At 38.0% G+C, this 89,030-nt stretch carries 77 protein-coding genes, 16 tRNA genes, 2 pseudogenes and 3 riboswitches; of the genes and pseudogenes, 74 read left to right on the forward strand and 21 right to left on the reverse strand.

Features of this window, described 5'->3' with window-relative positions:
• Positions 1–22: 22 nt before the first annotated feature.
• From CWS20_RS10530 to CWS20_RS10625, 20 genes are all read left to right on the forward strand, one after another.
• Positions 23–115 (forward strand) — tRNA-Ser (locus CWS20_RS10530).
• Positions 116–140: 25 nt separating this feature from the next.
• Positions 141–215, forward strand: a tRNA-Glu gene (locus CWS20_RS10535).
• A gap of 5 nt (positions 216–220) precedes the next feature.
• Positions 221–296: transfer RNA gene (locus tag CWS20_RS10540), tRNA-Val, on the forward strand.
• Between the two features lie 115 nt (positions 297–411).
• Positions 412–485 (forward strand) — tRNA-Met (locus tag CWS20_RS10545).
• A 3-nt stretch (positions 486–488) separates the two neighbouring features.
• A tRNA-Asp gene (locus CWS20_RS10550) sits at positions 489–565 on the forward strand.
• A 50-nt stretch (positions 566–615) separates the two neighbouring features.
• Positions 616–688 (forward strand) — tRNA-Phe (locus CWS20_RS10555).
• 8 nt (positions 689–696) lie between these two features.
• Positions 697–772: transfer RNA gene (locus CWS20_RS10560), tRNA-Thr, on the forward strand.
• Between the two features lie 13 nt (positions 773–785).
• Positions 786–869 (forward strand) — tRNA-Tyr (locus CWS20_RS10565).
• A 4-nt stretch (positions 870–873) separates the two neighbouring features.
• Positions 874–947, forward strand: a tRNA-Trp gene (locus CWS20_RS10570).
• Positions 948–952: 5 nt separating this feature from the next.
• Positions 953–1,028 (forward strand) — tRNA-His (locus CWS20_RS10575).
• 55 nt (positions 1,029–1,083) lie between these two features.
• Positions 1,084–1,158, forward strand: a tRNA-Gln gene (locus tag CWS20_RS10580).
• A gap of 3 nt (positions 1,159–1,161) precedes the next feature.
• Positions 1,162–1,236 (forward strand) — tRNA-Gly (locus tag CWS20_RS10585).
• Between the two features lie 14 nt (positions 1,237–1,250).
• Positions 1,251–1,324: transfer RNA gene (locus CWS20_RS10590), tRNA-Cys, on the forward strand.
• A 20-nt stretch (positions 1,325–1,344) separates the two neighbouring features.
• Positions 1,345–1,433: transfer RNA gene (locus tag CWS20_RS10595), tRNA-Leu, on the forward strand.
• Between the two features lie 20 nt (positions 1,434–1,453).
• Positions 1,454–1,538, forward strand: a tRNA-Leu gene (locus CWS20_RS10600).
• Between the two features lie 167 nt (positions 1,539–1,705).
• Positions 1,706–1,776: transfer RNA gene (locus CWS20_RS10605), tRNA-Gly, on the forward strand.
• An 875-nt stretch (positions 1,777–2,651) separates the two neighbouring features.
• Entirely contained in the window at positions 2,652–3,467 is an 816-nt protein-coding gene (locus CWS20_RS10610; RefSeq protein WP_066195582.1) for an ABC transporter ATP-binding protein, read from the forward strand.
• 72 nt (positions 3,468–3,539) lie between these two features.
• Positions 3,540–4,469 carry an iron-hydroxamate ABC transporter substrate-binding protein gene (locus CWS20_RS10615; RefSeq protein ID WP_066195585.1) on the forward strand — a complete coding sequence of 310 codons (930 nt, stop codon included), beginning with the start codon at positions 3,540–3,542 and terminating at the stop codon, positions 4,467–4,469.
• Between the two features lie 22 nt (positions 4,470–4,491).
• Entirely contained in the window at positions 4,492–5,529 is a 1,038-nt protein-coding gene (locus CWS20_RS10620; protein ID WP_066195587.1) for a FecCD family ABC transporter permease, read from the forward strand.
• On the forward strand, positions 5,529–6,533 hold the full coding sequence (locus CWS20_RS10625) for a FecCD family ABC transporter permease (protein WP_101226302.1): 1,005 nt from the start codon (positions 5,529–5,531) through the stop codon (positions 6,531–6,533). Before CWS20_RS10620 ends, CWS20_RS10625 begins: the two co-directional genes overlap by 1 nt.
• An 11-nt stretch (positions 6,534–6,544) precedes the next feature.
• Here the strand turns inward: CWS20_RS10625 and CWS20_RS10630 are convergent, their stop codons facing one another.
• Positions 6,545–7,213, reverse strand: a complete 669-nt coding sequence (locus CWS20_RS10630) for a B3/B4 domain-containing protein (protein WP_066201455.1) — start codon at positions 7,211–7,213, stop codon at positions 6,545–6,547.
• Positions 7,214–7,318: 105 nt separating this feature from the next.
• Between CWS20_RS10630 and queG the strand changes: the two genes are divergently transcribed.
• From queG to yhbH, 7 genes are all read left to right on the forward strand, one after another.
• The gene (gene queG, locus CWS20_RS10635) at positions 7,319–8,452 is read left to right on the forward strand and encodes a tRNA epoxyqueuosine(34) reductase QueG (RefSeq protein WP_066195595.1); all 1,134 of its coding nucleotides are present in this window, start codon (positions 7,319–7,321) and stop codon (positions 8,450–8,452) included.
• A 121-nt stretch (positions 8,453–8,573) separates the two neighbouring features.
• The gene (locus tag CWS20_RS10640) at positions 8,574–9,452 is read left to right on the forward strand and encodes an amidase domain-containing protein (RefSeq protein WP_066195597.1); all 879 of its coding nucleotides are present in this window, start codon (positions 8,574–8,576) and stop codon (positions 9,450–9,452) included.
• 63 nt (positions 9,453–9,515) lie between these two features.
• Positions 9,516–9,989, forward strand: coding sequence for a tRNA (uridine(34)/cytosine(34)/5-carboxymethylaminomethyluridine(34)-2'-O)-methyltransferase TrmL (trmL, locus tag CWS20_RS10645; protein WP_066195599.1), 474 nt, complete (start codon positions 9,516–9,518; stop codon positions 9,987–9,989).
• Between the two features lie 132 nt (positions 9,990–10,121).
• A complete protein-coding gene (gene nfsA / locus CWS20_RS10650) occupies positions 10,122–10,871 on the forward strand; it encodes an oxygen-insensitive NADPH nitroreductase (RefSeq protein ID WP_066195602.1) in 750 nt (249 codons plus the stop codon).
• A 396-nt stretch (positions 10,872–11,267) separates the two neighbouring features.
• Positions 11,268–13,163 (forward strand): PrkA family serine protein kinase, encoded by a 1,896-nt coding sequence (locus CWS20_RS10655; RefSeq protein ID WP_066195604.1) that lies wholly within the window; start codon positions 11,268–11,270, stop codon positions 13,161–13,163.
• Positions 13,164–13,231: 68 nt separating this feature from the next.
• Positions 13,232–13,396 (forward strand): hypothetical protein, encoded by a 165-nt coding sequence (locus tag CWS20_RS28395; protein ID WP_162840976.1) that lies wholly within the window; start codon positions 13,232–13,234, stop codon positions 13,394–13,396.
• A 402-nt stretch (positions 13,397–13,798) separates the two neighbouring features.
• Entirely contained in the window at positions 13,799–14,971 is a 1,173-nt protein-coding gene (gene yhbH, locus CWS20_RS10660) for a sporulation protein YhbH (RefSeq protein ID WP_066195608.1), read from the forward strand.
• Positions 14,972–15,073: 102 nt separating this feature from the next.
• Here yhbH and CWS20_RS10665 read toward each other — a convergent pair whose 3' ends face one another.
• The gene (locus tag CWS20_RS10665) at positions 15,074–15,820 is read right to left on the reverse strand and encodes a class I SAM-dependent methyltransferase (protein ID WP_066195612.1); all 747 of its coding nucleotides are present in this window, start codon (positions 15,818–15,820) and stop codon (positions 15,074–15,076) included.
• Positions 15,821–15,948: 128 nt separating this feature from the next.
• Between CWS20_RS10665 and CWS20_RS10670 the strand changes: the two genes are divergently transcribed.
• The 4 genes and pseudogenes from CWS20_RS10670 to CWS20_RS10680 all read left to right on the forward strand — a co-directional run bounded on the left by CWS20_RS10670 (position 15,949) and on the right by CWS20_RS10680 (position 21,488).
• A complete protein-coding gene (locus CWS20_RS10670) occupies positions 15,949–16,902 on the forward strand; it encodes an MBL fold metallo-hydrolase (RefSeq protein WP_066195615.1) in 954 nt (317 codons plus the stop codon).
• A 1,237-nt stretch (positions 16,903–18,139) separates the two neighbouring features.
• Positions 18,140–19,957, forward strand: a pseudogene (locus CWS20_RS29150) (M14 family metallopeptidase); the annotation flags it as partial.
• A gap of 198 nt (positions 19,958–20,155) precedes the next feature.
• Positions 20,156–20,830: pseudogene (locus CWS20_RS29155) on the forward strand (M20/M25/M40 family metallo-hydrolase); the annotation flags it as partial.
• Between the two features lie 70 nt (positions 20,831–20,900).
• On the forward strand, positions 20,901–21,488 hold the full coding sequence (locus CWS20_RS10680; protein WP_066195622.1) for a CalY family protein: 588 nt from the start codon (positions 20,901–20,903) through the stop codon (positions 21,486–21,488).
• Between the two features lie 237 nt (positions 21,489–21,725).
• Here the strand turns inward: CWS20_RS10680 and CWS20_RS10685 are convergent, their stop codons facing one another.
• Entirely contained in the window at positions 21,726–23,312 is a 1,587-nt protein-coding gene (locus tag CWS20_RS10685; protein ID WP_066195624.1) for a glutathione ABC transporter substrate-binding protein, read from the reverse strand.
• Between the two features lie 375 nt (positions 23,313–23,687).
• Between CWS20_RS10685 and CWS20_RS10690 the strand changes: the two genes are divergently transcribed.
• The 13 genes from CWS20_RS10690 (at position 23,688) to CWS20_RS10750 (ending at position 40,253) form a co-directional block, all read left to right on the forward strand.
• Entirely contained in the window at positions 23,688–24,563 is an 876-nt protein-coding gene (locus CWS20_RS10690; protein WP_083957488.1) for an ABC transporter permease, read from the forward strand.
• A gap of 20 nt (positions 24,564–24,583) precedes the next feature.
• Complete coding sequence (locus CWS20_RS10695; protein WP_066195629.1) at positions 24,584–25,507, forward strand: ABC transporter permease; 924 nt, start codon at positions 24,584–24,586, stop codon at positions 25,505–25,507.
• Between the two features lie 16 nt (positions 25,508–25,523).
• Positions 25,524–26,549, forward strand: a complete 1,026-nt coding sequence (locus CWS20_RS10700; RefSeq protein ID WP_066195631.1) for an ABC transporter ATP-binding protein — start codon at positions 25,524–25,526, stop codon at positions 26,547–26,549.
• Positions 26,542–27,531: an ABC transporter ATP-binding protein gene (locus tag CWS20_RS10705; protein WP_066195633.1), complete on the forward strand. Its 990-nt coding sequence runs from the start codon at positions 26,542–26,544 to the stop codon at positions 27,529–27,531. The genes CWS20_RS10700 and CWS20_RS10705 overlap by 8 nt, the downstream gene beginning before the upstream one ends.
• Before the next feature lie 476 nt (positions 27,532–28,007).
• Positions 28,008–28,113: riboswitch (SAM riboswitch) on the forward strand.
• A gap of 107 nt (positions 28,114–28,220) precedes the next feature.
• On the forward strand, positions 28,221–29,537 hold the full coding sequence (locus CWS20_RS10710) for a Na+/H+ antiporter NhaC family protein (RefSeq protein WP_066195639.1): 1,317 nt from the start codon (positions 28,221–28,223) through the stop codon (positions 29,535–29,537).
• 238 nt (positions 29,538–29,775) lie between these two features.
• A complete protein-coding gene (locus CWS20_RS10715) occupies positions 29,776–31,200 on the forward strand; it encodes an alanine/glycine:cation symporter family protein (RefSeq protein WP_066195642.1) in 1,425 nt (474 codons plus the stop codon).
• Between the two features lie 447 nt (positions 31,201–31,647).
• Positions 31,648–32,268, forward strand: a complete 621-nt coding sequence (locus CWS20_RS10720) for an NUDIX hydrolase (RefSeq protein ID WP_066195645.1) — start codon at positions 31,648–31,650, stop codon at positions 32,266–32,268.
• 105 nt (positions 32,269–32,373) lie between these two features.
• A riboswitch (SAM riboswitch) is annotated at positions 32,374–32,477 on the forward strand.
• A 210-nt stretch (positions 32,478–32,687) separates the two neighbouring features.
• Positions 32,688–32,796: riboswitch (SAM riboswitch) on the forward strand.
• A 72-nt stretch (positions 32,797–32,868) separates the two neighbouring features.
• Complete coding sequence (locus CWS20_RS10725; RefSeq protein ID WP_066195648.1) at positions 32,869–34,668, forward strand: PLP-dependent aspartate aminotransferase family protein; 1,800 nt, start codon at positions 32,869–32,871, stop codon at positions 34,666–34,668.
• Between the two features lie 30 nt (positions 34,669–34,698).
• Positions 34,699–35,685 (forward strand): aliphatic sulfonate ABC transporter substrate-binding protein, encoded by a 987-nt coding sequence (locus tag CWS20_RS10730; protein ID WP_066195652.1) that lies wholly within the window; start codon positions 34,699–34,701, stop codon positions 35,683–35,685.
• A gap of 29 nt (positions 35,686–35,714) precedes the next feature.
• Positions 35,715–36,551: an ABC transporter permease gene (locus tag CWS20_RS10735; protein ID WP_066195656.1), complete on the forward strand. Its 837-nt coding sequence runs from the start codon at positions 35,715–35,717 to the stop codon at positions 36,549–36,551.
• A gap of 12 nt (positions 36,552–36,563) precedes the next feature.
• Complete coding sequence (locus CWS20_RS10740) at positions 36,564–37,289, forward strand: ABC transporter ATP-binding protein (protein WP_066195659.1); 726 nt, start codon at positions 36,564–36,566, stop codon at positions 37,287–37,289.
• Positions 37,290–37,305: 16 nt separating this feature from the next.
• Positions 37,306–39,015 carry an acetate--CoA ligase gene (gene acsA, locus CWS20_RS10745; protein ID WP_066195662.1) on the forward strand — a complete coding sequence of 570 codons (1,710 nt, stop codon included), beginning with the start codon at positions 37,306–37,308 and terminating at the stop codon, positions 39,013–39,015.
• Between the two features lie 38 nt (positions 39,016–39,053).
• On the forward strand, positions 39,054–40,253 hold the full coding sequence (locus CWS20_RS10750) for a homoserine dehydrogenase (RefSeq protein ID WP_066195665.1): 1,200 nt from the start codon (positions 39,054–39,056) through the stop codon (positions 40,251–40,253).
• Positions 40,254–40,329: 76 nt separating this feature from the next.
• On the opposite strand, the gene CWS20_RS10755 is transcribed toward CWS20_RS10750, so the two are convergent.
• Complete coding sequence (locus CWS20_RS10755) at positions 40,330–40,554, reverse strand: hypothetical protein (RefSeq protein ID WP_066195671.1); 225 nt, start codon at positions 40,552–40,554, stop codon at positions 40,330–40,332.
• Positions 40,555–40,721: 167 nt separating this feature from the next.
• Positions 40,722–41,573, reverse strand: coding sequence for a TetR/AcrR family transcriptional regulator (locus CWS20_RS10760; protein ID WP_066195673.1), 852 nt, complete (start codon positions 41,571–41,573; stop codon positions 40,722–40,724).
• A 261-nt stretch (positions 41,574–41,834) separates the two neighbouring features.
• Between CWS20_RS10760 and CWS20_RS10765 the strand changes: the two genes are divergently transcribed.
• From CWS20_RS10765 to CWS20_RS10775, 3 genes are all read left to right on the forward strand, one after another.
• Positions 41,835–44,924 carry an efflux RND transporter permease subunit gene (locus CWS20_RS10765; protein WP_066195676.1) on the forward strand — a complete coding sequence of 1,030 codons (3,090 nt, stop codon included), beginning with the start codon at positions 41,835–41,837 and terminating at the stop codon, positions 44,922–44,924.
• Between the two features lie 218 nt (positions 44,925–45,142).
• On the forward strand, positions 45,143–45,943 hold the full coding sequence (gene proC, locus CWS20_RS10770; RefSeq protein WP_066195679.1) for a pyrroline-5-carboxylate reductase: 801 nt from the start codon (positions 45,143–45,145) through the stop codon (positions 45,941–45,943).
• Positions 45,944–46,149: 206 nt separating this feature from the next.
• A complete protein-coding gene (locus CWS20_RS10775; protein ID WP_066195682.1) occupies positions 46,150–47,538 on the forward strand; it encodes an L-cystine transporter in 1,389 nt (462 codons plus the stop codon).
• Between the two features lie 45 nt (positions 47,539–47,583).
• Here CWS20_RS10775 and CWS20_RS10780 read toward each other — a convergent pair whose 3' ends face one another.
• Positions 47,584–48,882, reverse strand: a complete 1,299-nt coding sequence (locus tag CWS20_RS10780; protein ID WP_066195685.1) for an NCS2 family permease — start codon at positions 48,880–48,882, stop codon at positions 47,584–47,586.
• Positions 48,883–49,196: 314 nt separating this feature from the next.
• Here CWS20_RS10780 and CWS20_RS10785 point away from each other — a divergent pair, with 314 nt between their 5' ends.
• The gene (locus tag CWS20_RS10785) at positions 49,197–49,847 is read left to right on the forward strand and encodes an HAD family hydrolase (protein ID WP_066195687.1); all 651 of its coding nucleotides are present in this window, start codon (positions 49,197–49,199) and stop codon (positions 49,845–49,847) included.
• Positions 49,848–49,874: 27 nt separating this feature from the next.
• Here the strand turns inward: CWS20_RS10785 and CWS20_RS10790 are convergent, their stop codons facing one another.
• On the reverse strand, positions 49,875–50,873 hold the full coding sequence (locus CWS20_RS10790; RefSeq protein ID WP_066195690.1) for an inorganic phosphate transporter: 999 nt from the start codon (positions 50,871–50,873) through the stop codon (positions 49,875–49,877).
• 13 nt (positions 50,874–50,886) lie between these two features.
• Positions 50,887–51,504: a DUF47 domain-containing protein gene (locus CWS20_RS10795; RefSeq protein WP_066195695.1), complete on the reverse strand. Its 618-nt coding sequence runs from the start codon at positions 51,502–51,504 to the stop codon at positions 50,887–50,889.
• Between the two features lie 426 nt (positions 51,505–51,930).
• Here CWS20_RS10795 and CWS20_RS28665 point away from each other — a divergent pair, with 426 nt between their 5' ends.
• The 4 genes from CWS20_RS28665 (at position 51,931) to CWS20_RS10810 (ending at position 55,535) form a co-directional block, all read left to right on the forward strand.
• The gene (locus CWS20_RS28665; protein ID WP_241504170.1) at positions 51,931–52,890 is read left to right on the forward strand and encodes a UvrD-helicase domain-containing protein; all 960 of its coding nucleotides are present in this window, start codon (positions 51,931–51,933) and stop codon (positions 52,888–52,890) included.
• Complete coding sequence (locus tag CWS20_RS28670) at positions 52,887–54,206, forward strand: ATP-binding domain-containing protein (protein ID WP_241504171.1); 1,320 nt, start codon at positions 52,887–52,889, stop codon at positions 54,204–54,206. Before CWS20_RS28665 ends, CWS20_RS28670 begins: the two co-directional genes overlap by 4 nt.
• Before the next feature lie 90 nt (positions 54,207–54,296).
• On the forward strand, positions 54,297–55,118 hold the full coding sequence (locus tag CWS20_RS10805; protein ID WP_066195698.1) for an aldo/keto reductase: 822 nt from the start codon (positions 54,297–54,299) through the stop codon (positions 55,116–55,118).
• Between the two features lie 156 nt (positions 55,119–55,274).
• Positions 55,275–55,535: a GlsB/YeaQ/YmgE family stress response membrane protein gene (locus CWS20_RS10810; protein WP_066195701.1), complete on the forward strand. Its 261-nt coding sequence runs from the start codon at positions 55,275–55,277 to the stop codon at positions 55,533–55,535.
• A 76-nt stretch (positions 55,536–55,611) separates the two neighbouring features.
• On the opposite strand, the gene CWS20_RS10815 is transcribed toward CWS20_RS10810, so the two are convergent.
• Entirely contained in the window at positions 55,612–56,526 is a 915-nt protein-coding gene (locus CWS20_RS10815) for an RluA family pseudouridine synthase (protein ID WP_066195704.1), read from the reverse strand.
• A gap of 286 nt (positions 56,527–56,812) precedes the next feature.
• Here CWS20_RS10815 and CWS20_RS10820 point away from each other — a divergent pair, with 286 nt between their 5' ends.
• The 3 genes from CWS20_RS10820 (at position 56,813) to CWS20_RS10835 (ending at position 59,522) form a co-directional block, all read left to right on the forward strand.
• Positions 56,813–57,199, forward strand: coding sequence for a DUF5365 family protein (locus tag CWS20_RS10820; protein WP_066195706.1), 387 nt, complete (start codon positions 56,813–56,815; stop codon positions 57,197–57,199).
• A gap of 957 nt (positions 57,200–58,156) precedes the next feature.
• Positions 58,157–58,381: a hypothetical protein gene (locus tag CWS20_RS10830; RefSeq protein WP_066195712.1), complete on the forward strand. Its 225-nt coding sequence runs from the start codon at positions 58,157–58,159 to the stop codon at positions 58,379–58,381.
• 157 nt (positions 58,382–58,538) lie between these two features.
• Complete coding sequence (locus CWS20_RS10835) at positions 58,539–59,522, forward strand: tRNA dihydrouridine synthase (RefSeq protein WP_066195714.1); 984 nt, start codon at positions 58,539–58,541, stop codon at positions 59,520–59,522.
• Between the two features lie 446 nt (positions 59,523–59,968).
• Here CWS20_RS10835 and CWS20_RS10840 read toward each other — a convergent pair whose 3' ends face one another.
• Positions 59,969–60,439, reverse strand: a complete 471-nt coding sequence (locus CWS20_RS10840) for a thioredoxin family protein (RefSeq protein WP_066195716.1) — start codon at positions 60,437–60,439, stop codon at positions 59,969–59,971.
• Positions 60,436–60,879, reverse strand: a complete 444-nt coding sequence (locus CWS20_RS10845; RefSeq protein ID WP_066195718.1) for a disulfide oxidoreductase — start codon at positions 60,877–60,879, stop codon at positions 60,436–60,438. Before CWS20_RS10845 ends, CWS20_RS10840 begins: the two co-directional genes overlap by 4 nt.
• 440 nt (positions 60,880–61,319) lie before the next feature.
• Here CWS20_RS10845 and CWS20_RS10850 point away from each other — a divergent pair, with 440 nt between their 5' ends.
• From CWS20_RS10850 to CWS20_RS10865, 4 genes are all read left to right on the forward strand, one after another.
• Positions 61,320–62,819 carry a bifunctional GNAT family N-acetyltransferase/carbon-nitrogen hydrolase family protein gene (locus CWS20_RS10850; protein WP_066201458.1) on the forward strand — a complete coding sequence of 500 codons (1,500 nt, stop codon included), beginning with the start codon at positions 61,320–61,322 and terminating at the stop codon, positions 62,817–62,819.
• A gap of 180 nt (positions 62,820–62,999) precedes the next feature.
• Entirely contained in the window at positions 63,000–64,727 is a 1,728-nt protein-coding gene (locus tag CWS20_RS10855) for a phospho-sugar mutase (RefSeq protein ID WP_066195719.1), read from the forward strand.
• Between the two features lie 190 nt (positions 64,728–64,917).
• Positions 64,918–66,009 carry a GAF domain-containing sensor histidine kinase gene (locus CWS20_RS10860; RefSeq protein ID WP_066201459.1) on the forward strand — a complete coding sequence of 364 codons (1,092 nt, stop codon included), beginning with the start codon at positions 64,918–64,920 and terminating at the stop codon, positions 66,007–66,009.
• A 13-nt stretch (positions 66,010–66,022) separates the two neighbouring features.
• Entirely contained in the window at positions 66,023–66,646 is a 624-nt protein-coding gene (locus CWS20_RS10865; RefSeq protein WP_066195723.1) for a response regulator, read from the forward strand.
• Positions 66,647–66,770: 124 nt separating this feature from the next.
• On the opposite strand, the gene CWS20_RS10870 is transcribed toward CWS20_RS10865, so the two are convergent.
• Positions 66,771–67,022 (reverse strand): YhdB family protein, encoded by a 252-nt coding sequence (locus tag CWS20_RS10870; protein WP_066195725.1) that lies wholly within the window; start codon positions 67,020–67,022, stop codon positions 66,771–66,773.
• Between the two features lie 230 nt (positions 67,023–67,252).
• On the opposite strand from CWS20_RS10870, the gene CWS20_RS10875 reads away from it, so the two are divergent.
• The 3 genes from CWS20_RS10875 (at position 67,253) to CWS20_RS10885 (ending at position 69,954) form a co-directional block, all read left to right on the forward strand.
• Complete coding sequence (locus CWS20_RS10875; protein WP_066195730.1) at positions 67,253–67,597, forward strand: DUF3889 domain-containing protein; 345 nt, start codon at positions 67,253–67,255, stop codon at positions 67,595–67,597.
• A gap of 157 nt (positions 67,598–67,754) precedes the next feature.
• The gene (locus tag CWS20_RS10880) at positions 67,755–68,327 is read left to right on the forward strand and encodes a PepSY domain-containing protein (protein WP_066195732.1); all 573 of its coding nucleotides are present in this window, start codon (positions 67,755–67,757) and stop codon (positions 68,325–68,327) included.
• A 217-nt stretch (positions 68,328–68,544) separates the two neighbouring features.
• Positions 68,545–69,954 (forward strand): SpoVR family protein, encoded by a 1,410-nt coding sequence (locus CWS20_RS10885; RefSeq protein WP_066201462.1) that lies wholly within the window; start codon positions 68,545–68,547, stop codon positions 69,952–69,954.
• Positions 69,955–70,410: 456 nt separating this feature from the next.
• Here CWS20_RS10885 and CWS20_RS10890 read toward each other — a convergent pair whose 3' ends face one another.
• Positions 70,411–71,277, reverse strand: coding sequence for a YitT family protein (locus CWS20_RS10890; protein WP_066195736.1), 867 nt, complete (start codon positions 71,275–71,277; stop codon positions 70,411–70,413).
• Between the two features lie 315 nt (positions 71,278–71,592).
• Between CWS20_RS10890 and CWS20_RS10895 the strand changes: the two genes are divergently transcribed.
• Entirely contained in the window at positions 71,593–72,513 is a 921-nt protein-coding gene (locus tag CWS20_RS10895; RefSeq protein ID WP_066195739.1) for a cation diffusion facilitator family transporter, read from the forward strand.
• Here CWS20_RS10895 and CWS20_RS10900 read toward each other — a convergent pair.
• Positions 72,510–72,824 carry an ArsR/SmtB family transcription factor gene (locus CWS20_RS10900; RefSeq protein ID WP_066195742.1) on the reverse strand — a complete coding sequence of 105 codons (315 nt, stop codon included), beginning with the start codon at positions 72,822–72,824 and terminating at the stop codon, positions 72,510–72,512. The genes CWS20_RS10895 and CWS20_RS10900 overlap by 4 nt on opposite strands.
• Positions 72,825–73,042: 218 nt before the next feature.
• On the opposite strand from CWS20_RS10900, the gene CWS20_RS10905 reads away from it, so the two are divergent.
• The 3 genes from CWS20_RS10905 to CWS20_RS10915 all read left to right on the forward strand — a co-directional run bounded on the left by CWS20_RS10905 (position 73,043) and on the right by CWS20_RS10915 (position 75,908).
• Complete coding sequence (locus CWS20_RS10905) at positions 73,043–73,738, forward strand: response regulator transcription factor (protein WP_066195745.1); 696 nt, start codon at positions 73,043–73,045, stop codon at positions 73,736–73,738.
• Positions 73,731–75,137 (forward strand): sensor histidine kinase, encoded by a 1,407-nt coding sequence (locus tag CWS20_RS10910; RefSeq protein ID WP_066195748.1) that lies wholly within the window; start codon positions 73,731–73,733, stop codon positions 75,135–75,137. Before CWS20_RS10905 ends, CWS20_RS10910 begins: the two co-directional genes overlap by 8 nt.
• 279 nt (positions 75,138–75,416) lie before the next feature.
• Complete coding sequence (locus CWS20_RS10915; RefSeq protein ID WP_066195751.1) at positions 75,417–75,908, forward strand: hypothetical protein; 492 nt, start codon at positions 75,417–75,419, stop codon at positions 75,906–75,908.
• Between the two features lie 104 nt (positions 75,909–76,012).
• Here CWS20_RS10915 and CWS20_RS10920 read toward each other — a convergent pair whose 3' ends face one another.
• The 3 genes from CWS20_RS10920 to CWS20_RS10930 all read right to left on the reverse strand — a co-directional run bounded on the left by CWS20_RS10920 (position 76,013) and on the right by CWS20_RS10930 (position 78,683).
• Positions 76,013–77,368, reverse strand: coding sequence for a hemolysin family protein (locus tag CWS20_RS10920; RefSeq protein WP_066195754.1), 1,356 nt, complete (start codon positions 77,366–77,368; stop codon positions 76,013–76,015).
• A gap of 63 nt (positions 77,369–77,431) precedes the next feature.
• Positions 77,432–77,833, reverse strand: coding sequence for a MerR family transcriptional regulator (locus tag CWS20_RS10925; protein WP_083957330.1), 402 nt, complete (start codon positions 77,831–77,833; stop codon positions 77,432–77,434).
• Positions 77,834–78,146: 313 nt separating this feature from the next.
• Entirely contained in the window at positions 78,147–78,683 is a 537-nt protein-coding gene (locus tag CWS20_RS10930) for a GNAT family N-acetyltransferase (protein ID WP_066195759.1), read from the reverse strand.
• 189 nt (positions 78,684–78,872) lie between these two features.
• Between CWS20_RS10930 and CWS20_RS10935 the strand changes: the two genes are divergently transcribed.
• Positions 78,873–80,114 carry a dicarboxylate/amino acid:cation symporter gene (locus CWS20_RS10935; RefSeq protein ID WP_066195762.1) on the forward strand — a complete coding sequence of 414 codons (1,242 nt, stop codon included), beginning with the start codon at positions 78,873–78,875 and terminating at the stop codon, positions 80,112–80,114.
• Between the two features lie 221 nt (positions 80,115–80,335).
• On the opposite strand, the gene CWS20_RS10940 is transcribed toward CWS20_RS10935, so the two are convergent.
• Positions 80,336–81,463 (reverse strand): ATP-binding protein, encoded by a 1,128-nt coding sequence (locus CWS20_RS10940; protein WP_066195765.1) that lies wholly within the window; start codon positions 81,461–81,463, stop codon positions 80,336–80,338.
• Between the two features lie 183 nt (positions 81,464–81,646).
• Between CWS20_RS10940 and CWS20_RS10945 the strand changes: the two genes are divergently transcribed.
• Entirely contained in the window at positions 81,647–82,108 is a 462-nt protein-coding gene (locus tag CWS20_RS10945) for a helix-turn-helix transcriptional regulator (RefSeq protein ID WP_066195768.1), read from the forward strand.
• Between the two features lie 55 nt (positions 82,109–82,163).
• Here the strand turns inward: CWS20_RS10945 and CWS20_RS10950 are convergent, their stop codons facing one another.
• Complete coding sequence (locus tag CWS20_RS10950; protein WP_066195771.1) at positions 82,164–82,670, reverse strand: universal stress protein; 507 nt, start codon at positions 82,668–82,670, stop codon at positions 82,164–82,166.
• 175 nt (positions 82,671–82,845) lie between these two features.
• On the opposite strand from CWS20_RS10950, the gene CWS20_RS10955 reads away from it, so the two are divergent.
• Entirely contained in the window at positions 82,846–84,864 is a 2,019-nt protein-coding gene (locus CWS20_RS10955) for a transglycosylase domain-containing protein (RefSeq protein ID WP_066195772.1), read from the forward strand.
• Between the two features lie 253 nt (positions 84,865–85,117).
• Here the strand turns inward: CWS20_RS10955 and CWS20_RS10960 are convergent, their stop codons facing one another.
• Complete coding sequence (locus CWS20_RS10960) at positions 85,118–85,444, reverse strand: hypothetical protein (RefSeq protein WP_066195774.1); 327 nt, start codon at positions 85,442–85,444, stop codon at positions 85,118–85,120.
• 216 nt (positions 85,445–85,660) lie between these two features.
• Here CWS20_RS10960 and sigY point away from each other — a divergent pair, with 216 nt between their 5' ends.
• The 4 genes from sigY to fumC all read left to right on the forward strand — a co-directional run bounded on the left by sigY (position 85,661) and on the right by fumC (position 88,192).
• Positions 85,661–86,191, forward strand: coding sequence for an RNA polymerase sigma factor SigY (gene sigY, locus CWS20_RS10965; protein WP_066195777.1), 531 nt, complete (start codon positions 85,661–85,663; stop codon positions 86,189–86,191).
• On the forward strand, positions 86,178–86,492 hold the full coding sequence (locus CWS20_RS10970) for a YxlC family protein (protein WP_066195779.1): 315 nt from the start codon (positions 86,178–86,180) through the stop codon (positions 86,490–86,492). The genes sigY and CWS20_RS10970 overlap by 14 nt, the downstream gene beginning before the upstream one ends.
• On the forward strand, positions 86,489–86,692 hold the full coding sequence (locus CWS20_RS10975) for a sigma-Y antisigma factor component (RefSeq protein WP_066195781.1): 204 nt from the start codon (positions 86,489–86,491) through the stop codon (positions 86,690–86,692). The genes CWS20_RS10970 and CWS20_RS10975 overlap by 4 nt, the downstream gene beginning before the upstream one ends.
• 126 nt (positions 86,693–86,818) lie before the next feature.
• Complete coding sequence (fumC, locus tag CWS20_RS10980) at positions 86,819–88,192, forward strand: class II fumarate hydratase (protein ID WP_066195784.1); 1,374 nt, start codon at positions 86,819–86,821, stop codon at positions 88,190–88,192.
• 59 nt (positions 88,193–88,251) lie between these two features.
• Here fumC and CWS20_RS10985 read toward each other — a convergent pair whose 3' ends face one another.
• Positions 88,252–88,452: an alpha/beta-type small acid-soluble spore protein gene (locus CWS20_RS10985; protein WP_066195787.1), complete on the reverse strand. Its 201-nt coding sequence runs from the start codon at positions 88,450–88,452 to the stop codon at positions 88,252–88,254.
• Positions 88,453–88,734: 282 nt separating this feature from the next.
• On the opposite strand from CWS20_RS10985, the gene CWS20_RS10990 reads away from it, so the two are divergent.
• Positions 88,735–88,995 carry a metal-sensitive transcriptional regulator gene (locus CWS20_RS10990; protein WP_066195793.1) on the forward strand — a complete coding sequence of 87 codons (261 nt, stop codon included), beginning with the start codon at positions 88,735–88,737 and terminating at the stop codon, positions 88,993–88,995.
• Positions 88,996–89,030 lie beyond the last annotated feature (35 nt).

Below are 89,030 nucleotides of genomic sequence, written 5' to 3' on the forward strand. Positions count from 1 at the left end.
AATCCTACCTGCGGAGCCATATGGAGAGCTGTCCGAGTGGCCGAAGGAGCACGATTGGAAATCGTGTAGGCGGTTTATAGCTGTCTCAAGGGTTCAAATCCCTTGCTCTCCGCCATTTAATTTATAAATATTTAAAATATGGCCCCTTGGTCAAGCGGTTAAGACACCGCCCTTTCACGGCGGTAACACGGGTTCGAATCCCGTAGGGGTCACCATTAATGGAGGATTAGCTCAGCTGGGAGAGCATCTGCCTTACAAGCAGAGGGTCGGCGGTTCGATCCCGTCATCCTCCACCATTTGAAACATTATTATGTCGCGAGATAGATCAAAGAGCGATTTATCAATGATTTTGCTGCGAGTTGTTTCGATGAATAAGCTGTCTTCAGAGGAAGAAACAGAAAATATTATTATCGCGGGGTGGAGCAGTCCGGTAGCTCGTCGGGCTCATAACCCGAAGGTCGCAGGTTCAAATCCTGCCCCCGCAATCTGGTCCGGTAGTTCAGTTGGTTAGAATGCCTGCCTGTCACGCAGGAGGTCGCGGGTTCGAGTCCCGTCCGGACCGCCATTTTATACATAAATTTCAATTGTTTTAAAATTTTATCCTTTAACATTTATGGCTCAGTAGCTCAGTCGGTAGAGCAAAGGACTGAAAATCCTTGTGTCGGCGGTTCGATTCCGTCCTGAGCCATCATTTATGCCGGCCTAGCTCAATTGGTAGAGCAACTGACTTGTAATCAGTAGGTTGGGGGTTCAAGTCCTCTGGCCGGCACCATTCATATTTATATGGAGGGGTAGCGAAGTGGCTAAACGCGGCGGACTGTAAATCCGCTCCTTCGGGTTCGGCAGTTCGAATCTGCCCCCCTCCACCATAATAGGGGTATAGTTTAATGGTAAAACGAAGGTCTCCAAAACCTTTGATGTGGGTTCAATTCCTACTACCCCTGCCAATATGGCGGTTGTGGCGAAGTGGTTAACGCATCGGATTGTGGTTCCGACATTCGTGGGTTCGATTCCCATCAGCCGCCCCATTTTTTTAGTTGGAAATAAGAACATAATACATACTAAATACATAAAGTATATAAATGGGCTATAGCCAAGTGGTAAGGCAACGGACTTTGACTCCGTCATTCGTAGGTTCGAATCCTGCTAGCCCAGCCATCTGCGGAAGTAGTTCAGTGGTAGAACATCACCTTGCCAAGGTGGGGGTCGCGGGTTCGAATCCCGTCTTCCGCTCCATATATATACATTAAGGCGGCATAGCCAAGTGGTAAGGCAGAGGTCTGCAAAACCTTCACCACCGGTTCAAATCCGGTTGCCGCCTCCATACTTAATTCATATTGTTTTGCCGGGGTGGCGGAACTGGCAGACGCACAGGACTTAAAATCCTGCGGTAGGTGACTACCGTACCGGTTCGATTCCGGTCCTCGGCACCACTTAACTTAATAATTCTTATGCCGGTGTGGCGGAATTGGCAGACGCGCACGACTCAAAATCGTGTTCCTTCTGGAGTGTCGGTTCGACCCCGACCACCGGTACCATTATTAAGTTTGCGGGTGTAGTTTACTGGTAAAACCTCAGCCACGAGCGAAGCATCCATGAATGATCTACGAGTTGCCTCGACGCATATACATCGTTGATTATGCTTGAAGAGGAAGAGGCATAAAGTGAAAAAGAAAAATTCAATTTAATATTTTTTTCAAAGTTTGCGGGTGTAGTTTAGTGGTAAAACCTCAGCCTTCCAAGCTGATGATGAGGGTTCGATTCCCTTCACCCGCTTATATAATGAATATAATAGCATTCCCAACGTGGAATGCTATTTTTTATGAGGTGTTTTATTGGTTACTATAACTATCATTTTAAAAAGAAACAATCTAAATACTTAAGTATCGTGAATACACAATCTTGAGAATGAAGCGAATTTATTCCTTTGAAGCTTCAAAATATGAATGTCTTCATGTGAATAAAAGGAGTTTATTCCTCTGAAGCTCCAAAATATGAATGTCTTCAGGTGAATAAATGGGGTTTATTCCTCTAAAGCTTCAAAATATGAATGTCTTCAGGTGAATAAATTTGGTTTATTCCTCTAAAGCTCCAAAAAATGAATGCCTTCATGTGAATAAATGGGGTTTATTCCTCTAAAGCTTCAAAATATGAGAGCCTTCAGGTGAATAAATAGGGTTTATTCCTCTAAAGCATCAAAAAATGAATGCCTTCATGTGAATAAATGGGGTTTATTCCTCTAAAGCTTCAAAATATGAATGTCTTCAGGTGAATAAATTTGGTTTATTCCTCTGAAGCTTCAAAATATGAATGCCTTCAGGTGAATAAAAGGAGTTTATTCCTCTAAAGCTCCAAAAAATGAATGCCTTCAGGTGAATAAATGGGGTTTATTCCTCTAAAGCTCCAAAATATGAATGCCTTCAGGTGAATAACCTAATTCTATTTCTCACAATCTCCCCTAAAAATGAGAAACTTCAAGTGATTACAAGAATCTATTAAAACAGACGACATAAATGGTGTGAGACGCAGCTTAAAAGATATTGACAGATCATCCTTTTTTCGTTACAATCCAGAATGAGGTTGATAATCATTATCAACTATTTTATTCAACTAGTAAACTTCTGAAACTGCTATTGATGAGGAGGATCATCTTGTCTAGATTATTTACTGAAGATTTAAGAATTGCCTACGGAGATCAAGTGATTGTCAAAGATTTAAATATGTTAATTCCAGACGGGAAAATAACTGCTATTATTGGACCGAATGGATGTGGAAAGTCTACGGTATTAAAAACGGTAGCTCGGATTATCCAAGCTAAATCAGGTTCCGTCTTCCTAGATGGCAAACAAATAAGTAAAGAGTCGACAAAAAGCATAGCGCAAAAGATGGCTATTCTCCCACAATCACCAGATGCCCCAGAAGGACTTACAATAGGTGAGCTTGTATCATATGGCAGATTTCCATATCAGAGGGGGATGGGGAAACTAAACGACAAGGATCGCAATGTGATAGAGTGGGCTTTAAAAGCTACCGGCATTTCTGACTTCAAGGACAGAGAAGTAGATGCCCTATCAGGAGGCCAAAGACAGAGAGTATGGATTGCGATGGCATTGGCGCAGGAAACAGATATCATCTTATTAGATGAGCCAACTACATACCTTGATCTTTGTCATCAGCTTGAGGTACTTGAATTATTAAAGGAATTAAATGTATTAGAAAATAGAACGATTGTTATGGTTATTCATGACTTGAACCATGCAGCGAGATTCGCAGACCACTTAATTGCGATGAGAGCAGGTTCAATTGTTAAAAGCGGCAATGGGAAAGAGGTCATGACAAAACCGGTCTTGAGGGAAGTCTTCAACATTGATGCAGAAATCGGTATAGACCCTCGAACAAAAAAACCAATTTGCTTAACCTATGACTTAGTTTCATCCAACGCTTTAGCTCAGGAGCAAATTAGCTGAGTAAAAGCGGTTATTTTTTGCAATTAATTGAGAATGATTATTATTTATAATAGAATGATGGAGTTGAAGAATATGAAAAAGAGCTTTTTATTTGTTCTTATTTTACTTTTAGGTTTATTAGCAGCATGTGGCAATGGCAGTAAAGAGGAAGCAAATACAGGAGAGAAGAAAGACTCAGAAGCAGAGACTCGAATTTATGAATCCGAAGAAGGGGAAATAAAATTGCCAGCTAACCCTGAAAAGGTTGCCGTTGTTGGCTCTTCTTATACAGGGAATGTCCTTTCTTTAGGAATTACACCGATTGCGGTGGATAGCTGGGCAAAAGGGAATAAGTTTTTTGAAGACAAGCTTGATAATGCGGAACTCATTTCAGAGGACTCTTTTGAAAAGCTATTAGAGCTTGAACCAGATTTAATTATTACTTTTTCAACAGATAAAAACTTAGACAAATATAAGGAAATTGCACCAACAGTTGCATTAACTTATGAAAATTACGACTATCTTGAGCAGCATATTGAAATCGGGAAAATATTAGGAAAAGAAAAAGAAGCACAGGAATGGGTAGATGAATGGAAGAAAAAGACTGAGGCAGAGGGTCAAAAAGTAAAAGACGCTATTGGCGAAGATGCAACGATTATGGTCTTTGAAACATTTGGAAAAGACATGTATGTGTATGGAGATAATTGGGGGCGCGGCACGGAAGTCATTTATCAAGCCCTTGGATTAAAAGCTCCGAAAAGTGTTGAAGACGAAGCTTTTGGCCCTGGTTACTTGGCAATCTCATCAGAGGTTATTCCTAAATATGCTGGGGATTATATTTTCTTAGGTGACGGAGAAGGAGCCGATAATTCATTTACTGAAACAGATGTTTGGAAAGGAATTCCTGCAGTACAAAATGATCGCGTAATTGAATTTGACTCTGCTTCATTCTACTTTAATGATCCAATTTCACTTGAGAAAGAACTAGAGTTTATTGTAGATGAGTTAATTAAAGCAAAATAATTGTTGCCTGAGGAAGATTACAATGAAACATACAAAAAACAGTATGAATGACAAGAAATTTTATTCCCGGCCAGCAATAGGAACAATAGTATTGGCACTAAGCTTTCTGCTCCTTGCAGGTAGCTTAGTGCTTGCTGTTTCTGTCGGGGCTGCAAATATCGCTTTTTATGATGTTTGGAAAGCTGTCTTTTCTTATAATCATTCTAGAGAGGCAGACCAGATTATTATGAGCCTAAGGCTCCCCCGTGAGATAGGGGCAGCCGTTGTAGGAGCGGCGTTCGCTGTCAGCGGGGCAATCATGCAGGGGATGACAAAGAACCCTTTAGCAGATCCAGGACTGCTTGGCTTGAATGCGGGGGCAAGTTTAGGACTTGCTGTCGCTTTCTCGTATGTAAGTAATACAAACTATTTTACAATTATGATCTTTTCTTTTATCGGTGCAGGAATTGGTGCTGTGCTTGTTTTTGGAATCAGCTCTATGAAGCGGGGCGGAATGACGCCGTTAAGGATTACTTTAGCAGGAGCGGCTGTGACAGCACTTTTATCCTCTTTAGGGGAAGGTATCGCATTATTGAACAAGCTATCGCAAAGCATAGCATTCTGGACCGCTGGGGGCGTGTCAGGAACGACATGGGCACAGTTGAAAATAGTTGCGCCTACTGTTTTTATCGGTATTTTAATTGCTATTATTTTTTCTCGCAGTCTGACGATTTTAAGCTTTGGAGAAGATGTCGCTAAAGGTTTGGGCCAAAGGACATTATTGACTAGAATCATATTGATGGCTGTCGTTCTTATTCTGGCTGGAGCAGCTGTATCACTCGTAGGAGCCATCGCATTTGTAGGCTTATTTATTCCTCATATTGTCCGGTTTTTAGTTGGAACTGATTATCGTTGGATTATTCCATGTTCCGCAGTGCTTGGCAGTGTTTTTATGGTGCTTGCCGATACGGCAGCTAGAATGATTAATCCGCCATTTGAAACGCCTATGGGAGCCATTGTTGCTGTATTAGGCATCCCATTCTTCCTTTACCTTGCACGGAAAGGAAGGATGCTGACTTGATGAATCAGAAGAAATTGAAAAGGACAGGCATGATTATTTCTATTACGGCGATTTTACTGCTAATCGCCTTTATTATTAGCGTGGCAACAGGATTTGCCTCTATGTCACCACTAAGGCTTGTAAATACGCTGTTGGGACAAGGCACACCTAAGGAAGAGCTGATACTATTCACTTTCAGGCTTCCCCGTATTTTGGTGACAATTTTAGCAGGTGTCGGCCTGGCGATATCAGGTGCTATATTGCAAAGCATTACAAGAAACCCTTTGGCAGATCCGGGTATATTGGGAATCAATGCTGGGGCTGGTTTAGCTGTCGTATTTTTTGTGATGATTTTTGGCAGCGGCGCAGGCACTTATATTTATATCCTGCCATTATTCGCATTATGTGGTGGCATGATAACAGCGATTATTATTTATCTCCTCTCATTTAAAAAAGGAGAAGGGATTGATCCTGGGAGAATGCTTCTAGTAGGGGTAGGGCTTTCTACAGCCATCTCAGGAGCTATCCTGACGCTCGCTTCAAAAATTGCAAGAGAGGATTATGATTTCTTTGCCAATTGGATGGCTGGAAGAATATGGGGAGATGACTGGGTGTTTGTTTTGGCATTATTGCCATGGCTACTCTTACTGCTCCCATTAGTTTATCGAAAATCCAATGTACTAAATACGATGAGTTTAAATGAAAACCTTTCAATAGGACTTGGCGTTAAAGTTGAGAAAGAACGCTATATTTTGCTTTTAATTGCAGTGGCATTGGCTGCATCAGCGGTATCAGTTAGCGGAGGTATTGCTTTTGTAGGGCTGATGGCACCTCATATTGCCAGAAGTTTAGTTGGACCAAGACATCAGTTATATTTGCCGGTTGCGGCAATGCTTGGTGCCATCTTGCTTTTAATTGCTGATACGATTGGTAGGGTTTTACTGGACCCGAGCGGAATACCGGCTGGAGTTATTGTTTCTATTATTGGCGCACCATATTTTATGTATTTGATGGCAAAAAAATAAGAGAGTGCCTATTAGCACTCTCTTATTTCTATTTCTGCGGTCCCACCATGTACTTGCAGAAACATTTTCATTAAAGATTCAGTCATTTCCTTTGCTTCATCCATCGTTATTGAATGTCTTAAAAAGACAACCTGGATTGCTTCCTTTGTTTCTCCGTTCATTGCGGTTCTTTCAGAATCAACGAAAGGGCTGCCAAACGCTCCTTTTTCATCGCTTAATAATATCAGGTTATGCAGTGAATTGCTCCGTCCATTTAAGCCTATGTACGCTTCATTTTCTTCGCCTGTTCTTATGACGATATTGCCTTCAATTCTTGTTTTATCATATATTCCAATGGGAATTTCATATTTCATGGAAAAGAAATTATTAATATCTGTCGAGCTGTTTACACTTTGTAGGTAATTCTGTTTTTTGATTCTCCTGTAGAGTGCTTCTGCTGAATGGCGGTAACGGTTCGGATCTTTGCCAGCTTTTTTTAAAATCTGTCTCCACTCTTTAATCCCTTCAAAATCAGTTACATTTTTATCTTCCATATCAAAAAAGAGTGATTCCTGAAAAAGCTGGAGCCTGCCTTTAATCATTTGCGGCGATTTACCAACTGTAATATCATGATAGCGGATTATACCGATTTTAAATTGTGGAAATAATGAGCACAGATGTGGCGAGATACTGATTTCCAACGTTTTCACCTCCCATTTATTTATAAAATAGTTTATCATAAAAGGATGTCTAAAAAATAATGATTGAACCATAGATAACAGTAATTGTGAAAGAGAGGTTAACAAATGAAGATTTCCACCTTGAAAAATGACCTCATAGCTTATAGTAAGACGATTGGGATAGATAAAATAGGCTTTACTACTGCCTCTACCTTTAATGGATTACGAAATCGCTTAATGAAGCAGCAGGAGCTTGGCTATCAATCCGGATTTGAAGAGCCAGATATTGAAAAAAGAGTGAATCCGGCATTGCTAATGGATGAGCCGCAGTCAATTATTAGTATTGCCCTTGCTTATCCGACAAAAATGAAAACAAGGGTAGTGAGTAAACAAGGCGAACGTCGCGGAATATTTTGCCGGGCATCGTGGGGAGAAGATTATCATTTAGTCTTAAAGGACAGGCTAACTAAGCTAGAGGCATATTTAATAGAAAAGGTACCAGATGTTAAGTTCAAAGCGATGGTAGATACTGGAGAGCTTTCCGATAGAGCAGTGGCTGAACGGGCTGGTATTGGCTGGAGCGGTAAAAATTGCTCTATTATTACACCGGAGTTTGGTTCGTATGTATATTTAGGAGAAATCATTACAAACATTCCATTTGAGCCAGATACACCATTGGAGGATCGGTGTGGCACGTGCAATAAATGCATTGATGCTTGCCCCACAGGTGCGCTAGTACAAGGCGGTCAATTAAATGCACAGAGATGTATCTCATTCCTCACTCAAACAAAAGGGTTTTTACCTGATGAATTTAGAGATGAACTTGGAAATCGAATTTACGGCTGTGATACTTGCCAAACGGTCTGTCCAGAAAATAAGGGTAAAGATTTTCACTTCCATTCGGAAATGGAGCCGGATCCAGAGATTGTAAAGCCTCTTTTAAAACCATTATTGCGTATAAGTAACCGTGAGTTTAAGGAGAAGTTTGGGCGGCTGTCTGGATCATGGAGAGGAAAAAAACCTATTCAAAGGAATGCAATTATTGCGCTTGCGCATTTTAAGGACAAAACAGCTGTGAAAGACTTACAAGAATTAATGAGTTCAGATTCTAGACCGGTGATTCGCGGAACAGCAGCATGGTCTTTAGGGAAAATTGGCGGTGAGGATGCATACGAGGCATTGCAAAAAGCATTAAAGGAAGAGAAGGACCAAGAGGTTATTGATGAAATCAATAAAGGATTATTATTTATAGAAAAATGAGGGCGAAGGTTGCTCTCATTTTTTTGTTTATTAGCGGTTATAAAAAAAGCTTGTCAGAAAAACATTCTAATATGAAATGTGCTGGTTCTTCATATGAATGAATATGAAGGGAGTGAAAGAGATGCGCGATCAACTTCAAGAATTAATGGAAAAACGGGTCAGGCAATGTGTGGAGGAAGCACGGAATACAATTTATACTTGTCCAAAAATCGAAAGAAAAAAAGAGAGCATGTATAAGCGAAATGCTGAAATTGTCAAAGCGAAAGCTAATGGTAAAATAATAAGTTCAGTTATTCAAACGGATGAATTGACATCTGTTCGCTACTCGGTTCATTTTCAATATTTAATTAAGCAAAAAAATGAACTCTATATTGAAGAGGAAATTGAAGAACGATCCGCTGAATTTTATAAAAATGTACTTGTCGATGATAATGAGATGAATCCATATCCAATAATTGAGGCACCAGCGGTCATACACGAAGATAATATTGAAGAAAGAAATTCCTACCCATATAAATATGATCGTCGTAAAGCTGTACAGTATGCAGAAAAATGGTGGAATAGCTATAATCCGGCTTTTAAAACCTTCGATGTGGATTGCACAAACTATATTTCCCAGTGCCTACATGCAGGGGACGGCCCAATGAGGGGCTATCCTAATAGAGGCAAAGGCTGGTGGATGAGGAGCAATAACTGGAGCTATAGTTGGACTGTAGCTCATTCAATGCGAACGCATTTGTCGAGCTCTACAATCGGCTTAAGGGCAAAGGAAGTAAATAGTCCTGAAAAACTATTACTTGGTGATGTAATATGCTATGACTTTCAAGGCGACGGCCGGTTTGACCATACAACGATTGTCACTGGTGTAGATGCTGAAGGATTGCCGCTAGTAAATGCTCATACGACGAATAGCAGAATGAGATTTTGGGACTATGAAGATTCCACAGCGTATACGCCAAATATAAAGTATAAGTTTTTCACTATCTGTGATGATCGCTAGCCTTCTTAAACAAAGGCTGAAGTGGTATAATAGGTTTGAGAGTTTATAATAGAGGTGAAAAACGTGTCAGTACATGTAGTACTATATCAACCAGAGATTCCTAGTAATACAGGGAATATTGCACGTTCATGTGCAGCAACAGATACAACATTGCATTTAATTCGACCCCTTGGTTTTTCTACAGACGATAAAATGTTGAAAAGAGCAGGCTTGGATTATTGGCAATTTGTTAATATTAATTATTACGATTCAATTGATGAGTTTTTCGAGAAAAATGAAGGCGGGGAATTCTTCTATTTAACGAAGTTTGGCACAACGCCTCACTCGTCTTTTGATTACAGCGACAATAATAAGAACTATTTCTTCATTTTTGGGAGAGAAACAACAGGTTTGCCAAAAGATATCATAGAAAATAACAAGGAACGTGCACTGCGCATTCCGATGAATGATCATGTCCGCTCATTGAATCTCTCTAATACAGCTGCTATTCTTATTTATGAAGCATTAAGGCAGCAGGGCTATCCTAGTCTGGCCTAATAAACTTTAACAAATAAAAAGGGTCTGATTTTTCAGGCCTTTTTTTATCTATATTAAAAAGAAAAACATTGACATTCGCCTGAAAGAAAGGGAGGATGCATCGTTTTTTCAATATAAAAAGGAGTGATTTATATGAATACAATGATTAACCTAATTAATAATCATCGTTCAGTCCGCCACTTTGAGGACAAGCCATTATCTGAAGAACAGATTCAAATGATTGTTACTTCTGCACAGGCTGCGTCAACTTCAAGCTTTATTCAGGCTTACTCTATCATTGGAGTGACAGATGAAGCTAAAAAGAAAAAATTGGCAGAGCTTGCCGGGAATCAGTCATTTGTTGAAACATGCGGGCATTTCTTCGTATTTTGTGCGGATCTGCATCGCCACAAGGTTGTTAGTGAAATGGAAGGAATAAATTTGACTGAATCTATTGAAAGTACTGAGAAGTTCATGGTGGGACTCATTGATGCAGCCCTTGCAGCTCAAAACGCTGCGCTCTCTGCTGAATCCATGGGGCTTGGTATTTGTTATGTTGGCGGAATAAGAAATAATCTTCATGGCATTTGCGAAGTGCTTAAGACGCCTGAACATGTGATTCCCTTATTCGGATTAGCTGTTGGTTATCCGGCTAGAGAGAATGAACAAAAACCAAGGCTGCCATATCATCATATTTATCATGAAAATGAATACGAACAAAGTCCAAACCAATACAAGGTGGAGCTTGAGGAGTATAATAAAACCATTTCCGCCTATTATCACGAGAGAACTTCAGGAAAACGGGCGGATACATGGACAGAGCAAATGTCCCATATGTTTGAAAAGAAAAAGCGAATGTATATGAAGGATTTTGTTCAGGAAAAGGGACTGGATAGAGTATAAAGAAAAACTGCTGGGATATTCTCAGCAGTTTTTCTTTATATTGAAATTATTTAATGTTTTTCCCAGGCTTATCATCATAGCCTGATGCAAAAATAGCTGCTAAAAATGCAACCATTACACCTAATATTAGTACAGTACCCATTATGTATAGCCTCCTTCTTCCTGTTAAGTACAAAAATCACACGATATAAGTTTATTATATCCTAATAAATCTAAATAGTGAATGCAAATGATGGATAATCTTTGCAATAGTGGCATAGGATTTTTTATTAAGAGCATACTCAATCGTTAAAAAGATCGGATGCTTAGTAAACTAATTTTCAGTAAGCATGTTTGAATGTCCGCTCGCATAGGCTATATTAATCGTCTCTGATAATGTGACAGGGGGAGGTCCATATGGATATTCTGAGAAAAATTGAGATGTATAGACATGAAGAGGAAAAGTTGAAATGGGAAGGGACTTTTAGAGAGTACTTAGAAATTATAAAAGAGAAGCCATGGGTTGCCCAGTCCGCACATTCCAGAGTGTATAACATGATTAAGGACTCTGGGTTAGAAGAAGTGAAGGGGCAAAAAAAATACAAGTTTTTCAGCAATCAATTATTTGGCCTTGAGGAATCTTTGGAAAGACTGGTGGAAGAATACTTTCATCCAGCTGCCAAAAGGCTTGATGTTAGAAAAAGAATTTTGCTATTAATGGGTCCTGTAAGCGGTGGTAAATCAACGCTTGTAACGATGTTGAAAAGAGGGCTGGAAGCTTATTCTCTCACAGATAATGGAGCGGTTTATGCTATAAAAGGCTGCCCGATGCATGAAGATCCTTTGCATATGGTTCCGCATCATTTAAGAAAGGATTTCTATGATGAATATGGTATCCGCATTGAGGGTAATTTATCACCACTCAATATGATGCGCGTAGAACAGGAATATAACGGGAAAATCGAGGATGTGGTTATCGAAAGAGTCATGTTCTCAGAAGATAAGCGTGTCGGAATTGGAACATTCAGTCCTTCAGACCCAAAATCACAGGATATTGCCGACTTAACGGGAAGTATTGATTTTTCAACGATAGCTGAATATGGATCTGAATCAGATCCGCGCGCATATAGATTTGATGGGGAGTTAAATAAAGCGAACAGGGGTATGATGGAGTTTCAGGAAATGCTCAAATGTGATGAAAAATTCCTTTGGCATTTGCTTTCATTAACGCAAGAAGGAAACTTTAAAGCAGGAAGATTTGCTCTTATCAGCGCAGATGAATTAATCGTTGCTCATACGAATGAAACCGAGTATCGTTCGTTTATTTCCAATAAAAAGAACGAAGCGCTACATTCAAGGATTATCGTCATGCCAATCCCATATAACCTCAAAGTAACAGAAGAAGAAAAGATTTACGAAAAAATGATTCAAGAAAGCGATGTGGCAAATGTTCATATTGCCCCGCATACATTAAAAGTCGCTGCGATGTTTACAATTCTGACCCGTATGAAGGATCCGAAAAAAGGTGATTTGGATTTAGTTAAAAAAATGCGTCTGTATGATGGCGAAAGCGTAGAAGGATTTAACCGCGCAGATGTAGAGGAAATGAAGAAAGAGCATGCAGACGAGGGAATGAGCGGGATTGATCCTCGTTATGTCATTAATCGGATTTCTTCAACGATTATACGTAAAGAGATTACATCGATTAATGCACTGGATGTATTACGATCTTTGAAAGAAGGTTTAGATCAGCATCCATCTATCACAGCTGAACTAAAAGAAAGATATTTAAACTTTATTTCATTAGCACGCAAAGAATATGATGAAATAGCGAAAAAAGAAGTGCAAAAAGCATTTGTTTATTCATATGAAGAATCTGCTAAAACATTGATGGAGAACTATTTAGATAATGTTGAAGCGTATTGCAATAAGGCGAAATTGCGCGATCCTTTAACGGGCGAAGAAATAAATCCGGATGAGAAGCTTATGCGCTCAATTGAAGAACAAATCGGTATTTCCGAAAATGCAAAAAAAGCCTTCCGTGAGGAGATTTTAATTCGAATTTCTGCTTATGCAAGAAAGGGGAAGCGATTCGATTATAATTCTCATGATAGACTGCGTGAAGCCATTCAGAAAAAGCTGTTTGCCGACTTGAAAGATGTTGTTAAAATTACTACGTCTTCAAAAACACCAGATGAACAGCAGCTTAAGAAAATTAATGAAGTAGTTGCACGTCTAATCGACGAACATGGGTATAATTCAACTTCCGCAAATGAATTATTGCGTTATGTAGGCAGCTTGCTTAACAGATAGCACACATAGGCTCTATTAGTTTGAGAAATTTAATAATCGGGTAAAAAACTAATAGAGGTGATTCTTTTATGAAGAAAAATGAGGTAGAAGATATTCCGATAAATAGCTCTATGGCACCTACAGAAGAAGAAATGAAAAACCTGGGAAAAGAAATGGAACAAATGAAATCAAAAAAAGAATTAGCTGAAAATAATAAAACACCAGATCCAAAGCAGGAAAAGAACCCAAATTAATTTGATTCGGGTTCTTTTTTTCTTCCCGATTTGCTGGATGTTATAAATGGTCTGACGGAGCATTCCCGCGTTTAGAAAATATAAAATAAAAAAAGGCTTGTCCAAGCGGATAATCGCCTATTCGATTGTCTGAATTAATTGTAAATTATTTAGAGTTGTCGCATAGGATAGAGTAATCAACTTTTTTATCATTTGCAGTATAGAATGACATGAAGAAAAAAATAGACCTGAAAATGAATTTCTTTTTCTTCAGCACTACAAGACTCGCCATTTGACGAGTTTTATTTCGTTTTACTTTTGATTTTGAATCAATGACCCATTTGACACTCGGAATATTGTATGTTTGCGGCTGAAAATGTGTGCATAAAAAAATGAAAAAAATAAAAAAGGAGGGCTTTATAAATGACCGAGGTTAATAACAATCATCAGTTTGTCGTTTCTCAAGAAGATTGGTCCCTCCATCGCAAAGGCCATGATGATCAGCAACGCCACCAAGATAAGGTGCAGGATGCGATACGCAATAATCTCCCGGATTTAATTACTGAAGAAAGCATTATCATGTCCAACGGTCGTGAAGTTGTAAAGATTCCTATTCGTTCTCTGGATGAGTACAAAATCCGTTATAATTACGACAAGAATAAGCACGTAGGCCAAGGTGATGGAGATAGTAAAGTAGGAGATGTGGTTGCCAGGGATGGATCAGGCGAAAAAGGGCCAGGGAAGGGGCAAGGTGCTGGCGATCAGGCAGGCGAAGATTATTTTGAAGCTGAAGTTTCCCTAATGGAGATAGAAGAGGCTTTATTTAAACAGCTTGAACTGCCAAACTTGAAAAAGAAGGAACAAGATGAAATCCTCGTTGAAAACATTGAATTTAACGATATTCGCAAAACAGGATTAATGGGTAATATTGATAAGAAAAGGACGATGATGTCAGCTTTTAAACGTAATGCCATGAACGGCAAAGCTGCCTTTCATCCCATTTATCAGGAGGATTTAAAATTTAAGACGTGGAATGAAATTGTAAAGCCGGAATCCAAAGCAGTTGTGCTTGCGATGATGGATACAAGCGGTAGTATGGGCATTTGGGAAAAATATATGGCAAGAAGCTTCTTCTTTTGGATGACACGCTTTCTCCGCACTAAGTATGAGACAGTTGAAATCGAGTTTATTGCTCATCATACAGAAGCAAAAGTTGTGTCTGAAGCAGATTTCTTTTCAAAAGGAGAGAGCGGAGGCACCATTTGTTCGTCCGCTTATCGAAAGGCTTTAGAATTAATAGATGCAAAGTATGACCCCGCAAGGTTTAATATTTATCCATTTCATTTTTCTGATGGAGATAATCTAACTTCTGATAATGCACGCTGTGTCAAGCTAGTTGAAGAGCTGATGAACGTATCGAGCATGTTTGGCTATGGTGAGGTGAACCAGTATAACCGCCATTCAACATTAATGTCTGCCTATAAAAACATTAAAAATGACTTATTCCGTTATTATATTTTGAAACAGAAGTCTGATGTCTTTAGCGCAATGAAAAGCTTCTTCAGAGAAGAAGAGCAGAAAAAAATGTATGCATAGTCAGTTTTGAAACTTTCAGAACTAAATTTTGAAATATTGTTATGAACGGTTCGGAAGGACGTTCTGAGATAAAAAGAAGCGCTGTAAATCAGCGCTTCTTTTTTAATTTGATTTTCTGCATTTGATAATTAATGTCGTGGGGATGGACTTTGCTTTTTTATCTGAATACCAGCGGTTTTGATGTTTTTCTACATCAGCTTCGGACATGCGCACTTCTTCAATCACTTTCTCAATAATAAATCCATTGTCAATTAAAGTGTTGATATATGTGCTTAATTTGATTTGCTGCATGATGGCAGGCCTCTTCCATGCTTCATGATCATAGAAACCTTCCTCATGATAGGAGTGCTGAAAAAGTAATTCGGTGCCTACCTGTTTCACACGGTTATATAATGGGTGTTCCCAGCTAAAGATAAATGCGCCGCCCGGTTTTAAATAACTATGTATATTCATTATGGTTTGCTGCAAGTTTGTTGTCCATCCGATTGCGTAAATGGAATAGGCAATATCGAAATAATTTTCCGGTAATCCAGGATTTGCTTCCATTGGCGCTTCGAATAATTGCACAGATGGACAGTTGGAAAGAACCTTTTCTGCAGTATGAATTTGTGTTTTTGAAAAATCAAGCCCCCAGAGCTCATCAGCCCCTTTATTATGCATATACAGGAGTGAATGCCCGCTTCCGCAGCCAATGTCCAGCACTTTTTTTCCTTGTATATGATCGAAAAGCATAATATCCTCTTCAGTGGGTGCAAGCGGACCATACTCAGGCAATGGGTTTCTTCCAAAGAACCTTTCAGCCTCTTCATCCCATGTTTGTTTATTTATTATTATCGTTTCACTATTCATGTTAACGCCTCCTCTTCATTTAGTATTCTGCTTTTGACAGTATAATCCTCCATAATCATGTAGCTAGCTTAACCCTTTTACTTATGTCATAATTTTTACAAAAGCAATACTGGGAGGAGTAGGAGAATATGGAGAAAATCCAAGACTTAGGCAATGAGATTAGTTTAATTGATTTAATGGATCTTGGCCTGTCAGAAAGAACAGGTGCTTATGTTATACAGGCGGAAGAGTTAACGATTGTGGAAACAAGTGCAAGCCCTTCTATTCCATATTTATTGAATGGCTTGAAAGCGTTGCCTATTCAACTAGAAGATATTAAGCATATCATCGTCACACATGTTCATTTAGATCATGCAGGTGGAGCAGGTTTGTTGCTGCAGAAATGCCCCAATGCGAAAGTATATGTACACCCAAGGGGAAGGCGCCATTTAGCTGACCCGTCTAAACTAATACTAGGTGCAAAAGCAGTATATGGAGAGCAGTTCGATCAATTGTTTGACCCAATTGTCCCAATTCCAGAAGATAAGCTAATTGAAATGGAAGACGGTTCATCCATAAATATAGGCGGCCGCACCCTAACATTTATAGATACACCTGGACATGCGAAGCATCATTTTTCGATTCATGATTCAGGCAGCAAAGGTGTATTTACAGGAGATACAATTGGTGTGTTATATCCTCAGCTAGTTAGAAAAGGAGTACACATTTCATTGCCATCTACTTCACCAAATCAATTTAGTCCGGATGACATGCTTGCCTCTGCCAAGAAAATTGAAAGCTTAAATCCTGAGAGAATCTACTTTGGTCATTATGGAATGAGTGCTAATCCAGCAAAGGTATTTGAACAACTAAGATACTGGTTGCCTATTTTTACCGAAGTGTCTGAAAAGGTTTGGAAAGATCATGGTGGAACGGCAAGCGAGGAGGTTCATAAAAAAATTAAAACAGCAATAATGGAAAAGATTCTAGCGTATTTAGAAGAGCAGGGAGTAAAGCTGGAGCATGATGTACTTGAGATTATCCAATTAGATTTGAACGTTTGTACTATGGGAATGATGGATCGCCTAAGCAAGCAAATATAATTAAAAGGCATTTTAAGCGCTAAAAGCTTAAAATGCCTTTTTTTATTAAGTAAACCTAAAGACCTGTACAGAAATGAATGAAATGAGCATTATGAACCAAATCTATTTAGCTATTAATTTTAATTATTCATAATATTTAAATAATTAGTTCTAAAGTTATAGATTAGTATATTTTACTAATATTAAGAAAAAAAAGAAAATATGATAAAAGCTTCATGTAATGTTTGTCATTTCTTCTTATACTAAGTTCTTATAAGAGAATATTTTAACACTTAATAGTGAATATATCATAGGTCAATATGCGGCCACAGCCCAGTAGAAAATGTAAGCGTCTTCCTTGAGAAAACAACGGTCCGAGATTTTTATAAAGAATGATAGATAGAGGATATTCCTTTTAATCTATAAAACAATTTTAAAGGGGGTCAATTGATTGAAAAAGAGGAAGAGGAGATTAACTGTACTATCGACCAGTATTTTATTGGCTATAGCGATGTTTATCTCGGGATTTAGTTCGTTTACTTATGCAGAGACGGCGAAGGGGGAATTAATTCCCACGGAAGAATCTGTAGAGATTGTTACTATCGAAATCCCTGATGAAGAGGCTGCACAGGTTTTAAGAGATTTGGAGATAGATATTGACCATGGAATTCATGAACATGATGGCGTATGGGAAACTGAGGTGGTTGTTACACCGTCAGAAATCAAAAAATTGGAACAGCATGGGATAACAGTAAAAGAAACAATGATGACTGAACAGGTTTGGCAGCAAAGGATAAAAGAACGAAATCAGATTGTTCAACAAAATGAAAAACTATTAGCACAGTCTGAGAAGCTGGAAATTTTGCGTGCTCAGCATTATACAAATCAATCTGCAACCTTTTTGTATATTGAGGCAAAATCTAGTGCTGGAGCTGCTGCAGGAACGACGCTAACTGCCTCATGGGAGGTAGATGGGGAGCAAAGAAGTGCCACACTTGCTAGAAAGGTAGATTATGGCGAGTATTTATACCATTATATGGAGCTTCCGGTAGAGGCTGTTCCAGATTCAGTTACTGTAAGAACCAATCAAGGTTCAGAAGCTTCTAGTAAAGTTACTGAATGGCTAGGAGGAGACCGTCCAGAACCAGGGGAGCACTATGTAACAGGCTTCGTCGATCACTATATGAACCCGTTGGAGATTAATGAAAAAATGGATGCTCTAGCAGAAGAGTTTCCGGAGTTAGTAGAAATTATTGATATGCCAAATAAAACTAATGGTTATCGACGCCATGCACAAGCAACATTAGGCACATATACAAATACTGCTGTATCTGTGACTTCAAAGGATTGGGGTCATGAAGGCGGGAATGGGATAAATGTAAGCCTTGCAAATCCTGGAAAGAATGATGCTTCATTAGAGGTTGTAATAGAAGAGAATCAGATTACGGTAAATCTAGCAACAGATGGTTCCGGACAAATTACAAGCACTGCTAAACAAGTGGTAGCTGTATTAAATGAAGAAGCGTCCCATTTAATAAGTGCAACCACATATAGAGGCAATGCTGGCGACGGAATTGCAGAAATTAAGTCAGCGACTCTAACTGACGGCTTAAATGCTCCTGATGAAATTTCGCATGAACCGGCTACTGTCAAGGCTTTTCGCATAGGTAAAGTACGTGATGGCTCTAAGCCGGGAGTTCTTGGCTATTCACAAGAACATGCACGTGAATGGGTGACTCCGCTTGTCACTATGGAGACGGCAGAGCGGCTCTTACGAAATTATGCACATGACGAGGAAACGAGAAAGCTTGTTGACAATCTTGACATTTTCCTCGTACCTAGTGTTAATCCTGATGGAGCCAAATACAGTTTCTTTGATTACAATATGCAGCGGAGAAATATGACTAATCACTGTGGGCCAAACCAGGCTTCTGATTTTGCGGCAAGAAATAGCTGGGGAGTCGATTTAAACCGAAATCATTCAATTGGTTCAGTTTACGACGGTTTTATTGGCGGCTCAACAAGCTGTACAAGCGATACATTCGCTGGTCCTGAGAAAACATCTGAACCGGAAGCGAAAAATATTGTCTGGCTTGCGGATGAATTTGCAAACATAGATTTCGCAATGAATATCCATAGCCATGGCGGGTATTTTATGTGGTCTCCAGGTGCTTATGATACAAACCGTACGCCTCTTCCAAGACCAACAGCTGGTGAAGAAGCATTCTATTGGGAAGCATCAGAACATATTTTAGCAAAAATCCAAGATCATAGAGGAACCGTTATTCTTCCAGCCCGTACTGGTCCTATTCCAGATGTGCTTTATTCTGCAGGAGGGAACTCAGCGGATTATTTATGGTACGAAAAGGGTATCTATGCATGGAATTTTGAAGTTGGAGCACCTTTATGGCAAGGGAATAGATGGGTATCCGTTGGCTTCCAGCCTGCATATGAAGAAGGTCATGAAGAAGCAATGGAGTTCTCAAATGGCTTAATCGGACTGTTTGATGTTGCCCTCAAGCAATCTGAAGATGACGTCAACCCTGAATCAACGGCTGTACCTGGAAGTGGGAAATATAAGGATTCTGTAGAGGTATCTATAGAAACAAGTGAGCCAGCAACCGTTTATTACACTCTAGACGGCGGCAACCCTACTTTCGAGTCAGATAAAATTCAATTAAAAGGAACGAGAGAAGGAGCAGAATCATTAAAAATTGAGCATACATCGATTTTAAAATACTTCTCTGTTGATGCAGCCGGCAATGTTGAGAGCAATTATAATCCTGAGAGCGGAAAAGGCTATAACCAATCTGTCATTACAATTGCTGATAATGACAAGGCAGCAGGAATTAAAGATTTAGAGCTATTAGTGGACCGATTAAAGAATGAAGGCGATATTGAAAATTCAGCTATCCGCCCGTTAAAGCTCCATTTAACAGCTCTTAGCCAATATGAAAAACAAGGAAATGCAGAAAAGCTAATGAAGCATTTAGAAAGCTTTATGCTACTAATCAATCAATATACAAATAAAGGCATTTCTCAAAATGCCGCTAGTACAATGATTGCTTATAGCGAGTATTTAATAGAGCGCTATGATACGAATTTTGATTCAGAAAAGGTCATGAGTCATATTGAACATTTAAGTGTAGACATAGGGCCTCGGGTAACAGGTACTGCTGAAGAAAGACTTGCAGCAGACTTTATCGGAAAAGAGTTTAAAAGACTTGGCTATGAAGTATCAAAACAGGATTTTGATATTCGCAACGGCTTAAAATCTCAAAATGTCATTGCAGTTAAAAAGCCAAAGAATATAGAAAATCCTGAAATTGTGTATGTTACAGGACACTATGACAGCGTTCGCAACGCTCCGGGAGCCAATGATAATGGTTCTGGTACAGGAGCTATGCTGGAATTGGCAAGAATTTTAAAGGATGTGCCTGCAGATAAAGAAATTAGATTTATCGCTTTTGGGGCAGAAGAGCAAGGCTTAACAGGTTCAAGATATTATGTCAGCCAATTGTCTAGTGAAGAAATAGCAAGAAGTGCTGCGAATTTTAACCTTGACATGGTTGGAACAAATTATGAACCTGCATCACAGCTTCATGTGACAACATTGGATGGACAAGCTAACGCAGTTTGGGATTATATTGATGCCGCAGCAAATGAACTAAATATTGATCGCGAAAATTATACTTTACATCAACTGGGAAGATCAGATCATGTACCTTTCCATGAGGCTGGGATAGATGCTGCATTGTTTATTTGGATGGAACCTGGAACACCGCCAGGAGGCGTTCGGATTGAACCTTGGTATCATTCAGCTGGGGATACAATTGATAGGGTGAGTCCTGAGAGAATCCAGATGGTAGGCGACCTCGTTCATGAAGCTGTTTATGAACTAATCACAGAAACAACTAAAGTGAAGCAGTCAAAAGATAAAGCGGCATAATCTATTATTCCCGCTGTGATTATTGCAGCGGGCTTTATTAAAAAATATTTTTAAATTGGGGGAATAATTAATGGGCGCAAAGAAAAGGATTGGTATGGGAATCGCATCAGCAATGCTGGGAGCAGCTTTAATCGGAGGCGGAACGTTTGCCTATTTTAGCGATACGGAGGTAACGAATAATACATTTGCAGCAGGTACATTGGATTTATCCATTAATCCGACTTCTATCATTAATGTAGATAACATTAAGCCTGGTGACTCCTTTATTCGCGATTTTGAATTAGCAAATAACGGATCATTGCCTATCGATAAAGTATTATTAAATACAGATTATACGATTGTAGATGCTGAAGGAGATAATACTGATGACTTTGGAAATCATATTCGAGTTGATTTTTTATATAATGTGAATAAATTTGATGAAGTCATTTTTAGCACGACTTTAGCAGAATTGAAAGCGATGAGCCCCGAAGTTGTTAATGAAAATATCTTCTATCCAATGTTTGGAGAAAAAGGCTTGCCGGTTGGATCAGTGGACGATTTAATTGTTAAATTTGTATTTGTAGATAATGGAGAGGATCAAAACCAATTCCAGGGGGATGCACTTAACTTAACTTGGACGTTTACTGCATTACAGGAAGCAGGACAACAGCGATAAATAGTGGTTGTGCAAGAGGCGATGATGATCAATCATCGCCTTAGTTGTTTGTATAAATGCTTGCTCCAAGCAGAAAATGTGATTAGCAAATTATGAAGATGGAGGGAATGTCCATCTAAATTAAATGAAGAGCAGATATTTATTCAAGCATTGTGTATTTGGAAGCTTGAAAATATATAAAGCTGATGCAAAAAAATAACCCCCTCTTTTCTATCGAAAAGGGGGGTTATTGCATAATTAATTAGCTAGTTTTACATCTTTGAAGAATGGTGTTCCGCCAAAGTTAACGAATAACCCGGAAGCAATACCATTTGTGCCATGTACAAAATCAGGATGATGCAAGTATACCATTGGTGCTTCTTCAACGAGAATCTTTGAAACTTCCGCATATGCTGCGTCACGTTCACCTTGGTCAGTACTTACACGTCCTTTATCTAACAGTTCATCTACTTGTTCGTTTTTATAGAATGAACGGTTTCCAGGGTCACCAAATTGGGACGAGTGGAATAATGCATATAGACCGTAATCAGCATCCCCAGTAACAGTTGTCCAGCCTAGAACAAATAGTTCATGTTCTCCAGCTGCTGTTTTTTCTAGGAAAGTTCCCCATTCGATAATTTCAATTTCAACTTCCACGCCAATTTCAGCCAATTGAGCTTGAACAAACTCAGCGATATCGGCACGTTCTTTGCTTCCTTCGTTCACGTAAATAGTCGTTTTAAAGCCATCTTCAAATCCTGCTTCGGCCAAAAGTTTTTTCGCTTCTTCTACATCGAATGGAAGAGGCTCAAGATCTTGAGAGTTACCTACCACTGTCGGCGCAAGCGGTCCAACTGCCGGAACCCCTTGCCCGTCAAGGATACCAGCAACTACATCATCTTTGTTAATTGCCATTGCGATGGCTTGACGAACACGAACATCATCATATGGTTCTTTTTGAACGTTAAAACCGACATAATCCATGCGCGTTCCTTGGACACGGTCAATTTCAATTTGATCCATTCCTTCAACGTGTGCAACATCAGAAGCACCTACAAGCATAATATGAGCCTCTCCTGTTTCAAGCATTGCTACACGCGTAGCTTGCTCAGGTACAACTTTAATACTGATGGAATCAAGAGATGGTGCTCCGTCCCAATATTCTTCGTTTTTCACAAATTTAATTTCAGCACCGCGGTTCCAGCTTTCAAATTTGAATGGGCCGGTACCAATTGGGTTTTCATCCACTTTTTTGCCGCCGTTGTTTTCTTCCTCAATGGCAGATGGTGCAATGATAGATCCAGCATTATGCGCCAGATGGGCAGGCAATGCTGCAAACGGCTCTGCTGTTTTAATGTGTACAGTATAGTCATCAACAACTACTACTTCAGAAATCATATTAAGGATAACAGCCTTCGGTGAGGCAAACTCGGGATCAAGAATACGGTCGAATGACATTTTTACCGCATCTGCAGTAAAGTCTGTTCCATCATGAAATTTTACGCCTTCGCGTAATTTGAACTCCCAAGTTGTATCATCGATCGCTTCGTATTCTGTTGCTAATAATGGAATGACGCTTCCATCTTCTGCATAATCTGTCAATCTTTCTAGTATTTGAGATGTAGCGGTATTTGATGCTGTATCATTTTGCCCATGCGGGTCAAGTGTAGGTGCATCAGATGGTGTAACAAAGACTAAATCCCCACCTTCAACTGCCTCGCCTGCTTCATTATCTTTTGAATCCGGCTCACTTTCATCTCCGCTCGTTTCATTGCCGCCACAAGCCGCAAGAACTAGTACGAAAGATAGCATGAGCATAAGAAACCAATTCTTTCTTTTCTTCAAAAAAATGTCCCCCTTTTTACAATTATTTAAATCTTACAACTATTATAGTAATTTAAAATATACGAATTTACAATATTATTTTGGATATTTTAAAAAATTATGTTAATATTGCAATAAAAATGTATTACTAGGATGTAAGTAACCTTCATTGTAATAAAATGGTAATTTATTACTATTTGCAAGATAATATTTTTGAAGATTCGTAACATTTACATAAAGAATCTTATGATATTTTTCGAAAGGGGGAACTTTTATAGTATTAAAGTGTGACGAATTGGGGCTGTCTTATTATGAAATATCATAATTATCAAATAATTAATTATTTATGTAGTGAAAGGATGAAGAAGTATGGACCATCAGCCACAAATAGAAACGATGGCAGTCAATCCGGCTAGGCCAGAAAACTCAAGAGCGCTTCGATGGAAGAGTTTTTATAAGAAACTTGCCAAGAATAAAGCTGCATTGGCTGGAGCATTTATTATTCTAGTATTTGCCTTATTGGCGATATTTGCTCCGCTTATTGCTCCCCATAACCCATCAACGTTTGATTTGCCGAACAAGTTGCAACCTCCTTCAAGCGACAATTGGCTTGGGACTGATGATAAAGGGCGGGATATTTTAAGCAGAATTTTATATGGATCAAGAATTTCATTAGTTGTAGGAATATTATCAACCATCCTTGGTGCACTGGTAGGAATTATCCTAGGAATAGTTTCCGGCTATTATGGCAAGTGGGTAGATACATTAATTATGAGAATATGTGACGTATTGCTTGCCTTCCCTGGTATTTTGCTGGCGCTTGCGATTGTCAGTGTATTGGGAGCTAGTACAACAAACGTCATTATTGCGGTTGCGTTTTATGCTATACCGACGTTTGCCAGAATTGTGAGAGGTTCAACACTTACAGTAAAAAAATTGGAATATATCGATGCGATTAAAGCGATGGGAGCTAGAGATACAAGAATTATATTTAGACATATTCTTCCGAATATTATGTCTCCTATCATTGTGCAATCAACTTTGTATATCGCTTCGGCGATTATTACTGCAAGTGCGCTTTCTTTTCTGGGAATGGGAACAAAGCCGCCGACTCCTGAATGGGGAACGATGCTTGCCCAAGGGCGCTCCTATGTTGCTCAAGCTCCTCATTTAACTATTTTTCCTGGACTAGTGATTTTGCTAGTTGTCGTTGGCTTTAATTTATTTGGTGATGGACTGCGAGATGCACTAGATCCAAGGTCGAAGAAATAAGGATGGGAAGGTGAGCGACTATGTTTTTATATATAGTGAGAAGAATTTTTCAAACAATACCAGTAATGATTGGAGTTACCTTAGCTGTGTTCTTAATGATGCACCTTATTCCTGGGGATGCGGCGAAGATTATGGCTGGGGAAAATGCAAATCCTGAGCAAGTTGAACAAATGCGGGAGAATCTTGGTTTAAATGACCCGTTATATGAACAATATTTTAGATTTATCGGCAATGCTGCAACAGGGGATTTAGGAAATTCTATTCGAACAAGCAGGCCGGTAACACAGGAGATTTTTGATTCGCGCTTTTGGATTACTGTACAGCTGGCGATTATTGGAACAGCCCTGGCCGTTTTATTTGGATTAATTGCAGGCATCATATCAGCGACAAGAAAATATTCATTTGCTGATGTCTCGCTTATGGTGATTGCACTCTTTGGGCTATCGATGCCAAACTTCTGGCTCGGTATAATGCTCATTTACCTATTCTCTGTTAATTTAGGCTGGCTTCCAGTTGCAGGTTGGGGGACTTGGGAGCATATGATCCTTCCGGCAATTACTTTAGGTACAGCCGGTGCAGCTATTATTGCTCGTATGACTAGATCCAGCATGCTTGAAGTGTTAGATCAGGATTATATTCGAACAGCTTATGCAAAAGGTGTAGGAGATAAACTAGTAATCTATAAACATGGATTGAGAAATGCACTCATTCCTGTAGTTACAGTAGTAGGCTTACAGTTTGGTTCTTTGCTTGGGGGCGCAGTAGTTACTGAGACTGTCTTTGCGGTAAATGGTCTCGGGCGTCTCATCATAGACTCAATACGAGCGCATGACTTCCCAATGGTACAAGGGACGATTTTAGTTTGTGCAGTCTTATTTGTAGTTGTTAATACAATTGTTGATATTTCTTATCGATTATTAAATAAACGTGTGGATCTAAATTAAGGGTGGTGAAGATAAGTTGAATTTAACAAAAGAAGATAAAATTCTTGAAGTGAAAAATCTATGTACCTCCTTTTTTACTGATGAAGGAGAAGTGAAGGCTGTTGATGGAGTAGATTTATCAATTGAAAAAGGGAAAACATTAGGCATTGTTGGTGAATCAGGATCCGGGAAGAGTATTACTTCTCTGAGTATCCTTCGATTATTGCAAGAGCCTGCTGGCAGAATTAAAGAAGGGGAAGTCATATTTAAGGGCGAGGATTTAGTTAAGAAGACGAAAAAACAAATGAGAGAGATTCGCGGAAATAATATATCAATGATTTTCCAGGAACCGATGACCTCGCTAAATCCAACACTTACATGCGGAGAGCAAATTGCAGAATCTATTCGAATCCACCAAAAGCTGAATAAAAAGAAGGCATGGGCTAAGGCGGTGGATATGTTAAAGCTCGTTGGAATTCCTTCGCCTGAAAAAAGAGCTAAGCAATATCCATTTGAACTTTCAGGGGGAATGAGGCAGCGTGTCATGATTGCCATTTCATTAGCTTGCAACCCTGAATTATTAATTGCAGATGAGCCAACAACAGCATTGGATGTAACAATCCAAGCGCAAATTTTGGAATTAATAAAAAATCTGCAGAAAGAATTGGGCACTTCTTTAATGATTATCACACATGATTTAGGCGTAGTCGCAGAAATGTGCGATAAAGTAGCAGTTATGTATTGCGGCAAAGTAGTTGAATATGCGGATGTAAAAACGATTTTCACTAATCCAAAACATCCTTATACGATTGGACTATTGAATTCGGTACCAAAGCATGATGAGGATGTTGAAGGTGATTTGTCAATTATCCCTGGATCTGTGCCTAATCCTTTTCATCTTCCAGAAGGATGCCGTTTTGCTCCGAGATGTCCGCATGCAAAGGAAATATGCCTTACCAAGCTTCCGCATCTTGAGGAAACATTTGATGGCGATAAAGTTCGTTGCTGGATTCATTCAGAGGAATGGGAAAAACAAGGTAAGGCGGTGAATGCACATGAGTAATCAGGCACTATTAGAGGTGAAAGAGTTAAAGCAATATTTTCCTATTAAAGGAGGAGTTTTTGGCCGAACTGTTAATCATGTCAAAGCAGTTGATGATATAAGTTTTACCGTAAATGAAGGAGAGACAGTTAGTATTGTAGGAGAGTCCGGTTGCGGAAAATCTACCACAGGACGTGCGATATTAAGATTGGATAATCCTTATTCAGGCAATGTGCTTTTTGAAGGTGAAGATTTAATTTCACTGAGCAAAGCACAAATGAGAAAAAAACGGAAAGATTTGCAAATAATTTTTCAGGATCCATACGCTTCGTTAAATCCAAGACAGACGGTCAGCCAAATTCTTGAAGAGGCAATGGAGATACAAAGCGTTGTACCGAGGAAGGATAGGCGCAAAAAAATTCAGGAGCTATTGGAAACAGTCGGTATTGGCGCACATCAAATGGATCGGTATCCCCATGAATTTAGTGGAGGACAACGACAAAGAATCGGAATTGCCAGAGCGTTATCAGTAAATCCGAAGCTGATTGTATGTGATGAAGCGGTATCTGCACTCGATGTGTCCATACAAGCACAAGTATTGAATTTATTAAAGGATTTGCAAAGGCAATTTAAATTAACTTATTTGTTTATTTCCCATGATTTAGGTGTAGTGCGCCATATCTCTGATCGAATTATCGTGATGTATTTAGGGAAAATTGTAGAAATAGCAGATAAAAAAGCATTGTTTGACGACCCGAAGCATCCGTATACTCAAGCGCTATTATCAGCCATTCCAAGCACAAATATTGCAGAGAAAAAAGAACGCATCATTTTAAAAGGGGATGTGCCTTCACCAATTGATCCGCCAGTAGGCTGTCGATTCCATACCCGCTGTCCATATGCATTTGAACGCTGTGCAGTGGAAGAACCAAAATTAATGAATGTTGGGAATGGTGGTTTTCAACAAGTGGCTTGTCATTTAATGGACGAGCAAGCGAAATAAATAATAATCGGTTAGTCGCTGCGGCGCTGACCGGTTTTTTATTTTTATCTAATAGAAAAACATAAAGCTTTTGGCGTGTTAAAAGGGAAATTAGTCCTTAGGAATGATACTAAGCATAAAGCCGCATAAGTTGCCTAAGGAATTTGCTATGCCAAGTTTTTTTAATAATATGGAAAATGCGATTTGCCGAATGATTGGATAGTTTAGAGGGGAATGTCTTTTTTTCAATAAGCGGAAAAAGCCTACTTAGATAGCCTATCATTATATACACAGATATCAAATCAGAAGATCGAATGCCAGTCAGAAAAATGAGGAGCTGATCTATGGGGAGCAGGTTCTCACATCCCGCCTATCCCTGAATGACCTTGTCTATCCTTGGGAAAAACCGCCATGCAAATACTTTACGATATCCCTTGCGTAAATGGTTGTTATACGTTACTCTTATACTTGCTTTCTAAAAAGAGAATATGATGATCTTCTTATCAAGAGAGACGGAGGGACTGGCCCTAAGATGTCTCGGCAGCAGACTTACAGTAAGTGCTGTGCCAAATCCAGCAGGTGGATGAGCCTGAAAGATAAGGAGGGTGTTTTATAGATTAAAAGACCTCTTCTTGTTGACATGTATAACAGGAAGAGGTCTTTTTTACATTTTAGCTTTAGCACATTACATTTACAAAGAGGTGTACATCATGAATGCAAATCAAAAAGGAAATCCATGGGCATTATTGCCGTTTCTCGTTTTTTTAGTGTTATTTATAGGCTCCGGCGTCATTACAGGTGACTTCTATACCTTTCCCGTCATCGTGGCTATATCAATAGCTGGGGCGGCTGCCCTGGCCATGAACCGGAAGGAATCATTCAGCGAAAAAGTAGAAATCTTTTGTAAGGGCGCCGGGGATTCCAATATCATGCTGATGGTTGTCATTTTCCTTCTTGCAGGCGGATTTGCAGAAGTGGCCAATGGAATGGGGGCAGTAGAGTCAACCGTTAATTTCGCATTATCGGTTGTTCCCCAAAACCTGCTGTTGGTAGGCATTTTCCTCATTGCCTGCTTCATTTCCCTTTCAATGGGTACTAGCGTGGGAACTATCGTGGCGCTGGCACCAATCGGGGTTGGAATCAGTGAGCAAACGGATATCTCGCTTGCTCTTTCCATGGCAACTGTCATTGGAGGAGCGATGTTCGGGGACAACCTGTCCTTCATCTCGGATACAACCATTGCCTCTGTTCGAACACAAGGAACGAAAATGAAAGATAAATTCAAGGTGAATTTTTTCATTGTCCTGCCGGCAGCGGTCATCACATGTATCATCCTTGGCATATTAACGATGGGGGAACAGGCGGATATTTCGGAACAGTCTTATAGCTGGGTGAAAATTCTCCCATACATGTTTGTGCTGATCACAGCGCTTGCGGGACTCAACGTATTCCTTGTCCTTGCGCTTGGAATTTTGTTTGCCGGAATCATTGGACTTGCGGACGGCAGTTACAAATTGATGGGAGTTATTCAAAAGGTTGGGGAAGGCATGGCGGGTATGTACGAAATTTCTTTTCTTGCCATCCTGATTGCCGGAATGGTGGCCGTCATCAAGCATAACGGCGGCATTGATTTTCTACTTCACACCATGACCCGTAATATAAAGTCTAAACAAGGGGCAGAATTCAGCATTGCCGGTTTGGTCAGCTTAACGAACCTCTCCACGGCCAATAATACCATTTCCATTGTGATTGCCGGTCCGCTTGCCAAGAATATAGCGGATAAGTTTGGTATTGACCCTCGGAAGTCAGCCAGTGTACTCGACCTCTTTGCCTGCTGCATACAGGGTCTCATCCCATATGGAGCGCAATTGCTGGTAGCAGCGGGAGTTGCGAAAATTTCACCTGTTAGCATCCTGCCATATTCGTACTATCCTTTCTTAATCGCGATATGCGGAGTCGTCGCCATTCTAATTGGATTCCCGCGTTTCAAAAAGAAGGCAGCAATGGAATATACAGTAGAAAAATAAAGAAAGGACCCGGGTCGCAAATGATCCGGGTCCTTTTATGTGCATGCCGTCTAATGACTTTATCGTGCAGGGTAAATTCCGGTGCAGAAGATTTCCTGTTTCGGAAACTCCTTTTTTAATGTATACTCCATGATAGTGTACGTTCTAAGTAGAAAGGGTAATAAAGAAGAGAGCAGTGATGACTGTGGATATTATTCCGTATATTAATACAAGAGGTTAACAGAGGTGGTTGTTTGTTATGGAGATGTTAGAAACGGTTATTAGTACGTTGAATAATGCATTATGGTCATACATATTGATTATTTTGCTGATTGGCATGGGTCTTTATTTTACCTTCCGGACCAAGTTCGTTCAATTCAGGATGGTAAAGGAAATGTTCAAGCTTTTGGGGGAAGGTGCCACTGCAGATAAAAAAGGGGTATCATCTTTCCAGGCTTTTTGTATCAGTACGGCTTCACGGGTCGGAACAGGTAATCTGGCGGGTGTCGCCATCGCCATTACGACGGGGGGGCCGGGTGCTGTTTTTTGGATGTGGCTTATTGCTCTTATTGGTTCTGCATCCGCTTTCGTGGAAACCACTCTTGCCCAGATTTATAAGGTGAAGGATGGTGATGCCTTCCGCGGAGGTCCGGCCTATTATATGGAAAAGGCGTTGAATGCTCGCTGGATGGGAATCACATTCGCGGTGCTAATTTCATTGACCTTCGGACTGGCGTTCAATTCTGTGCAGGCCAATACCATCACAAGTGCCTTACATGAATCATTTGGCATTTCAAAATGGGTGATGGCGCTCATTTTGGCTGTCGTGACGGCCGTCATCATATTCGGCGGGATAAAAACGATTGCGAAAGTATCTGAAGTCATTGTCCCGATCATGGCAGGAGCCTATGTATTGGTTGCCTTGGTTGTTATCATCATGAATATTAAGGAGCTACCTAGTATCTTTGCCTTAATATTTGAAAGTGCCTTTGGCATTAGCGAAGTGGCAGGCGGTGCCCTTGGCGCTGCCATGATGAACGGAATCAAGCGCGGACTTTTTTCCAACGAAGCAGGGATGGGGAGCGCACCGAATGCAGGTGCGACGGCGGATGTCAGCCATCCGGTGAAACAGGGCCTCATTCAGTCCCTTGGTGTCTTTGTCGATACACTTGTCATTTGCAGCTCGACGGCCTTCATCATCTTATTCTCCGGACTGTATACTTCCAAGGAGTCGGATGGAATTGTCCTCACTCAAAATGCACTTGGGACAAGCCTGGGTTCATGGGCAGGAATCTTCCTGGCGATCATTGTCCTTTTATTCGCGTTCAGCTCTATTTTAGGAAACTACTATTATGGTGAATCTAATATTGGCTTTATCAATGAAAATAAGATTTGGCTCCATATTTACAGGGGTGCTGTAGTGGGAATGGTCGTATTCGGTTCCCTTGCTTCCCTGCAGTTTGTTTGGAATCTGGCCGACCTGCTTATGGGACTGATGGCCATCATTAACCTTATTGCCATTGCCCTTCTTGGGAAGATTGCCTTTGCTGCATTGGCGGATTATCAAAAACAAAAGAAAAGCGGAAAGGATCCTGTCTTCCATGTGAACAATATTAAAGGATTGAAGAATGTGGAATGCTGGGGAGACCAAGCCGATCAAGCTGTCAAAAATGAAGATAGATGAACCGCTTAAATAAATGAGACTGCCCCACATCGGGATCTGAAATGCAAGAGACTGGGACATAACTAAATGAACCATTCTTAAAACCGAATCAGTACTAATTTAATTAAGCGATGTTATTAAATAAACCGACTATTACGAAACTCTAAATCAGAATTTCGCATGATAGCTCGGTTTTTTCAATGCCTGAAATACTTCTGTCCAAGCCTCTTTTTAGTACCTAATTTTTTAAAAGGAATGGGGAAGTATAAAATTTTTTGGCGATTTAAAAGGGAAATTCGTTCTTAGTAAAGCTATCTATGATAAAGCCGCATATGAAAATCTAAGGCCTTTACGAACGGCAAGATTTTCTAATAAATATGTACGTTCGTTCATCCCTGCTTTGGAGTATAAAGATAATATAGCGTATCATAGTATATAATGAATATTGGCAGTGATGGAGGTGGCATGATGGAAATAAAGCAGTTAGTTGAACAACTTTCAGACCGCAAGCCCGTTATTTTAGGCAGTGAACAATTCGCAAAATTTGCTGTCCTTCTTCCTCTAATTGAAAAGGAAGGTCAGACACATATTTTGTTTGAAGTAAGGTCGCTTAAAATGAGGAGGCAGCCAGGCGAGATCTGCTTTCCCGGCGGTCGTGTGGATGAAGGAGATAAAAACGAAAAGTATACAGCCGTGAGGGAAACCACCGAAGAACTAGGTATTACAGAACAGGAAATTGAGGTGTTTGCTTCACTTGATTATATGATTACTCCATTTAAAACTATTATATATCCGTACGTAGGCAGGTTGCCAAACAGCCCAAGTTTTACTCCGAATCCGTCTGAAGTAGAGGAGGTATTTACAGTGCCGATTAAGCACTTCTTGAATGAGGGAGCAAAAATCCATTATATTGACTTCAAACCGGAGCTAAATGGTGATTTCCCGTATCATCAAATACCTGGTGGAGAAAAGTATAAATGGCAATCTCGGAAGATGGAAGAGGTATTTTATTATTACGAGGATCGTGTAATATGGGGATTAACGGCAAGAATACTTCAGCATTTCTTAACCTTAATTCAAAAAAATTGAGAATAAGATCGGCATTCATACAAGCCTATTTAGAAAAAATTTTCAAAAAACTATTGACTGCATTAATTGAAAAGTATATCATGAAATTCAATTAGAATATGAATCTTCTTATCAAGAGAGGTGGAGGGACTGACCCTATGAAGCCTCGGCAACCAGCAATATTTGCACGGTGCCAATTTCAGAGGAAAGATACTTTCCAAAGATGAGAGGCGGTAGACTTTGAATCATGTATTCAAGCATCCCCTTCTGTCTTTGGCAGAAGGGGTTTTTATTTGGAATAAGCCATGCTAAATATTATATTATAATAGTTGTTTTATTTAGAAAATAGATTAATTTCAGAATAGTAATTGACGAGTCGACAGTTTTTTACTATAATTCTTTTTGTGGTTAAAGTTTTAAAGTATTACTCAATTAAATAATTCTTATCAAGAGTGACGGAGGGATCAGGCCCGATGAAGTCCGGCAACCTTCAAGCATATGCTTGAAAAGGTGCTAAATCCTGCAGACGTTTAGTCTGGCAGATAAGATGAGGCCCCCTCTTCTATCTGGAGAGGGGTTTTTATTTTATAATTCATTACAAAATTAAGAGGAGAGATTAAAATGACGAATCAATACAACACTTATGATGATGAAACAATTTTACTTCACGGTGGGCAGTCGCCTGATCCAACAACCGGTTCAAGAGCGGTTCCAATTTACCAAACGAGTTCATATGTATTCCATAATACTGAACATGCTCAAAGCCTTTTTTCGCTAGATGAAACAGGTAATATATATTCTCGAATAGGGAATCCGACAGTTGACGTATTGGAGAAAAGAATTGCGCTCCTTGAAGACGGTGTAGCAGCGGTAGCAACTTCATCTGGAATGGCCGCTATTGCCTTGTCTATTATGAACATTGCACAGGCAGGTGATGAAATTGTTGCAGCTTCCAATCTTTATGGTGGGACGTATAACCTATTTGCTATTACCCTACCAAAATACGGAATTAAAGTCCGCTTTGTAGATGGATCAGATCCAGAGAATTATAGAAAGGCGATAACTGAAAAAACAAAAGCGTTATACGGTGAAATCATCGGAAATCCGAGCCTTCATGTTCTTGATGTAGAAGCAGTAGCTGATATTGCCCATGAAAATGGCATCCCATTGATTATTGACAATACGTTTGCTTCACCGTATCTTTGCAAGCCGATTCGCTGGGGTGCAGATATTGTCATTCATTCAGCAACGAAATGGATAGGCGGTCATGGTACTACAATTGGCGGTCTTGTTGTAGATGGAGGACGCTTTAATTGGAATAGCGAGAAGTTTCCGGGCTTTACTAATCCTGACCCAAGCTATAACGGTATTGTTTATGCAAATGAATTTGGCACACTGGCATTTAGCACTAAGTTAAGAGTGCAGCTTCTTAGAGATTTTGGCTCATCATTAAGTCCGCATAGTGCATTTTTATTAATACAAGGTCTAGAAACATTACATTTAAGAATTGAAAAGCATAATGAGAATGCAGTGAAAATTGCTAATTTTCTTGATAATCATCCAGCGGTTGACTGGGTCGCGTATCCTGGTTTAAAAAAGCATCCTGCACATGACCTTGCCAAAAAATATTTAACGACAGGATTCGGTTCGATTGTGAACTTTGGTATTAAAGGTGGAAGGGAAGCAGGAAAAAAGGTAATTGACGAAATTGCACTTTGGTCGCATGTGGCGAATGTTGGCGATGCTAAATCACTCATCATTCATCCGGCTTCCACAACGCATCAGCAATTAAGCGGAGACGATTTAATCAAAAGTGGTGTAAGTGAGGAATTGATTCGTCTATCTGTCGGCATTGAATCAGTAAGAGATTTAACAAACGATTTGGATCAGGCGTTTTACAAAGCAACTGGCATTTCTTCAAAAGGGGAGCAAAAGGGCGATACCGCGGTCAATGACGAAGGTGTGATTCGCTGGGCGTTGCAGTCGTCGGTATTAAAAGAAGCTGACGGCGACAATGAGCAGCAGCGAGCAAAAAGAATAGCTGTTGTTGGTTTAAGCGGAAACCCTGCAAGACCAAGTTATCGACTTGCAAGAAAAATGCAGCGACTAGGTTATCAAATTGTACCGGTTAATCCAAGGGAAACAGAGGTACTTGGAGAGCAGGCATATCCAGATTTAATATCGATTCCATTTAAAATCGACATCGTCCAAGTGTTCAGAAGCCCGGAAGCTGCAATTGAGGTCGCGAAAGAAGCAGTCGAAATTAATCCGCAAGTATTTTGGCTTCAAGAAGGGGTAATCAGTCCTAAAGCAGTAGAGGTCGCAAAAGAAGCAGGGCTGGAAGTTGTTCAAAACCGCTGCACATATAAAGAAGCACAGCGTTTAAGAGGATCAATCGTGACATTTGCATGTGAAATTTAATAACAATCTTTTTGAGGAGAGACAGAATAAATGAAGAAGTGGGTCATATGGTTGTCAGTTGCTTTATTTATTGTAATTGCTAGTGGATGTGGGAATGATGAGGCCTCAGGTGGCGCTAAAGATGATAAGCCAGCGAAAATTGTTTTGGATTATGCTTATTATTCGCCAACAAGCGTTGTATTGAAAAAATTCGGCTGGGCTGAAGAAGCATTTAAAGAAGATGGAATTGATATTGAATTTGTTTTAAGTCAGGGCAGCAATAAAGCATTGGAATTTTTAAATAGCAGCAGTGTGGATTTTGGATCTACTGCTGGTGCAGCAGCCTTAATCGCTAAAGCTAATGGTGCGCCAATTGAGTCAGTTTATATATACTCAAAGCCTGAATGGACAGCGCTATTAACGACTGGAGATGCACCCCTTTCAACTGTTGAAGATTTAAAAGGGAAAAAAGTAGCGGCGGCAATCGGCACAGACCCACATATTTTTCTTCTGCGCTCATTGAGTGAAGCGGGGCTTAAGGCATCGGATGTAGAAATCGTTAATCTTCAGCATGCGGATGGAGGGAGCGCCTTAACGACTGGTCAAGTAGATGCATGGGCTGGACTGGATCCGCATATGGCAAAGCTTGAACTGGAGGCTGATACGAAGTTTCTTTACCGCAATCCAGAATTTAATACTTACGGCACTTTAAATGTACGCAATGAATTCGCTGAAAAATATCCTGACCAGGTGAAAAAAGTAATTGAAGCTTATGAAAAAGCCCGTCAATGGGTTTTAGATAATCCAGAAGAAGCAGCGAAGATTTTAGCAGAAGAAGCTCAAATTACAGAGCAAGTTGCAGAAAAGGAAATGGAAAGAAATGATTTTTCAAATCCGATTCCAGGGGAAGACCAGAAGACAGCATTAACAGCAGCGGGAGAAGTGCTTCAAAAAGAAGGCATTATAAAAAGTGACAATTTAGAAGAACTTGTGGATGGCTTAATCAATCCAGCCTTTTCTGAAGAGGTAATAAAGTAACACTACTTTTTGAAGGGAGGTTTTCTTAAATGAGTATGAAAGCTACCGTTGCTTCACCAAAGATTGAGGAAAAAAGGAAGAAGAATCTTCAATGGAGTACAAAAGCAAGAAATGCTGCTTTAGGCAGTATTGTTCCAATCATTTTAATGATTGCTTGGGAATATTTAAGCGGAACTGGAGTGTTCCCGCCCCATCTGCTTCCTGCACCATCCATTATATTTCAATCATTATTAAATATGGCAGTCGATGGGAGCTTATGGGGGCATACAGGAATTACGCTTTACCGCTTATTTATCGGATTTCTTATCGGTACTGCTGCCGCTGTTGTTGTTGGAGCGGGGGTAGGCTATTTTGCTAAGGCAGAGAGTTTATTTGATCCGCTCATCCAAGCCTTCAGGTCCATTCCTTCACTTGCGTGGGTGCCATTGTTCATTCTTTGGATGGGAATTGGCGAGCCTTCTAAAGTAGTTTTAATTGCGGTTGGTGTATTTTTTCCAGTGTATTTAAATATTGTTTCAGGTATACAAGGTGTTGACCGGAAATTAATAGAGGTAGGGAAAATTTATAATTTTAGTTCATTAAAACTGATAAAGAGAATCATATTGCCTGCTGCCTTGCCTTCGTTTTTAGTCGGACTTCGAAGCGGATTAGGGCTTGGATGGATGTTTGTTGTCGCCGCTGAACTGATGGGTGCATCTACAGGAATTGGATATTTACTCGTGTATGGGCAAAACACCTATTCACCTGAATTAATTATTTCTAGTATTGTTTTATTTGCCATCTTAGGTAAAATCACTGATTCAATCTTAAAAGGATTGGAGTCAAAAGCCTTGCATTGGCAGGATACGATTGAGAGGAAAGCTTAGGAGGAGAGGGAAATGCTAGCAATCGAAAATGTTTCGAGAACCTTCTCGAATGGCGAAACAGGTTTTAAACATATTAATCTATCAGTGAATGAAGGGGAAGTCATCGGCATATTAGGAACGAGCGGATGTGGAAAAAGTACACTTCTTCGCGTGTTATCCGGCTTAGATCATCATTACGAAGGCCATGTCAAGATTGATGGGGTAGCGGTTAAAGCTGTTCATGAAAAAGTAGGGATGATTTTTCAGGAGCCGCGGTTAATGCCATGGTTGAAAGTAATTGAGAATATTTCCTTTGGTCTCGAAGAAAAAGATGCGAAAGCTGTGCATTATTTAGAATCTGTGGGATTAACAGGATTTGATAACCATTACCCGAAGGACTTATCGGGAGGGATGGCACAGAGAGTGGCGATTGCGAGGGCGCTTGTTACGAACCCAGAAATTTTATTGTTAGATGAGCCATTCAGTGCACTGGATGCATTTACTAAAATGCAGCTTCAAGATTTATTACTGGAAATATGGCAGAAATATCATTCTACTATTCTCTTGGTTACACACGATATTGATGAAACATTGTATTTATGTGACCGCATTATTATTCTTCGGGGACAGCCTGGTGAAATATATGAAGAATTGAAGATTAACGCCTGTAAGCCAAGAGCCCGAGGAGATTTAGAACTTGCAAAAATGAAAGAACAAATTCTGCACTTACTGGACTTAACTCATGTAGACATTAAATAAAAAAGGAGTTAGAAAAATGACTGTGATCGATCGGAAACAGCTGGAGCCTCTAAAAGGAAATAATAATTTAATAAACTATCAAGAAACATATGAACAATTCTCTTGGGAGAGTATTGAACAGCGATTTAGCTGGCATAAGACCGGTCTTGTCAATATGGCATATGAATGCGTTGATAAACATGTAGAAGATGGGTACGGCGAAAAGACTGGGCTGCATTATGTTGACGGAATAGCAGAACAAAAGTATAGCTTTAAAGAGATAAAAGACAAAACAGATCATATTGCAACAGTCCTAAAGGCAAATGGTGTCAAAAAGGGAGATTTTGTTTTTATTTTTCTACCTAAGCATCCAGATTGCTATTTTACAATGATTGCAGCTATTAAACTTGGTGCGATCGCAGGCCCGTTATTTGAAGCTTTTATGGAAGAGGCAGTGAAGGATCGCATTTCAGATTGTGAAGGAAAATACTTAATTACTGATTCAGCGCTTTTAAAAAGAGTGCCAAAACAAGAACTTCCTTCTTTAGAAAAAATATTTATCACTGATGGCAAAGAGCGACTTGAAGACAAGGAAATACTTCTTCAAAATGAGCTTGAAAAAACAGCAATTGATGCAAATATTTTAGAATGGGTGGATGCAGAGCACGGTCTGAATATTCATTATACAAGCGGATCAACCGGCAAGCCGAAAGGGATTATTCATGCCCATCGTGCAATGGTTCATCAATACCAAACAGGAAAGTGGGTGCTTGACTTAAAAGAAGACGATGTATATTGGTGTACAGCACATCCCGGCTGGGTTACAGGCACTGTATATGGCATCTTTACACCATGGCTGAATCGAGCAACCATTGTTGTAAATGGAGGCAGGTTTGCTGCAAGTGCATGGTATGAAACGTTGGAAAAAACAAAGGTGTCTGTCTGGTATAGCGCACCGACAGCATTCCGCATGCTAATGGCGGAGGGAGATGAATTGCAACAGCAATATGATTTAAGTGCAATCCGTCATATTTTAAGTGTCGGTGAACCGTTGAATCCAGAAGTCATTTATTGGGGTTTAGATTCTCTAGGCAAAAGAATTCATGATACATGGTGGATGACTGAGACAGGGGCGCAGCTAATTGTTAACCTGCCTTCAGAAGTCATTAAGCCTGGTTCAATGGGCAGGCCGTTTCCAGGTATCGATATAGCTATTTTAGATAATGAAGGTGTGGAACAGCCAAGAGGAACAATTGGACATCTAGCCATAAAAGCGCCATGGCCAGGATTGATGAAGGAAGTATGGAAGAATAAAGAAAAGCATCAATCTTATTTTCCATTTGACGGGTGGTATGTATCTGGTGATCTGGCTATTCAGGACACAGATGGCTATATTTTCTTTCAAGGAAGAAGCGATGACATGATTAATTCTTCTGGAGAAAGAATTGGTCCATTTGAAGTTGAGAGTAAATTAATCGAACATCCTGCTGTCGCTGAAGCTGGAGTTATTGGGAAGCCTGATCCGTTAAGGGGGGAAATCGTCAAGGCATTTATTATCCTTCGCAAAGGTTACTTAGCGAGTGAAGAGCTGCTTGATGATATAAGGAAATTTGTAAAAACAAGATTGGCGGCACATTCGGCTCCAAGAGAAATAGAAATAGTTGACGAACTGCCGAAGACAAAAATTAGTGGGAAAATTTTAAGAAGAGAGTTAAAGGCAAGAGAACTTGAAAAGCTGCAACGATAATGCAACAGGAATCACATAGATGAATGGAGGTTATGGAGATGAAAGAGGCTTTACACGTCGCATTATTGGGTTACGGTACTGTGGGCAAGGGTGTATACGAGACAATAAAACAGCATCAAGGCAGGCTTCAAAAATTATTAGGAAAAGAAGTCAAAGTAGTTGCAGTACTAGTGAAGAATATTTCAAAACATAAATTATCTGACCGATCGGTCATATTAACAGACCAATATAAAGATATCATTAATATACAAAAGCTTGATGTTGTAATTGATGCCATTGTTGGTATTGAACCAGCATACTCTTTTTTACAGCAGGCAATTAATAGAGGCTGTCATGTAATAACAGCAAATAAAGAGATGTTTGCTCACCATAGCAAAGACTTACACGCTTTAGCAAAGGAAAAAGGTGTTACAGTTGGATTTGAAGCAACAGTGGCTGGTGGGATTCCTATCATTCAAACGCTTAAAAGACTGTTAAATGCAAATAAAGTGCAAAAAATTGAAGGGATTTTAAATGGCACTTCAAATTTTATATTAACAAAAATGCGTGAGGAAAAATTGTTATTTACTGACGCATTAAGTTTGGCGCAAGATCTTGGATACGCTGAAGCAGATCCAACGAATGATATTGATGGCCATGATGCATTCTTTAAAGCAGTCATCTTGAGCGAAGTTTTATTCGGCGAACAGCCTGACTGGGGAAAAGCAGTTCGTGTAGGGATCTCAACAATAAAATCTGAAGATATTGCCTATTTCCAATCTTTAGGATTGAGGTTCAAGCATGTTGCTTCATTGCAGCGAACAAATAAAACGGTTGTTTGTACAGTTCGCCCTGTGCTAGTATCCGAAGCCCATCCATTGTATCAAGTAGAAGATGTCCAGAATGCCATTAACATAGAAGCAGATATTGTTGGGAATATAAGTTTACAAGGTCCTGGGGCAGGAATGTTTCCAACAGCAAGTGCAATTATTGAAGACATTATCCATATTGATGATAAGGAGTATGGTCCGTGTTTTGAAGAAGAATCATCTATCTCGGAATCAGCTGAACAGCTATGGATTGCCTATGGTGAAAATGCGCTGTTAGGACTTCCTGAAAGTGCAGAGGTGATTAAAAAAATTGCTGATTATACATGGTTAGTCAAAGGAGATTCAAATGATAACGCAAAATTTGATATCCGGTACTATCAGCTGCTTGGAAATGCTGACAGTGTAAAGGCAGTTGAAAAGGTTCATTAAAAAATGAGAAGCAGCTTTTGGCTTGCTTCTCATTTTGATGGATTGTTTTATTCTGAACGCTTTTCACGTAGTTTGTTCAACCAGATTGGGATGGTGATTTTACTTGCTGTTTTTGGAGCAGTGATTGATTGATTTCAGAATATAAGTCTTTCATGTGAACTGTTACTATCTTTGCTCCAATTTGTACATGGACCATATTATCGAAAACAGCTGTTACAAGGCCATTCAACGATACATTTGCTCCAATGCTTACGTCTTTTTTCTCGTTTTTTCTAATATTTGTTACTTTGCTATTTGTCATGATCCCACCATCCATTCTTATATATGTTATAAGTATAGAAGCTTAATACTTAATAAAACTCATATACACTATATTTCCTGTTTATTGTAAAATAAACGTATATCGCAAAAAAGTCCAGTGAAAAGGCTAGTATTTTCATCGACAAATTTCTTCCATATCCATTTTAATTATCCCATTGATTGCAGTGTATTAATTAATTCTTCCTTCAATTCTGGATAATGATTAAAATTTGAGAGCATGCCATTGATAATTGGTAATCTCGGCTGTTTAGAATTGATTTCCTCTTCAATTAATTCAAGAGATATCTCAAGTGACTCTCGGTCATCCAAGTTTTTAATCTTATCACGTATATTGGCGATGACTGAAGTAGTAGTTTCCATCGGTGTACAATAATTTAATTTTTTAAAGAACTGATTCATCTTATCATCAGAAATAAAGGGAGGCCCTTTTTTAACGCTAGCTGCGATAGAATCCATTCTATTCATAATATATTCAGAAATCTCTTTTGTTGAGAATAATTCTTTATCAAAAATAATAAAGCGAATAAATGCATGTACCATTCCATCAAGCAGCGTAGAAAGATCCCATAAATAAGGAGTGCTGTCTACGCCATATACGGCTCTTAAACCGTTTTTGTAAAAGTTTTGCAGCTCTGTTTGCTTGCTGAAAATTAAGTCTTTAATTTTATCATTTAATGGGATGGCCTGCTCCCGAGTTTGCATAATAATGAAGTCTTTATTGTCTCGAATCAAATCTAATGTCGATGTTAGCTGTGCAACAAACTTTTCTCTAGTGGGTAAATTTGAGTTTTCAGTTATAGTAATTTGTTTTTGCAGTTCATCGAAATAAAACGCTAAAATAGATTCAAGCAAAGAATCTTTAGATTTAAAATATAAATAGAAGGCACCTTTTGATATTCCGCATTCTGTGGCAATTTCTTGCACAGATGTCGAGCTAAACCCTTTAACAGCAAAAAGTTTAATTGCTGACTCAATGATTAGCCTTTCTTTTTCTTTCAAGTACAACAACCCCTTAACTGGAGACTATCCTCCATGTTAACAAAATCTTCATAATTTATTTATTGACTTTGACTGACTGGTCAGTTATATTTATTTTTGTTATGACCCACTAGTCATATGTTAAGATATATCACCCTTTTGGTCAAGGGAGTTTTATACTAGGACATTCTTTATTGCAATAGTGGTACCTATTAATGAAGAATGATGTGGGTAAAATAGTTATGTACTTAATTCATTTTATCAAGAAGATGAGGTGTCAGGGTGAAAGGGATAGTCAATTTTGTTCTGAGAAATAAACTGGCTGTATGGTTATTGACCATTATTATCACAGCATCAGGTATTTATTCAGGAACACAAATGAAAACAGAAACCATTCCGGATATATCAATACCGTTTCTAATGGTAAATGGCGTCTACCCAGGGGCTACGCCAGAGAAAGTGATGGATGAAGTATCCATACCATTGGAAAAGGCTGTTGAAAGTCTTGAGGATGTAAAGGCCGTCTATTCAAATTCAAGCTCGAACGTAGCGAGTCTGCAAATTGAATATGAATACGGCGTAGATATGGACGATAAAAAAGTTCAGTTAGAAAGAGCCCTTGCAGGTGTTGAATTGCCTGAGGATGTAGAAGAGCCATCGGTCACGGCAATAAGCATGAATTCGATGCCGGTCGTTGCTCTTTCGATTAGCAGCTCTAATGAAGATATTGTAGAACTGACTTCAACTGTTGAAGATGTTATTCTACCAGATGTAGAGAAGCTGGATGGTGTTGCTTCAGCAACAATGACTGGTCAGCATATTGAAGAAGTAGAGTTTACATTTGATGAAAAGAAACTGGCTGAATTGGAATTAACAGAAGAAGATGTTAAAGAACTGGTTCAAGCAAGTGATATGGCTTTATCTCTTGGTCTCTTTGACTTTGAAGAGGCAGAAGAGGCCGTTGCAGTGGATGGTAAAATTACTACTGTCGACGAATTGAAAGATATAATGATTCCAGTCACTCCTAGTGCTGAGAATCCAGCTCCTTTTGTTAAGCTGAGTGATATTGCTGAAATTGAAAAAGTTGGTAAAGTTCAATCAGTATCAAGAACAAATGGCGAAGATGCCATAGCGATTCAAATTGTCAAAGGTCAACAAGATAATACGGTTGATGTTGTAAACCGCGTAAAAGATTTAGTTAAAGAAGAAGAAGAGAAATTTGAAGGGTTAAACATTGAGATTTCATTAGACCAAGGTCAGCCAATTCAAGATTCAGTTAATACAATGATTGAAAAAGCGCTGTTTGGTGGATTGATTGCTGTTCTAATCATCCTTCTTTTCTTAAGAGACTTTAAATCAACAATTATTTCAATCATATCTATTCCAGTGTCCATTTTTATGGCTTTACTTCTATTACATTGGTTAGATATCACATTGAACATTATGACACTCGGTGCTGTTACAGTAGCTATCGGACGCGTTATCGATGACTCTATCGTTGTCGTTGAAAACATATACCGAAGATTGCATTTAAGGGAAGAAAAGCTTACCGGCCGTGCATTAGTGCGCGAGGCCACGCTTGAAATGTTTAAGCCAATCCTTTCATCAACACTAGTTACAGTCGCAGTTTTTGCACCGTTAATCTTTGTTGGCGGAATGGTTGGAGAACTATTTATGCCATTTGCATTAACAATGACATTCGCTCTTGGTGCATCACTTCTTGTAGCGATTACAGTTGTTCCCGCACTTTCGCACTTCTTATTTAAGAAAAAATTATATGGTAAGAAGGAAGAAAGTAATCATAAAGAAGTCGGCAAACTTGCATTATGGTATAAAGGCGTATTGAACAAAGCGTTAAATCATAAGATTATCACTTCCGCTATAGCTGTCATCCTGCTAGTAGGATCATTAAGCTTAATGCCGCTAATCGGCTTCAGCTTCTTGGGCAGTGAAGAGGAAAAAGTAATGTACATCACATATACTCCTGAAACAGGAGAAAAAATGGATGTGACACAAGAGAATATTGAGGAAGTAGAAAAAGAGTTATTAAAGCGTGATGATATTGATATTCTTCAATTATCAATAACTGACCCAACAACCATTGATCCTGCTGCAGCGATGATGGGCGGCGGTGCCGGCGGCGCTTTAATGTATTTGATCTTTGATCCGGATATTAAGAATTTCCCAGAAGTCCGCGAAGAAGTAGAAGAGTATGTATTCAATGTTGGTCAAACTGGTGAATGGAAAAGCCAGGATTTCACCTCAATGGGGATGAATACTAGTGAAGTAAGCTACACCTTCTACAGTGAAGATTTAAATAAATTGAACGATTCAGTAAAAATGGTTGAAGATGTAATGAATGAAACAAAAGGTATTAAAGATGTTTCATCAAGTACAGAGGATGCTTATGTCGAGCATGTGTTAAAAGTAGATCAAGAAGATGTCCTGCAATATGGCTTAACGACAGGTCAAATTGTAATGGCGCTGAATCAAACGAATAATAAAGAAGTATTAACAACTGTTCAAAGTGATGGTACAGACATTGATGTAGTAATCCAACGCGAACAGACTGAAGCGCCAAAATCAATCGATGAAATGCTTGAAACAGAAATTCCTACAGCAACTGGGCAAACAATGCCTCTGTCTGAACTTGTTACAGTTGAAGAAGGAACTACATTAAATACACTTGCTCGTAGTGAAGGTGAGTATTACGCAACAGTTTCAGGTACGATTACTGATGATGATATTTCTAAAGCAACAGCAGAAATGGATGAATCAATTGATAAATTAGATTTCCCTAAAGGTGTAACGACTGGTGTTGCGGGTGTATCTGCTGATATGACAGAAACATTTACACAATTAGGAGTAGCAATGCTTGCAGCGATTGCAATTGTATACTTCATCCTTGTTGTTACATTTGGTGAAGGAGTCGCGCCATTTGCCATTCTATTCTCCTTGCCATTTGCTGTCATTGGCTCATTTGTCGGATTGCTTATTGCAGGCGAAACCATTTCAGTAACCGTTATGATGGGGCTGCTTATGTTAATAGGTATTGTGGTAACGAATGCGATTGTATTGGTTGACAGAATCATTCATATGGAACGCGATGGCATGACTATGCGTGAAGCCATTCTGGAAGCAGGTGCAACACGTCTTCGTCCTATTCTTATGACTGCTATTGCCACAATGGGTGCATTGCTTCCATTAGTATTTGGCGCAGGCGGTGGCGGTTTAATTTCTAAAGGACTTGGTATTACAGTCATTGGCGGTTTAGCAAGCTCAACTATTCTTACATTGGTTATTGTGCCAATCGTTTATGAAGTGCTTTCTAAAATGTTTAAGAAAAACCGTAGAGAAGTTAATGAGAACTAAAGAATACAATAAAGCAGCGAAGGGGTAACCAGCAGGTTACTCCTTCGCTTTTTTATAGCGTCTATAGATTGTCTAATGTATAGGAGGATTGCTTCGTGATAATCAGCGTTGTGGAAGAACCCCCGCTGAAGGAGATTTCACTTTAATTGAAGACTTTGATAAGGAATGAAAGAAGCAGTATAATGAGAATCAGCTATTTAAGACAGGGTGTGTAATCAATGAATAAGACAATTGGCTTTATTGGGTGCGGAAAGATGGCACAGGCAATCATTGGCGGGATATTAAAGGCAGAGAAAGTCTCGGCAGAAATGATTATTGCCAGCGCTAAATCAAAGGCTACTAGGGCGTATGTCAACGAGACAATAGGAATAAAAACAACTTCTTCAAATATTCAAGTTGCAGAGGCGGCAGATATTCTTTTTCTAGCTGTGAAACCGAATATTCATCAAGCGGTCATCTCAGAAATAAAGGATAGCTTAAAACAAGAAGTGATTGTTGTTACAATAGCCGCGGGAATATCAATATCGGATTTAACAGACGCATTTCTCCGTCCGATTAAAGCAGTTCGCTCAATGCCAAATACCCCTTCATTAGTTGGGGAAGGAATGAGTGCATTATGCATAAATGAGCTTGTTACGAATGAGGATCTTAATGAGGTAAAAGCGATCTTTTCTTCATTTGGAAAAGTGGAAGTAGTAAATGAGCATTTGATGGATTCAATCCCGGCAATCAGCGGTTCATCACCAGCCTATGTATATATGTTTATTGAAGCGCTGGCTGATGGTGGAGTTAAAGACGGTGTACCGCGCGAACAAGCATACAAGATGGCTGCACAAGCAGTATTAGGTGCAGCAAAAATGGTATTAGAGACAGGTAAGCATCCAGGAGAATTAAAGGATGAAGTGTGTACGCCTGGCGGGGCAACCATCGAAGCCGTTGGAGAGTTGGAAAAGCAAGGCTTCCGATCAGCGGTCATATCAGCGATGGAGCAGTGTACAGCTAAAATAAAGAACTTATAAGAAAAAAGTATAATTGAAGAAGATGAAGCAAAAAATAACTGAAGAAAGGTCTCTTAAGATTAAATGAAATCTTAAGGAACCTTTTTTCAGTTTCTGCATGTTATAATGTTACATCGAATAAAATTCGTAGTAAGTGGATATATCCCACTTGACATATCGGAATATAAGGATTATTGTATGTAAGTCATATTTTAGGAGGGAAGAGAATGAATACTGGATTATTTATAGTGAATCTTGCCATTATGATTGTTTTTATTTTGTTATTATTTTTTATGCAAAGAAAGCATATCTCATTTTCTAAACGAGTTTTCACTGCATTAGGAATAGGAATTGTATTCGGGTTCGGATTACAGTTCATATACGGTATTGAATCTGAAGTTTTACAGCAGTCGACAGAATGGTTTAATCTTGTCGGCGGCGGATATGTGAAGTTTCTGCAAATGATTGTTATGCCGCTTGTATTTATTTCAATTTTAGCTGCTTTTACAAAGCTTAAGCTAACGAATAATATTGGGAAAATAAGTGTGCTTATTATCGGAATTTTAATTGGAACGACGGCCGTTGCAGCAGCGGTTGGCATCGCAACTGCAACCGGATTTAATTTAGAAGCGATACAAATTAATCAAGGAGATGCGGAGTCTGACAGAGGCTTACAGCTTGAAGAGAATTATCAATCTATTGAAGGAAAGTCATTTCCGCAACAGATGCTGGATCTCCTGCCTGCTAATCCGTTTTTAGATTTGACAGGTGCAAGATCTACATCAACGATTTCAGTCGTTATATTTGCAGCGTTTTTAGGAATAGCCTATCTCGGTGTGAGAAGAAAGTCACCAGAGCAAGCAGAGCTGTTTGCAAAAATAGTTGATGCTTTCTATAGTATTATTATGAGAGTCGTTACATTAATATTGCGCTTGACTCCATATGGCGTGTTGGCAATAATGACAAAAACGGTTGCCATGAGTGATTTTAATTCAATTCTAAATCTAGGTAAATTTGTCATTGCCTCATACGTTGCTTTAGCAGTGATGATGCTCATTCATTTATTGTTATTATTATTTGCTGGTTTAAGTCCTATACAATATTTAAGAAAGGCATTTCCAGTTTTAACTTTTGCTTTTACATCAAGAACAAGCGCTGGTGCATTGCCATTAAATATTAAAACACAAAAGTCGCTAGGTGTATCTGAAGGAATAGCTAATTTCTCAGGTTCGTTCGGGCTATCAATTGGGCAGAACGGATGTGCTGGTATCTATCCAGCCATGCTGGCAATAATGATTGCGCCAACTGTCGGCATCAATCCGTTATCTCCAGGATTCATATTCTCTGTTATATTAATTGTTGCCATAAGCTCCTTTGGAGTAGCAGGTGTTGGCGGAGGAGCTACATTTGCAGCAATACTTGTATTGTCTGCTTTAGATTTACCTGTTGCTTTGGCAGGATTGCTTATTTCTATAGAGCCATTGATTGATATGGGTCGTACAGCTGTAAATGTCAGCGGTTCGATGACTTCTGGTATTCTGACAAGTAAAATAACTGGGGATATTAATAAAGATGTTTATAATGACCCAAATAATAAAATAGAAGCAGAAATTTAAATAAAAAAGGCGGCAGATACAATTCTGCCGCCTTTTTTTATGTTGCTAATGCGGTAAAAACATCAATTGAAATAAAAATAATACTGCAAAAATATAAACAAGTGGATGAACCTCGCGCCATTTGCCTTTAAATATCTTTAAAATTGGATGTGTAATAAACCCAAGCGCGATTCCTGTAGCTATACTTGATGTGAGCGGCATCGTTAAAATAATTAAAAAGGCAGGAAATGCCTCATCTAATTCTCCCCATTTAATATGAGCAATGTTTCCTAACATTAAGCTGCCAACAATGATTAATGCTGGCGCTGTTATGGCAGAAATGCCGGAAACAGCGTTTACGAGCGGTCCAAAGAACGCAGCAGCAATAAACAAAACGCCTACCGTAAGCGAGGTTAGCCCAGTTCTTCCTCCTGCAGCAACCCCGCTGGATGATTCAATAAAAGCCGTTGTTGGGCTTGTTCCAAACATTGACCCCACTGTTGAAGCGACTGAATCAGATAATAGCGCTTCACGAGCACGAGGTAAGGATTTGCCTTTCATAAGGCCAGCTTGCTGAGCCACTCCAACCATCGTGCCTGTCGTGTCAAAAATAGTAACTAGAAGAAATGAAAAGACTACTGCATATAATCCGTGTGCAATCACTTCCCCGATGGCAGAAATAGGATTGTAAATAATCAAGCCTTCAGGCAGTGTTGGAGCTGCAAGTATGCCGCTATCAAAAGATAATTGACCTGAGAAAAAGGCGATTAAACCAGTAATAATCATTCCATAAAAAAGTGCGCCAGTAATATTCAACACCATTAATATAAGGGTAACAATCAACCCAATCATTGCCATGATAGCAGATGCTGATGTAAGGTCACCAAGTGCTACGAGATTTGTCGGGTGGCTTGTAATGAGCCCGGTCATCCGCAAGCCAATGAAGGCGATAAATAATCCGATGCCAGCTGAAATCCCAAATTTTAAATTATCAGGTATTGCTTCAATCAATTTTTGCCGGAAAGAAGTCAATGATAAAATGATAAAAATGATTCCTGCAACAAACACTGCGGCAAATGCTGTTGTATAATCGATATTTCCGTTTCCTACTACAGAATAGGCAAAATATGCGTTCAACCCCATGCCAGGTGCAATGGCAATCGGGTAATTTGCAAAAAAAGCCATCCACAGTGTACCGACTACTGCTGCAATAATCGTAGCAGCAAATACTTGTTCAAAAGGGACGCCTGCATCCGATAAAATGACCGGATTAACAACAACAATATATACCATTGTTAAAAAAGTCGTAATGCCGGCAATGATCTCCGTTTTGACTGTTGTTTGATTCTCTTTTAATTTGAACATTATTAGTCCTCCAAGATGTAAAGGTTAACGAAGTATGAGAAGTGAAGACGAATAAGGAAAACTTGTTTATTTGCAAAGCAATTTGGACATCAGTTTTACTTACCCGATATATTAGCTATTTAGCAAAGGACTTTCATATAACGTTAAAAATTCTCGCTTTCTATGAGCCAAAAAAAAGCCACATTTTTTATAGTATGCGTTTTTTTTCTAGATATCAAGAGCTTTATTATCTAGTATTGATATTCAGCCGCGAAAGATTCTTTATTACAATAAACGGAAAATTTAGTATAATGAGGACGAAAGGTGGTGCTTGTTTGAAAAAACTTGTTATTTTTGACTTTGACGGCACGATTATTGATACAGAATCTTATTGGTATAAAGCATACAGAGATGTCATTCAAAAACAATATAATTTTGATTTGCCGCTTGCAATGTTTTCTCGATGTATTGGCACGACTGATTCAGTCCTCTTTGAATATTTAGAATCTGAAATCAGTGAATCGATGAACCGCCAAAAAATAAATCAAGATGTAGATGAATTTTTTTTGGATATTTCGAAAGACATTACTGTGAGAAAAGGTGTAGAAAACTTGCTTATTAAGTTAACGGAAGCTGGCTGTATATTAGCGATAGCATCAAGTTCAAAGCGGGAATGGATACGCCAGTACTTAGAGGCTTTTCAATTATCATCGTATTTTAGCCTAATTAAAGGAAAAGAGGATGTTTTGGATGTCAAGCCCGATCCTGCACTTTACTTAGCAGTATTAGAAGAGCTGGAGATAAAGCCTGAAGAAGCGCTTGTCATTGAGGATTCAATAAATGGTTCCACCGCTGCGCTAAGAGCTGGCATTGATTGTATTGTTGTGACAAATCCTGTAACAGAACATATGGCATTTGATTCATCTATTCCTACCTATTCCTGTTTTACCGAGATGACTTTAAATTGCTGCTTCGAAAAAGCATAAAAGGAGCCATTAGCTGGCTCCTTTTAATTAAAGAAATGAACTTAATATTAAATAAGTAATCCCCGCAACTGTAGCAGAAATTGGCAAAGTAATGATCCAAGTAATAATCATTCTTTGTGCGGTCCCCCATTTAACACCTTTTACACGATGTGCTGAACCGACACCTAGAATAGAAGAAGAGATGACATGTGTCGTACTGACAGGCATATGGAGTGCTGTAGCAGTAAAGATGACCATTGCGCCTGTTAAATCGGCTGCTACACCGTTTACAGGGCGGATCTTCATAATCTTCCCTCCGACCGTTTTGATGATTTTCCAACCGCCGACAGAAGTTCCTAGTCCCATTGCCAATGCACAGGAGAATTGCACCCAGAATGGGATATCGGTTGTAGTGACATAACCATTGGCGATTAGAGCCATTGTGATAATCCCCATTGCTTTCTGCGCATCATTTGTCCCATGTGTGTATGATTGCAGTGCGGCTGTGAAAATTTGAAATGTACGGAAGTTTCTATTTGTTTTTGTAAGATTATTATTTCTAAACACAACTTTAAAAATACTATAAACGATAAAACCAGCCGCAAAGGCGATAAGCGGTGAAAAGATTAATGCTTGAATAATTTTAATAAATCCACTGTAATTAAGAGATGAAACACCTGCTGCTGCAATGGCAGCTCCGGCTATAGAACCAATTAATGCATGTGAGGAAGAGCTGGGAATGCCAAAATACCATGTTAACAGATTCCAAAAAATTGCCGCGATAAGTGCTGATAAAATGACGATATCTCCATTTTGCAAAGTAAAGGGATCGACTATATCTTTCGTAATCGTCTTTGCTACACCAGTAAAAGTCATTGCGCCGACGAAATTCATCACCGCTGCCAAAATGATGGCATGTCTTGGTTTTAAAGCCTTTGTGGAAACTGAAGTGGCAATAGCATTTGCTGTATCATGAAATCCATTAATAAAATCAAAGACTAAGGCAAAGATGACGATAAGAACGGTAATAAGAAAAATTGCATCCATTTGTTATTGCTCCTTACGCGTTTTTCATAATAATTGTTTCAAATGCGTTGGCAACTGTTTGGCAGCTGTCAGCAATCTCTTCAAGATTTTCATAGATTTCTTTATATTGAATAATGCGGATTGGATCTTTTTCTACGGAGAACAAATGCTTAATTGATTGGCGAAGAACCCCATCGCATTTAGATTCGTAATCCTTAATTTTAATTGCATGCTCTCTAATTTTTAATAATTTTTTTGTTGATAGTAGCTCAACTGATTTTTCAATTTCGATCGCACATTGGCGAATGGCTTCAACAAATTTCAGCATAAATTCATCTGCTTCAGTAATGGAGTACATCTCGAACAAATCGGCAGTTTGCTCAAACCCATCAAGAACATCATCCATGGCCATAGCTAGATGCAGGATATCTTCTCTTTCGATTGGCGTAATGAAGGCATTGTTCAGCTCCTTTATTGTTTCGTGAACAAATGAATCCCCCTTAGTTTCATACTCCTTCATCTTTTCAGAAAAGATTTTTAAATCACTAATATTTTTTAGTTTGTAGTCAGCAAAATACATTGCGCTTTCTTTAAGATTAACGGCAATATTGCTTAACAATGTATTAAACTTGTCCTGCTTTTTAAAAACCATCCTTAATACCCCCAATAATTTTAGGCAAAATAACCTTTCAAACGTTATTATTTTATACGAAAAATTTTAAAGTATAAAGAAGATTTTTTCGAATGCTCTCTATAGAAGTCGAATTTTGTCGCTTTGAAATAGAAAGGTAATATTGGAGAATCGGTCAGAAGAAGTCGAGAAAACCCTTGATAATATTGATGATTCTTTTTATTGGTAATAAAAAGAAAACGCTTCCAATTTGGAGGAATCATCCATTCATCTTTACAAAAAATTAATAATTCTTATAGAATAATTTACAAAAATCCTGAATGTAATTAAAAGTGATAAAAATGTTGATTTCGCTTGATTTTTCTGATAATATATATTCCTTCTCACTTTCGTTCCGTCATATGTAACTCTCCATTGCGGCTGAAAAAAATGATTGGAGTGAATCATATGTCATCAAATATTCAGCACCCCGACTTTCAGAAAGAATTTCAACGATTAGAATTTACAAAAAGATATATGGAGGCCGTAATAAAAACGGCTGAATCAAGTAAAGACCAGTTTCAAGAAAATATGAGGGAATCCTTTAAAGATGCCGATTGGCTAGAATCCAGTCTTGGCTATTCATCTTTATTAACGGATGCGCGCTTTTTTGCCATGTCTAAAGATGAATTAGAAAGCTTAAAGAAAGCAAGAAACAAACCTTATTTTGCCCGCATCGACTTCTCTAGAGAAGATCAGGAAACTGGAGAGATTATTTATATTGGCAAAACGTCGTTATACTCAAGGGAAAATCAAGAACAAATTATCGTTGATTGGCGTTCTCCTATTTCGAACCTTTATTATGAAGGCAGAATTGGGAAGGTTCAATATGATTCATATGAGGAAAGCTTCAAAGGCGAACTCACACTTAAACGGCAATTTATGATTGAAGAGGGTAAAATTGAAGAAATCAGGGATATTGATTTAACTACGAATGATCAGCTTCTTCAAGAATCACTTGCCGGCAGTTCAAGTAATCGATTAACTGAAATTGTTTCTACCATTCAGGAGGAGCAAAATAAAATAATCCGTGCTGATTTACATAAGCCTATCATTGTCCAGGGCGGGGCGGGCAGCGGAAAAACAACGATTGCACTCCATAGAATCAGTTACTTTATTTTCCAGTATAAGGAGAATTTCGCTCCAGAGCAGTTAATGATTTTAGCTCCAAGTAAATTATTTATAGATTATATTTCAGAGGCTTTACCTGAATTAGGGGTGGAAAGAGTTAGGCAAACAACCTTTGAAGAATTTGTTCAAGTCTGCATTGAAAAGAAAATTCGTCTAAAAGAAGACGATCATTTGATTCAAATTCTTGAAAAAGGGGAAAAGCAAGAAACGAAGGATGCTGTAAGGGTATCCAAATGAAGGGATCAAAAGTTTTTCATGTGATTATGAATAATTATATAAAGGAAATCTATCAAACCTTTTATCCGGCAGCTGACTTCTTTGTTGATAAATATCGCATTTATAAAAAGGAGCGCTTTATAAAATTATTACAGGATGATTTTCATTATCTACCATTGTATAGAAGAATTGAAAAGCTAAAGTCGATATTACAGAGTGATGTAAAAAGAAAAAAGAAAGAAATGCTTAAAAGAATAGAAACGTTTTATGATGAAAAAATCGAAAGGGCATTATATAGTGCTAAGGACCCTGTGAAAAGAAGAGCGTATGTCTCGGCTGCGCTTGATAAAAAAAGTGAACGTCTGGATAGTATGAAATCAGCTATAAGAACAGCGGTAACCTCCTATATGAAGCAATTTCCGAAAAAAACAGTGTTTCAATATTATCAGGAATTATTTGAAGAACCTGAAAGGCTGGTTGAGCTATCGCAAAAAGAATTATCTTCTGAAGATGCCGAGCTTTTATGTCAGTATAACAAACAGCTATTTTCTAAAAAAATATATGAACGGGAAGATTTGTCGTTGCTCTTGTATTTGCAAGTGAATTTGTTCGGCATTGACAAAGATTTTAAAGCGAAGAATATTGTGATTGATGAGGCGCAAGATTATACTTTTATGGAGCTGCTTTCTTTAAAAAAGGCTGTAGATACCGATATGTTTACATTGGTTGGCGACCTTGCTCAAGGTATTCATTCCTATAGAGGGCTAACAAGCTGGAAGGATGTGCAAGCAGACATTTTTCCAAGAGCGACTTATGCTGAATTAAAGAAAAGCTATCGGACAACAGTGGAAATAATGGAAAAGGCCAATGAGCTATTAAAAATGCTACCATATCATTTTCCGGAAGTAGAACCTATAGTTCGCCATGGGAGTCCTCCAGAGTTTATTGAACAGGTTGATGCTGAACAATATACGAGCCGCCTTGAGAATTTAATCGAAGGGTTAACATCTGTAAAGTTAAAGACATTTGCTTTAATCGGCAAGACGATGAAGGACTGTCAAACGCTCTATAAAAGATTTAATAAGCAGAGCTCCAAAAATGTACATTTATTAGGTGAAAATGAGAAAATACCAAAGGATGCCATAGTGATTGTACCGGCTTACTTAGCTAAAGGGCTGGAATTTGATGTGGTCATTATTTTCTCTATCGATGAAATTTACTCCAGGCAGTCAAATCTTGATATTCAATTGCTTTATGTAGCAATGACCAGGCCGCTTCACCGCCTTTATTTTTACGGGAAAAACAAAGAGGATTTTCTAGTTCAAACCAACAAATAAGATATTTGCATTAGAAAAAAGGAAGGCGTTCACTGGAATGATATGGGGGACGCCAGCTTTTCTAATGAAAGGAAAGGGGAAAACGAAAACATGAATCATATTACTTCTACGGTTACATTAAATAATGGCATATCTATGCCTCAATTTGGATTAGGCGTATACAAGGTTGAAGAAGGCAAACAAGTAGAAGAAACAGTATTGAGTGCGATTGATCTCGGCTACCGATTAATCGATACGGCTGCCTTTTACGGAAACGAGGAAGGCGTTGGCAGAGCGCTTAAAAGAAGCAAAATAAAAAGAGAAGAGTTGTTTATCACAACTAAGGTATGGAATGATGATCAAGGCTATGATGAAACAATAGCTGCATTTGAGAAAAGTTTGGTAAAACTGGATTTAGAATATATTGATTTATATTTAATTCACTGGCCGATTTCAGGAAAGTATCGTGATACATGGAGAGCGCTGGAGAAATTGTACAAAGAAGGTAGGGTGAAAGCGATTGGAGTATGCAACTTTCATCCTCATCATTTAGATAATTTGTTAGCCTCTGCAGAGATTGTTCCTGCGGTGAACCAAGTAGAGCTTCACCCCCGATTATCCCAAGAAGAATTGCGGGATTATTGCAATGAAAAAAAAATTAAAGTCGAAGCGTGGGCTCCTATTGCGAGAGGAAAGTTATCTGATGAGCCAACGCTTAATTATATTGCAAATAAACATGGAAAGACCCATGCACAGATTATACTTAGGTGGCATCTGCAAAATGACGTAATTATTATTCCAAAAACAACGAATTTAGACCGGCTAAAAGAAAACAGCGATATTTTTGATTTTGAATTAAGTCTGGATGAAATGCAGCAAATAGATACATTAAACTTAGATGCGCGTTATGGGAAAAATCCAGATGATATGTAGTGCGAGAAAAAAATTCCCTGTTATGGAAACAATTAATAAAGATCTTATCTTCTAACCTTGTATGAAAAATCCGCCTGCATCATATGATATGAGTAAAGTTGTTTATATGTAGGAAGGGGGAAGACCCTTTTCACATCTCATATTAGGAGTGATAACATGTTTAGCTTTTTATGGGCATTAATTATAGGTGGAATAATTGGATGGGTTGCAGGTTTAATCACAGGAAGAGATGTACCTGGCGGAATAATTGGTAATATCATTGCAGGTTTTGTAGGTGCCTGGCTTGGGACGCTAATCCTTGGAGATTGGGGACCAGTCGTTGCCAATTTTGCAATTATCCCTGCTATTATTGGGGCAATTGTACTTGTATTAATTGTAAGCTTCATTCTCAGATCAATGAGAAAATCCACCGATTAATTGTAAACCGATGGAAAAGCTGCCGAATTTCTCTCGGCAGCTTTTTTACTTTGGTAGTTATCAATAGCTAGAGCCGCTATTTTACCGCTGATTGGAAATAAGGTAGAAGTTCACTTGGCGGAGGGCAGATGACCTTTATCATTTCTTTCGTAAATGGATGCGGCCATTCAAGCTTTGCAGCATGCAGTGCTTGTCTGTTAAATAGCGGCTTCCCGCCATATAACTCGTCTCCAGCCAGCGGATGGCCAATATAGCTTAAATGGACACGTATTTGATGCGTACGGCCGGTATCGAGCTGACATTTAATTAAAGTAAGCTTTTCTTTAGGAAATTTTTCAATCACCTCAAAATTTGTTTTAGCACTCTGACCAGAAGAAGACACGCGACGCCTTGTTGCGTGATGACGATCTCGACCGATTGGCTGTTCAATAACACCCTTGTTAATGTTTACAATTCCATGGACTAATGCATAATATGTTCTTTTAATTACTCTTTCTTCAAGTAGCTTATCAAGAATGGCCCCAGCCAGCGGGTGCTTTGCAAACAGAATCGCACCGGAAGTATTTTTGTCCAAGCGATGGATATGTTTTATATTTCTTAATTCTCCGATTGCTTGCATATGAAATGTGGCGGCATTAGCTAATGTATCATTTTGATCATTTGAATTTGGGTGAGTGTCCATATTTGCAGGCTTATTAAACACAGCGAGGTGATCATCTTCGTATAGAACTTCAAGCTCGTAATAAAAAGGGGCTAAATGAATCTTTTCTTCTTTAAATAGTCGTATTTGCAGTTTATCTCCTCTTTTTATAGGGAGATGCCAGGCAATCTTTTCTCCATTTAGCTTTACGTCATTTTCCATTCTCATTTGATGAATCAATTTCTTTGGTGCATGCCAATAATCCTTAAAAAGCTCCTGCGGATTATACATTTCCCATTCGGCAGGGATAATGATTTCATACCAATCACCAGTACGTTTTGTTGTTACCATAATTTACTTCCTTCCAGAATCACATATTCTCCTTTAGCAATTCATAAATATTATTTTAACGAAGCAGCGGCGATTTTTAAAGCTAGTTGTGAGTAAATTGGTGCTGTCAACGGTTTTGCATATGATGATATGACTTAAGTAAAAAAGGTAAGTGATGCTTTTCCTCAGGGAATCCTGCTGTTTTTCGCCTAAACTATGGCGATAATTACCACGCAAGAAAGGCTGAAGATTATGCTATTCTTATGCTATTACAGATATTACAAGGTGAACAAAGGGTGGGTTTTTTGTGAAGGTAGTTTTCGCATCAACTGCTGAACAAGAGCAGCAAATTGAAGAGCTAGTAGAAAAAATGTATTCTGATATTTTTCCGATTTATTTCGAGGAAGAGGAAATTAAAGAATTTGAAAGCATGGATATTTTAAAGCCATCCAAAGAGTATTTTGGAACTCTAAAAGAGGCGTATCAGGTAATAACCGGCTTGCAGACGATTCTTCATATTTTGGAGAATAATGCACTTAAAAATCAACATGAAACAATCTTTAATAAAAATGTAAAAATTTTAGAAGAATTCGGTGTTTCTTTTCCTTTTGCTTTTCATCATTTTTATGAAGAGAAATCATTGAGTAAAGTAGACAATAGCATCTATAAAGCAAATTGCGAATTTCTTCAATAAATAGAAACGGCGAAGGGAAGATGAAAGGTTTCCTTCGCTTTTTTTGTGCATTCATTGTGGTATCTAAAAAGCAAAAGGGTAATTGAAAAATAAATACCCATTTTAAAATCTTTCTCATACATTAATGGGCAGTAAAACACCACTTCAAGGATTCCTAGAGAATACATAAATGAATTAGATTTCCTATCCTAATTGTGAAGTTGAAGCAATGTCTTGTAATTTTTTAAAGGTTCCAAAATATTTCTATATTGATCTCCTCCAACATCATCAATAATTTCTTTTGCAGCCGACAGGTTGGAAGTTGCTACATCCGTTGAAAGAATCTTATACAATTCGTACATTTAGTACGTTTGCAAAACAATTAGTTTTGGTTAAATGAGCAAGATAATGAAATTATGGGGTTTGATATATATAGTTGATTTTCTTGATTTTTGTGGATTAGTAATACTTGATTAGCGGAATTGTCATTTTCTTATGGTACTATCGGGGCAGTTTTGTGGCAGGATAAATGGATAGTAGCATTGAATAAAAAGCTATAAACAAAACAGTGAAGAATAACTATAAAAGGAAAGGGCAAGGGGGCAATAAAATGAAGAAATATATTTTTTATTTAGCTAGTTTTATGATACTGTATTTCATATTTCAACTGGGATCTGGCTTATTATTAACAATGTTTTATACTCCGGATTTGACAGCGGCTTATTATCCGTCAACAAACAATATACAAGAAGTAAATTTCGGTAATGTATTACCTTTACAATTCGTGTTTATTTTAATCATTGCGTCGAGATCATTTATATTAACAGAAAGAGTATTTAAACTTAAAAGTAGAGTTTAAAGCTGTAAAATTGAACAAATAGTTTCCTAATCCTAGCGTAGTTTGTGCACTTTAAGTACTTTTCTTATGTCACAAACGGGGCAGGTGAGGAAACTAATTCACAAAAAGGGGGAAAAAAAGTGAATTTATTACTTTGCATAACAGTTGGTTTCATCATAATCGGATTTGTTATTCTCGTTTCTATGAAAAAAAGTATGGAAAGCAAGCTCACTTTTATAAAAAGAAATATTGAAACTGAGAAAAGTTTAACTACACCGATCGTTTGGTGGATAGTGGGAACTACAGTTTGGGGAATAGTGAGTATCCTCCTTATTGTATGGTGGTTTTCTCTACATATGAAATAGTAATAGTAAAGATTATAATGTTCCAAATAAACTATCGTTTGATTAACAGTGCATAAGCATGCTATAAGTGTTAAAGGAGCAGGGATATTTTTGCTATTTAATTTTGGGATAAAGGTTTGGCCTGGTATCCTTCTAATGAGAGGATTTGAATTCAAATATGATAGATAATTTTTGGCGTGATTTACCACGACCTTTTTTTGTACTGGCACCAATGGAAGATGTGACGGATGTTGTTTTTCGCCATGTAGTGAGTGAAGCGGCCAGACCTGATGTGTTTTTTACAGAGTTTACAAATACGGAGAGTTATTGTCACCCAGAGGGGAACCATAGTGTGCGTGGGCGTTTGACTTTTACAGAGGATGAACAACCGATTGTTGCCCATATATGGGGGGATAAGCCTGAATACTTTCGACAAATGAGTATTGGTATGGCGAAACAAGGCTTTAAGGGTGTGGATATCAATATGGGCTGTCCTGTACCTAATGTGGCAGGGAATGGCAAAGGAAGCGGACTTATCTGTCGACCCGAAGTTGCAGCAGATTTAATACAAGCAGCAAAAGCAGGAGGATTACCTGTAAGTGTGAAGACAAGGCTTGGTTACACTGATGTAGACGAATGGCACGACTGGCTAAGGCACATATTGAAACAAGATATTGCTAATCTTTCTATTCATCTGCGTACAAGAGAGGAAATGAGCAAAGTAGATGCCCATTGGGAACTAATTCCGGAAATTAAGAAGCTTCGTGACCAGGTGGCGCCAGATACACTTTTGACGATTAACGGGGATATCCCTGACCGTCAAACCGGCTTGAAACTTGCTCAACAATATGGTGTGGATGGGATTATGATTGGGCGTGGTATTTTCAAAAATCCATTTGCCTTTGAAAAGGAGCCGAAAGATCATAGTAGTAAGGAATTGCTTGATCTCTTAAGGTTGCATCTGGATCTCCATGATAAATATTCAAAGCTAGAACCGCGTCCGTTCAAGCCTCTTCCTCGCTTTTTTAAGATTTATGTCCGTGGCTTTAAAGGGGCAAGTGAATTAAGAAATCAATTGATGAGCACAAAGTCAACAAATGAAGTGCGTGCATTGCTCGATAACTTTGATAGCATAAATTTTGATGGGATGGAGGAACAGTAGGAGTATCCCCAATCAAGGTAAAAACGGAGTAAATCATCTATGCAGCATGTATCGTAAGCTAAACATTGACGTGGAATCCTTGGTAAAATACACATTGCAGATGTGAAGACTTACCTAAACTGTTTTTTTTACAGAGTTTAGCTGAGCTACACCTTAATAATGTCCATTTGATGCTTGACTAGGATCAAGCATAAAGCGGTGCATGACAAGCTTTTAAAAAGAAATGAAAATTGATAGTGGAATTAAATGTAATCAGCATATCAGACGCTAAAAATAAAGTGTCTGATATGTTTTTTATTTATGGGGGATTTTACTTAATTATAGATTTTTGATCGTAAATTAATTTAACTGAATAGAACTTAACCACCTAAAAAGAGCCTTGCTATATGAAGCAAGGCTCTTATATTTTCATATCAAATTCACGTTACAGCGGTAGAAGTTTCATTTTATTTAGAATGCTCATTAAACCAATCTTCGAAAACCGCTTTATTTTGATAGCCTGTGATTCTTGCCACTTCTTTGCCATCTTTATATTGCACAATTGTAGGCGTTTGAGTTATGCCATAGTCATCCCAGCCTTCTTCAAATTCAAGAAGATTATACTGCAATAAGTCAACACCCATATCTTCTGATAAAGGTGAAACAACAGGAGTGGTTTTTTTACAATGAGGGCAAGTTGGGCTAAAGAAATACACAGTTGCGTCGCCATCATCGGATAACTCATCATTAAGGTCAGCTGGAAGGACAATATTACTGTAATTTGGATCATCGAGCTGTTTTACTGTTTCAGGGTGAAGCTTGCTTTTCCCATATGGATTATTACCAGATACTTTTTCTTCGTTCTGCATTTTAGTTAGAATGCCTACCCCGGCAAATAATAAAACAATAATAGCTAAAAAGATGATGACTTTTTTCAATGAGCTTCCTCCTTCGTTTTTCTATAAATCATTAAACTGCAAATAAAAATAATGATAAAAGCAATCAGCGCAAGAAACGGGATGGTAATAAATCCAAGCCAATTAATATATTGACCTGTGCACGGGACCCGTCCACAGGCTGGGGCGATGTCTGAAAGGAATGACAATTTTTGTAAACCGTAATGATATAATGAGATAAGGCCACCGATGCCTGATAATATCATTGTATAAAGACTAATGCGGTAGTCTTTTTTGACGACTGCAATCCCGAGAATTACTACAAACGGATACATAAGAATACGTTGATACCAGCATAGTTCACATGGCTCATATTGTCTGATTTCGGAAAAGTATAAACTTCCGAACATAGCAATTACTGAGGCAGCCCAAGCAGAGAAAAGTAAATTTTCACGGCTATCTTTTTTCGGTTTTTGTTCCATAAGCTTCTCCTTAACTAAAAAAATTTAAAAAGGTGTACATTTTTAAGCCAGCTCAGCGTCAAAACTTTTTTGCCTTTCCTTTAACACATTAAAAATTATACGTTTGTCAATAACATAATGTAAATGTAGCCGCCAATGATTCGGAAAATGTTCAAAAAAATAACATACTTTTCGCAAATTTGCACGGTTGTTTGTGAAAACAATGAAATAAGCTATCACAATCATAGCATAATATAAGAAGGATTATAAATAAGTAAAATAGGGTATAAGAAATGAGTGTATTTGACGCAGCAGCTGGCTGCGCATCCATTCAAAGCTAGTAAAGTCAGGGATTGCGGACAATAATAGCAAGCTTGATTTGATTACTGAAATGTACTGCATAAGTATTTAAAGGGGCGTTTAACTTGGAAAAATTAGACTTGAGTAAATTTGAAAAGAAAATGATTATTCGAAATATGAAGCATGAAGATATAGATGATATTATTGCTCTTCAAGAGGTGTGTTTTCCCGGAATGGTTCCTTGGAAAACAGCGCATCTTGAAAGTCATTTAGAAATATTTCAAGAGGGACAATTTGTGGCTGAATTTGACGGCGAAATAATTGGCTCATGTTCAAGCTTGATTATTAATTTTGATGAATATGATGACAGGCACTCATGGGCAGATGTGACCGATGATGGCTATATCACAAACCATAATGATGACGGTTATAACTTATATGGTATTGAAGTAATGGTTCATCCAGATTATCGAAGAATGAAAATAGGGCACAGATTATATGAGAAGCGAAAAGAGCTGGCCCGTGAATTAAACTTAAAAAGTATCATCATAGGAGGCCGCATTCCTAATTATCATAAATATGCAAAAGAAATGAGTCCGAGGGAATATGTAAACGAAGTGTCATTACATACTATATATGATCCGGTTTTATCGTTTCAGCTATTAAATGGATTTACTTTAATGAGAATAAATCCTAACTATCTTCCTGATGATATGCAATCAAATAAATATGCGACCTTAATGGAATGGAATAATGTTGATTATAAATCAACTACAAAACGCTTTTATAAAACAAGCTATCCGGTAAGAATTTGTGTCGTTCAATATATGATGAGACAAATCAATTCATTTGAGGACTTTGCCAGTCAGGTGGAATACTTTACAGATGTTGCTTCAGATGCAGAAGCAGATTTCGCTGTGTTTCCTGAATTATTTACAACTCAGCTCATGTCATTTCTGGATGAAAAGGTTCCAAGCCTCGCAATTCGGAAGCTGACTGAGTTTACAGAGGAATACATTCAATTATTTACTGACTTGGCTGTACGCTACAATATTAACATTATTGGCGGATCGCATTTTGTAAAGGAAGACGAAGATAAAATATATAATATTGCCTATTTATTTAGACGCGATGGGACAATTGAAAAACAGTATAAGCTCCATATTACTCCTAATGAAAGAAAATGGTGGGGAATTAGTGCCGGCGATTCAGTAAAAGTGTTTGATACGGATTGCGGAAAAATTGCGATTCAAATATGCTATGATATTGAATTTCCAGAGCTAGCCAGGATTGCAACTGAAAAAGGAGCAAAAATTATTTTTGTGCCGTTTTGTACCGAGGATCGCGAGGGCTACTTAAGGGTAAGATATTGTGCTCAAGCTAGAGCAATTGAAAATCAAATTTATACGGCGATTTCTGGTACAGTTGGGAATCTCCCTCAAACAGAAAACATGGACATCCAATATGCGCAATCTGCTATCTTCTCGCCGTCGGACTTTGAATTTTCTCGGGATGGGATTGTTGGAGAAGCAAATCCAAATATTGAAATGGTCCAAATTGGAGATGTCGATTTAGAAGTTTTAAGAAGGAAAAGACAGGATGGGACAGTCAGACATTTAAAAGATCGAAGACATGATATTTATCAAATTAAATACAAGTAAAACAAAGGTTATTATACATTAGAAAGGGTTAAGCTGACTAATTAGGCTTGACCTATTGTTTGGAATGCTTGAAAATTATAAAAAGATGAACTTTTTATTTTATATGGATGTGTTCATAAAAGGAGTATAATTATCCGATATAGAATATAGAAAAAAAGTGTGTATTTCGGAGGGGAAATAATGGATTGGAAGAATAAAGCGGACAGCTGGATGAATTTTAAAGAATTAGATCCAATGCTGCAGTCAGAGTTAGTCACTATCTCAAAGGATGAAAAGCATTTAGAAGAAGCTTTTTATAAAAACCTGGAATTTGGTACCGGCGGCATGCGCGGAGAAATTGGGCCGGGTACAAATCGGATGAATATTTATTCTGTTAGAAAAGCATCTGCCGGACTTGCGGCATATATAGATGAAAACGGTCAGGAAGCGAGAGTAAGAGGTGTCGTCATCGCCTATGATTCACGTCATATGTCTCCGGAATTTGCGATGGAAGCAGCTAAAACGATGGCCACAAGAGGCATTCAAACATATGTATTTGATGAATTGCGCCCGACACCTGAGCTATCTTTTGCAGTGCGATATTTACATGCATATGCAGGCATTGTCATTACAGCAAGTCATAATCCTCCAGAATACAATGGATATAAAGTGTATGGTTTTGATGGAGCACAGCTTTCGCCAACAGCAGCAGATGCAGTTATTGAAAAGGTAAATGAGATTGAGGATGAACTGAGAATAGAAGTAGCTGATGAGGAATCTTTAAGAGAAAAAGGCTTAATCGTCACAATAGGAGAATCCATTGATCGTGCCTATTTGGAGAAGCTTCAAACGATCTCTGAAAATCCAACTATAGGTGAACAGACCGATTTATCAATTGTATTTTCACCTTTGCATGGAACCGGTAATAAGCCCGTTAGGAATGGCTTGGCTACTCTGCATTATAAAAATGTCCATGTTGTCGCAGCACAGGAATTGCCTGATGCTAATTTTTCCACAGTAAATAGCCCAAACCCGGAAGAGAAATCTGCCTTTGAACTTGCCATTAAGGAAGGTGAAAAAGTAAATGCAGACCTGTTAATTGCAACTGATCCGGATGCAGACCGCCTTGGGATTGCTGTCAAGAATCATGATGATGAATACGAATTATTAACAGGTAATCAAACAGGTGCATTACTACTTCATTACATTTTGTCTCAAAAAGAAGAAAAAGGAACACTGCCTACAAATGGAATCGTCTTAAAAACAATTGTGACATCCGAACTTGGCCGCAAAATAGCAGAATCTTATCAATTAACTTCTAAAGATGTCCTAACTGGCTTTAAATTTATTGCTGAAAAAATAAAAGAATACGAAGTGTCTGGAGAATATAAATTTGTTTTCGGATACGAAGAAAGCTACGGGTATTTAATTGGCGATTTTACACGTGATAAAGACGCAGTACAAGCGGCATTGCTAGCAGCAGAAGCCGCAGCGTACTACAAAGAAAATGGCCATTCCCTTTATGAAGCATTGATCAGTATTTATGAAAAGCATGGCTATTTCCAAGAGGGTTTAAAGTCGCTTACATTAAAAGGGATAGATGGCTCGGCGATCATCGCTAAAATCTTATCTTCCTTCCGTGAAAACCCGCCGCTTGCAGTGGGAGAGTTAAAGCTTGAAGCGACCGAAGATTATTTAACAAGTGTAAGAACTGAAGTTGGAGGCAATGAATCAACAATTGATTTGCCAAAATCTAATGTATTAAAATACTTCTTTGATGATGGCACTTGGATTTGCTTGCGTCCATCAGGCACTGAACCAAAAATCAAATTTTATTTTGGCGTAAATGGCGAATCATTAGAGCAAAGTAAACAGAAATTAACAGAAGTCGAAGAAAGCTTCATGAAGCTTGTTGAAACAAAGCTATAAAAATTTGAGCTGGATGAAATTCATCCAGTTTTTTTGTCTTCATTTCTACAACTTAGGATGTAGAATAATTCATAAAAATGGTGGAAGCTTTAAATTGAAAAAGCGATATAATGGATATATGATTTAGTATTAAGTTTGAAAAAACCTTCAAGAAGGTGTGAGAGTAGTGAATCAAAAGCTGCCATCCGAGATGGAAATTTTAAAGGAAATTGCTGAACTTCTTAATGAGGGCACTGAATTAAATAGCCTTTTGCCAGAAGTTTTACATAAATTATTGTATGTTACTGACCTTCATACGGGCTGGGTTTTTTTAATCGAAGATGGTGAGCCATATTTAGCGGCGCATGAAAATTTGCCAGAGGCATTATCACATCATAATCTCGAACCGATGTGCAAGCATGACTGCTGGTGTGTAGACAGGTTTAAAAACGGCAGGCTCCAAAAAGCAACTAATATTATTAATTGTAAAAGAATTGAAGAAGCGCAAATAGAAAACAAATATGATACAAGAGGGTTGACCCATCATGCAACTGTACCGCTTCGTGCTGCAAATGAGATGTTCGGTGTACTAAACGTGGGTTCGCCGAATAAAAAGCATTTTGATGATGAAGAACTTGCATTATTAGAGGCAGTCGCTTTTCAAATTGGAACTGCTTTAAAAAGGATTAAATTAACACAAAGGGAACAGGAAACGGCTCTTATGGAAGAAAGAAACCGGTTAGCTAGAGACCTCCATGATTCAGTTAACCAGTTATTGTTTTCCTTAAGCCTGACAGCCAGAGGTGGTAAAGAAATGGCAAAGGAAGAGGAAATAAAAGAGACATTCTCATATATACACGATTTATCGAGGCAGGCACTTCAAGAGATGAGGGCGCTTATCTGGCAATTAAAGCCACAAGGCTTGGAAGGCGGCTTGATTACAGCTATACAAGCTTATAGTGAGATGGTTGGCTTAAACTTGAAGTATAATGTCGATGGCATTACTACTTTGCCCGGAAAAGTGGAGGAAACTTTATGGAGAATCGTTCAAGAAGCGATGGCCAATTGCAAAAAACATTCAGGACAATTAAATATAGAGATTGCGCTTTACACAAATCAAAAAAATAAAGTAGTGATGGTCATTTCTGATCAAGGAGCAGGCTTTCAATATAACGAAAAAACAAAACTGCCCTCTTTAGGGTTAAAAAGCATGAAGGAAAGAGTGGAAGGTTTAAATGGTCATTTTTGTTTGCAAACTGAGGCAGGTAAAGGAACAATGATAACAGTAACGATCCCAGTGTAAGGGGGAATAAGAAGTGAAAGTATTAATTGCGGATGATCATCATGTTGTAAGAAGGGGACTTGTGTTTTTTTTGAAAACGCAGCCTGGGATAGAAATAGTTGGAGAAGCAAGCAATGGGAATGAAGCGGTAAAACAAGTTGGAGAATTGCATCCTGATATTGTGCTAATGGATCTCGATATGCCAATCATGAATGGAATTGAAGCAACAAAAGAAATTAAAAAAGCATTTCCACAAGTGAAAATCATGATATTAACAAGCTTCTCTGACCAGGTTCATGTGATTCCAGCAATTGAAGCAGGCGCATCGGGTTATCAGCTAAAGGATATCGAACCAGATGAACTTGTAGAAGCAATGAAGAGGCTACTAGCCGGTGAGAATCAACTCCATCCAAAAGCAACTACACATTTATTATCCCGAATTTCACAAAAAAGTATTAATCCTATTGAGCAATTAACGAAACGAGAGTTGGATGTATTAAAAGAAATAACTAAGGGCAAGAGTAATAAAGAAATTTCAGCCGCGTTGTTTATTACTGAAAAAACTGTAAAGACTCATGTTTCGAACATCCTTTCAAAACTTGAAGTTGCTGATCGCACACAAGCTGCATTATTAGCCGTCCGTAATGGTTTTTCATAAAGTGGGGCATACCGATGGAATAGACACCCCAGTAGTAACGAGCGAACAGTCTTAACGGGTACTAAGTTGTGATTAATCAACAATAAAAAAACACGGCATAGGCCGTGTTTAAATTGGTGGAATTCTACATCAAATATGGAGAAGCGGTCTTAATTTCATTTTCTGATAAGTGATTGGCGTAGTCAATATAGCTTAGTAAAGAATATAAGTGTTGTTCAATAACGGTGTAATCCTTTTCAAAGTTATATGCGTGAAGAAAGTGTTCAATTTTCTTAGACAAAAACTGGTCATTTGTACGAACCATTAGTATAAGCAAATTATCCCACTCAGAACGATGAGTGTAGTATAATGCTCGATCATAGTCAACTTTATTCATCTGTCCTCTCCTCCCTTGGGAGTTGATAATAGTTTGCGCGATGTCAGCTAACTTTTTCGCACAAAAAATTGGACGGCTTGATTTTAAACGATTATCAGGTTTTACCTGTATAAAGGCTAATCAAAAACCAAGCATCTGCACTTAAAATAAATCAAAATCACAATCGTTACATAAATTAAAATCATTATGCAAATAATACAAACAGTCATGTCTAACTAATGGAGGTAGCGATGAAAAAACTGTTGATTGGGCTGTTTTCAATTGTTTGTTTGAGTTACATATATACTCCTGTATTTGCCGATGAACATACTTTATCTGAACATCAGGAAAAGGTTGATTATGAAAAATATGGTCGAATAGCTACTGCTGTTGTCAAGGAAGATTATCCAGGTGAAGAGGTAATCGATTATAAATATGCCGGGCGACGAAAAATTTCAGAAAACGAAGTAATCGATTCTTTCGTATTTGAAGTAATGGAAAATGGAAAGCCTGTTATCGTTTTAGTAAAGATAACTCACCGTTTAGATGCAAGTAAATTCATTAGCCTAACGGTTGAAGAGCAATCAAGCAACTAATTGGACTAGAGCTGTTTCCTTATTAAATTGGAAATAGCTCTTTTTCTTATGAACATTTCTAATCAAATTTTAATCTTTCTCTCCCTCTTCTCTCATTTTGGCGGTTTATATTAAGGATAAGCAAAAAACAACCGAAAAATATAAGGAGGAAATAATAATGAGAAAGAAATTAGTGGCAGGTTTAATTTCAGTTGCTGTAGTATTTGGAGGGGTTTATGCTGTATCGGCAGTTGAAAATAATAAGCAGGAGTCTCCGGCCGCAGCTATTGGCAATGATGAAGCAAAGAAAGCAACAAGTAAGCAAACATCTGAATTAATTACAATAGAAAAAGCGGCAGATATTGCCTTAAATGAACAGAGTGGCGAGGTCGTCGACATTGAACTAGATGCAAAGCGAGGAAACGCTATTTATGAAATTGAAATCCAAAATAAAGGTAAGGAAGCAGATGTAAAACTTGATGCATTTACTGGAGAGGTGCTCTCTGTTAAATCAAAGCAAGATGATGATGACGATGATACTGCACTTCCATTCGAAAAAGGTGTACTCAATATAAATAAAGCAATTAAATTAGCTGAAGAAGAAACAAGTGGTAAAGTAAAAGAAGTGAATATTGACTTAGAAAACGGAACACTTATTTATGATTTTGAACTAAAAGGAAATAAGGATGAAGTGGAACTCACATTAGATGCAAAAACTGGTGAAGTCCTTGATGTCGAGTATGATGACTAAAAAGCAAGCCGCGTAGGCTTGCTTTTTTCAGCGTGTTGAGAAAGAGATAATAAGAAAATCGCAAACCTCATCATGATTAGTTTGAATGAGTTTCTCTCCAGCCTGGCAAGTAGATTAGGCTTTCGTCTCACATATCCTCGTGAATTAACAATGTGCACTCATCATTCCCATTGTTAAATCATAGATTATGGTAAGGAAGAAGATGGGGAGTGAAGAGATGCTGTTAAATGATAATCAGTCGTTAGAATATGCCATTCAGGAAATTACTGAAATTGCCACAGGCTTTGGATTAGATTTTTACCCGATGCGCTATGAAGTTTGTCCGGCTGAAATTATATATACATTCGGTGCGTATGGAATGCCAACTAGATTTTCTCATTGGAGCTTTGGAAAGCAATTTTTTAAAATGAAACTACATTATGATTTAGGTTTATCTAAAATTTATGAGCTTGTAATTAATTCAGATCCTTGCTATGCCTTCTTGCTTGATTCGAACTCATTGATTCAAAATAAATTAATCGTTGCACATGTACTGGCACACTGCGATTTCTTTAAAAATAATTTCCGCTTCAATAATACAAAAAGAGATATGGTTGAAAGCATGGCTGCAACAGCAGACAGAATCCGTCAATATGAAATTAATTATGGCAAAAAAGAAGTCGAGACATTTCTAGATGCGATATTAGCTATTGAAGAGCATATTGACCCATCATTAATGAGGCCAAAGTTTATATGGGATACGGATGAAGAGGAAGAAAGTTCAACGATTCTTAACGCCTCCCCTTATGATGATCTTTGGGACTTGGACCAAAGCGGTATGAAGGAAGAAAAAACGAAGAAAAAGAAGAAATTCCCGCCAAAGCCTGAGAAAGATATCCTCTTATTTATTGAGCATTACAGTCGTGAACTAACAGATTGGCAAAGAGATATATTAACAATGATGAGAGAGGAAATGCTGTATTTCTGGCCGCAATTAGAAACCAAAATTATGAATGAGGGCTGGGCCTCCTATTGGCATCAACGAATTTTAAGAGAGATGGATTTAACCTCAGGTGAAGCATTGGAATTCGCAAAGCTGAATGCTGGTGTTGTTCAACCTTCCAAAACAAGCATTAATCCATATTACTTAGGTTTGAAAATCTTCGAGGATATTGAAGAAAGGTATAATAACCCGACAAAGGAAATGTTGGAAAGAGGGGTAAAGCCAGGATCGGGAAGAGAAAAAATGTTTGAGGTAAGAGAGATCGAATCTGATATCTCATTTATTCGAAATTACTTAACAAAGGATTTAGTCATGCGCGAAGACATGTATTTGTTCCAAAAGCAAGGCAAAGATTATAAGGTAGTAGACAAAACATGGGAAAATGTCCGTGATCAACTAGTCAGCATGAGAGTGAATGGAGGATTTCCATATATTACTGTAAACGATGGAGATTACATGAAGAATGGGGAACTTTACTTAAAGCATTGGTTTGAAGATGTCGAGCTCGATTTGAAATATTTAGAGAAAGTATTGCCATATATCCATCAATTATGGGGCAGACCTGTTCATATGGAAACGATTGTAGAAGGCAAGCAAATGGTATTTACGTATGATGGAAAGGCAATTCATCGGAAGTACTTATAAAAAGGAGGAGACCTTATTTACAAGGTCTCTTTAGACTGTAGAGAAACTCATTTCAAATAAAAATGCTGAGGATTGGGATTTTCCGAGGCTTACTTACCGCTCACTTCCAAAGGGGGGGGTGAACGTTGAACGCGCTTCTTCCCAGTGCCTACAAAGCAGAAAAAAGAGGAAAAGGGCACTCCTAATCGAAGAAAACAGTATTTCTAGATTGAACGAAAATGGAGACAAATACGAATAAGTCCTCTTTTTAGCGACGAACATATGATTAAAAGAGGAGCTCGTCACTTTAAACAGCAAATAAAGTGTCGAAAGGCCAAAAGCAAGAAGCCACCGCCACTCCAAAGAGATATATTCGTCCAAAATACGCAAAAACCACGAGATGTGATGAAGCACATTTCGTGGTTTTTCTTTAAAAAGGTGCTATTGAGACAGCCCTTTGTTATAAATTCATTGAACTTAATGGATGGCAGATTTGAACTTGCTTCCTTGTGCTTCCTGAGTATCCATGATGGTAGTAAAGGCAATAGGGTCGATTTCATTTATGATTGATTTAAGTTTAGAGATTTCCAGCCTAGTGACAACAACATAAATGATTTCCTTTTCATTATCCTTAAAGCCACCTTTACCCTTTAGCTTTGTTACTGTACGGCCTAATCTTTCTATAATGGCTTCAGACATTTCTACATATTGATCAGAGACAATCAAAACCGCCTTCGTATCACCTTCAAAGCCTTGGACAACCGTGTCAATCGTCTTGGAGGCCACATAATATGCAATGATTGAGTACATTGCTTGTTCCCAGCCTAAAACAAATCCCGCCAATGTGAAGACAAAAACGTTAAAAAACATCACAAATTCTCCTATAGAAAATGGTATTTTTTTCGTTAGCAAAATACCCAATATCTCCGTTCCATCCAATGCTCCGCCATGTCTAATCACCAGCCCAACACCAGCGCCAAGAATAAGACCGCCAAATACAGTGGCAAGCAGGGGAGTCGTTGTAAAAGCTGTGAAGTGATGTAGCTGGGATTCGACTACTGCAAGGGCAATAATTCCAAAAAGAGATGAAATAAAAAAGTTTTTCCCAATTAATTTATATCCTGCAAATAGAAAAGGAATATTAAAGATAATAATTAAAATTCCAAAGTTAATATTGGTTAAATTATTTACGATGAGAGAGATACCGATTATTCCACCATCAATAATTAAGTTAGGAATCAGAAATAATTCAATAGCTAATGCTGCCATTGCTGCACCAATAAAGACCATTATGTAGCGATAAATGAGATGAGTCATACTTTCAGGTTTATGTGTTTTTCCCATAAAAAATTGTCCTTCCTTATGTAAAAATAGATACCGTCTAAATCGATTATGTAACAGGTGTTTAATGGTAATTTTAAATAGTTGTTCATTTATTGGAAAAAGATGTATTTATATTTTACCACTTCTTTAAAAGGATAAAAAATTTTTTCGTTAGGGGAAGTATAATTTTGCAGCAACGATAGGTTTTGGTAGAAAGGAATCTTGGCTACCGCAAAGTTTTGTAAAAAAATTTTTTTTATATCCTTGAACAGTTCATTGATTTGGTACATAATATATATGAGCATATATTCATATATTGTTAAGGAGGTATTTTCAATGGGTCATAATCATTCTCACTCACATTCACACGGTCATCACCATGCAACAACTAACAAAAAAGTTCTTCTTTGGGCATTTTTGTTAATTGCATCATTTATGGTAGTCGAATTTATCGGCGGCATTCTAACTAATAGCTTGGCACTGCTTTCTGATGCCGGTCATATGCTGAGCGATGCAGCTGCATTAGGTTTAAGCTTTTTAGCAATTAAAATGTCTGAGAGAAAGTCAACTTCATCAAATACATTTGGATATAAGCGGTTTGAAATCATTGCGGCAGCAATCAATGGCATCACATTACTCGTCATATCTTTATATATTTTCTATGAAGCCTATCACCGAATATTGAATCCTCCAGAGGTTCAAAGTCTTGGTATGCTGGCGATCGCCACCATTGGATTGATTGTTAACATAGTAGCAGCGTTTATCTTAATGAAGGGTGATAAAGATGATAACCTTAATGTGAAAAGCGCGTTTCTTCATGTACTGGGTGATTTGTTAGGATCAATTGGTGCAATTGTAGCTGGTTTACTTATGTATTTCTTCAACTTGGGGATAGCAGATCCAATTGCCAGTATAATCGTAGCCATTCTAATCTTAATTAGTGGCTGGCGTGTAACAAAGGAATCCTTTCATATTTTGATGGAAGGGGCGCCAGATGATGTGAATACTGCACATATTAAAGAATCGTTGCTGAATATTCCCGAAGTAGCAAGTATTCATGATCTGCATGTATGGACAATTACATCGGGCTTTCCATCCTTAAGTTGCCATTTAGTGCTAGATGATGATGAAAGCCATGATAAAGTCCTTCATAAAGCAAAATCCACTCTTCATGATGAGTTTGGAATAGAGCATAGTACCATCCAGGTTGAAGGGAGGAGCAGCGGCTGTCCAGGCCATCAGGACAGCTGCAATTAAGAATGCTGCGTATGTTCGATTGCTTGCTTTAACAAACTCATCACATGTTCGTCATCATGGCTATAATAGAGCGTGGTTCCTTCACGACGGAACTTGACCAGTCTTAAGTTTTTTAAAAACCTTAATTGATGTGAGACTGTAGATTGCAGCAGTGAAAGCTTCTCAGCGATTTCGTTAACAGAATGTTCTTCATGAAATAATAAATGCAATATTCTTAATCTCGTTGGATCTGATAAAGCTTTAAAAGTTTGTGTAACTAGAAACAATGTTTCTTCGTCTAATTCAACATAATTCGATGGATCATTATTCATTTCATGTCACCTACCTATTAAATAGTATATCCTTGATGATTTGGAAATGGAAATAGAAATCGTTTACCCGTTAATAAGAAATTAGTGGGTTTTCCAGATACTGTTATATTGAATCCTCTTCGCTATTAATATGAAAAATTTATTTATCCGTAAATTGAAAAGAAGCGGTTAGTTAGGTTAAATTGAATGTATAGAAGATTTTAGTTAGGATGGTGTACGTGAACATATTAGTAGTAGAAGATAATGAAAGTGTTTGTTCAATGCTGGAGATGTTTTTCATGAAAGAAGGTTATCAAGGGACATTTGTCCATGATGGGCAATCCGGCTTTGATGAATTTAATAAAGATAGATGGGATTTAATCATTGTTGACTGGATGCTTCCTTTAATGGACGGCGTTACACTTTGTCGGAAAATAAGGGAACTGAGCGGCGTCCCTATTATTATGCTAACAGCTAAAGATAGTGAATCAGACCAAGTATTAGGCTTGGAAATGGGAGCGGATGATTATGTAACCAAGCCATTTAGTCCGCTTACACTAATGGCGAGAATTAAAGCGGTAACGCGGCGATTCCAAACTGATTCAATTGATAAAGAAAACCATTTTATTTCAAGCCAGCACTTTAAAATAAGTAAAGACTCTAGAGAAGCCTATTATAATGGAGAGCTATTAGCCAATTTGACCCCTAAGGAATTCGACTTGCTTTACTATTTTATTAAACACCCTAAACAGGTATTTTCTCGAGAACAATTGCTTGATAAGGTTTGGGGCTATCAGTTTTATGGAGATGAGAGGACAGTGGACGTCCATATTAAAAGACTGAGAAAGAAAATTAGCAATGCTGAACAGCCTTTTATTCATACTGTATGGGGCGTCGGCTATAAGTTTGATGAAACGGCAGATTCTCATGAGTAATAAATATTTTTATAAGCTGCTTTCCAGCCATATTATGATTTTAGTGTTGGCATTTTTGCTGATCGGTTTATTATTTTCACAGTTTGTTAAAAATTACATTTTTGAAAACAAGGTGAATGAGCTAAGTGAATATGGAGAGCAAATACTATTAGATGTGACATTAAAGTCCAATGATACAGAAGAACTCTTGCGGAAATATAGCCAGCTCCTTGATGCTAGAAAAATTCAATATATTCTTTTTGATGGAAATGCAGATATTATTTATCCTAATGTATTAATGGATCCAAGTTTAAGGATTTCACAAGCTGAATGGAAGCAATTATCAACCGGAGAATCAATTTCCATTATGCACGACATTAAACGATTTGATCAGGAAGTTACGCTCGTTGCATTGCCATATATGCAGGGAGGGAAGATTTCTGGCGGGATTTTACTGCTGTCACCTATAAGCAGCTCTATGCAAATGATTGGTCAATTAAATAAATACCTATTCTATACAATTTGTATTTCTTTTACTGCAGCTATTCTGCTTAGCTGGTTCTCTTCAATAAATTTATCAAATCGAATTAGAGCTTTTAGAAAGGCGACTTCGATGATATCTTCAGGAAACTATAATGTAAATGTTCCCGATAATAAAAAGGATGAATTAGGTCATCTCGCACGCGATTTTAATAATATGGCCAATAAATTAAAAGAATCAAATCAAGAGATAGAAAGGCTTGAAAATAGAAGGCAGAAATTCCTCGCAGATGTTTCACACGAGCTGAGAACGCCATTAACAACAATTAGTGGGCTGGCAGAAGGTATAAAAAACGAGCTTATTCCTGAGCAAGAAGTTGAAAAAGGGATGACCCTAATTGATCGGGAAGCAAAAAGGTTAATTAGGCTTGTGAATGAAAACCTGGATTATGAAAAAATTCGGTCTAACCAATTGCATCTTTATTTGATCGACATCGAAGTCATCGAAGTATTTGAAGTCGTTAGCGACCAGCTCCTCATGCAAGCTGAAGAGAAAAATAATCAAATCTTTATTGAAGCTGCTGATAATTTAACTGTTAAGGCTGATTATGACCGTCTCGTTCAAATATTAGTGAACATTGTTAAAAACAGTATTCAATTTACTGAAAACGGCTGGGTGTCACTAAGAGCAATCGATCAGGATGAATGCATTCAAATTGAAATAGAAGATAATGGAATTGGAATTGATCCGAAGGAAGTGGACTGGATATGGGAAAGGTTTTATAAAGCAGATTCGTCCAGAACGAACAGTTATTTTGGTGAGTTTGGCATTGGCCTTTCTATTGTAAAACAGCTTGTTGAGTTACATGATGGGAAAATTGAGGTGTCGAGTGAACCGAAGAAAGGAACGACATTTAGATTATTCTTTCCTAAGAAATAGCAAAGATTTTTTAGCTTGCAGATATAAAACTTGTCTGCAGGCTTTTTTAGTATGCGTTCATTCATTACGAGCAGTGGGACAACGGCTGTTTTTAAATAGATTACCATCTTAACAAAGACCTTATTAATTGCCTCGTGGAGGTGATTGGCGAGAGGATCGAGGTAAGTTGATAAGAAAGTACGGGATTCCCATCAAGAAAACCGCCGTCCGAGTTCAGTTGATAAGAAAGCGCGGGATTCCTATCAAGAAAACGTCCTACCGAGTAAAGTTGATAAGAAAGTGCCGGATTCCCATCAAGAAAACTTCCCACTGAGTAAAGTTGATAAGAATGTGTCGGATTCCCATCAAGAAAACATCCTACCGAGTAAAGTTGATAAGAAAGTGCCGGATTCCCATCAAGAAAACGGTCCTCTGAGTAAAGTTGATAAGAATGTGCCGGATCCCTATCAAGAAAGCGGCTCTCTGAGTAAAGTTGATAAGAAAGCGTGGGATTCCCATCAAGAAAACGTCCCACCGAGTAAAGTTGATAAGAAAGCGCTGGATTCCCATCAAGAAAACCGCCCACCGAGGCAAGTTGATAAGAAAGTGCGGGATTCCCATCTAAAAAGCACAAAGATTGAAAAAAAGGACAGTATGATGAATAAACCACTGAAGCTTATTCGAACAGATTTTCTCTTAGTGAAGAAAACTATTTGTATGCGAAAGGTGATGGAGAAGAGCTGTGTTTTATTGTTTTTTGCGGGGACTAGACAAAGTGAATGTGGAATTTGATATTGTCGCTATTTCATAAAAAAAGAGAAACTAAAAAGCAGGACAGAAAAACTGGTTATTTTCCGTCCTGCTTTTTTTATTCGGGACTATTCGGACAGCCCCATTTAAATTTGCACTTGTGATTCTGTTAATGGAATCTTTTGAGGAGCTGTTTCCTCAATTTCAGGAATATGCGTCACCTCGACTGACTTTATATGATGATCTTCCATCTCAAGAATTTTAAAGCGGTAGGAGGCGTGTTCAAGGATATCGCCTTCCTTTGCTTCATAATCCTCTGTTAAGATCCAACCGCCTATTGTGTCTACATCCTCATCATTTATATCAATCTCTAATAAATCATTGATTTGACTTACAAGCACCTTAGCATCAAAGATATAATGCTTTTCCTTCACCTTTTGAACACTTGGTACTTCATCTACATCAAATTCGTCGCGAATGTCTCCTACGATTTCTTCAATAATATCTTCGACGGTGACGAGGCCTGAAGTGCCTCCATATTCATCCATTAAAATCGCCATATGGATGCGTTCCTTTTGCATCTTTAAGAGTAGATCATGAATCGGTATAGAATCGATTACACGGATGATCGGGCGCATATATGATTCGAGTTTTTTTGTAGGTGCTTCTTTTTTATCGGAAATAAGTTCGGTCAATATCTCTTTAATATTAATCAATCCAATAATATGATCTTTATCACCGTCAATAATTGGATACCTTGTAAACTTTTCATTTTTGGCTATATGCAGAAATGATTCTAAACTATCTTCCTTCGATAATGAGACAATTTCTGTTCTCGGTACCATGATTTCTTTAGCAATTCGGTCATCAAAGTCGAAGATTTTATTTACATACTTAAACTCAGATTGGTTAATTTCGCCACTTTCATAACTTTCTGAAAGGATAATACGAAGCTCCTCTTCAGAATGGGCCAAGTCGTGAGCAGATGCAGGCTTAAGGCCAAATAGGCTGGTTAATAGTCTGGCAGATCCGTTTAAAACCCATATAAAAGGGAACATTAATCTATAGAACCAAATAAGCGGCTTTGCTACGATTAAAGTAACCGCTTCAGCTTTATGGATAGCAACTGTTTTCGGTGCAAGTTCTCCAACAACTACATGAAGGAATGTAACAATTAGGAAAGCAAAAGCAATCACTAGTACATGTGATAATGATTCAGGTATGTTGAAAAACTGAAATATTGGCGACAATATGCTTTCAAATGTTTTTTCCCCTAGCCACCCAAGTGCTAAAGCAGTAATGGTGATTCCTAGCTGGCAGGCAGATAAATACTCATCAAGATGTGTCGTCAATTTCTTTACAGCTACGGCTCTTGTGCTGCCTTCTTCAATTAATTGGTCAATTCTAGAACTTCGTATTTTTACAATGGCAAATTCCGAAACTACAAAAAATGCCGTTAAAGCAATTAAAATGGCTACTATAACCAAGTTAAATATGTCCAAATAAGTTCCCCTTTCCCGACTAAACGGGCAGGGTGTCACCTCCTGATTAATAGAAAAGTTGGACTAGCTTTTTAAGCTTACAAGTGAACGTAGTAAAGCTGTGCCTTCGACTGATAGCAGCTTTGATACATCATCCTTCTGCTTCTCTTCAAGTTTCAATATTAGAGGTCTTAGTATGGATAGTTCATTTTGAAGCTGCTTCATCTGCAAGGCAACTGCCTGGGCATGTTTTTCTATTTCTCTTGTACGTATATCCCTTTTCCTGTTTATTTCTAGTTTTCTCTTAATCTCTTCAAGCGGTAAATGCATTTTCTTGCAATCTTCAATAAATCTTAAGTCTGCTAATGCATTCTCTGAGTAGATTCTATAATTTGATTTTGAGCGATCGGCATGTATTAACCCCATACATGTATAATAATCTATTGTCCTTTTAGTTACGTTTGCAATCTTTGCTAACTCACCGATGCGATAGAATACCCCATCTTATCACCTCAGTTTATATAATTTAGAGATAATTATACTTTACTAAAAACCATACAGTCAAACGTAGTGGTTTGAAAAAAGGGTTCCACTTATATTTTATTCGAAAATTCTGTAAATATGAAGGGCTAAATGTTAAAAACTCACCATTTAAGTTTAATTGCCTTAATTAACCGAAGTTGCTTCGCTAACGGCTCCATGGTCTATCTATCTGCTGCAATCAGCCAGGGTGAAAAATCCACACAGTAGAGGAATATTTGTCACAATAAAAACTTCATAAAGGTTAATAAAACCCACTTTACAGATTATTAGATAGCATCGAATAGAGGTATAAATCATGAAATTTGCCGTGGATGAGCTCTCCGTCACGGATGATCCCTTCTTTTGTAAAGCCTAATTTCTCGGGAATGGCACAGCTTTTTTTATTATTGACTGCACATCTTATTTCAACTCGATGCATGTTTAAATTGGTGAGGGCGTATTTCGTAATGCTGTTGACAGATTTAATAACAATTCCATTCCCTTGAAATTGTTCATCTAAAAAGTAGCCGATGCTGACATTCTTATTCGTCCAATCAAATGCATGCAAGCTAAGGGAGCCAACAAGCTTCTTTTGATAAAAAATGCCGGCATTTAGCCCCGTATTTTCGGCTGCTAAATGTAGCCAGCCCTGGATAATTTCATAGCTTCTTTGAATAGAAGTAGCATAATCTATCCATGGTAGCCATTCTCTAAAAAGCGACCTGTTGTTTTCAATCAAATAATAAAACTCATTTGTATGGGAAAGCTGTAATTGCTTTAAAGTTATCGCTTTATCGACCTTGTATTTAAACATCAGTTCACTGCCTCCTTTTGATAAAAAAATATTCATAGAGGCAAACTAACATGATTATAAAATAGCGAAAATAGATGTTAGGAATAGTAAAATAGAATCAAAAATATTTCAACATAACTCTTTTTCTTTGCGTAAACACGAAACTTTATATTATTCTTATATTTCGAACATAAAAATGGGAGGTCTTCTATGAAATTAACGACAAAAATTATTATTGCTTTAATAGCAGGTGCGGTAGTTGGTATTACATTAAATATTACGGCACCCGGAGTATTTTCTGTCCTTGATACGTGGTTATTCAGTCCGCTGGGGAAAATCTTTCTTAATTTAATTAGTATGCTTGTTATTCCTATTGTACTTTTTTCAATTATTTTAGGTTTTAATGGACTAGGTGACCCGAAGAACTTAGGGAGAATTGGTGTTAGAACAATTTTATATTTTATTTTCAGTACTTTTATAGCGCTTTCAATCGCGATCGCATTAGCTTTAGTATTTAAGCCTGGTGAGGTTGGAGAATTTAATACTTCTAGTGCAAGCTTCGAAGCAAAAGAAGCTCCGCCAGTGAGTGAAACGCTGCTGAACATTATTCCATCTAATCCATTTGCAGCGATGTCATCAGGAGATATGCTACAAATCATTGTATTTGCCGGCTTTATTGGATTTGCTTTAACAATGCTAGGAGAAAAAACAAAAGGGATAGTCAACTTAATTCAGCAAGGCAATGATATTATGATGTATCTTGTCGGAGTTGTTATGAAATTTGCACCGTATGGCGCATTTGGATTATTGGCTTCAGCAATTGGAAGCCAAGGCTTCTCTGCAATTAAAGCAATGGGATTATACATGACGATTGTCATTGCTGCACTGCTATTGCATATGCTTATCACATATGGAGGAACGGTGTACTTTTTGGGTGGAAAGAGAAACCCGTTTAAGTTCTTTAAAGGCTTCTCACCTGCAATGGGTGTTGCCTTCAGCACATCAAGTAGTAATGCTGTTCTCCCGTTGTCAATGGAAGTGGCGCAAAGTAATTTGAAAATTCCGAAATCGATCAGCAGTTTTGTTCAGCCGCTGGGCGCTACGATTAACATGGATGGGACAGCCATTATGCAAGGCGTGGCAACCATCTTTATTGCTCAAGTGTATGGAATAGATTTAAGCTTTGGTCAATTATTAACAGTTGTTCTAACAGCCGTCCTTGCTAGTATTGGTACAGCAGGTGTACCAGGAGTAGGCTTAATTATGCTCGCTATGGTTCTGCAATCTGTAAACCTGCCTGTCGAAGGGATTGCATTAATCTTAGGTATTGACCGTTTACTAGATATGGCACGTACGGCGGTAAATATTACTGGAGATGCAGCTTGTGCAGTTTGGGTAACAGAAGCAGAAAGAAAAAGAAAAGCTAAATTGAACGAAAATCCGGTTCAATAATTTTTAGTAAAGGCTATGTTAAATACTAATTGTTGATTTTTCCTCGCTGTTGATGACAGCGAATGTACGAGACTTCATGGTGAAATGGAGACCCATGAGTCGAAAAGCACGCCGAAGTTTTTTTTCTAACTTGTCAGCGAGCCGAGTGCATAGAGAGGTATGCAGCAACCAACTTTAAAAGAGAAAAAAGAGCTGACGATGAGCAGCTCTTTCTTTCTGTATCAATTGGATTGTTCTTGAATGGGTAAAATAATTGAAAAGACCGTTCTGCTTTTTTGGGATTCGCAAGTTAGTGTGCCACGATGTTTTTCGATAATTTCTTTACATACAAACAGTCCAAGTCCTGTTCCTAGTGTTTTAGTAGTAAAAAAAGGTTCAAAAATCGTTTGTACTAAATTTGCGGGAATTTCCGGCCCATTATTTGCTATATCAATTTGAACTTTTGTAGCATTGATGTTTTTTAAAATAATCTCTATAGTTGGATTTTTAGACTCAGGCGTCAGCACATCAATAGCATTAAATATAATATTAATTAAGACTTGTCTTATTTCGTCTTTATATCCGCACAAGAATACTTCCTTTGTGTGGTTTTCCTTAATGATTTTTACTTTGCTATCAAGGATACTCGGATAAAGAAAGTTAAGCACCTCGGAGATGAGCTCGTTCAAAGGAAAATTCACTTTTTCTTTTCCAATAAGTTCTTTTTTTGAGAGAAGCAAAAATTGGGAAATTCGGAAATTTAATTGTTCAATCTCATTTGAGATAATATCCAAATATTTCATATTTGGATAATCTGATTTTAATAGTTGGATGAATCCCTGGATTGAAGTTAAAGGGTTGCGAAATTCGTGTATAAAGCTTGATGTCATTTGTCCTAATAATGTGAGTCGATCCTTATGAGTGGAATCGATGAATTGATTTTTCTCTTTAATGATTTGATTTTGATTTTCACTATAGAAAGAGACGGCAAAATAAAGGAATTTATCAAAGCAATCATTCATCTGCTGAATATATATTCGCATCTCATTCTCGGTTGCATTAATTTGAAATAAATACTTTTGAGTGACTTCTCTGCCAGTTTTAATGGAATAAACAAAGTCTCCAATATTAAAACTGCTTATTCTCCGGCTTTGGATGGCTTCATGTGCAAGCACCATAAAAACATCATCATTGCATTCTTTATCGCAGAACACTTTCTTTAACAGGAGTTCCATGACTTTATTATTAATAACGTTATTATTATCCGAATCTGATTGTACATGACGGTTTTTTTCAGACCATTCATTTACGATATCTTCTTTTCTTTGATTGTAGAAAGCAGATAGTTTTTCATAGGTTCCAGCATACATTATCCAGTACCTCCATAAGTTCTCGGGTATTTATACAATTCGCTTATATTATCATAAATCCTTTTTAGATCTTATAACAGAAAAATAAAATGTTTTTTTATTTGAAAAATCATAATAATTAGCTTTATAATAGAGTAACCATGTGTAAATTTACACCACTACAAATAAGGGACTGAATTCATTTTGACGAGAGATGAAATAATTTTAAAAGTATCTGAAAAGATGCGCCTGATTAGAACGGAAGCAGGCTATACACAAGACAAAATGGCTGAGATTATTGGAGTATCAAAGAAAACACTCGTACAAATTGAAAAGGGACGGGCTGAAGCTGGCTGGTCAACGGTTGTCGCAGTTTGCGCTTTATTTCGCGAAACTGAAACTGTTCGTTTTTTATTTGGGAATGAACCATTAGAAGTGTTGGAAACGATTGCAAGAGAAGGAATCGATTATCGAAAAGAAAAAACATTAGGTGGAAAAATTTGGTGGAAAGAATTAAAGAAAGAAAACGGATTTATCCTGCAGCAAAATATTATTAGCCAGCATTATAGAATCATAGATGATGAACATTTTCGAGTATATAGCAGCTTTGATGAACGCTCGGCTACAGATCGGTTTGAAGAAGTAATTAAAGAAATTTTAATGTAATAAAGAAGCAGCCTATTTAGGCTGCTTTTTTGTGAGGATAATTTACAGAATTTATTTATTTTGCAATTAGCACATTGCAAGTTGCTTCTTTCGTAATTCTTTCACTTGTGCTGCCAAGGAACATTCTTTTAATACCATGGTTTGATGTACTGCCAACGATAATTAAATCAGAAGATTCGGCTTTTGCAAATTGACAAATGGCATCTGCGGGTTTACCCGTTAAAACTTCATATTTTAAGTCGATATTATATTTTCCTGCAATTTGCTTAGCATGGGAAATGGCTTCATCAACACTATTGATAATTCTAGAGTGTGAGGATGCCGGCTGTTCATGGTCACTGATGGACAGCGGCTGAATTTGCATGCCTTCAATCATATTTTGATTTGCTCTTAACTGTGGATCATGCGAAGCTACATGAGCATTCTCCGTTTTCTCCTCATCCACATGTGCTAATATAATCTCTGTATGCGGTGCCATTTTTAAAAAATCAATCCCTTTTTCTAAAGCATGTTTACTGCCTTCTGAGTCATCATAAGCAACGATGATTTTATTAAAAATCATAGATCATCATCCTTTCGTGATATGATTACTCTTTACCCGATATCGGCATGTACTAATCATAAAGTTTTAATTAATTGTACGTTCACTGACAATATCCACCGGTTTAAGAGTAATTCAAGAAGGGAAACTAACAGAAATAATATCGTGCCAATTAAATAAAAAATATGGAGGCAATATGGAGAGAAGTTCATGGTATAAAAATATGAAATCTATATGGAAAAGGTTTCATTTTACACAAATATTATTATTATTAGGCTGTTTATTTGCATTAATCATTCTTATTTTCATCTATCCTTTTTCAAGCAAGGCAGATATTAGCGCAATTGAGACTGGTTTATCACAGCCAACAATTATTTACGATAAAAACGGTGATGAGGCCAGCAAGATTTCAGCGAATAAAAACGAGGGCGTTTATATCGATGATATCCCTGAGCACATGAAGAATGCTGTCATTGCCATCGAGGACCATCGTTTTTATGAACATAATGGCGTCGATTATAAAGGCATAGGCAGAGCGCTAGTGCGTAATATAAAAGCAGGTCAGATTGTTGAGGGCGGAAGCACAATCACTCAACAGCTAACAAAGAATGCCCTGCTTACTTCTGAAAAAACTTATGAAAGAAAAATTGAAGAAATTTTTCTTTCAAGGGAAATCGAAAGAAAATATTCAAAGAATGAAATATTACAAATGTATCTGAATCAAATTTATTTTGGTGAAGGGGCTTATGGCATTAAAAGGGCGGCACAGAAGTATTATGCAAAAGATGTAGAGGAATTAACGCTAAGCGAGTCAGCTTTGCTGGCAGGCTTAATAAAGGCTCCTTCATCTATTAATCCATATCAAGATGAAGAGAAAGCATTACAGCGTAAGGACGTTGTATTGAATCAAATGAAAAAGCATGGGTTTATAACTGAAGAAGAGCTGGAAAAGGCGAAAGCAGAGGAATTAGTATTTAATGACGGTGGCGGTGACCCTCTAAAAGGAAAGTATCCTTATTATGTAGACGCAGTTTTGGAAGAGGCGATGGACACTTATGACCTTAACCTTGATGATCTTTTGACAAAAGGCTACCACATATATACTGAGCTTGATCCAGCAATGCAAGCAATGGTCGAAAAAACATATACGAATGATTCACTTTTTCCTGAGAGTACAGGTGAAAGACAAGTTCAAAGCGGTGCGATCTTTATTGAGCCTACATCAGGTGGAATCCAAGCTCTATCAGGCGGCAGGGGTGAACATACGTTGCTGGGCCATAATCGGGCAATTCATCGCGTAGGGCAACCGGGATCAACAATGAAACCGATTGTACCTTATGCTGTGGCGGTGGAGGAAGGCTGGAATATTACAGATGAGCTAAAAGATGAAAAAATGGATTTCGGAGATTATTCCCCTAATAACTATTCAGGAACCTATAAAGGAAAAGTCCCTATGTATGAAGCTGTGAAGGACTCTCTCAATTTGCCGGCTGTTTGGCTATACAACGAGATTGGAATTGAAAAAGGGACAAAGATGGCTGAAAGCTTTGGCATTCCAGAGGAAGCAATTAATCCGAATCTTGGTCTTGCATTAGGCGGCACAAATGTCGGAGTCTCTCCACAAAATATGGCAGAGGCCTATAGTGTGTTCGCAAATGACGGGGTGCGAGTAAAGTCGCACACGATAACGAAAATTGATGATCAAGAAGGCAATACAATCGCTGAATGGGATGGTAATAAAGAAGAGGTTATCTCTAAAGAGTCTGCTGATAAAATAACTTCAATGCTCCTTGGCGTCGTAGATTATGGTACAGGAAAGGCGGCAAAAATCCAAGGGCGAGAGGTAGCTGGAAAGACAGGATCTACTCAGCTTCCGATAGAAGGCACGAATGGGACAAAAGATCAATGGTTTGTTGGCTATACACCTCAGCTAGTAGGTGCAGTATGGGTTGGATACGATCAATCTGATGAAAATCATTATTTAACAACGACAAGCAGTGAAGGCACTGCGCCATTATTTAAAGAAATGATGTCAAACGCATTGACTGATAAAGAAGTTCAAAGCTTTAACGTTCAAAAAGTTGATGGGCTTATACAGCAGCAACAGCAGCAAGAGCAAAGGAAGGAGAGGGAGGAAAGAATCCAATCAGAAATTCAACGTTTTGGTGACTGGTTCCAACAAGGTAGAGATCGAATAGACGAATGGTTTCGCTGAGGAGGAAACGAAAGGCACATAGTTAATCTATGTGCCTTTATTATGGAAAAATAAGTTTCCGGGATTTTTCATTGAGAAAAAAATGAAGATGGTGCCATAATATTATTTCTTACTAAAATATCCAATTTACAAGTGCGCTTATAACAACAATTAAACCAATAATCATTAAAATCGCTCGAATCATCTTGTTCACTCCCATTTATCGCAGATTAACGGACAGTAAGATTCCCACTGATTGAAGTTTCACTTTATGCTATAGTTGAATCGTTTGATATAAATGAACCTGTCTTTCCTTTGAGATAATTAGATCTCCGATTTCTTCTGTGCAAATCTCTTTCACTTTATCTAATTGGTTTTGGACTTCAATGCCTTCTACGATAATTTTTAATTTTGTGTGAGGCTGTACCATGAGGAGAAATGATACGATTTTTGATAAACTTGATATATCAACAATTTTATGATTATTAAGAAGGTATACAGTTCCATTGAAATTTTTAGCTGATAAGTATATATCCATCATTTTTTTCATAGAAAATCGTTTATTAATTATTACATTAGCTGAAATGATTTTTTTGTTCATATTCATTCTCCTTTTATTGAGACCTGTTAGTTTAATATGTAAGTACCCCGACATTGGATTGATAAAACATTTAATCGGAGAAAATAAAAATGAACGATAATTGCTGATAAGCGTCTAACAAAAGGGCTTAGTTTATTAAACTGGAACTGAAATTGGGTGTAGGTTAACAGAAAAACAAATGAACAACAGCCATGTGCAAAAGAAGGGAAGGTTGCCATGAATGAGGCGAAGATAATTAAACAAGCTAAAAAAGGCGATCATCTTGCTTTTGCTTCATTATTTCAACAGCATTATCCAATTCTTTATAAATATTTATTAAAGGTAACAATGAATCCTGACCTTTCAGAAGAGCTTGCTCAGGAGACAATGGCAAAGGCGATTGAAAAGCTCCCTCTTTTTAAAGGGAAGTCCAAATTTTCTACGTGGCTTATTTCTATTGCTACGAATAAGTATATTGATTATCATCGAAAAGAAAAACGTGAAAAGGATTGGATAAGCGATGAAGAAGCTTATAGGAAATTAAAATGGAGGATGGAAAGCTACAATGAAGATTGGAATGATGCGCTTACAGAGTTAGGTAAATTATCTGAAGGGGTAAGAATCCCAATTATACTGAAGCATTACTACGGCTATTCATATGATGAAATTGGCGAGATGATGAATATTTCTGCAGGCACAGTTAAATCTAGAGTCCATAATGGTCTAACTGCTGTTAGAGAGGGGTTGAACATTCTTGAAAAAAGATAATAATGAACAAGCTGTAATTGACGAAATAACGAAAAGCCTCAATAGCCTTGATGCTCATCCCGTTCACATTCCTGATGCAAGCTGGTTTGAAGCATTCGTGGAAGATCAACAAAAAAAATTGCGGAAAACATTTATCAGAGATGTGTGCGTCTTTTTATTTGTTGCGCTATTTATCTTAAGTGGGTTGTTATTTACTCTCTTCCAAATGCCATATTTATTTATTGTTATCCAAATAGCCAGCATCATCTTTGTAGCACTATACAGCTTTATCAGATATAGAAAGCAGGTGGCTCCTGAATGATGGATGCTGAGATGCTTCTCGTTTTTATCACATGTGCGATCATCCTTATTAGCCAAAGCTTGTTTTTGTTTATAAACGCCAGAAAGCACGGGCATAATTATTGGCTATGGGGCATTCTTGGTTTAATTCAAGCACCGATGCCAACATTGTTTTATTTACTCTTTGCCAGGAAATTGTGGCGAAGTAAGAAAAAGAAATAAATAAATAAATAAAATTGAGTAGCAATAAGACATGTATAAATCTTTTCTCTTTTTTAAATTCGACATTTAAAGTTCTTAAAATAGGGAAATGAATAGAATGTAAAAAGATTTTGGGAGGTTTTTATTTTGTCTGATTTTAGAATAGAGCGTGATACATTAGGGGAAGTAAAAGTTCCAGCTGATAAGTATTGGGGAGCGCAGACGGAAAGAAGCAGAAAAAATTTTAAAATTGGAATAGAAAAAATGCCACAGGAATTAATTTATGCTTTTACTCTTGTTAAGAGAGCAGCCGCTATTGTTAATCATGATCTAGGTAAACTACCTGAAACGAAAAAAACAGCTATCGTAAGCGCATGTGACGAAGTTCTAAATGGCCAATTTGATAGCCACTTCCCGCTAGCTGTTTGGCAAACTGGCAGTGGTACGCAAACAAATATGAATGTGAATGAGGTTATTGCAAGAAGAGCAAATGAATTATTAAATAAGGGAGATATACGCATTCATCCGAATGATGATGTAAATATGTCACAAAGCTCAAATGATACTTTTCCTACAGCCATGCATATTGCTGCATTGCATGAAGTGACCATTCATTTATTGCCGTCATTGAAGAAGCTTAAGCAAACGATCAAACAAAAGGAAACAGAATATAACCATATCGTAAAAATAGGGAGAACCCATTTACAAGATGCGACACCGCTCACATTAGGTCAGGAAATGAGCGGTTGGCGTTATATGCTAGAAAAGAATGAAAGAATGATTACAAAAGCCGCCGAATCTTTGCAAGGATTAGCAATAGGCGGAACTGCTGTTGGTACAGGCATCAATGCTGATAAATCTTTCGGAGATAAAATGGCTAATGCTATTTCGGCATATACGAAGCTTGCTTTTCACTCCTCAGAAAATAAATTTCAAGCATTAACGAGCCATAGTGAAATCGTATATGTACATGGTGCTTTAAAGGGTTTAGCTGCAGATTTAATGAAAATTGCAAATGATGTTAGATGGCTCGCAAGCGGACCAAGGAGCGGTATTGGCGAATTAACGATACCAGCTAATGAACCTGGAAGTTCAATTATGCCTGGAAAGGTAAATCCAACTCAAAGCGAAGCGCTCACAATGATAGCTTGTCAAGTTTTTGGAAATGATGCAACGATTGGCTTTGCTGCTAGTCAAGGTAATTTTGAATTAAATGTTTTTAAGCCGGTTGTTATTTATAATTTGTTACAGACCATTAGGCTGCTGACTGATGGGATGCAGTCGTTTAATGAGAAGTGCATGTCAGGATTAGAAGCAAATGAAGAAAAAATAAAAGAGTATGTCAATCAGTCATTGATGCTTGTTACAGCATTGAATCCGCATATTGGCTATGAAAAGGCAGCTGAAATTGCTAAACTTGCCTTTAATGATCAGCTAACGTTAAAAGAAGCTGCTCTGAAAACGGGATATATTACCGAGGAACAATACGATGAATGGGTCGTTCCAGAAAAAATGGTGTAAATAAAGAGAGAAGCCCCCAATGATTGGGGGCCATTCCATCAATATTTAATTAATCTTAATTAGCGAGCACTGCCGCCAAGTTGTTGTTCCGCCATTTGAACAAGGCGTTTTGTAATTTCTCCACCAACAGAACCGTTGGCACGAGATGTTGTTTCAGGTCCTAAGTTTACACCAAATTCAGTTGCAATTTCATATTTCATTTGGTCTAAAGCTTGTGTTACTCCTGGTACTAATAATTGGTTTGAAGATTGGTTTGCCATAATGTGTTTCCACTCCTCATAATGTTTTTTGTTTTGGCTGGGTTAGCTGGAGTTGAACCAGCGCATTGATCATGCACCTAACGGTTTAACCCATCGGTTCAGTAGAAACAGCAGTGAATTGCTGTTTGTACTTTCTATTATGTTTGTTTTTATTGAGTTTATTCTTCATAGAAACAGGGAATTATTTCCTGATAAAAAGCAGACAAGTAGACACTTTTTAATAAAACGATTTAAATGCTATAATATTTATAAAGGACTAATTTGAGTTTGAGAGGTGAGCGGATGGAATACTCACAAGATATGAAGAACCGATTAAAAAGGTTAGAAGGTCAAGTACGCGGAGTGTTAAGAATGATGGAGGAAGATCAGCATTGTAAAGATGTTGTAACTCAGCTATCTGCTGTACGTTCAGGGATTGATCGTACAATGGGATATGTTGTTGCAAAGAATCTTGAGGCATGTATTAAAGAGGCGAATGAAGAAGGAAAAAATGCTGAGGAAGCAATTCAAGAGGCTGTGAATATGATTGTGAAAAGCAGATAAGGATTGGCTATACATAAAAATAAAGAGGCTCTTTT

The sequence above is a fragment of the Cytobacillus horneckiae genome (assembly GCF_002835735.1).
Lineage (GTDB): Bacteria > Bacillota > Bacilli > Bacillales > Cytobacillaceae > Cytobacillus > Cytobacillus horneckiae.

Excerpts from the sequence above, each read along its gene's own strand:
- CWS20_RS10795 (WP_066195695.1), bottom strand. The coding sequence starts at position 51,504 with ATGGTTTTTAAAAAGCAGGACAAGTTTAATACATTGTTAAGCAATATT.
- CWS20_RS10740 (WP_066195659.1), top strand. The coding sequence starts at position 36,564 with ATGCTAGCAATCGAAAATGTTTCGAGAACCTTCTCGAATGGCGAAACA.
- CWS20_RS28670 (WP_241504171.1), top strand. The coding sequence starts at position 52,887 with ATGAAGGGATCAAAAGTTTTTCATGTGATTATGAATAATTATATAAAG.
- CWS20_RS10930 (WP_066195759.1), bottom strand. The coding sequence starts at position 78,683 with ATGTTTAAATACAAGGTCGATAAAGCGATAACTTTAAAGCAATTACAG.
- CWS20_RS10860 (WP_066201459.1), top strand. The coding sequence starts at position 64,918 with ATGGAAATTTTAAAGGAAATTGCTGAACTTCTTAATGAGGGCACTGAA.
- CWS20_RS10755 (WP_066195671.1), bottom strand. The coding sequence starts at position 40,554 with ATGACAAATAGCAAAGTAACAAATATTAGAAAAAACGAGAAAAAAGAC.
- CWS20_RS10710 (WP_066195639.1), top strand. The coding sequence starts at position 28,221 with ATGAATGCAAATCAAAAAGGAAATCCATGGGCATTATTGCCGTTTCTC.
- CWS20_RS10615 (WP_066195585.1), top strand. The coding sequence starts at position 3,540 with ATGAAAAAGAGCTTTTTATTTGTTCTTATTTTACTTTTAGGTTTATTA.
- CWS20_RS10725 (WP_066195648.1), top strand. The coding sequence starts at position 32,869 with ATGACGAATCAATACAACACTTATGATGATGAAACAATTTTACTTCAC.
- CWS20_RS10885 (WP_066201462.1), top strand. The coding sequence starts at position 68,545 with ATGCTGTTAAATGATAATCAGTCGTTAGAATATGCCATTCAGGAAATT.
- CWS20_RS10735 (WP_066195656.1), top strand. The coding sequence starts at position 35,715 with ATGAGTATGAAAGCTACCGTTGCTTCACCAAAGATTGAGGAAAAAAGG.
- CWS20_RS10900 (WP_066195742.1), bottom strand. The coding sequence starts at position 72,824 with ATGAATAATGATCCATCGAATTATGTTGAATTAGACGAAGAAACATTG.
- CWS20_RS10805 (WP_066195698.1), top strand. The coding sequence starts at position 54,297 with ATGAATCATATTACTTCTACGGTTACATTAAATAATGGCATATCTATG.
- CWS20_RS10790 (WP_066195690.1), bottom strand. The coding sequence starts at position 50,873 with ATGGATGCAATTTTTCTTATTACCGTTCTTATCGTCATCTTTGCCTTA.
- CWS20_RS10935 (WP_066195762.1), top strand. The coding sequence starts at position 78,873 with ATGAAATTAACGACAAAAATTATTATTGCTTTAATAGCAGGTGCGGTA.
- CWS20_RS10845 (WP_066195718.1), bottom strand. The coding sequence starts at position 60,879 with ATGGAACAAAAACCGAAAAAAGATAGCCGTGAAAATTTACTTTTCTCT.
- yhbH (WP_066195608.1), top strand. The coding sequence starts at position 13,799 with ATGACCGAGGTTAATAACAATCATCAGTTTGTCGTTTCTCAAGAAGAT.
- CWS20_RS10690 (WP_083957488.1), top strand. The coding sequence starts at position 23,688 with ATGGCAGTCAATCCGGCTAGGCCAGAAAACTCAAGAGCGCTTCGATGG.
- CWS20_RS10895 (WP_066195739.1), top strand. The coding sequence starts at position 71,593 with ATGGGTCATAATCATTCTCACTCACATTCACACGGTCATCACCATGCA.
- CWS20_RS10855 (WP_066195719.1), top strand. The coding sequence starts at position 63,000 with ATGGATTGGAAGAATAAAGCGGACAGCTGGATGAATTTTAAAGAATTA.
- CWS20_RS10680 (WP_066195622.1), top strand. The coding sequence starts at position 20,901 with ATGGGCGCAAAGAAAAGGATTGGTATGGGAATCGCATCAGCAATGCTG.
- CWS20_RS10810 (WP_066195701.1), top strand. The coding sequence starts at position 55,275 with ATGTTTAGCTTTTTATGGGCATTAATTATAGGTGGAATAATTGGATGG.
- queG (WP_066195595.1), top strand. The coding sequence starts at position 7,319 with ATGAAGATTTCCACCTTGAAAAATGACCTCATAGCTTATAGTAAGACG.
- CWS20_RS10655 (WP_066195604.1), top strand. The coding sequence starts at position 11,268 with ATGGATATTCTGAGAAAAATTGAGATGTATAGACATGAAGAGGAAAAG.
- CWS20_RS10955 (WP_066195772.1), top strand. The coding sequence starts at position 82,846 with ATGGAGAGAAGTTCATGGTATAAAAATATGAAATCTATATGGAAAAGG.
- sigY (WP_066195777.1), top strand. The coding sequence starts at position 85,661 with ATGAATGAGGCGAAGATAATTAAACAAGCTAAAAAAGGCGATCATCTT.
- CWS20_RS10975 (WP_066195781.1), top strand. The coding sequence starts at position 86,489 with ATGATGGATGCTGAGATGCTTCTCGTTTTTATCACATGTGCGATCATC.
- CWS20_RS10950 (WP_066195771.1), bottom strand. The coding sequence starts at position 82,670 with ATGATTTTTAATAAAATCATCGTTGCTTATGATGACTCAGAAGGCAGT.
- proC (WP_066195679.1), top strand. The coding sequence starts at position 45,143 with ATGAATAAGACAATTGGCTTTATTGGGTGCGGAAAGATGGCACAGGCA.
- CWS20_RS28395 (WP_162840976.1), top strand. The coding sequence starts at position 13,232 with ATGAAGAAAAATGAGGTAGAAGATATTCCGATAAATAGCTCTATGGCA.
- CWS20_RS10720 (WP_066195645.1), top strand. The coding sequence starts at position 31,648 with ATGGAAATAAAGCAGTTAGTTGAACAACTTTCAGACCGCAAGCCCGTT.
- CWS20_RS10670 (WP_066195615.1), top strand. The coding sequence starts at position 15,949 with ATGGAGAAAATCCAAGACTTAGGCAATGAGATTAGTTTAATTGATTTA.
- CWS20_RS10940 (WP_066195765.1), bottom strand. The coding sequence starts at position 81,463 with ATGTATGCTGGAACCTATGAAAAACTATCTGCTTTCTACAATCAAAGA.
- CWS20_RS10640 (WP_066195597.1), top strand. The coding sequence starts at position 8,574 with ATGCGCGATCAACTTCAAGAATTAATGGAAAAACGGGTCAGGCAATGT.
- acsA (WP_066195662.1), top strand. The coding sequence starts at position 37,306 with ATGACTGTGATCGATCGGAAACAGCTGGAGCCTCTAAAAGGAAATAAT.
- CWS20_RS10775 (WP_066195682.1), top strand. The coding sequence starts at position 46,150 with ATGAATACTGGATTATTTATAGTGAATCTTGCCATTATGATTGTTTTT.
- CWS20_RS10960 (WP_066195774.1), bottom strand. The coding sequence starts at position 85,444 with ATGAACAAAAAAATCATTTCAGCTAATGTAATAATTAATAAACGATTT.
- CWS20_RS10705 (WP_066195633.1), top strand. The coding sequence starts at position 26,542 with ATGAGTAATCAGGCACTATTAGAGGTGAAAGAGTTAAAGCAATATTTT.
- CWS20_RS10665 (WP_066195612.1), bottom strand. The coding sequence starts at position 15,820 with ATGAATAGTGAAACGATAATAATAAATAAACAAACATGGGATGAAGAG.
- CWS20_RS10750 (WP_066195665.1), top strand. The coding sequence starts at position 39,054 with ATGAAAGAGGCTTTACACGTCGCATTATTGGGTTACGGTACTGTGGGC.
- CWS20_RS10730 (WP_066195652.1), top strand. The coding sequence starts at position 34,699 with ATGAAGAAGTGGGTCATATGGTTGTCAGTTGCTTTATTTATTGTAATT.
- CWS20_RS10815 (WP_066195704.1), bottom strand. The coding sequence starts at position 56,526 with ATGGTAACAACAAAACGTACTGGTGATTGGTATGAAATCATTATCCCT.
- CWS20_RS10910 (WP_066195748.1), top strand. The coding sequence starts at position 73,731 with ATGAGTAATAAATATTTTTATAAGCTGCTTTCCAGCCATATTATGATT.
- CWS20_RS10695 (WP_066195629.1), top strand. The coding sequence starts at position 24,584 with ATGTTTTTATATATAGTGAGAAGAATTTTTCAAACAATACCAGTAATG.
- nfsA (WP_066195602.1), top strand. The coding sequence starts at position 10,122 with ATGAATACAATGATTAACCTAATTAATAATCATCGTTCAGTCCGCCAC.
- CWS20_RS10880 (WP_066195732.1), top strand. The coding sequence starts at position 67,755 with ATGAGAAAGAAATTAGTGGCAGGTTTAATTTCAGTTGCTGTAGTATTT.
- CWS20_RS10990 (WP_066195793.1), top strand. The coding sequence starts at position 88,735 with ATGGAATACTCACAAGATATGAAGAACCGATTAAAAAGGTTAGAAGGT.
- CWS20_RS10625 (WP_101226302.1), top strand. The coding sequence starts at position 5,529 with ATGAATCAGAAGAAATTGAAAAGGACAGGCATGATTATTTCTATTACG.
- CWS20_RS10850 (WP_066201458.1), top strand. The coding sequence starts at position 61,320 with ATGATTATTCGAAATATGAAGCATGAAGATATAGATGATATTATTGCT.
- CWS20_RS10835 (WP_066195714.1), top strand. The coding sequence starts at position 58,539 with ATGATAGATAATTTTTGGCGTGATTTACCACGACCTTTTTTTGTACTG.
- CWS20_RS10890 (WP_066195736.1), bottom strand. The coding sequence starts at position 71,277 with ATGGGAAAAACACATAAACCTGAAAGTATGACTCATCTCATTTATCGC.
- CWS20_RS28665 (WP_241504170.1), top strand. The coding sequence starts at position 51,931 with ATGTCATCAAATATTCAGCACCCCGACTTTCAGAAAGAATTTCAACGA.
- CWS20_RS10985 (WP_066195787.1), bottom strand. The coding sequence starts at position 88,452 with ATGGCAAACCAATCTTCAAACCAATTATTAGTACCAGGAGTAACACAA.
- CWS20_RS10870 (WP_066195725.1), bottom strand. The coding sequence starts at position 67,022 with ATGAATAAAGTTGACTATGATCGAGCATTATACTACACTCATCGTTCT.
- CWS20_RS10875 (WP_066195730.1), top strand. The coding sequence starts at position 67,253 with ATGAAAAAACTGTTGATTGGGCTGTTTTCAATTGTTTGTTTGAGTTAC.
- CWS20_RS10715 (WP_066195642.1), top strand. The coding sequence starts at position 29,776 with ATGGAGATGTTAGAAACGGTTATTAGTACGTTGAATAATGCATTATGG.
- CWS20_RS10620 (WP_066195587.1), top strand. The coding sequence starts at position 4,492 with ATGAAACATACAAAAAACAGTATGAATGACAAGAAATTTTATTCCCGG.
- CWS20_RS10780 (WP_066195685.1), bottom strand. The coding sequence starts at position 48,882 with ATGTTCAAATTAAAAGAGAATCAAACAACAGTCAAAACGGAGATCATT.